The 115,343-nt window shown below is 37.3% G+C and carries 126 protein-coding genes, 5 tRNA genes, 1 other RNA gene, 1 pseudogene, 1 riboswitch and 1 other annotated feature (2 of these 135 cut by a window edge); of the genes and pseudogenes, 18 read left to right on the forward strand and 115 right to left on the reverse strand.

Features of this window, described 5'->3' with window-relative positions; translation table 11 throughout:
• Window positions 1-618, forward strand: partial view of a ribosomal protection-like ABC-F family protein gene (gene abc-f / locus EKM63_RS06840; protein WP_125705055.1) — the end only. Its footprint begins 1,299 nt before the window's first position; the window shows 618 of its 1,917 coding nt (coding positions 1,300-1,917); its start codon lies beyond the left edge, outside the window; it ends in the stop codon at window positions 616-618.
• Between the two features lie 65 nt (window positions 619-683).
• Window positions 684-1,541, forward strand: coding sequence for a DUF368 domain-containing protein (locus EKM63_RS06845; RefSeq protein WP_125705056.1), 858 nt, complete (start codon window positions 684-686; stop codon window positions 1,539-1,541).
• A gap of 46 nt (window positions 1,542-1,587) precedes the next feature.
• Here EKM63_RS06845 and tsaD read toward each other — a convergent pair whose 3' ends face one another.
• The 33 genes from tsaD to EKM63_RS07010 form a co-directional block, all read right to left on the reverse strand.
• Window positions 1,588-2,601, reverse strand: coding sequence for a tRNA (adenosine(37)-N6)-threonylcarbamoyltransferase complex transferase subunit TsaD (tsaD, locus tag EKM63_RS06850; RefSeq protein ID WP_125705058.1), 1,014 nt, complete (start codon window positions 2,599-2,601; stop codon window positions 1,588-1,590).
• A gap of 10 nt (window positions 2,602-2,611) precedes the next feature.
• Entirely contained in the window at window positions 2,612-3,148 is a 537-nt protein-coding gene (gene rimI / locus EKM63_RS06855; protein WP_125705060.1) for a ribosomal protein S18-alanine N-acetyltransferase, read from the reverse strand.
• Window positions 3,132-3,854, reverse strand: coding sequence for a tRNA (adenosine(37)-N6)-threonylcarbamoyltransferase complex dimerization subunit type 1 TsaB (gene tsaB, locus EKM63_RS06860; RefSeq protein WP_125705062.1), 723 nt, complete (start codon window positions 3,852-3,854; stop codon window positions 3,132-3,134). The genes rimI and tsaB overlap by 17 nt, the downstream gene beginning before the upstream one ends.
• A 63-nt stretch (window positions 3,855-3,917) precedes the next feature.
• Window positions 3,918-4,445, reverse strand: a complete 528-nt coding sequence (locus EKM63_RS06865) for a folate family ECF transporter S component (protein WP_125705064.1) — start codon at window positions 4,443-4,445, stop codon at window positions 3,918-3,920.
• Between the two features lie 63 nt (window positions 4,446-4,508).
• Window positions 4,509-4,605: riboswitch (THF riboswitch) on the reverse strand.
• A 63-nt stretch (window positions 4,606-4,668) separates the two neighbouring features.
• The gene (locus EKM63_RS06870; RefSeq protein ID WP_125705066.1) at window positions 4,669-5,415 is read right to left on the reverse strand and encodes an acyl-[acyl-carrier-protein] thioesterase; all 747 of its coding nucleotides are present in this window, start codon (window positions 5,413-5,415) and stop codon (window positions 4,669-4,671) included.
• Between the two features lies 1 nt (window position 5,416).
• A complete protein-coding gene (rsmI, locus tag EKM63_RS06875; RefSeq protein WP_125705068.1) occupies window positions 5,417-6,289 on the reverse strand; it encodes a 16S rRNA (cytidine(1402)-2'-O)-methyltransferase in 873 nt (290 codons plus the stop codon).
• A gap of 16 nt (window positions 6,290-6,305) precedes the next feature.
• Window positions 6,306-6,659, reverse strand: coding sequence for a DNA replication initiation control protein YabA (locus EKM63_RS06880; RefSeq protein ID WP_125705070.1), 354 nt, complete (start codon window positions 6,657-6,659; stop codon window positions 6,306-6,308).
• 11 nt (window positions 6,660-6,670) lie between these two features.
• Window positions 6,671-7,624 (reverse strand): DNA polymerase III subunit delta', encoded by a 954-nt coding sequence (locus EKM63_RS06885; protein WP_125705072.1) that lies wholly within the window; start codon window positions 7,622-7,624, stop codon window positions 6,671-6,673.
• 1 nt (window position 7,625) lies between these two features.
• Window positions 7,626-7,946: a cyclic-di-AMP receptor gene (locus tag EKM63_RS06890; RefSeq protein ID WP_125705074.1), complete on the reverse strand. Its 321-nt coding sequence runs from the start codon at window positions 7,944-7,946 to the stop codon at window positions 7,626-7,628.
• 2 nt (window positions 7,947-7,948) lie between these two features.
• Window positions 7,949-8,599 carry a dTMP kinase gene (gene tmk / locus EKM63_RS06895; protein ID WP_125705075.1) on the reverse strand — a complete coding sequence of 217 codons (651 nt, stop codon included), beginning with the start codon at window positions 8,597-8,599 and terminating at the stop codon, window positions 7,949-7,951.
• A 138-nt stretch (window positions 8,600-8,737) separates the two neighbouring features.
• Window positions 8,738-9,025, reverse strand: a complete 288-nt coding sequence (locus tag EKM63_RS06900) for a YaaL family protein (protein WP_125705077.1) — start codon at window positions 9,023-9,025, stop codon at window positions 8,738-8,740.
• Between the two features lies 1 nt (window position 9,026).
• Window positions 9,027-9,626, reverse strand: coding sequence for a recombination mediator RecR (gene recR, locus EKM63_RS06905; RefSeq protein ID WP_125705079.1), 600 nt, complete (start codon window positions 9,624-9,626; stop codon window positions 9,027-9,029).
• A gap of 1 nt (window position 9,627) precedes the next feature.
• On the reverse strand, window positions 9,628-9,972 hold the full coding sequence (locus EKM63_RS06910) for a YbaB/EbfC family nucleoid-associated protein (RefSeq protein ID WP_125705081.1): 345 nt from the start codon (window positions 9,970-9,972) through the stop codon (window positions 9,628-9,630).
• Between the two features lie 12 nt (window positions 9,973-9,984).
• Window positions 9,985-11,712, reverse strand: a complete 1,728-nt coding sequence (gene dnaX, locus EKM63_RS06915) for a DNA polymerase III subunit gamma/tau (RefSeq protein WP_125705083.1) — start codon at window positions 11,710-11,712, stop codon at window positions 9,985-9,987.
• Between the two features lie 127 nt (window positions 11,713-11,839).
• Window positions 11,840-11,940: signal recognition particle sRNA small type (gene ffs / locus EKM63_RS06920), an RNA gene on the reverse strand.
• A 36-nt stretch (window positions 11,941-11,976) separates the two neighbouring features.
• Window positions 11,977-12,453 (reverse strand): nucleoside deaminase, encoded by a 477-nt coding sequence (locus EKM63_RS06925; RefSeq protein WP_164504924.1) that lies wholly within the window; start codon window positions 12,451-12,453, stop codon window positions 11,977-11,979.
• 3 nt (window positions 12,454-12,456) lie between these two features.
• Window positions 12,457-12,774 carry a hypothetical protein gene (locus EKM63_RS06930; protein WP_125705085.1) on the reverse strand — a complete coding sequence of 106 codons (318 nt, stop codon included), beginning with the start codon at window positions 12,772-12,774 and terminating at the stop codon, window positions 12,457-12,459.
• 23 nt (window positions 12,775-12,797) lie between these two features.
• A complete protein-coding gene (locus tag EKM63_RS06935) occupies window positions 12,798-13,403 on the reverse strand; it encodes a class I SAM-dependent methyltransferase (RefSeq protein ID WP_125705087.1) in 606 nt (201 codons plus the stop codon).
• Window positions 13,404-13,470: 67 nt separating this feature from the next.
• A complete protein-coding gene (gene rplL, locus EKM63_RS06940) occupies window positions 13,471-13,839 on the reverse strand; it encodes a 50S ribosomal protein L7/L12 (RefSeq protein WP_125705089.1) in 369 nt (122 codons plus the stop codon).
• Window positions 13,840-13,881: 42 nt separating this feature from the next.
• On the reverse strand, window positions 13,882-14,388 hold the full coding sequence (rplJ, locus tag EKM63_RS06945; RefSeq protein ID WP_125705091.1) for a 50S ribosomal protein L10: 507 nt from the start codon (window positions 14,386-14,388) through the stop codon (window positions 13,882-13,884).
• A gap of 48 nt (window positions 14,389-14,436) precedes the next feature.
• Window positions 14,437-14,555, reverse strand: a sequence feature (ribosomal protein L10 leader region).
• A 33-nt stretch (window positions 14,556-14,588) separates the two neighbouring features.
• A complete protein-coding gene (rplA, locus tag EKM63_RS06950; RefSeq protein WP_125705093.1) occupies window positions 14,589-15,269 on the reverse strand; it encodes a 50S ribosomal protein L1 in 681 nt (226 codons plus the stop codon).
• Window positions 15,270-15,365: 96 nt separating this feature from the next.
• Window positions 15,366-15,791 (reverse strand): 50S ribosomal protein L11, encoded by a 426-nt coding sequence (rplK, locus tag EKM63_RS06955; protein WP_125705095.1) that lies wholly within the window; start codon window positions 15,789-15,791, stop codon window positions 15,366-15,368.
• Between the two features lie 124 nt (window positions 15,792-15,915).
• Window positions 15,916-16,461, reverse strand: coding sequence for a transcription termination/antitermination protein NusG (gene nusG / locus EKM63_RS06960; protein ID WP_125705096.1), 546 nt, complete (start codon window positions 16,459-16,461; stop codon window positions 15,916-15,918).
• Window positions 16,462-16,560: 99 nt separating this feature from the next.
• Window positions 16,561-16,746: a preprotein translocase subunit SecE gene (secE, locus tag EKM63_RS06965; protein ID WP_125705098.1), complete on the reverse strand. Its 186-nt coding sequence runs from the start codon at window positions 16,744-16,746 to the stop codon at window positions 16,561-16,563.
• A gap of 13 nt (window positions 16,747-16,759) precedes the next feature.
• A complete protein-coding gene (rpmG, locus tag EKM63_RS06970; protein ID WP_010624856.1) occupies window positions 16,760-16,909 on the reverse strand; it encodes a 50S ribosomal protein L33 in 150 nt (49 codons plus the stop codon).
• 95 nt (window positions 16,910-17,004) lie between these two features.
• Window positions 17,005-17,577 (reverse strand): sigma-70 RNA polymerase sigma factor region 4 domain-containing protein, encoded by a 573-nt coding sequence (locus EKM63_RS06975; RefSeq protein WP_125705100.1) that lies wholly within the window; start codon window positions 17,575-17,577, stop codon window positions 17,005-17,007.
• 132 nt (window positions 17,578-17,709) lie between these two features.
• Window positions 17,710-18,474, reverse strand: a complete 765-nt coding sequence (gene rlmB, locus EKM63_RS06980) for a 23S rRNA (guanosine(2251)-2'-O)-methyltransferase RlmB (protein WP_125705102.1) — start codon at window positions 18,472-18,474, stop codon at window positions 17,710-17,712.
• Window positions 18,464-18,868: a Mini-ribonuclease 3 gene (locus EKM63_RS06985; protein WP_125705104.1), complete on the reverse strand. Its 405-nt coding sequence runs from the start codon at window positions 18,866-18,868 to the stop codon at window positions 18,464-18,466. The genes rlmB and EKM63_RS06985 overlap by 11 nt, the downstream gene beginning before the upstream one ends.
• Window positions 18,861-20,267: a cysteine--tRNA ligase gene (gene cysS / locus EKM63_RS06990; RefSeq protein ID WP_125705106.1), complete on the reverse strand. Its 1,407-nt coding sequence runs from the start codon at window positions 20,265-20,267 to the stop codon at window positions 18,861-18,863. The genes EKM63_RS06985 and cysS overlap by 8 nt, the downstream gene beginning before the upstream one ends.
• Window positions 20,268-20,351: 84 nt before the next feature.
• Complete coding sequence (gene gltX, locus EKM63_RS06995) at window positions 20,352-21,848, reverse strand: glutamate--tRNA ligase (RefSeq protein ID WP_125705108.1); 1,497 nt, start codon at window positions 21,846-21,848, stop codon at window positions 20,352-20,354.
• Complete coding sequence (locus EKM63_RS07000; RefSeq protein ID WP_125705110.1) at window positions 21,826-23,025, reverse strand: PIN/TRAM domain-containing protein; 1,200 nt, start codon at window positions 23,023-23,025, stop codon at window positions 21,826-21,828. The genes gltX and EKM63_RS07000 overlap by 23 nt, the downstream gene beginning before the upstream one ends.
• A gap of 12 nt (window positions 23,026-23,037) precedes the next feature.
• On the reverse strand, window positions 23,038-24,405 hold the full coding sequence (radA, locus tag EKM63_RS07005; protein ID WP_125705112.1) for a DNA repair protein RadA: 1,368 nt from the start codon (window positions 24,403-24,405) through the stop codon (window positions 23,038-23,040).
• Window positions 24,406-24,436: 31 nt separating this feature from the next.
• The gene (locus EKM63_RS07010) at window positions 24,437-24,982 is read right to left on the reverse strand and encodes a dCTP deaminase/dUTPase family protein (RefSeq protein WP_125705114.1); all 546 of its coding nucleotides are present in this window, start codon (window positions 24,980-24,982) and stop codon (window positions 24,437-24,439) included.
• Between the two features lie 141 nt (window positions 24,983-25,123).
• Between EKM63_RS07010 and EKM63_RS07015 the strand changes: the two genes are divergently transcribed.
• The 5 genes from EKM63_RS07015 (at window position 25,124) to EKM63_RS07035 (ending at window position 32,271) form a co-directional block, all read left to right on the forward strand.
• Window positions 25,124-25,459 carry a GNAT family N-acetyltransferase gene (locus EKM63_RS07015; protein ID WP_125705116.1) on the forward strand — a complete coding sequence of 112 codons (336 nt, stop codon included), beginning with the start codon at window positions 25,124-25,126 and terminating at the stop codon, window positions 25,457-25,459.
• A complete protein-coding gene (gene rpiA / locus EKM63_RS07020; RefSeq protein ID WP_125705118.1) occupies window positions 25,460-26,149 on the forward strand; it encodes a ribose-5-phosphate isomerase RpiA in 690 nt (229 codons plus the stop codon).
• Between the two features lie 22 nt (window positions 26,150-26,171).
• Window positions 26,172-27,515, forward strand: coding sequence for a C1 family peptidase (locus EKM63_RS07025; RefSeq protein ID WP_125705120.1), 1,344 nt, complete (start codon window positions 26,172-26,174; stop codon window positions 27,513-27,515).
• A 96-nt stretch (window positions 27,516-27,611) separates the two neighbouring features.
• On the forward strand, window positions 27,612-30,047 hold the full coding sequence (locus EKM63_RS07030) for a Xaa-Pro dipeptidyl-peptidase (RefSeq protein ID WP_125705122.1): 2,436 nt from the start codon (window positions 27,612-27,614) through the stop codon (window positions 30,045-30,047).
• Window positions 30,048-30,177: 130 nt separating this feature from the next.
• On the forward strand, window positions 30,178-32,271 hold the full coding sequence (locus EKM63_RS07035; protein WP_125705124.1) for a KUP/HAK/KT family potassium transporter: 2,094 nt from the start codon (window positions 30,178-30,180) through the stop codon (window positions 32,269-32,271).
• Window positions 32,272-32,313: 42 nt separating this feature from the next.
• Here EKM63_RS07035 and EKM63_RS07040 read toward each other — a convergent pair whose 3' ends face one another.
• Window positions 32,314-33,690 carry an aspartate ammonia-lyase gene (locus tag EKM63_RS07040; protein WP_125705126.1) on the reverse strand — a complete coding sequence of 459 codons (1,377 nt, stop codon included), beginning with the start codon at window positions 33,688-33,690 and terminating at the stop codon, window positions 32,314-32,316.
• A gap of 178 nt (window positions 33,691-33,868) precedes the next feature.
• Here EKM63_RS07040 and EKM63_RS07045 point away from each other — a divergent pair, with 178 nt between their 5' ends.
• Window positions 33,869-34,279, forward strand: a complete 411-nt coding sequence (locus EKM63_RS07045; RefSeq protein WP_377768712.1) for an Lrp/AsnC family transcriptional regulator — start codon at window positions 33,869-33,871, stop codon at window positions 34,277-34,279.
• 534 nt (window positions 34,280-34,813) lie between these two features.
• Here the strand turns inward: EKM63_RS07045 and EKM63_RS07050 are convergent.
• The 4 genes from EKM63_RS07050 to EKM63_RS07065 form a co-directional block, all read right to left on the reverse strand.
• On the reverse strand, window positions 34,814-35,479 hold the full coding sequence (locus EKM63_RS07050) for a 2,3-bisphosphoglycerate-dependent phosphoglycerate mutase (protein WP_125705128.1): 666 nt from the start codon (window positions 35,477-35,479) through the stop codon (window positions 34,814-34,816).
• 97 nt (window positions 35,480-35,576) lie between these two features.
• The gene (locus tag EKM63_RS07055) at window positions 35,577-35,933 is read right to left on the reverse strand and encodes a carboxymuconolactone decarboxylase family protein (RefSeq protein ID WP_125705129.1); all 357 of its coding nucleotides are present in this window, start codon (window positions 35,931-35,933) and stop codon (window positions 35,577-35,579) included.
• 18 nt (window positions 35,934-35,951) lie between these two features.
• The gene (locus EKM63_RS07060) at window positions 35,952-36,830 is read right to left on the reverse strand and encodes a cation diffusion facilitator family transporter (RefSeq protein ID WP_125705131.1); all 879 of its coding nucleotides are present in this window, start codon (window positions 36,828-36,830) and stop codon (window positions 35,952-35,954) included.
• Window positions 36,831-36,961: 131 nt separating this feature from the next.
• Window positions 36,962-37,174: a hypothetical protein gene (locus EKM63_RS07065; RefSeq protein WP_125705133.1), complete on the reverse strand. Its 213-nt coding sequence runs from the start codon at window positions 37,172-37,174 to the stop codon at window positions 36,962-36,964.
• A 217-nt stretch (window positions 37,175-37,391) separates the two neighbouring features.
• Here EKM63_RS07065 and EKM63_RS07070 point away from each other — a divergent pair, with 217 nt between their 5' ends.
• Entirely contained in the window at window positions 37,392-38,102 is a 711-nt protein-coding gene (locus EKM63_RS07070) for a DUF5067 domain-containing protein (protein ID WP_125705135.1), read from the forward strand.
• 17 nt (window positions 38,103-38,119) lie between these two features.
• On the opposite strand, the gene EKM63_RS07075 is transcribed toward EKM63_RS07070, so the two are convergent.
• A complete protein-coding gene (locus EKM63_RS07075) occupies window positions 38,120-38,857 on the reverse strand; it encodes a CPBP family intramembrane glutamic endopeptidase (protein WP_125705137.1) in 738 nt (245 codons plus the stop codon).
• Between the two features lie 97 nt (window positions 38,858-38,954).
• On the opposite strand from EKM63_RS07075, the gene EKM63_RS07080 reads away from it, so the two are divergent.
• Complete coding sequence (locus EKM63_RS07080; RefSeq protein WP_125705139.1) at window positions 38,955-40,838, forward strand: LTA synthase family protein; 1,884 nt, start codon at window positions 38,955-38,957, stop codon at window positions 40,836-40,838.
• Between the two features lie 63 nt (window positions 40,839-40,901).
• Here the strand turns inward: EKM63_RS07080 and EKM63_RS07085 are convergent, their stop codons facing one another.
• Window positions 40,902-43,085, reverse strand: a complete 2,184-nt coding sequence (locus EKM63_RS07085; RefSeq protein ID WP_164504925.1) for a M13 family metallopeptidase — start codon at window positions 43,083-43,085, stop codon at window positions 40,902-40,904.
• Window positions 43,086-43,332: 247 nt separating this feature from the next.
• Between EKM63_RS07085 and EKM63_RS11465 the strand changes: the two are divergent.
• A pseudogene (locus EKM63_RS11465) lies at window positions 43,333-43,845 on the forward strand (NADPH-dependent FMN reductase).
• Window positions 43,846-43,869: 24 nt separating this feature from the next.
• Here EKM63_RS11465 and nagE read toward each other — a convergent pair.
• Together nagE and EKM63_RS11310 are read right to left on the reverse strand one after the other, a co-directional pair.
• Entirely contained in the window at window positions 43,870-45,858 is a 1,989-nt protein-coding gene (gene nagE / locus EKM63_RS07100) for an N-acetylglucosamine-specific PTS transporter subunit IIBC (RefSeq protein ID WP_125705145.1), read from the reverse strand.
• 358 nt (window positions 45,859-46,216) lie between these two features.
• A complete protein-coding gene (locus tag EKM63_RS11310; protein WP_164504926.1) occupies window positions 46,217-46,387 on the reverse strand; it encodes a hypothetical protein in 171 nt (56 codons plus the stop codon).
• Between the two features lie 721 nt (window positions 46,388-47,108).
• Between EKM63_RS11310 and EKM63_RS07105 the strand changes: the two genes are divergently transcribed.
• A complete protein-coding gene (locus EKM63_RS07105) occupies window positions 47,109-48,524 on the forward strand; it encodes an amino acid permease (protein WP_125705147.1) in 1,416 nt (471 codons plus the stop codon).
• 44 nt (window positions 48,525-48,568) lie between these two features.
• Here EKM63_RS07105 and EKM63_RS07110 read toward each other — a convergent pair whose 3' ends face one another.
• Window positions 48,569-48,802 (reverse strand): hypothetical protein, encoded by a 234-nt coding sequence (locus EKM63_RS07110; RefSeq protein WP_125705388.1) that lies wholly within the window; start codon window positions 48,800-48,802, stop codon window positions 48,569-48,571.
• A gap of 221 nt (window positions 48,803-49,023) precedes the next feature.
• On the opposite strand from EKM63_RS07110, the gene EKM63_RS07115 reads away from it, so the two are divergent.
• Window positions 49,024-49,914, forward strand: coding sequence for a DegV family protein (locus EKM63_RS07115; protein WP_125705149.1), 891 nt, complete (start codon window positions 49,024-49,026; stop codon window positions 49,912-49,914).
• Between the two features lie 40 nt (window positions 49,915-49,954).
• On the opposite strand, the gene EKM63_RS07120 is transcribed toward EKM63_RS07115, so the two are convergent.
• The 7 genes from EKM63_RS07120 to EKM63_RS07150 all read right to left on the reverse strand — a co-directional run bounded on the left by EKM63_RS07120 (window position 49,955) and on the right by EKM63_RS07150 (window position 55,649).
• Window positions 49,955-50,209, reverse strand: a complete 255-nt coding sequence (locus EKM63_RS07120; RefSeq protein ID WP_125705151.1) for a hypothetical protein — start codon at window positions 50,207-50,209, stop codon at window positions 49,955-49,957.
• Between the two features lie 103 nt (window positions 50,210-50,312).
• Window positions 50,313-51,413 carry a 2-aminoethylphosphonate--pyruvate transaminase gene (gene phnW, locus EKM63_RS07125; protein ID WP_125705153.1) on the reverse strand — a complete coding sequence of 367 codons (1,101 nt, stop codon included), beginning with the start codon at window positions 51,411-51,413 and terminating at the stop codon, window positions 50,313-50,315.
• A gap of 4 nt (window positions 51,414-51,417) precedes the next feature.
• Window positions 51,418-52,206 (reverse strand): phosphonoacetaldehyde hydrolase, encoded by a 789-nt coding sequence (gene phnX, locus EKM63_RS07130; protein WP_125705155.1) that lies wholly within the window; start codon window positions 52,204-52,206, stop codon window positions 51,418-51,420.
• An 11-nt stretch (window positions 52,207-52,217) separates the two neighbouring features.
• Complete coding sequence (locus EKM63_RS07135) at window positions 52,218-53,087, reverse strand: PhnE/PtxC family ABC transporter permease (RefSeq protein ID WP_125705157.1); 870 nt, start codon at window positions 53,085-53,087, stop codon at window positions 52,218-52,220.
• Entirely contained in the window at window positions 53,084-53,887 is an 804-nt protein-coding gene (locus tag EKM63_RS07140) for an ABC transporter permease subunit (RefSeq protein ID WP_125705159.1), read from the reverse strand. The genes EKM63_RS07135 and EKM63_RS07140 overlap by 4 nt, the downstream gene beginning before the upstream one ends.
• A complete protein-coding gene (phnC, locus tag EKM63_RS07145) occupies window positions 53,884-54,642 on the reverse strand; it encodes a phosphonate ABC transporter ATP-binding protein (RefSeq protein WP_125705161.1) in 759 nt (252 codons plus the stop codon). The genes EKM63_RS07140 and phnC overlap by 4 nt, the downstream gene beginning before the upstream one ends.
• An 11-nt stretch (window positions 54,643-54,653) precedes the next feature.
• Complete coding sequence (locus EKM63_RS07150) at window positions 54,654-55,649, reverse strand: phosphate/phosphite/phosphonate ABC transporter substrate-binding protein (RefSeq protein WP_125705163.1); 996 nt, start codon at window positions 55,647-55,649, stop codon at window positions 54,654-54,656.
• A 273-nt stretch (window positions 55,650-55,922) separates the two neighbouring features.
• Between EKM63_RS07150 and EKM63_RS07155 the strand changes: the two genes are divergently transcribed.
• Window positions 55,923-56,909, forward strand: a complete 987-nt coding sequence (locus EKM63_RS07155; protein ID WP_125705165.1) for a zinc-binding dehydrogenase — start codon at window positions 55,923-55,925, stop codon at window positions 56,907-56,909.
• 46 nt (window positions 56,910-56,955) lie between these two features.
• Here EKM63_RS07155 and EKM63_RS07160 read toward each other — a convergent pair whose 3' ends face one another.
• From EKM63_RS07160 to rpsJ, 37 genes are all read right to left on the reverse strand, one after another.
• Window positions 56,956-57,519 (reverse strand): SOS response-associated peptidase, encoded by a 564-nt coding sequence (locus tag EKM63_RS07160; RefSeq protein ID WP_125705167.1) that lies wholly within the window; start codon window positions 57,517-57,519, stop codon window positions 56,956-56,958.
• An 83-nt stretch (window positions 57,520-57,602) separates the two neighbouring features.
• Entirely contained in the window at window positions 57,603-58,427 is an 825-nt protein-coding gene (locus tag EKM63_RS07165; RefSeq protein WP_125705170.1) for a metallophosphoesterase, read from the reverse strand.
• A 171-nt stretch (window positions 58,428-58,598) separates the two neighbouring features.
• Window positions 58,599-58,991 (reverse strand): 30S ribosomal protein S9, encoded by a 393-nt coding sequence (gene rpsI / locus EKM63_RS07170; protein WP_125705172.1) that lies wholly within the window; start codon window positions 58,989-58,991, stop codon window positions 58,599-58,601.
• Window positions 58,992-59,004: 13 nt separating this feature from the next.
• Window positions 59,005-59,448, reverse strand: coding sequence for a 50S ribosomal protein L13 (gene rplM / locus EKM63_RS07175; protein WP_125705174.1), 444 nt, complete (start codon window positions 59,446-59,448; stop codon window positions 59,005-59,007).
• Between the two features lie 129 nt (window positions 59,449-59,577).
• Window positions 59,578-60,321, reverse strand: a complete 744-nt coding sequence (gene truA / locus EKM63_RS07180) for a tRNA pseudouridine(38-40) synthase TruA (RefSeq protein ID WP_125705176.1) — start codon at window positions 60,319-60,321, stop codon at window positions 59,578-59,580.
• Entirely contained in the window at window positions 60,321-61,121 is an 801-nt protein-coding gene (locus EKM63_RS07185; protein ID WP_125705178.1) for an energy-coupling factor transporter transmembrane component T family protein, read from the reverse strand. Before EKM63_RS07185 ends, truA begins: the two co-directional genes overlap by 1 nt.
• A gap of 4 nt (window positions 61,122-61,125) precedes the next feature.
• A complete protein-coding gene (locus EKM63_RS07190) occupies window positions 61,126-61,980 on the reverse strand; it encodes an energy-coupling factor ABC transporter ATP-binding protein (protein WP_125705179.1) in 855 nt (284 codons plus the stop codon).
• Window positions 61,956-62,786, reverse strand: a complete 831-nt coding sequence (locus EKM63_RS07195) for an energy-coupling factor transporter ATPase (protein WP_125705181.1) — start codon at window positions 62,784-62,786, stop codon at window positions 61,956-61,958. The genes EKM63_RS07190 and EKM63_RS07195 overlap by 25 nt, the downstream gene beginning before the upstream one ends.
• A gap of 151 nt (window positions 62,787-62,937) precedes the next feature.
• Window positions 62,938-63,318: a 50S ribosomal protein L17 gene (gene rplQ, locus EKM63_RS07200; protein ID WP_125705182.1), complete on the reverse strand. Its 381-nt coding sequence runs from the start codon at window positions 63,316-63,318 to the stop codon at window positions 62,938-62,940.
• 30 nt (window positions 63,319-63,348) lie between these two features.
• Complete coding sequence (locus EKM63_RS07205; protein ID WP_125705183.1) at window positions 63,349-64,290, reverse strand: DNA-directed RNA polymerase subunit alpha; 942 nt, start codon at window positions 64,288-64,290, stop codon at window positions 63,349-63,351.
• Window positions 64,291-64,353: 63 nt separating this feature from the next.
• Entirely contained in the window at window positions 64,354-64,740 is a 387-nt protein-coding gene (gene rpsK / locus EKM63_RS07210) for a 30S ribosomal protein S11 (RefSeq protein WP_010018549.1), read from the reverse strand.
• An 18-nt stretch (window positions 64,741-64,758) separates the two neighbouring features.
• Window positions 64,759-65,124 (reverse strand): 30S ribosomal protein S13, encoded by a 366-nt coding sequence (rpsM, locus tag EKM63_RS07215; protein WP_125705184.1) that lies wholly within the window; start codon window positions 65,122-65,124, stop codon window positions 64,759-64,761.
• Window positions 65,125-65,147: 23 nt separating this feature from the next.
• On the reverse strand, window positions 65,148-65,264 hold the full coding sequence (gene rpmJ, locus EKM63_RS07220; RefSeq protein WP_010018546.1) for a 50S ribosomal protein L36: 117 nt from the start codon (window positions 65,262-65,264) through the stop codon (window positions 65,148-65,150).
• Between the two features lie 32 nt (window positions 65,265-65,296).
• Window positions 65,297-65,515, reverse strand: coding sequence for a translation initiation factor IF-1 (infA, locus tag EKM63_RS07225; RefSeq protein ID WP_010624903.1), 219 nt, complete (start codon window positions 65,513-65,515; stop codon window positions 65,297-65,299).
• 103 nt (window positions 65,516-65,618) lie between these two features.
• Window positions 65,619-66,272 carry an adenylate kinase gene (locus tag EKM63_RS07230; protein ID WP_125705185.1) on the reverse strand — a complete coding sequence of 218 codons (654 nt, stop codon included), beginning with the start codon at window positions 66,270-66,272 and terminating at the stop codon, window positions 65,619-65,621.
• 23 nt (window positions 66,273-66,295) lie between these two features.
• Window positions 66,296-67,591 (reverse strand): preprotein translocase subunit SecY, encoded by a 1,296-nt coding sequence (gene secY, locus EKM63_RS07235; RefSeq protein ID WP_125705186.1) that lies wholly within the window; start codon window positions 67,589-67,591, stop codon window positions 66,296-66,298.
• The gene (gene rplO, locus EKM63_RS07240; RefSeq protein ID WP_125705187.1) at window positions 67,591-68,031 is read right to left on the reverse strand and encodes a 50S ribosomal protein L15; all 441 of its coding nucleotides are present in this window, start codon (window positions 68,029-68,031) and stop codon (window positions 67,591-67,593) included. Before rplO ends, secY begins: the two co-directional genes overlap by 1 nt.
• Before the next feature lie 29 nt (window positions 68,032-68,060).
• A complete protein-coding gene (gene rpmD / locus EKM63_RS07245) occupies window positions 68,061-68,246 on the reverse strand; it encodes a 50S ribosomal protein L30 (RefSeq protein ID WP_125705189.1) in 186 nt (61 codons plus the stop codon).
• Between the two features lie 17 nt (window positions 68,247-68,263).
• Window positions 68,264-68,764: a 30S ribosomal protein S5 gene (gene rpsE / locus EKM63_RS07250; RefSeq protein ID WP_125705190.1), complete on the reverse strand. Its 501-nt coding sequence runs from the start codon at window positions 68,762-68,764 to the stop codon at window positions 68,264-68,266.
• 18 nt (window positions 68,765-68,782) lie between these two features.
• Window positions 68,783-69,148: a 50S ribosomal protein L18 gene (gene rplR / locus EKM63_RS07255; protein WP_318530634.1), complete on the reverse strand. Its 366-nt coding sequence runs from the start codon at window positions 69,146-69,148 to the stop codon at window positions 68,783-68,785.
• A 16-nt stretch (window positions 69,149-69,164) separates the two neighbouring features.
• Complete coding sequence (gene rplF / locus EKM63_RS07260) at window positions 69,165-69,695, reverse strand: 50S ribosomal protein L6 (RefSeq protein ID WP_125705194.1); 531 nt, start codon at window positions 69,693-69,695, stop codon at window positions 69,165-69,167.
• A gap of 30 nt (window positions 69,696-69,725) precedes the next feature.
• Window positions 69,726-70,124, reverse strand: coding sequence for a 30S ribosomal protein S8 (gene rpsH / locus EKM63_RS07265; RefSeq protein ID WP_125705196.1), 399 nt, complete (start codon window positions 70,122-70,124; stop codon window positions 69,726-69,728).
• Window positions 70,125-70,153: 29 nt separating this feature from the next.
• Window positions 70,154-70,339, reverse strand: coding sequence for a type Z 30S ribosomal protein S14 (locus EKM63_RS07270; protein ID WP_125674859.1), 186 nt, complete (start codon window positions 70,337-70,339; stop codon window positions 70,154-70,156).
• A gap of 16 nt (window positions 70,340-70,355) precedes the next feature.
• A complete protein-coding gene (gene rplE / locus EKM63_RS07275; protein WP_125705198.1) occupies window positions 70,356-70,898 on the reverse strand; it encodes a 50S ribosomal protein L5 in 543 nt (180 codons plus the stop codon).
• A 16-nt stretch (window positions 70,899-70,914) separates the two neighbouring features.
• Window positions 70,915-71,199 (reverse strand): 50S ribosomal protein L24, encoded by a 285-nt coding sequence (rplX, locus tag EKM63_RS07280; protein WP_125705200.1) that lies wholly within the window; start codon window positions 71,197-71,199, stop codon window positions 70,915-70,917.
• 32 nt (window positions 71,200-71,231) lie between these two features.
• Window positions 71,232-71,600, reverse strand: coding sequence for a 50S ribosomal protein L14 (gene rplN / locus EKM63_RS07285; protein ID WP_048704069.1), 369 nt, complete (start codon window positions 71,598-71,600; stop codon window positions 71,232-71,234).
• Between the two features lie 32 nt (window positions 71,601-71,632).
• On the reverse strand, window positions 71,633-71,905 hold the full coding sequence (gene rpsQ / locus EKM63_RS07290) for a 30S ribosomal protein S17 (RefSeq protein ID WP_125705202.1): 273 nt from the start codon (window positions 71,903-71,905) through the stop codon (window positions 71,633-71,635).
• A gap of 23 nt (window positions 71,906-71,928) precedes the next feature.
• Window positions 71,929-72,123, reverse strand: coding sequence for a 50S ribosomal protein L29 (gene rpmC / locus EKM63_RS07295; protein ID WP_048704073.1), 195 nt, complete (start codon window positions 72,121-72,123; stop codon window positions 71,929-71,931).
• Window positions 72,113-72,544: a 50S ribosomal protein L16 gene (rplP, locus tag EKM63_RS07300; RefSeq protein WP_010624918.1), complete on the reverse strand. Its 432-nt coding sequence runs from the start codon at window positions 72,542-72,544 to the stop codon at window positions 72,113-72,115. The genes rpmC and rplP overlap by 11 nt, the downstream gene beginning before the upstream one ends.
• Window positions 72,545-72,547: 3 nt before the next feature.
• Window positions 72,548-73,219: a 30S ribosomal protein S3 gene (gene rpsC / locus EKM63_RS07305; protein ID WP_125705204.1), complete on the reverse strand. Its 672-nt coding sequence runs from the start codon at window positions 73,217-73,219 to the stop codon at window positions 72,548-72,550.
• Window positions 73,220-73,250: 31 nt separating this feature from the next.
• Complete coding sequence (rplV, locus tag EKM63_RS07310; protein WP_125705206.1) at window positions 73,251-73,604, reverse strand: 50S ribosomal protein L22; 354 nt, start codon at window positions 73,602-73,604, stop codon at window positions 73,251-73,253.
• Between the two features lie 19 nt (window positions 73,605-73,623).
• Window positions 73,624-73,905: a 30S ribosomal protein S19 gene (rpsS, locus tag EKM63_RS07315; protein WP_125705207.1), complete on the reverse strand. Its 282-nt coding sequence runs from the start codon at window positions 73,903-73,905 to the stop codon at window positions 73,624-73,626.
• 34 nt (window positions 73,906-73,939) lie between these two features.
• Complete coding sequence (gene rplB / locus EKM63_RS07320) at window positions 73,940-74,773, reverse strand: 50S ribosomal protein L2 (RefSeq protein ID WP_125705209.1); 834 nt, start codon at window positions 74,771-74,773, stop codon at window positions 73,940-73,942.
• Window positions 74,774-74,789: 16 nt separating this feature from the next.
• Window positions 74,790-75,077, reverse strand: a complete 288-nt coding sequence (gene rplW / locus EKM63_RS07325; protein WP_125705211.1) for a 50S ribosomal protein L23 — start codon at window positions 75,075-75,077, stop codon at window positions 74,790-74,792.
• Window positions 75,077-75,700, reverse strand: a complete 624-nt coding sequence (rplD, locus tag EKM63_RS07330; RefSeq protein ID WP_125705213.1) for a 50S ribosomal protein L4 — start codon at window positions 75,698-75,700, stop codon at window positions 75,077-75,079. Before rplD ends, rplW begins: the two co-directional genes overlap by 1 nt.
• An 18-nt stretch (window positions 75,701-75,718) precedes the next feature.
• Entirely contained in the window at window positions 75,719-76,354 is a 636-nt protein-coding gene (gene rplC, locus EKM63_RS07335) for a 50S ribosomal protein L3 (RefSeq protein WP_125705215.1), read from the reverse strand.
• Window positions 76,355-76,384: 30 nt separating this feature from the next.
• Entirely contained in the window at window positions 76,385-76,693 is a 309-nt protein-coding gene (rpsJ, locus tag EKM63_RS07340; RefSeq protein WP_125705217.1) for a 30S ribosomal protein S10, read from the reverse strand.
• A 294-nt stretch (window positions 76,694-76,987) separates the two neighbouring features.
• Here rpsJ and EKM63_RS07345 point away from each other — a divergent pair, with 294 nt between their 5' ends.
• A complete protein-coding gene (locus tag EKM63_RS07345) occupies window positions 76,988-78,145 on the forward strand; it encodes a CPBP family intramembrane glutamic endopeptidase (RefSeq protein ID WP_125705220.1) in 1,158 nt (385 codons plus the stop codon).
• Window positions 78,146-78,202: 57 nt separating this feature from the next.
• Here EKM63_RS07345 and fusA read toward each other — a convergent pair whose 3' ends face one another.
• The 3 genes from fusA to rpsL are packed head-to-tail and all read right to left on the reverse strand — an operon-like array spanning window position 78,203 to window position 81,249.
• Window positions 78,203-80,299 (reverse strand): elongation factor G, encoded by a 2,097-nt coding sequence (gene fusA / locus EKM63_RS07350; protein ID WP_125705222.1) that lies wholly within the window; start codon window positions 80,297-80,299, stop codon window positions 78,203-78,205.
• Window positions 80,300-80,332: 33 nt separating this feature from the next.
• A complete protein-coding gene (gene rpsG / locus EKM63_RS07355; RefSeq protein ID WP_010624929.1) occupies window positions 80,333-80,803 on the reverse strand; it encodes a 30S ribosomal protein S7 in 471 nt (156 codons plus the stop codon).
• A gap of 32 nt (window positions 80,804-80,835) precedes the next feature.
• The gene (gene rpsL / locus EKM63_RS07360; RefSeq protein ID WP_125705224.1) at window positions 80,836-81,249 is read right to left on the reverse strand and encodes a 30S ribosomal protein S12; all 414 of its coding nucleotides are present in this window, start codon (window positions 81,247-81,249) and stop codon (window positions 80,836-80,838) included.
• 240 nt (window positions 81,250-81,489) lie between these two features.
• Between rpsL and EKM63_RS07365 the strand changes: the two genes are divergently transcribed.
• Window positions 81,490-82,158 carry a prepilin peptidase gene (locus EKM63_RS07365; protein WP_125705226.1) on the forward strand — a complete coding sequence of 223 codons (669 nt, stop codon included), beginning with the start codon at window positions 81,490-81,492 and terminating at the stop codon, window positions 82,156-82,158.
• 1 nt (window position 82,159) lies between these two features.
• Here the strand turns inward: EKM63_RS07365 and EKM63_RS07370 are convergent, their stop codons facing one another.
• The 22 genes from EKM63_RS07370 to pth form a co-directional block, all read right to left on the reverse strand.
• On the reverse strand, window positions 82,160-82,984 hold the full coding sequence (locus tag EKM63_RS07370; RefSeq protein ID WP_125705227.1) for an alpha/beta hydrolase: 825 nt from the start codon (window positions 82,982-82,984) through the stop codon (window positions 82,160-82,162).
• A gap of 9 nt (window positions 82,985-82,993) precedes the next feature.
• Window positions 82,994-83,473 carry a PTS sugar transporter subunit IIA gene (locus tag EKM63_RS07375; protein ID WP_125705229.1) on the reverse strand — a complete coding sequence of 160 codons (480 nt, stop codon included), beginning with the start codon at window positions 83,471-83,473 and terminating at the stop codon, window positions 82,994-82,996.
• Between the two features lie 123 nt (window positions 83,474-83,596).
• A complete protein-coding gene (gene rpoC / locus EKM63_RS07380) occupies window positions 83,597-87,271 on the reverse strand; it encodes a DNA-directed RNA polymerase subunit beta' (protein ID WP_125705231.1) in 3,675 nt (1,224 codons plus the stop codon).
• A gap of 30 nt (window positions 87,272-87,301) precedes the next feature.
• A complete protein-coding gene (gene rpoB / locus EKM63_RS07385) occupies window positions 87,302-90,964 on the reverse strand; it encodes a DNA-directed RNA polymerase subunit beta (RefSeq protein WP_172968594.1) in 3,663 nt (1,220 codons plus the stop codon).
• A gap of 219 nt (window positions 90,965-91,183) precedes the next feature.
• Window positions 91,184-93,700, reverse strand: coding sequence for an ATP-dependent Clp protease ATP-binding subunit (locus EKM63_RS07390; RefSeq protein ID WP_125705235.1), 2,517 nt, complete (start codon window positions 93,698-93,700; stop codon window positions 91,184-91,186).
• Window positions 93,701-94,098: 398 nt separating this feature from the next.
• Window positions 94,099-94,172 (reverse strand) — tRNA-Pro (locus EKM63_RS07395).
• A gap of 25 nt (window positions 94,173-94,197) precedes the next feature.
• Window positions 94,198-94,269 (reverse strand) — tRNA-Gly (locus tag EKM63_RS07400).
• Between the two features lie 4 nt (window positions 94,270-94,273).
• Window positions 94,274-94,346 (reverse strand) — tRNA-Thr (locus EKM63_RS07405).
• 31 nt (window positions 94,347-94,377) lie between these two features.
• Window positions 94,378-94,460 (reverse strand) — tRNA-Leu (locus EKM63_RS07410).
• Between the two features lie 37 nt (window positions 94,461-94,497).
• Window positions 94,498-94,570: transfer RNA gene (locus EKM63_RS07415), tRNA-Val, on the reverse strand.
• Between the two features lie 80 nt (window positions 94,571-94,650).
• Window positions 94,651-96,141 (reverse strand): lysine--tRNA ligase, encoded by a 1,491-nt coding sequence (gene lysS / locus EKM63_RS07420; RefSeq protein WP_225418276.1) that lies wholly within the window; start codon window positions 96,139-96,141, stop codon window positions 94,651-94,653.
• 56 nt (window positions 96,142-96,197) lie between these two features.
• The gene (dusB, locus tag EKM63_RS07425; protein WP_125705238.1) at window positions 96,198-97,202 is read right to left on the reverse strand and encodes a tRNA dihydrouridine synthase DusB; all 1,005 of its coding nucleotides are present in this window, start codon (window positions 97,200-97,202) and stop codon (window positions 96,198-96,200) included.
• A 72-nt stretch (window positions 97,203-97,274) separates the two neighbouring features.
• The gene (gene hslO, locus EKM63_RS07430) at window positions 97,275-98,156 is read right to left on the reverse strand and encodes an Hsp33 family molecular chaperone HslO (protein ID WP_125705240.1); all 882 of its coding nucleotides are present in this window, start codon (window positions 98,154-98,156) and stop codon (window positions 97,275-97,277) included.
• A 54-nt stretch (window positions 98,157-98,210) separates the two neighbouring features.
• On the reverse strand, window positions 98,211-100,406 hold the full coding sequence (ftsH, locus tag EKM63_RS07435; protein ID WP_125705242.1) for an ATP-dependent zinc metalloprotease FtsH: 2,196 nt from the start codon (window positions 100,404-100,406) through the stop codon (window positions 98,211-98,213).
• An 80-nt stretch (window positions 100,407-100,486) separates the two neighbouring features.
• On the reverse strand, window positions 100,487-101,032 hold the full coding sequence (gene hpt, locus EKM63_RS07440; RefSeq protein WP_125705244.1) for a hypoxanthine phosphoribosyltransferase: 546 nt from the start codon (window positions 101,030-101,032) through the stop codon (window positions 100,487-100,489).
• Between the two features lie 2 nt (window positions 101,033-101,034).
• On the reverse strand, window positions 101,035-102,360 hold the full coding sequence (gene tilS, locus EKM63_RS07445) for a tRNA lysidine(34) synthetase TilS (RefSeq protein WP_125705246.1): 1,326 nt from the start codon (window positions 102,358-102,360) through the stop codon (window positions 101,035-101,037).
• A gap of 63 nt (window positions 102,361-102,423) precedes the next feature.
• A complete protein-coding gene (locus EKM63_RS07450; protein ID WP_125705248.1) occupies window positions 102,424-102,828 on the reverse strand; it encodes a S1 domain-containing RNA-binding protein in 405 nt (134 codons plus the stop codon).
• Between the two features lie 21 nt (window positions 102,829-102,849).
• Window positions 102,850-103,245: an FtsB family cell division protein gene (locus tag EKM63_RS07455; protein ID WP_125705250.1), complete on the reverse strand. Its 396-nt coding sequence runs from the start codon at window positions 103,243-103,245 to the stop codon at window positions 102,850-102,852.
• Window positions 103,246-103,344: 99 nt separating this feature from the next.
• Window positions 103,345-103,587, reverse strand: a complete 243-nt coding sequence (locus EKM63_RS07460; RefSeq protein ID WP_125705252.1) for an RNA-binding S4 domain-containing protein — start codon at window positions 103,585-103,587, stop codon at window positions 103,345-103,347.
• 2 nt (window positions 103,588-103,589) lie between these two features.
• Entirely contained in the window at window positions 103,590-105,155 is a 1,566-nt protein-coding gene (locus EKM63_RS07465; protein ID WP_125705253.1) for a putative polysaccharide biosynthesis protein, read from the reverse strand.
• The gene (gene mfd / locus EKM63_RS07470; RefSeq protein ID WP_125705255.1) at window positions 105,155-108,676 is read right to left on the reverse strand and encodes a transcription-repair coupling factor; all 3,522 of its coding nucleotides are present in this window, start codon (window positions 108,674-108,676) and stop codon (window positions 105,155-105,157) included. The genes EKM63_RS07465 and mfd overlap by 1 nt, the downstream gene beginning before the upstream one ends.
• Before the next feature lie 25 nt (window positions 108,677-108,701).
• Window positions 108,702-109,259, reverse strand: a complete 558-nt coding sequence (pth, locus tag EKM63_RS07475; protein WP_125705257.1) for an aminoacyl-tRNA hydrolase — start codon at window positions 109,257-109,259, stop codon at window positions 108,702-108,704.
• Between the two features lie 143 nt (window positions 109,260-109,402).
• On the opposite strand from pth, the gene EKM63_RS07480 reads away from it, so the two are divergent.
• Together EKM63_RS07480 and cbpA are read left to right on the forward strand one after the other, a co-directional pair.
• Window positions 109,403-110,386: an L-lactate dehydrogenase gene (locus EKM63_RS07480; RefSeq protein WP_125705259.1), complete on the forward strand. Its 984-nt coding sequence runs from the start codon at window positions 109,403-109,405 to the stop codon at window positions 110,384-110,386.
• A 93-nt stretch (window positions 110,387-110,479) separates the two neighbouring features.
• Window positions 110,480-111,142: a cyclic di-AMP binding protein CbpA gene (gene cbpA / locus EKM63_RS07485; protein ID WP_125705261.1), complete on the forward strand. Its 663-nt coding sequence runs from the start codon at window positions 110,480-110,482 to the stop codon at window positions 111,140-111,142.
• A gap of 47 nt (window positions 111,143-111,189) precedes the next feature.
• Here the strand turns inward: cbpA and selA are convergent, their stop codons facing one another.
• The 3 genes in view from selA to selB are tightly spaced (each overlapping or abutting the next) and all read right to left on the reverse strand, a layout consistent with a single transcriptional unit that may run on beyond the window.
• Window positions 111,190-112,581, reverse strand: coding sequence for an L-seryl-tRNA(Sec) selenium transferase (selA, locus tag EKM63_RS07490; protein ID WP_125705263.1), 1,392 nt, complete (start codon window positions 112,579-112,581; stop codon window positions 111,190-111,192).
• Window positions 112,581-113,741, reverse strand: coding sequence for an aminotransferase class V-fold PLP-dependent enzyme (locus EKM63_RS07495; RefSeq protein ID WP_125705265.1), 1,161 nt, complete (start codon window positions 113,739-113,741; stop codon window positions 112,581-112,583). Before EKM63_RS07495 ends, selA begins: the two co-directional genes overlap by 1 nt.
• On the reverse strand, window positions 113,738-115,343 hold the 3' portion of the coding sequence (selB, locus tag EKM63_RS07500) for a selenocysteine-specific translation elongation factor (protein WP_125705268.1). It continues 305 nt past the right edge of the window; only the last 1,606 of its 1,911 coding nucleotides appear in the window; its start codon lies beyond the right edge, outside the window; the stop codon is at window positions 113,738-113,740. The genes EKM63_RS07495 and selB overlap by 4 nt, the downstream gene beginning before the upstream one ends.

The raw sequence follows: 115,343 nt of genomic DNA on the forward strand, positions 1-115,343 counted from the left end.
AGTGGAGACGATGTGTTAAAGCCAGTATCAGGTTTATCCGGTGGTGAAAAAGCACGTCTAACATTAACAAAACTTTCAATGGAACATGACAATTTTCTTCTAATGGATGAGCCTACCAACCATTTGGACATCGATAGTAAAGAAGTTTTGGAAGATGCTTTGAAATCATATGATGGGACCGTTCTATTTGTTTCCCATGACCGTTATCTGTTGAATACACTTGCTGATAGAATCGTTGAAATCGGACCCGATGGAAGTACTATCTATCTCGGTGATTATGATTATTATCTAGAAAAAACAACTGAATCATCTGATGAAGATAGTGAAAATGTAAAAGCTCACTCTGAAAGTGAGAAGAAAGTTCAGTATCAACAATCTAAGGAGCAACAAAAAAAAGAACGTAAGTTAAGGCGTGAAGTTGAGGATTTAGAGAATCAAATTTCTGAACTAGATCAGAAAAATTCTGAGATTCAAAAAGAAATGACTAAAGAAGAAAACTTAACTTCATATACCAAATTAGGTGACTTGCAAAAAGAACTCGACGAAAATAAGACTAAGCAAGAACAGCTTGAAGAGACTTGGACCGAAAAATCTCTTGATCTAGAAGAATTTGAGTAAAAAAATTGTAGTACTTATCAACATCTGCTACTGTAAAATCAAATCGACAAATGGAGATAATACCAATGAAAAATAAAAGCCAAGAGAATTTTCTCATCCGATTCATCAAGGGTGTCATAATTGCCCTTGGTTTTATTTTGCCCGGAGTTTCTGGTGGCGTGCTGGCCGCAATCTTAGGAATTTATGAAAGATTATTGCATTTTATGGCTCACATTAGAAAAAATTTCAAAGCTGACTTTTTATACTTTCTGCCAGTAGGAATCGGTGGAGTCGTCGGAATCGGATTGCTATCAAAGCCACTAGAGTTTCTGTTACAACACTATCAAGTCATCGTACTTTGGGGATTTGCTGGAGCAATTGTTGGAACACTCCCCTCTTTGATCAAGGCATCAACTTCAAAAAGTAATAGAGATACAGTTGATATCATCTGGTTCTTCGCAATGTTGATATTTGGAGGATTGTTCCTCTACTTCATGAGTGAAATATTTGGAACTATTCCCGCAAACTTCCTAGGATTCACAATTGCCGGAATATTGATAGCATTGGGAGTGTTAGTCCCCGGTCTCAGCCCATCAAACTTACTGCTAATATTAGGACTTTATTCACCAATGTTGATAGGATTCAAAAATTTCGACATTATTGGAGTATTTTTGCCCATCATGATAGGCGGTATTATCGCCATGATGCTATTTTCCAAGGGAATGGAATATCTGATCGACAATCATCATTCACGTGTGTACCACTTTATTTTAGGTATTGTCGTGGCAAGTACAATCTTGATCCTGATACCAAACCCTCGTATTCCAGATTCAATATCATATGCTGGCGTTGGATGCTGGACGATTGTTGTTAGTGTTGTGATGTTCATTTTGGGTACCTTGTTAGGGCTTTGGATGAGTACTTTGGAAGAGAAATATAAATAAGTTAAAAAAAAAACGAGTTAGACAAAATTTGTCTAGCTCGTTTTTTTTAGAAATCTAAACTTGGATCAGCGTTCACTGTTAAATCAGCAAAATCTTTTTTATCATATTGAATTTGAGCAATTGCTCCGATCATAGCAGCATTGTCTCCGCACAATCTCAATGGAGGGAAAATCAAATCCATATCCAACTTGCGAGTTTCGATCTCACTGGCAAGTCGTTTTCTTAATCCTTGGTTAGCAGCAACTCCACCAGCCACAACTAATTGTTGTACTGGATGTGTCTTCAAAGCTCTAAAGGTTTTATTCACCAGGATATCCAAAACTGCTCCCTGGAAACTAGCAGCTAAATCGGCTTTATTCAACTCTTCGTGAACTTGATCGGCATGATGAACGGTATTTATAAAGGCACTCTTTAATCCACTGAAACTGAAGTCCAGGTTATCTTCTTGAACCATGGCTCTTGGGAAATTAAAAGTATCCTTACCAATTCCAGCTAATCGATCAACTTCTTTACCAGCTGGATAATTAATTCCTAATACACGGCCAATTTTGTCATAGGCTTCTCCTACAGCATCATCCCTCGTATCTCCCAATGTTTCGAAGTCTCCGGGTGCTTTCACGTATACAAGCTCAGTATGTCCACCTGACACTAATAAAGCCATAAATGGATATTTGAGCTCAGTAACGAAGCTTGCTGAGTAAATATGTCCAGCTAGGTGATTTGACTTGATCAAAGGCAAATTGTGGGCAAATGCGACTGTTTTAGCAGCCATAATGCCTATAAGAAGTGATCCAACTAAGCCGGGACCATATGTAACCGCAACAGCATCAAGGTCGTCATAGCTTACTTCTGCCTCGTCCATTGCCATCTGAATACATTTGGTGATCTCTTCAACGTGATGACGACTGGCAACTTCTGGTACCACACCGCCGAATCGTTGGTGACTTTTAATTTGTGTAGCGATAATATTCGATAATATTTTATTACCATTTTTAATAACAGCGACACTTGTCTCGTCACAACTGCTTTCAAAAGATAATATCAACGTGTCTTCTTTCAAAATGATTCCCTCACAACTCGACCACCATTTCTAATGCATCATGATGATTTCTAAAATAATATTTCTCATGGACCAACCGTGTCTCAAATCCAAAAGCCTCATACAAATCAATTGCTTCTTGGTTAGTGATGTCGACTTCCAGAGACATGCGGTTAAATCCATATTGTTTACTGTAATCAAAAACTTGATTTAATAATAAATGACCCAATCCAAACTTCTGATATGAAAGTAAAATTGCAAAGTTTGTAATGTGTGTCTCTCTACCAGCACTAAAAGAAAGTCCAATAAATGCGATTACATGCTCGTTATCAGACAACACTAAATACAGTGCATTACGATTTCGTATCTCCATAGTAACGATATCCTCAGGCCACGGTGCTGGCTTATCGTAAATGCTGGTTTGAATTTCCATTAAATCATCAACATCTGTCAATTTGGCTTTTCTTAAGGTCAATGTCTGCGCATTGATCTCAACTTGCTTGTCAGCAAATGGGTATTTTTCAGTCCCATCATTTGGCCAAACCGCCTCTTTAAATTTCTTCCACATAAGAAATATTACCGTCTTCCTTGTGTCCCTTTTCCATCCAATCATGTTCAGCTTGCGTCAAGCGTAAATATGTTGGCACAAAGGCATCAATATCTTTAACTGGTTGTTCATCTTTTGCCAAGTTAGCCAATTTAGCAGCATTTGGTAAGCTATCTTTTGTCAAAATTATTTCTGCATTTGGCATTTTATTTTGGATCAATTCTGCCAAGTGTTCACTGACATTGACGAATTGAATATTGTTCTCATCATAATTTGCCAAAAGTTCAAACAACTTATCCATCGAAATATGTTGATCAGCAATGACATTCACTACCTCATTACTTTTCAAAATATATGCTCCGGCAAAGGCATTGTCATTTCTAGCGTCAATAACAGGCACAGCTAACTTTCCATCGGTTCCATTGGCAGCAAGAACTCTCAAACTTGATACTCCAACTAACGGTTTGTTAAGAGTGAATGCTAGTGTCTTGGCAACCGTCACAGCAATTCGAACGCCGGTATATGAACCAGGACCGTCCGCAACCGCAATCAAGTCGATGTCATTTACAGACAAATTAGCAGTTTTCAATGATTCTTGAATATCCGGCAATATTGAAACACTGTGAGTCTTGATCTCAGTAGATTCCATATGAGCCAAAACCTTACCATCCTCAACTACAGCAACAGTTAGTGGCTTATTTGATGTATCAAAAGCTAATATCTTCATAATTTTCTCATTCCTTAATACAGGTATTCTACCATAAGTATTTCTTAACAAAAAAAATAGGCACTAACGGCCTATTTTGTTAAATCTTGTATTGCTTACCCACCTCAGGATGAAATACAGAATTCCTGTTTGATAAATCAAGGAAATTCCTTCTTTTGGTAAACGTGTGAGCAACATTACCCAGAATGGGTTATGTGTCATCATCGAGATCCAAAATGTATTCATCAACGTATTAATTACCACGGTAATTAAAAGAACTGTTAGAAACACATTCAGTAAAGTTACCTTACGGTTGTATAGCATAAACCCATAAATCAAGCCTGCGACCAATGCTGAAAGTGTGAAGCCCCAGAAGAAGCCTCCTCCAGTTGGCAGTAACACATTTGCAATGATATCAGCAGCTGCATTTGCAAACATTGCTTTGATCGGTCCAAAGTAATATCCCATCAAGCCGATAGCAATAAAGCTAAATCCGACTTGTAAAATTCCACTTCCGACTGACAGCTTGCTCAATACCATTTGCATTGCTATCAACAAGGCCATCCAAGTCAATTCATGGACGGTTATGCTCGTACTCTTAGTTCTGTTCATATTGACATCTCCCTAGCGGAGCTGCCACAAAATATAACTAGATAATGGCAATTAACTATATAGAGTGGCGAATGCGGAAACAAAACCGCGGGGTAAACCCCTTTGTCCGATGTTCACATTCCGTTCCATCAGCACTTAACGCTTTGAATCCTACTCCAAAAATTTATTACCCAATAATAGTAGCACAATTGACTCGTTTGTCCCTACCAATATGTTTAACTAATTATTTATTTTCCCAATGAAATTTGGCAATAACATTTAATTTATTATCTGTTTTTATCCAATGTGTCGAAACTAAATCTTCATCCATTTTCACAAATACTTCGGGATGACTTTCCAGATTCAACTCTTTATCATACTTAATATCCATACTCTTGATCCTATGTGTGGCAATGAATTCGATATCTAACGAATCGACCATCCAATCAAAATAAAATGAATTGTTAACATGACGGTTTACATCGATATTGTAATATCCTATATGTTGCTCTGCTTTTTTATCAAAGTCCTCAGGTTCCTTCATACGTGAAAATTTCTTAATTTTGGTAATTTCTCTTGAGCCAAATAAGTCTTTCAAACTATCAGCAGCACTGACGATTTTTCTTTCTTTGATATCAATGATGACAAATGCACTTTCCAAAGTTACTAATCTATTCCCATCAAGATCATCGATCCAAAAATCACGATAGAAGAAATACTTATTGTAACTAGTAGCACGAGTGCTGACTTTCAACTTTTGGCCTAGTTCTGGCATTTTCTTCAAGTCCATGTGATATTGAGTAACTACCCAGCCAAGGCCACGTTTGACCATTGAACGACTGTCAGCATCTTTTAGTTTCAATTGATCTTCTGACGCTAAGAGCATCACATCTATCAATGCCGAAAGACGTATGTCACCCGAAAAATTGGCAAAATAAAATGGAAAGGTGGCATCTTCTGTGAATACTTCTGCTTGTTCTGTTTCGTCCATATTATTTGTCTCCCTCAATATTATGATACAAATTGTAAACTGTTTGTTTCTTCAAATCATTTTGTGTTGCGACTTCTTTTATAGCTTTATTAGGTTTATTTCCAGCTTCGATCAGACGATCGACTGCTTTAACTAATTCATTATCGGTCATAACTTCAACTTCTTGTTCTGGCTTTCCGGCTATTACCAAAACATATTCACCCTTAGGTTCGTTTTCTGCGTAATAATCAATGACCTGGTCCAGTGTTCCTCGCAAAAATGCCTCATGCAACTTAGTCAGTTCACGCGCCAAGGCAATTTTTCGACATCCACCAAAGTATTCCTTCAAATCAGAAATAGTTTTTTGGACTCGATAGGGAGATTCATATACGATCGTCGTTTCATCCCTATTTGCCAAATTAGTCAAAGCTTCAGTCCGTTCCTTACCTTTTCTAGGTAAAAATCCATAAAAGTAAAACGGTTGTGGCTCAATACCGGAAGCAATCAACGCAGTTGTGGATGCAGTAGCTCCAGGCAATGGGACAACTGAGATTCCAGCTTCAATTGCTGCTTTGACTAACTCCTTGCCCGGATCACTAATAGAAGGAGTTCCTGCATCACTAATTTGTGCAATATCAGTTCCTTGATTCATTTTTTCTACTAATTCAGGAATTCGTTGAGCCGTGTTATGTTCATGAAAACTTATCAACTCAGTAGAAATATCAAAGTGTTTGAGCAAATTACGAGAATTCCGAGTATCTTCCGCTGCAACTAAATCCACATCCTGTAACGTCTGAACTGCTCGATAAGTCATATCATTCAGATTACCGATCGGTGTAGGCACTAAAAAAAGAGACCCCTTCGAATTATCAACAAAACTCTTTTGTTCTTTCATTCAAATTGCTCCCTTACTATGCTTTATTTTCTTTTGCATGTCCACGACCATAAATAACACCAAGACAGAAGACACATTCTTCATTGTTCTTACGGTGTGATCCATAAAATTGTTGGCACACATGAAACCCTTTTTCGTATAATTTTTCCAAATTTAATCGTGAACTTGGCAAATTATGATCTTCAAAATCTTTGCCTGCATTGTCCTCTTTATCCAAGTGTTTACGCAAGTTTTGATTTTCCATTTTTAATTCTTCATTTTCTTCGAGAGTCCTGGAAAATTGCTCACGAAGCTTGACCATTTGAGAACTTAAACTAACTAATTGATTGGTAATTTTATCAAACTCATCATATAAATCATTTTCTGCCATATTTTCACCTACTAACTAACATATTTTAATGACATGTCTTCTAAGATGGACTGAAATGATACGTTGCTTTTCCACATTTCTTCAGCTTTGAATAAATAATCTGAAAAATCGACGATTTCGGGAATTGTCTTTTTGGACAAGACATCTTCTTTTATCAAAACTGGATCCTTTATTTGATACCTAATGGATAATATATCACTAAAAATTTGATTCATCATATCAAAAAATATTTGCTGATGATTTTTATTCTCTATCATAGGCATTATATCTGTTTGTATATCTATGAAACTATCCATTTGAGCATTATTACACTGTCTCAACCACGTGGATATCGCCGTTTGTAACGACAAATAATTATCCCCTGGCATTGTTAAAAGATTTTTGATATCTGAAATTTCTAAGGCTGTTTTTGCAAAACTTTCTTTGTAGCCCTCAGCTTCTAAATCATTAATTTCGTCAGTATTACTTTTATTCGACAAGTGGAAAATCTGAACACGTGATTGAATCGTTGGCAAAACTTGTTTTGACGAATTACAGAGTAATATCATCATCAAATTGCCTTCAGGTTCTTCGATCGTCTTCAATAAATTATTGCTGGCTGCACTGGTCATTTTCTCAGCTTCATTGATGATCAGAATCCTACGATTACCCTGAGTAGCAGTCATATTGGCTTCTTTTTTGAAATACTTGATATCATCGACACCAATGCTTTGCTTGTCAGTTGTCACTTGTAATACATCGGGATTATCCCCCATTGCTATTGTTTTACAAGCCTGACAAGTTTGATCAGGAACACCATCTTGTAGATTTTCACAAAACTGACTCTGTGCCAACCAAATGGCCATCTGATTTCTAATTTGGGACGAAGCGTCATCAATAAGATAGGCATGACTAAGCATCCCCGCTTGAATTATCTTTTGAAATTCCGCGACGATCTTAGGTTGTTCTTGTGTTATATCTTCCATATTAAAATCTCACAAATTTGTCGACTGGCAAAATGAAGCATGTTGCTCCACCGACTTGGACCTCAACTGGATCACCGATACCAGTTTCCGGAAGTACAAATGACGAAGTCACATATTGAGTTCTAGTATGGCAAGCCTTCTTGATTACTTCTAAGGCACCATCTATTTGGTCATCTTCAACACCAATAATAAAGGTTGAATTACCTGATTTAAGAAATCCACCTGTTGATGGAAGTCGAGTAAATCTGAATCCATCTTTGACTAGCTTAGTTTGAAGCTGTTGACTATCTTTGTCTTGTACGATTGCTAAAATAACTTTCATGATTAATTACCTCCATTAAACACGTCTGGAAAACGCTTCTGGATAACAGCAAGTGCATCAGCTACTACCATGTCAGGATCCTGACTAGCATCGATGCTGACGATACGCTGTGGATTATCTTTAACTAATTTGAGATATGATTCATGGACACGCTTATGAAAATCTATCGAAGCTTGCTCTAATCGATCCATTGCTTCTTCATGATCTTTTCTGATTCTTGCTAAACCAACTTCTGGTGTAACATCGAAATAAATCGTCAAGTCAGGTAAATGACCATCGATTGCAAAATCATTGATTTTAGCAACTTCATCCATACCGATTTCACGTCCACCACCTTGATAGGCAACTGAACTATCTACAAAGCGATCAGTTAGCATGATTTTACCATCGTTCAAAGCCGGTAAAATAACATCTATCAAGTGTTGACGACGAGCAGCCGCATATAATAATGCTTCAGTTCGGTCATCCATATGGTCATCAGTGATATCAAGAATTATCTTTCTGATCTTCTCAGATATCGGACTGCCACCAGGTTCTCTGGACACTACTAATTCTTCATCTGTGCAAGCTTTTAACAATGGAACCAAGTTTTGCAAGGCAGTTGTCTTACCTGCACCATCTGGACCTTCGAACGATATAAATATTCCTGGCATTATAATATCTCCTAATTAATTAATACTATTTTACTTGAATAACTGATAAAACAAAAGAATATCGGTTCTGACTCTAATAAAAAAGAGAAAGGTTATTGACCGATCTCTTCATCATTTGACACTTATAAAACTTTTATTTTACCAATGCTTCTCAGCTGTACTTGGTTGATTTAAGAAAGTATCTTCATCGCTAAAAATAATATTAGTAGTCTCTCGTGCTTTCGTGCTACGACGACGAGCTTCTAGATAAAGAAATTGATATTTCACCATTTCCAACTTTAACTTAATACGAGTCTCGTCAGAAACTTCTAGTGAGTTGTCGACTAATTTTTGCATATTATTTGCGCGAGATTGGACTGCACTAATGTCGTCCAGAAGACGATTGTCTTCAGTTTTCTTTACGTTTACTTTTTTTCTTCCAAACATATTAAATCTCCCGGCGTCCTTGTACTGCACTCTTCAAAGTCATTCCATCAGCGTATTCAATATCAGATCCAACAGCTAATCCATGTGCAAGACGAGTTACTTTAATTCCAGCAGGTTTAACTAATTTTGCCAGGTACTGCGCAGTTGCCTCTCCATCAGGAGTTGCATTCGTGGCAATAATAAGTTCTTTAACTGCACTGTTATCTCGAAGTCGATTAAGTAATAATTTGATGTTGAGATTTTCAGGGCCTACTCCATCTACAGGTGATAAAACACCACCAAGAACATGATAAAGTCCATCGTATCCGTTCATATCATCAATTGCCATAATATCCTTTGGCTGTTCTACTACTAAAATCGTCGACTGATCACGGCTCTCGTCGCGACAGATCGAACAAGTTTCCTCAGTGGTTATATTTCCACAAATTGAACATGATCGTAAATCATTCTTTGCAGATAATAGGTTTTCAGAGAATTCTTGTACATCATCTTTATCCATAGTTAATGTATAAAATGCCATTCTGGTTGCAGTCTTACGACCAATACCAGGTAGCAGCATATAACTATCGATCAGTTTGGTAATTGGTTCAGGATAGTTCATTCTACATTAACCCATCCATGCCGCCTAAACCACTAGCGTATTGACCCATTTTACTCTTTTGATCTTCCAACATTTTGTCATTGGCATCGTTGATAGCCATGATGACCATATCTTGTAATGTATCTGGATCGTCTGGATCGATAAGCTTGTCAGCAATCTTCAAATCTGTAACTTTTCTTTCACCGTTCATTTTAAGAGTTACAAGGTCACCGGCAGCATGTCCTTCATATTCTGTATTCTTGATTTCATCTTGTGCTTCTTTTACTTGTTGTTGCATTTTTTGGGCTTCACGCATAATGTTAGCCATATTTCCACCCATTGCACCAAAGTTAGGTCCCTTACTCATAATTGTTTCCTCCTAGTCGTCTTTTACGTCTACAGCATCTTCACCAAACAATTTTACCGCTTCATCAACGGCCTCGTCAGTTTTTTTTGCCTTTGGTTCAGATTTTACATCGTCTTTGTTATCTAAATCAACATTATTGTTATTAATGTATTCTTTTCTAATCGTAGGCCATTCATCTTTTGGAACCATGACTATCTGACAATCATGTTTCAAAAGTCGTGATACATCATTAGTCAATGAATCCAACAAATCTTGATCTTCCTGTGCTTGTTCAAACCACATTGGATAATCAAAGGCCATCACGATTCCATCAGCGCATGCTGCAACTGGTTCTGATACCCGCATCATTGCCCGCTGAGTGACTGATAGCATACTCATTACATCTGGCCAAATATCCTTGGCATTGTTTAAATCTTCTCGGGTAGCTTGACCAAGAACTTTGTAAATCGCAGTTTTGTTTAGATGAGTCTTCTTATTGACCTTTTTCTCAGTTTTAACAGGTGCAGGACCATTAGAGACGTTTGCTACTCCATTTTTTGAAATATTAGATATTTCTTTTTTGAGTTGAGCAACTTCATCTGTTAGTTCAACAACTTTACCATCATCGGTAGCAACCGTAGCAGCAATTTCAGGCTGTCCACTTTGTACTGATGATACTTGTGGTTCACTGATTTTAACCGTCAATATTTCCATATAAACATCTGTTTGATTGGAATTCTTCAAGTTTCTTTGTGTATTACTTACCTGATCGACTATATAAAATAACTTATCGTTGTCGAATTTTTGAGAAATATCCAACATATCTTGAGTCATGATCGAACTATCCATTTGTTTGCTCAAATCGGTATTTGAGTTGTACAAAATCATATTACGACAAACTCTGATAATCATTTCTGTAAATCTGATGGCTGATCTACCACTGGCCAAAATCTTGTACAAACTAGTCAATGCATCAGCTGGTTTATTATTAGCTATCGCCGTCATATAAGAAACTATTTGTTCGTTACTCAAAGCACCAGTAACTTCTTGGGCATTATTCAATGTCAATTCATCTTTACCAAACGATAGAGCTTGATCCAAGATACTCAAGGCATCACGCATTCCACCTTCAGCGGATGCAGCAATGATATTTAATCCTTCTTCGTCATACTTGATATTCTTATCTTTTAATATCAATTCCATTCTAGCCAATAAGTCATCTTTAGAAATACGTTTGAAGGTAAAACTTTGAGTTCTCGAAATAATTGTAGCTGGAATTTTTTGTGGTTCAGTTGTTGCTAAAATGAACATTACATTTTCTGGTGGTTCTTCCAAAGTTTTAAGTAGTGCATTGAAAGCACCTTGTGAAAGCATATGAACTTCATCAATGATATAAACTTTAAACTTTGCTTCAGTTGGTGCATATTTTACTTTATCTCGGATGTCACGGATCTCCTCGACTCCGTTGTTGGAAGCAGCATCGATCTCGATAACATCGTTCAGGCGATTCTCGTTTGCGGCTTTACAGATCTCACACTCATTACATGGTTCTCCGTCGTGAGGGTTTAAACAGTTGACTGCTTTCGCCAAAATCTTCGCACATGACGTTTTACCTGTGCCTCGTGGTCCACTGAACAAGTACGCATGGCTGGTCATTTTGCTGGCAACAGCATTACGTAAAGTCTGTGTAATTACATCTTGACCCACAACATCTGCAAACGTTTGGGGACGCCATACCCGGTATAATGCTTGATATGCCATACTTTCTCCTATCAGTTGTTTAATATATTAAATTTTACCACAAATATAGGTCTTACCCTGCTCATTTACTTTGTTAAAAAAATTTACTTTTGGATAAAAAAAACTCCTAATCAAAATTGATTAGGAGGCTTATATGCATAACAAAAGGCACATGTTGCAACTTACTTAGTGCTGCTTTCTTCCGAACCTGACACGATTCGTAAGAGCACCATTGCCCTAAGGCCTTTCGGCAATAACTATCTTACTATAAATAATCTATTTATGCTACTTTTTACGGCGGATTTCTCGAAAGAAATTTCTCAAAAGATCTGCAGTCTCATCCTCACGAACACCACCCAAGAAGTCAGGTTGATGATTGTATCTAGTCTCAGCCAACAAATTATTGATTGATCCAACTGACCCAGCTTTGGGATCAAAGGCCCCAAAATAAACTTCTTCGATTCGACTATTAATGATAGCACCCGCACACATTGGGCAAGGCTCAAGCGTTACAAATAAACTAGTATGTTCTAATCTCCAACTACCTACTTTCGAACAGGCAGCTTCGATTGCAATTATTTCAGCATGCTTGATTGCATTCTGGGTCTCCTCACGTTCATTGAATCCAGTGGCGATAATCTCTGAAGTTTGATTATCCACAATAACACAACCAATTGGAACCTCTGCATGAGATTTGGCGATTTCCGCCTGCTTAATAGCCTGTCCCATAAAATCATGTATTTCTTGTTCTGAAAAAATCATAAATTAATTATCCACAATAGCTGAAAGTTTTTCTTCTAGTCCAGCTGGCAACTTAATGTCAGGTAGAGTAATGCTTTCGGCTTTCTCGCGGCCTTTTTCTATTATTTTAAATAAAATACGAATTTGAAAGTTAGATAAGTTATCAACGATAGACATTATCTTTTCGTCACCTTTAAGATATTTCTTTACATAACGTTTTAGCTGTTTGCGTTCTCGTTTGATTTTAAACTTTCTGACTGTTTTAAAACCAGCAATCAACAAGACTCCAACTCCAGCTGTGGCAACTGACAATCCTAATCCAATCAATGTTTTCTTATCCATAACAGTACCCCCGATATATTAAATTAATTATATAGCTTACTTCTAAGAATATAATACCCTTTATCTCGAGTTACAACTTCAACATTTTCATATGTTAGATCCATCAATTTCTTAGCAGATGGTGCACCCTGCTTTTTCTGCAAGACGATCCAGAGTTCTCCATTTGGAACCAAATAGTTCTTTGCTTCAGCTATGATACTGGATACAACTGACTTTCCAGCACGTACTGGCGGATTTGAAACTATCAAAGCAAATTGCTCATCAATATTCTCATAGGCATCAGATTCAAATATTGTCGCATTAGTTATCTTGTTGGCATCAGCGTTCTTTTTTGCGAGATCCATTGCCCGCAAGTTAACATCTGTCATTACAACTTGTCGTTTGGGTTGATTCTTAGCTAATGACAGTCCTATTGGTCCATAACCACAGCCAACATCCAAAATATTGCCCTGTGGCACGTTTGAAAAATCGATGGCATCAATTAATACTCTTGACCCATAATCAATTGTCTGACGTGAAAACACTCCACTATCGGAAGTGAATTTCAAATTATTTCCTTTTAAATCGAAATCAAATGTTTTTAATTCATGTTCAAGATTTTCTTGGTTTTCAAAATATTGATTTGCCATAATTATCCCTTTCCATTTGAGGGTAAAAAAAAATCCTCTTTCGAGGATTAATTTTAACATAAGTTAATTATTTCAATGTAACTGTTGCGCCAACAGCTTCAAGTTTTGTCTTCATTTCGTCAGCGTCAGCTTTAGCAACGCCTTCTTTGATAACCTTAGGTGCGCCATCAACTAAGTCTTTTGAGTCTTTCAAGCCAAGTCCTGTGATACCACGAACTTCCTTGATAACCTTAACTTTTTCTTGTCCTGCTTCTGTTAATTCAACGTCGAATGAATCTTTTTCGGCACCGGCGTCGCCACCAGCAGCACCTGCAGCAGCAACTGGAGCAGCAGCTGTAACGTCAAATTCTTCTTCGATTGCCTTAACTAAATCGTTTAGTTCAAGGATTGATGCATCTTTTAATTGGTCGATAATTGCTTGTGTATCTAAAGCCATTTTGATTTCCTCCAAATTGAGTTTTATATTTTTATTTAATAATTAAGCAGCTGGTTCGTCATCTTTCTTATCTGCAATTGCTTTAACAGTAAGAGCAAAGTCACGAACAGGAGCTTGTAATACAGATACCAACATAGATAGTAATCCATCTCTTGATGGTAATGTTGCAAGATCTTGAATTTGTTCAAGAGTAGCAACTTTGCCTTCGATCATTCCACCTTTAATTTCAACGGCTTCAACATCTTTGGCATATTTAGCAGCAACTTTAGCTGGAGCAACTGGATCTTCTTCAGAAAAGGCAATAGCTGTAGGACCTACGAATAAGTCTTCAATTCCTTCGATACCAGCAGCATCAGCAGCACGTCTCAAGATTGTATTCTTGACAACTTCCATGTGAGCACCTTGCTCACGTAGTTCAGCACGCATGTTAGTTGCTTCTTCAACTGTTAAACCTAAGTAGTCAACAACAACAACTGATTTTGCGTTCTTCAAGTTTTCAACGACTGCATCAACTTGTGCTTGTTTTGCGTCTAATTTCTCTTGCTTCATATTTACGTTTCACCTCCATAATTATTTTAGTTAACTCTACGATTAATAGGCTATAAAATAAAATCTCTGTACCCGAATGAGCACAGAGATTATTTAACAATCTTCTGGCCTCGGCAGGATATTAAGACATAAGTCACCTGAGTCTTCGGTAGAAATCAACTATTGTAATTTATCATCATTTTGGTTATTAGTCAATAAGATTAAGCATTAATCTTAAGGCCAGGGCCAAATGTTGATGTCATATTAACACTAACAATGTATGCACCCTTTAATGATGCTGGGCGAGCCTTCAAGATTGCTTCGTAGAATGAATCGAAGTTTTCTGCAAGCTTCTTTGTATCGAATGATGCTTTACCGATTGGTGCATGAATCAAACCATTTGAGTCAACACGGTATGCAACTTGTCCAGCTTTGATATCATTAACAGCCTTTGTAACGTCCATTGTAACTGTACCAGTCTTAGGGTTAGGCATTAAACCTTTAGGTCCAAGAACTCTACCTAAACGTCCAACCTTAGCCATCATAGGTGGTGTAGCAACAGCAACGTCAAAGTCTAACCAACCATCTTGGATTTTTTCAACAAGATCATCTGAACCTACTAGGTCTGCGCCGGCTTCTTCAGCTTGTTTAGCTTGAGCACCTTCTGCGAACACGATAACCTTTTGAGTTTTACCTGTACCATTTGGTAGTACAAGAGCACCACGAATTTGTTGGTCAGCTTGTTTTGGATCTACATCCAAGTTAATAGCAACTTCGATAGTTGAATCGAATTTTGCGTAATCAATTTTCTTAAGTAATTCAGCAGCTTCTTCGGCAGAATAAGTCTTTGACTTATCTAAGTCCTTGACTGCGTCCATATATTTTTTTCCATGCTTAGCCATGCTAAGTTCCTCCTTGCTTTGTGGTCCATTGGGGAATTTCCCCTCCCACTTGTTAAGAATGCTTTCACATCCCTGTAAACTGTGTAAAAGTTAAGACTAGTCTTTAACTTCGAAGCCCATACTTCTTGCAGTACCAGCGACCATACGCATAGCAGATTCAACACTAGCAGCGTTTAGGTCTTTCATCTTGGTTTCAGCAATTCCGCGAACTTGCTCTGATGTAACAGTAGCAACCTTCTTTGTGTTAGGTTCGCCAGAGCCACTATCAACACCAGCAGCTTTCTTCAATAGAACAGCAGCTGGTGGAGTCTTAGTAACGAAATCGAATGAACGATCTTCATAAACTGAGATTACAACGGGAATAATCATTCCTTGTTGATCTTGTGTACGTGCATTGAAATCCTTAGTGAATGCAACGATATTGATACCGGCTTGTCCTAAAGCAGGACCAACTGGTGGAGCTGGAGTAGCCTGACCAGCAGGTATTTGTAATTTAACGATGTTAGCAACTTTTTTAGCCACGAAACATACCTCCTTTGTCCGTGATGTGGTCATGATGAGAATGTATATTTTCTCTCCCACATGTATGTAAAACATACCGTAATAGTGTAGCACGGCCTAGCAACTATATCAATAACAATTTATTTTAATTCTTATCAACGTCATCAAAGTCAACTTCGGCGTTAGTCATACGACCAAACATGTCAACTTCAACTTTTAATTTCATATGTTCTGAATCGACTTCTGTGACTTTACCACTCATTTTTGAGAAAGCACCATCGATGATAGTTACTGTTTCTCCAACTGTGAAGTCAGTATCGTGTTGACGAGTACTGATACCTAAGTCATGCAAGATGTGATCAATTTCTTCTGGTAATAGTGGTGCAGGTTTACTACCTGAACCGTGACTGCCGACAAATCCTGTAACACCAGGTGTATTACGAACGATAAACCATGATTCATCAGTCATTACCATTTCAACTAATACATATCCTGGGAATGTTTTCTTCATCTCAGTTTTCTTTTTACCATTCTTTACTTCTGTTTCTTCGTCTTCAGGAACAACAGCACGGAAGATATAATCTTCCATACCCATTGATTGTGCACGAGATTCCAAGTTCTCTTTAACTTTATTTTCGTATCCTGAATAAGTATGCAATACGAACCATTGTTTTTCGCCAGCTTCAGCCATAATTTCCTCCAAAAAATGTCAAAATAAAAAAACCTCGAAATAAATTCGAAGTTTTTCTCTTGGTTAAAATAGTATCAGATTTCTCTGATGATTACAATTTTATTTACCCATGAAGAAGTGTTGAAGAATTGAAACTAGTCCCCAGTCGATCAATGCAAAGAAGATAGCGTAGATAAGTGAAGTCATGATAACAGTCCACGTATCTCTTCTATTTTCTTTGAATGTAGGCCATACAACCAATTTCATTTCTTTTCTAACACTGCCAAAAAATCTAAATAGTCTCATTTAGTCCTCCAAATTAACGCGTTTCTTTATGCAAAGTATGTTTGCCGCAATGCTTACAAAACTTCTTTACTTCTAGTCGTTCTGTACGGTTTGGGTTCTCTGTAATTGTATAATTACGTGATCCGCAAACGCTGCATGCTAAGGCAACTTTTCTTAGTCCCATATAGTTTCACCACAATCTTCCGTATATCTAGCACGGTTTTTGTCTTTATAATTGTATCGTTTTGATATAAGAAAGTCCATTAGAATTTGAAAAAACTACTTCTGTGTCAATTGACGTCTAATTTTATTTTTACACCTACTCGATGCTCTAAGTAACTTTCCAATATCGCATTGTTGGCGAAGGCACGCATCCTCGACAGTAGTTTCTCCGAGTATCACTCGAAAAGCAATCAATTCTAAATCACTCAACTCAGAAATTATCGTTTCAACATGAGTAACGATATCCAGCATCTTAGGTGCCGGACGAGTAAGAAATTCAAACATATTCTCATTCTTTTCCATGATTGATTCAAACGACTGAGTTTCAGAATTAGCACGTCTTTTGATTGCTCTTTGCGCACGTATTATCGACACGATGTGATTATTGAAACGCATTTTGAAGAAGTTTGCAAATTTAGAACCATGATCACCGTCGTAAATCTTACAAGTTTGGTGACAAACTATATAAGCTTCTTGATACCAATCGTTACGATCATAGCCTTCGATCCAGTATATCTTGTAAAAATTATCTACGATCGGTCGATATTTTTTCATTAAAGATTGTAAAGCAGCCGAGTCATCATTCTCTCTTACGAGTTGAATCATCGATAGTTCATTAGTGTTTATCATTAAGATATCCATTCTTATTGATTACACGCTTCCTTTTATAAAGTACCATGAGAAAATCACTAATATAACCGAACGTCTGTTTACAAAAAAGCCGTTAACATTTTTAGTTAACGGCTTATAAAATATTATAAATTATGCATTTCTTGAAGCATAAGCTTGATACAAAAGTATCCCTGTTGCGACACTAGCATTCAAACTTTGAACGTGTCCGACCATTGGAATATTAAGTGTTTGATCAACTTGTTTTTGAACAAGTGGTGAAACTCCTTTACCTTCGTTACCGATAACTAATGCAATTGCACCTTTGGCATTCCATTCACGATAGTTATCGCCTTCCATGGCTGTCCCAAAGATCCAGACGTTACGTTTCTTCAAGTCATTGATCGTATTGACTAAATTAGTCACACGGACAACCGGAACATGTTCGATAGCTCCGGTTGAAGTTTTAGCAACAACTGATGTTAATCCTGATGAACGATGTTTTGGAATAATGATACCGTCGACACCAACAGCGTCAGCTGTACGTAAAATTGATCCCAAATTATGTGGATCTTCGATCTTATCAAGAATCAAGATAAATGGATCTGTACCTTTTGCTTCAGCACTTTTAAAAATATCCTCTAGTTCAGCATATTTATATGGTGCAATATATGCTGCCATCCCTTGATGATTTCCACCATCGGTTATGGAATCCAGCTTACTCTTCGGCACATCTTGAACTATTAAACGATCACGTTTAGCAATCTTAACAACTTCACCAATATGCTCACTTGTTAGTCCTTTTTGGACCAATACTTTGTTAACACGCTGATTGGCGGTTGGTGATTTCAGCAACTCCATCACTGAATGATGACCATAAACCAATTCACTTTCATCTAAGTTTGAATTATTTTGCATCTGTCTCACCCGCCTCAACTTTTTCTATACAGTACTTAACTAATTCTTCAAGTCTTTCTTTGTTTCCTGAAATTTCTAAATATCCCATCAATGCTTCGAACCCAGTCGACATATGATAAGTGACGACACTCGTATTCTTAGCTTTGGTATATTTCTTGGCATTTCGTCCATTCTTATAAATTCTCAACTCATCATCAGATAATAGATCTTCTTCTGTCATGAGATTTATTAATGAAGCTTGAGCCTTTGCTGAAACATAATGTGTTGCCCGTTTCTGTAATTCATTAACTTTGGTAATATTCAGGTTCAGCAAATGTTCACGAATATATACCTCATAAACAGCATCCCCCAAATAAGCAAGAGTGACGCCATTCAATTGTTCTATTTTAACCATCTATATGCCACCGTGTTCCCTGTGGAGTATCTTCAAGGATAACTCCCATATCTTTTAATTTGTCTCGTAAACTATCGCTTGTCGCAAAATCCTTGTCAGCACGTGCTTGATCACGTTGGTCGACCATTGCTTGAATCTCGTCCGATAATGATTGATCATTATCAAATTTTATACCCAAAATACCACCTAATTCGGCAATATTTTTCAAAATATATTCGGCATTATCTTTATTTACAGATTCCTTCGAACTGTAATTATTAGCTAAACTAACCAATTCAAAGATGCTTGTTAAACCATTTTGAACATTAAAATCATCATCCATCGCCTCTTTAAATCCAGCAACGATTTTATTTACTTGTGATTCAACATCCTTGTCAGCCTCACCATTAGCACCATCAATTCTAAAGTTCAAATTGTTATAGGCAGTTTTTATTTTATCGAGGTTATCTGCAGCTCGCTCGAGGTTACCCTTCGTGTATTCCAAGGGACGACGATAGTGGGTCGACGATAGGAAGAAACGCAGAACTTGAGGATCAGTCGTCTTTACCAAATCATGAACCGTTACGAAATTACCTAATGATTTACTCATTTTTTCGTTATTCTCAACAGTAACAAAACCATTGTGCATCCAATAATTAACAAATTTTTTGCCAGTTTCGGCTTCGCTTTGAGCAATTTCGTTTTCGTGATGTGGAAATTCCAAATCTTGTCCGCCACCATGAATATCGAAATTTTCACCCAAATACTTTGTAGACATAACAGAACATTCAATATGCCAACCTGGACGTCCTTTACCCCAAGGAGAATCCCAATTGATCTCACCTGGTTTAGCTTTTTTCCAAAGTGCAAAATCAATCGGATCTTGCTTCTTATCGAACTCAGCTTCACCGATATGTTCACTTGCCCCTTGGACTAACTGATCAATATCCATGCCCGACAACTTACCATAATTCTTAAACTTACGAGCACGGTAAAAGACATCCCCTTGAGATTCATAAGCATATCCTTTTTCGATAAGTACTTTAATAAAGTCAATTATCTCAGGGATATTATCAGTGGCTCTAGGATTAACGGTCGCACGCTGAACATTTAATTGTTCGATATCTTCAAAAAAGGCCGCAATAAATTTATCAGCAACTTCGGGAACTGTGATGTTTTCCTTAGCAGCCTCTTTTATCATTTTATCGTCAACGTCAGTAAAATTGGATACGAACTTAACTTTATATCCTATGTATTCCAAATAACGTCTGATTGTGTCAAAAGCCACGATCGAACGGCCATTTCCAATATGGATATAATTGTAAACTGTTGGTCCACAGACATACATATTTACTTGATCAGGTTGAATAGTTTTAAATTCTTCTTTTTCTCGTGTGTACGTATTAAAAATTTTCAGCATATATTATCACCTATAAGAAAAGAGGTTGAGGCAAAACAATGTTTTCCTTCAACCTCTTATTTGTACTAAATATCTTAGCACTAATTATTTCATTTGTTCTAATGTCTTATCAATATTCTTCAATGCTTGGTCACGACCGAATAATTCGATTGCTTCAGCTATAGCTGGGCCATGCATTGTACGTGTTGTAGCAATTCTAGCTGGCATGTAAAGTTTTCTACCCTTAACGCCAGTATCTGCACGAACACCTTGAATAGCAGCCATGATTTGAGTTGCTGTAAAGCGTTTAAGATCGGCTAACTTACCACGTAAGTCTTCGATTGCTTTACGTGCATCATCATCTTCAAGCTCTTTTTGTTCATCATCAGTCAATACATCTGGTTGATTGAAGAATACATCTGATAATTCAACGATTTGTTGAGTAAAACTCATTTGTGGCATATATAATTCTACCAAGTGTCTTACCCATTGGATCGTATCTGTATCAGGGTTTTCTTGAACGTGTTTTGCAACGATAAGGTTTTCGAGTGCCAAATCAGTTATTTCACTAACGTCAGCATTCTTAACATATTGGTTGTTGACCCATTCAAGCTTCTTTTGATCAAATTTAGCTGGTGATTTACTCAAACGAGTTTCATCGAAAATCTTGATAAATTGTTTGCGAGTAAATAATTCTTCTTCACCGACTGGTGACCAACCTAGCAATGTAATGAAGTTAAACATAGCTTCTGGCAAATAACCTAATTCACGATATTGTTCGATGAATTGTAGAACTGACTCATCACGTTTACTTAGTTTCTTACCAGTTTCAGTATTGATGATCAATGTCATGTGACCGAATTTTGGTGCTTCCCAGCCAAGTGCATCATAAATCATGATTTGTTTTGGAGTATTAGCAACGTGATCATCACCACGAAGAACATGACTGATCTCCATTAAGTGGTCATCAACTACAACAGCAAAGTTGTATGTTGGCATACCATCACGTTTTTGGATGACCCAGTCTCCACCAAGTGTATCAGCAGCAATTGAGACTTTACCCTTTACGATATCATCCCATTCATATGTCTTGCCAACTGGTACATGAATACGAACAACAGGAGTTAAACCAGCATCTTTTGCAGCTTGGATCTTTTGAGCTTTTTCTTCTTCACTCATTCCAGCAAATTCATATTCGTAATGAGGCATTACACCGCGTGCTTCTTGATCCTCACGCATCTTTGTAAGCTCTTCTTCAGTTGTATATGATTCGTAAGCTAAACCTTTATCAAGCAATTCTTGGATATACTTTTGATAAATTTCCTTACGTTCAGACTGACGATATGGACCATAATCTCCACCTACATCAGGACCTTCATCCCAGTCAACACCCAACCATTTAAGGTTTTCAAGTTGACTCTTTTCGCCGCCTTCAACATTTCTCTTTGTATCAGTATCTTCGATACGAATAACGAATGTTCCCTTATGAGCGCGTGCAAATAGATAATTAAAAATTGCAGTTCTTGCGTTACCTATATGTAAATGTCCTGTTGGACTTGGTGCGTATCTCACACGAATTTTATTGTCTGCCTTGTTTGCCACTTTTACGTTCTCCCCTTTTGTTCTTTGTAGTCCCTTTATTGTCAGCAGATCCCTTAGGATTGTTGGCTTGGATACCGTTAAATGAATGCTTTGGTTTTGCGAAAATCATTTTACCAGCGTCGGTCTGCAATGCACTTGTAACGATAACGTCCAATGACTTATTAATGAAGAATTTACCTTCCTCAACAACAACCATTGTCCCATCTTCCAAGTATGCCACACCTTGTTCTCGCTCGGTACCTTCTTTTATAACTTTAACAGTCATTGATTCTCCTGGCAAAACCATCGGTTTCAAAACTTTTGCTAGTTCATTGATATTTAAAACTTCAACGTTTTGAAATTCACTTACCTTATTTAAATTATAATCATTTGTTAAAACTGCACCACCAATTTCCTTAGCCAATTTGATCAATTTATTATCGACCTCAGGAATATTGTCATAATCTCTAGTGGTAGTTTCATATTTGATAGTTTGATCCATTTTCATTTCATTCAAAATATCTAAACCACGACGACCACGTTCACGTTTCTGATTGTCACTTGAGTCAGATATCAATTGAAGTTCATGAACAACGAAATCTGGAATCATCATTTTACCTTCCAAAAATCCTGTTTGAGCAAGTTGATGAACACGACCATCTATAATAACAGAAGTATCAAGTATCTTATAAGGATAAAAATCTTTCTTTGTTTCACGTTCAATAATTTGTCCATCAGAACCTAATTTGTCAGAATTCTTAGAATGTTTCGTTAATGAAAAACTCTTCCAATCATTTCTTCTCGTCGTTCCGATTCTAAATCCAATAAATCCAAAAATAATCATTAAGATAAGTGGAATTATGGTATTAAATGTCAAAGTTGACATCATATAAAATGGAATCGAAATGATATTCGCTAAGATCAAGCCTCCAATCAAGAACACAGCTCCAAAGATAATATATCCTGGAGACCTTGAACCAAGACTCTTTTCAATTCTAGAATTCAGATTGGTAATAGGCTGGACGAATGGAAATGAGAAAAAATAAAAAATAAGACCGCCAGTAAGTCCGTCCACATAGCCATTGTTAACCAAGTGAATATTTGCTATGCCAGTTGCACGCCACAGATACGGTAAGACTGTAATACCAACAGCAACACCAATCAGCGCGAAAATAACATTAACTAAAAATTTGCGCATGTAAAACCTCCTTTAAAATACTTTACTCATTGCTTCAGAAATCGTACTTACACCAATAATTTGAATCTTAGATTTCTTAGCCCAGTCACCAATGTTGTTTTTAGGAATAAATATTCTTTGAAAACCAAGTTTTTCAGCTTCATTCACACGTTGATCAATTCGATTTACTCGTCTGATCTCACCTGTTAAGCCTACTTCACCAACAAAACAATCGGTTGCAGATATTCCAATATTTTTATAACTTGAAGCAATCGACATGGCCAATGCTAAATCAATCGCAGGTTCATCCAATTTCACACCACCAGTCGACTTCAAATAAGCATCCTGGTTCTGCAACATTAGATTACCACGTTTTTCAAGAACCGCCATAATAACCGATACACGATTGTGATCCAGTCCCGTCGCAGTTCTCTTAGCATTTCCGAAAACTGTTGGTGTGATCAAAGATTGAATTTCAACCAGAATTGGTCGAGTTCCTTCCATAGATACAACAACGGCAGAACCATTAGTATCTTTTAGACGTTCTTCAAGAAAAATCTCGGAAGGATTGGCGACTTCGACCAATCCCTTTGTCTGCATTTCAAAAATACCTATCTCATTAGTTGAACCAAAACGGTTCTTGACTGAACGCAAAATACGATAGCTGTGATGAGTATCCCCTTCAAAATATAGCACTGTATCTACCATGTGTTCCAGTACCTTTGGACCCGCAATGGCTCCACCTTTTGTTACATGGCCAACAACGAATACAGTAATATTTTGTTGCTTGGCAATATTCATCAATTCAGCTGTAACTTCTCTAATTTGCGAAACACTACCAACAGCAGAAGATATCTCTGGTTCATCCATAGTTTGGACCGAATCGATAATCAAATAATCAGGTTTTATTTCATCAATAGTTTGACGAATATAACTCATATCTGTTTGAGGATAAACATAAAGATTATCCCCACTGATACCTAGTCGATCGGCTCTCATTTTTATCTGTGAGGCACTTTCTTCACCAGAAACATATAGTACTTTACCTTCAAACTTTTGGAGTTGTCCTGAGACTTGTAATAGCAAAGTAGATTTACCAATTCCGGGATCCCCACCAATAAGAATTAATGAGCCTGGAACGATTCCTCCGCCAAGGACACGGTTAAGTTCAGATAATTCGGTTTTGATTCGAGGTTCTTTTTCAAAAGCAACACTATCTAATTTAACTGGGCGAGATTCCAAGTCACTGGTTCTACGACTTGGTGTGGCTTTAGCTGATTCAACTCGTTCAACTTCCTCAACCATTTGATTCCATGAACCACAGTTTGGACAACGCCCCAAATACTTGGGAGAAACGTAGCCGCAATTTTGACACACAAACTTACTTTTTGCTTTTGCCACTTAATTAAATCCTCTTTTCACTTAAAACAGATTATTTAACACCAGAAGAACCGAAGCCACCTTGACGTTCCTTGAGGCCACCTTGATCATCATCAGTAGTTAAATATTTTAGAAAAATTCCTTGGGCCAAACGTTCACCCTTCTTGATATGCATATCTTTAGGGAAAAAGTTAACTAATTGAATAAATAGTTCTCCCTCATTTCCTTCGTTATTGTAATAGTCAGCGTCGACAACTCCAATACCATTTGGGATCGACAATCCACGCTTCAATGGATTACTTGATCGACTAGAAATGATCAGAACTTCATCATCTTGCATATAAGCTTTGACACCTGTTGGGACTAAAACCGGTTTGATAGATTTCTGGACTTCATCCAATTTTGCGTCATCTATTTTACCCTTACTCAACAAAAACTTGATAGCATTTAGCACTCCAAATTTCCACATTGATGGAACAACAAAATCTTCTGCACTTTCGATATCATACCCAGCAGCATTCTTTGTTTGACGAACTGGTAAATTGATGTTTTTATCTTGATATTTTTCTACAATTTCAAATCCACGTTTTTTTGGCAAAATAATAGCTCCTTTTCTGTCGTAACTATTTAAAATAATATCATTTAACCTATGATAAAACTATGTATAACACTGACTTTCACAGCTTATTAATGTAAGATTAAGATTAAGATAAATATATTAATACACAGGAGGCGTTCCATGGAAATAAAACAAGAGGAACATCGTTTCTATATTAATGATGGCGAGGAATTCGTTGGTGAAATCACATTTACTCCTATTAAAGAGGGTGTTATTTCAATCGACCATACTTTCGTTGACAAAAAATACGGTGGCCAAGGATTAGCTGGAAAACTTTTAACAGCAATGCTTGAATATGCCGAAAAAGAAAATCTTAAAATAGTTCCCGTTTGCGAATATGCCAAAGCTAATTTCGACAAGCGACCTGAAATCAGATATTTATTAGCTGACAATTATCAAGAACTTTTAGACAAAGAATTAGCCAAAAAAGAAGAAGCCGACAAGGAGGACAAATAATTGAATCAAGATGAATTGAAAAAAGCTGTAGGTGTTAAATCAGTCGATTTTATCCAAAGTGACTCAATAGTAGGATTGGGAACAGGTTCAACCGTTTATTATATGATCGAGGAACTTGGTCGTCGTTACCAAGCCGGAGAAATCAAAAATATCGTTGGTGTATCAACATCTTCACGCTCACAAAAACAAGCAGAATGCCTTGGCATTCCAATGAAAGACTTGAATGAAGTTGACCACATTGATCTAACAATCGATGGAGCTGACCAAATTGATAAAAACTTCCAAGGTATCAAGGGTGGCGGTGCTGCTCACCTTCTCGAAAAGATGGTAGCTACTAATTCACACAAGAATCTTTGGATCGTTGACCAATCTAAAATGACTGATCAACTTGGTAGTTTTCCCCTTCCAATCGAAGTTATACCTTTTGGTTGCCAAAAGACTTTTGACGACTTAAAGAAAGAAAATTTAATGCCTGAATTCCGTCTCGATGAAAACGGCAAACGTGTCCTTACACATAATAAGAACTATATTATTGATCTTAAAAATGGTGTTATCGAACACCCACATATCCTTGCTGACTGGTTAGATCACCAAGTTGGAATAGTTGCGCACGGTCTATTTCTTGATATAGTTAATACTGTGGTTGTTGGTTACGATGATGGTCCAAAAGTAATCGATAATATCAGATAATCAAATAAAGGGAGAGTAATTTATGACTAAGGAAATCACTTCAAAAGAACTATCAGATTTTCAAAATGCATTCGAGAAAACACCAGGTTCTGCTGCAATCAAAAATGCTGTTACAAATAATGGAATTTACAAATCAAGTGAGACATTAGATTCAAAAATTGCAATGGATCCAACTTTCTCTGTTGAGCTTGAAACTGGTTCAGTTTCCGATCAAAAACAATCTGGACTTTGCTGGGTATTTGCCGCATTAAACACTATGAGACATCCCTTGCAAGACAAATTTAAAATCAAAGGATTTGAACTTTCAGAAGCTTACATGCTGTTCTGGGATAAGTTAGAAAAATCTAATTTCTTCTATGAAAATGTTATTAACACTGCCGCCCTTCCAGTTGGCGACCGCAAAGTCGACTTCTTGATGACAACACCTCAACAAGATGGTGGTCAATGGGATATGATCATGGCACTTGTTCAAAAATATGGCGTTGTTCCTAAGAGCGTGATGCCTGACACTGCAAGCAGAACTAATTCATCTGAATTGAATACTGTTCTTAATACTAAATTACGTAAGAATGCCATCACTCTTCGTAAATTAGTTAGCGATGGAGAATCTGATGAAGATATCCAACGCCAAAAAGATGAAATGTTAAGTGAAATATACAAGATTTTGGTTTACACAGTTGGCGAACCACCTACAAAATTTAGCTGGGCCTACCGTGATGATGATAAAAAATACCATAAAGAATCTGGTATTACACCACAAGAATTTTTCAAGAAATATGTTGGCTGGGATCTAGACAACTATATTTCAACAATCAATGCTCCAACTGATGACAAGCCTTATAACCATGTTTACACTGTTGAATTATTGGGTAATGTTGTTGGTGGACGTCAAGTACGTCACTTGAATCTGGACATTAACGACTTCAAATCACTTGCCGTAAAACAATTACAATCAGGCGAGGCCGTTTGGTTCGGTAGTGATGTTGGTCAAAGTTCCGACCGTAAGTTAGGAATCATGGATACAAACATCTATGATCTTGAAGGATTATTCAATACTGATCTTGCAATGACCAAGGCACAACGATTGGATTATATCGAAAGTATGATGACTCACGCCATGGTTATTACTGGTGTTGACTTGGATGACAACGGCAAACCTACAAAATGGAAAGTCGAAAATTCATGGGGAGAAAAAGTTGGTAAAAAAGGTTACTTCGTTATGAGTGATTCTTGGTTTGACGAATATGTTTATCAACTAGTTATCAACAAGAAGAACCTTAGTGATAGCTTGAAATCAACCTTTGAAACAGAATCTAAAGATCCTAAAGTACTAGCTCCATGGGATCCAATGGGTGCATTAGCATAATTAATTAATCTCTGAGACTTCTCAGAGATTTTTTTTGCCCAAATTTCATTCACAAAAGTCTATAATTGGAATTATTGAATTTAGGGAGGGCTTTTTATGCGTAACAATCAATTTGCAATCAAGCCAACAAATTATGAAACACAATTAGTTGAACTGCATGATGTCCGTTTTTTGAACGACACCAATGACAATCTGAATGACCCACTATCATTGTGGATATCATTCTTAAAATTAAGTTTTCTTTCCGCAAAATCAGATAGTGTCTTTTCTCAAAAGCTGCAAAATATAATGGCAACTTCAGAACAAAATCTCCAAACATATATCAATAATCAAAAGGTTGTCTCAGTGACGGCCTTTTATAATGTCGCATTGCAATTATTGGGATTTCAGCCAGAATTAGATTTCCAGCTAAATGACACTCTTACAGCTATGAACAAGATTCAATTGAAAATTGCTGACCACTCTACCGACAGTTTCAATCTCGATGAATTAAAATCTGCTTGGTATTGGCTATTAGCCACTCATAACAAAGAAGGACAAACTTTCATTGACCAATTAGCTGCCAATGGATATTTCGTTAGCTTCTACGATGACGAAACTGTCAAAAAGCCACTATTATTTAATGGCAAAACTTTACCTGTATTTGATCCACATAAATTGATCAGAGAAGTTGTCTACGTTGAATCTCCACAAGATACTGACAATGACGGCAAATTAGACTTGCTTAAAGCTGAAATTTTACGACCAGCTGAAACTGAATCTGGTCTAAAAGTTCCTATATTATACACAGCTAGTCCTTACAATCAGGGAACGAATGACGAGACTGGCGAAAAACTTATGCACAATGTCAACGTGCCACTCAAAGTTAAAGTTGCCGATGATAATGAATATAAAGATATTGAGTATCATGCGGAAACAAAAAACTTACCTTCAGCTCGTAAAATTTCTGGGGAAACTGATAAGGCTGACGAAACATTTTCCCGTGAGCAATCATATACGTTAAATGATTATTTTCTAGCTCGTGGATTTGCTGTCGTCTATGCAGCCGGTATCGGAACTAAAGATTCGGACGGTGTCAGAACAACTGGCGATCCTGAAGAAACCACATCAACGATTTCCATAATTGAATGGTTGGCCGGAAGTCGAGTCGCATTTACAAACAAAATTGACAACATCCAAATAAATGCCTGGTGGTCTAACAAATCTGTCGCTATGACTGGTCGATCTTACTTAGGTACCCTTGCTACAGCAGCTGCCACTACAGGTGTAACTGGTTTGAAAACTGTCATCAGTGAGGCAGCAATTTCGAGCTGGTATGACTACTATCGTGATGGTGGCCTTGTCATCGCTCCAGGAGGATTTCCCGGTGAAGACGCTGACGTACTTGCTGAAGAGACCTTCAGTCGCCGACTTCAAGCAGGAGATTTCAATCGAATCAAAGATACTTGGGAACAAAAACTCACTGATATAACTAAAGGCCAAGATCGTGATACTGGTGATTACAATACATTTTGGGATGCCCGAAATTATCGTAAGAACATCAAAAATATTAAAGCTGACCTCTTGTTGGTACATGGACTTAACGATTGGAATGTTAAACCACGTAATGTCGAAAAATTGTGGCAAGGAGTCCAAAATCTTAATGTTTCCAAAAAAATCATTCTTCATCAAGGACAACATATTTATATAAATGCATTCAGATCAATCGATTACACTGACATTGTTAATCTATGGTTAACTCACGAATTACTTGGCGTCGACAATGATGCTGAAAATATTTTGCCAAACGTGATCGTCCAAGATAATGTTAAAACAGAATCATGGCATTCATATTCAAACTGGAGTTCAATAAAGAATCCGACAATGAATTATTACCTGAACAAAAATACTTTGTCTTCCGAAAAAACACCTGCAATTGAAAAAATTTCATTTAGTGATAAGCTACCTGATTTAAGTTTTAACAATTATTGCCAAAATATCGATAAGTGGCAAAATGATCTTCTCAGTGATCAAAAGTCACCTATTCAAAATAATCGTGTGATTTTTAAAACTGAAAAGTTAAATAACGAAGCACTGTTGGATGGTGTAGCGAAACTTAATTTACGTGTTTCTTCAAGTGCGAACGTCGGTTTATTGAGCTTTCAGCTGGTCGACTATGGTACAAGCAAAAGATTCAATATTTCTCCAAGCATTTTGAAAGCAAAAGGCTTGGCTGAGACTTATGATTGGCGTGAAGATGACTTACGGGAATTCGAGTTAAACACCAAATCAACTGATAGCAAAATGATCACCAAAGGGCATATCAATCTGCAAAATCGTGAAAATAATTTTCATGCGGAAAGTTTATCGCCAAATGAGTTCTACGATATCTCGGTAGAACTTCAACCTACTTTCTACAAGCTTCAAGCTGGTCATCAGTTAGGTCTAGTTGTTTACGCGACTGACTTTGGCATGACAGTCCGTGGAAATCAGGATATAAATTACACGATCGACATGAATTATTCATCTTTGATAGTGCCAATTCACAAATAAAATTTAAAACATTATTTCATATAATGTCATCAAATTAATTACATATTTTTAGTAATAATTAAATGGTGTTAAGTGGTGATTGTAAATGTTATAATCGCTCTTGAACTGTTCGATTTGGAGAGTAACTTTTATGGAAAAGAAAGATTTAAGCATGATGAAGAAAAACCCGCATGCTAAGATGTCATTTGCTGGTTTTCTCATTGCATTAGGTATTGTTTACGGAGATATTGGTACTTCTCCACTTTATGTTATGCACTCACTTATGGTCGGAAACGGTGGACTTAGTCGTATGTCTACCAATTTCATCCTGGGTAGTGTTTCATTGATTTTTTGGACGTTAACAATCGTTACGACTACTAAATACGTTTTAATTGCTCTTCGAGCTGATAACCGTGGTGAAGGTGGTATCTTTGCCCTTTACACCTTAGTCAGAAAACGAGCTAAATGGTTGATCATCCCTGCTATGATCGGTGGTGCAACTTTCCTTGCCGATGGAATGATGACCCCGGCAGTTACTGTTACTGCTGCAATTGAAGGTTTAAAAGGTATTGCAATAAATAACAATGTCTTTATTCACACTCAAACACAGGTAATAATTATTACCATCATCATCTTGTCTACCCTATTCTTTATCCAAAGATTCGGTACACAATTGATCGGTAGAGCTTTTGGTCCCATTATGACTGTCTGGTTCGGTTTCTTAGGATTACTGGGACTGTATAATCTGTCCTTTGACTGGTCAGTTTTACGAGCATTAAATCCTTACTACGCTATCGAATTATTGAAGAGTCCTTACAACCTTCGTGGTATTTTCATTTTGGGAAGTATTTTCCTAGCCACAACTGGTGCTGAAGCACTTTATTCTGATATGGGACATGTTGGCCGTCCAAATATTTACACTAGTTGGCCAGTAGTTAAAATCTGTTTGCTGCTAAGTTATTTGGGACAAGCTACTTGGATCCTTCGTGTTAAAGATAATCCGATGTTCCTTAACATGCCTAACTTCAATCCATTTTATGAATCAATGCCACCAAAATTAAGACTGTTTGGTATTTTCCTTTCAGCCATGGCCGCCATCATTGCCTCTCAAGCCTTGATTTCAGGTTCATATACACTGGTCTCTGAAGCTATCAAATTAAGAATTTTCCCACGTTTAAAAACATATTATCCAACTAACTTTAAAGGTCAATTGTACATACCAACTGTTAACTCGATAATCTGGATTGTTTGTTTATTGATCGTTATTTATTTCCAAAATTCAGAGAATATGTCTAATGCCTATGGTCTTGAAATTACGATCACTATGCTGATGACAACACTTCTGTTGCATCAATGGATGCTGATGAAGAAGTTCAATAAATTCTTTACAACGATAACGATTGGATTCTTCTTTATAATTGAAATCATTTTCTTGATCACAAACAGTAGCAAGTTTGTTCAAGGTGCTTATATTACAATGTTGATTGCCGCATTCCTAGTAGGTATCATGTTTGTTTGGAGATACGGTGACCGACTGATGGATGACAACACTTTCAGGAGTCATTTTGCTTCCTTGCTGGCGTTCAAACATCAATTAAATGACTTGAGAAAAGATCCCAGTTATCCTCTCACAACTACTAATTTGGTTTATTTAACAAAAGTACACGATGGTTATCGAATCAAAAAGAACATCTTGTACTCGATACTGGACAAACGTCCTAAGCGAGCTGAGGTCTATTGGTTCGTTACCGTCAACGTTACTGATGAGCCATATACAGCGGCTTATAGTGCTGAAACTTTCGATACTGACTACATGGTCAGTGTTCAGCTATACTTAGGTTTCAGAGTTGATCAAAAGGTTAACGTTTACCTCAGACAAGTTGTTAATGATCTGATGTCAAACGGTGAGATCAAGATGCAACCTCAAAAATATACAACCATCCCTGATCGTCAAGTTGGTGACTTCTCTTTCGTACTTATCAAAGAGGTCCTTTCACCTGATACAAGGATCAGTGGTGTAAAAAAAGGTATCATTCATTTGAGATTATTACTTCAAACATTTATTTCGCCAGCCAACTGGTTTGGTCTTTCATATAGTGATGTTGTTGAAGAACGTGTTCCATTAGTTCTTGGCAAGGTTTCTATGAACAGAATACGATTGGTAAGAAAAGATCGTGCTGCTTTGAAAGATATACCTGTTGATAATCCAGTCGGAGACGACGATGATGATGACGAAGATGAATAATAAAATGGAGCTTAGAAAATTCTAAGCTCCATTTTATTTTGCCTAATTTGCCAAATCCGTTTGACTAAGATCCGCAACTTTATCCTCATCATAAATACCTTTTTCTCTCAACAAATCATATACGTTTTGACCAGTTTTGAGTGATTCATGAACTATTTCACTGGCAACTTCATACCCTATAATAGGTGTCAATTTAGTAATAGTTTCAACGCTATTGTTTACGTCTTGCTCACATTTCTCACGGTTGGCTTGAATACCATCAATACACTTCGTGGAAAGCATCATGCAGGCTTCACTCAAGAAATCAATTGATTCAAACAGATCATGAAAAATAATCGGTTCAAAAGCATTTAATTCTAATTCTCCCGATTCGGCTGCAAAAGTAATAGTAGTATCATTTCCAATAACTTCAAACGCAATCTGTGAAACGACTTCTGGAATGACTGGATTGACTTTTCCCGGCATGATCGATGAACCAGCTTGTCTGGCAGGTAACGTGATCTCATGGAAACCACTCTTTGGTCCGCTGGATAGCAATCTCAAATCGTGACACATTTTTGAAACAGATACAGCAACAGCTTTTAGACTACCGGAGACTTGAACATATGAGTCCAAGTTTTGTGTCGCATCAATTAAATCTTCAGCTGGATGAACGTTAACCTGATAAGCCTTTCTTAACTCAGAATACAAAATATCTTGATAGCCATCAGACGTATTTACCCCAGTGCCTATTGCAGTTCCACCCAAATTCAATTCCAATAAGGACTTCATAGATTTCTGAAGCTGTTTTTGAGTGCGTTGCAAGCCATGTGCGAATGCTCCAAAACTATTACCTAAAGTTGTAGGGACTGCCTCTTGAAGCTGCGTACGACCAATTTTTTGAACATCAGCGAATTCTTCTGATTTCTTCTCCAATTTCTGGATCAATACTGAAAGTGAGGAATAGAGTTTTTGCGTTTTTACCAATGCTGCCAGTTTGCCGGCACTGGGATAAACATCATTAGTTGATTGTCCAGCATTTACGTCATCTTGAGGACTAAGATATTTGTACTCTCCTCTTTTATGACCCAAGAGAATCAGACCACGATTGGCAATAACCTCGTTGACATTCATATTAGTCGAAGTCCCAGCTCCACCCTGGATTTCGGGAATTATGAATTGATCGTCGAATTTACCGTCAATAATTTCTTCAGCAGATTTTCTAATGACCATGGCCGTTTTTCTAGAAATACGACCAACCTTCTCATTAGCAGTCGCAGCAGCCAATTTGATTTCAGCCAACTGCTTAATCAATTCCATATCAGTCTTTTTAACGTTTATTTTGAAGTTATCTTGAGCACGTTTTGAGTTAATTCCAAAGTACTTATCTTCATCAATCTTTAATTCACCAAAAGAATCTTTTTCGATACGTTCATCCATGTTGACTACCTCACTTTTGTTATTGGCGCTAAAGATAGCACGTTGCATTTAACAAATAAATAGATAGGCTGTTATAATTTGGAATACAAAAATAGTTTTCAAAATTGCTTAATAATATAAAGAAATCAGCATATTTTGCTAAAGAGAAGAAACCATGAATGATATAGACTAAAAGATATTGAACTACATCCAAGCAAATGGTAGATTATCGATAAAAAAACTAAGTGAAGAATTATTTATCACTCCACCAGCAGTATCGCAGAGACTAAAAAAGCTTGAGGACGCTGGTTACATTCAAGGATACGGTGCCAAATTGGATTACCCAAAAGTTGGGCTTAAAATCAAAGCTTTTGTAAATTTGGAAGTCAGTCCAGATCAAAAGCCAAAATTTTATGATTTTATCGCGACCGTTCCAAATGTTTTGGAATGTGATTGTATAACTGGACCCTATTCGATGCTTTTGAAAGTTGTTTTTCAGTCGACTCAAGCATTGGATGATTTGATCAATGAATTACATAAGTTTGGAAGCACCAACACCCAGATTGTTTTCTCCACACCGAAAGAAGATCGTGGATATTATTTTAAATAGGTTTGGTTAGTTTTTAGCTTCCGATTACGTCAAAAAATCGATTTTTCGGGCTGGAACGTAGGCGACATCGTTTTAAGCTTTCCCAAGTTCAGGGAAATCTTAAAATCGAGTCTTTTCCTAAGTCTCGTACCTCGACTAAGGAAAATCTGCCTACTGAGACCAAATCGATTTTTTGACTCCATCTAGTTTTAGTCACACTAAAAATATTATCCGGCGGCTTTGCGCAATTCATAGTAAATATGTTTTATCCATTAAATATTTAAAGCCTACATTCAATTTTAAAAAAACGAAAAAGGGAGTCAGAAAACTTAATTGTTTTCTGACTCCCTTTTGAGTAATAATTTTACAAATTAAACATATATGTAATTCTATTCAGACCGGAAGAAAATTGAGGTGGGGGTGAAGCCCATCATTGGTCGTTTGTTGGCGTAGCCAACGCTTCAGACAGTTGCGCACGCGCCGAAGGCGACGTACGTTCCTTCAACTCATGGCGTTCCCATCCCCCACCACAATTTCCTGTAGGTCGGGTCACAACTACCTATTAGAACTTACTATATCCAAAGAGTCATTCAGTTCGTAAATTATCGGTTGCCCGTTTGCAACTTCTACGCCATCTATATCATCATCGTCAATCTGTTCCAAATACTTGATCATTGCTCGTATCGTACTGCCGTGTGCTACGACTAACTGGTTTTTACCATCTAGCAATCCTGGTGCTATATGATCAACATAATATGGAATTATCCGTTTTGAAGCTACGTATAAGCTTTCTGACAAGGGCATTGATCTTGGATCAACATACTTATATGGCCCTACTCTGGGATCACGTTTGTCCAATTTTGGTGGGAAAACGAAAAATGATCTTCTCCATTCTCTTACTTGTTCTGCACCATACTCTGCTCGTGTTGCATCTTTATTCTGTCCTCGTAACGCTCCATAATGTCTTTCATTCAGCTGCCATGCTTTGGTTATGGGAACATAATTTAAGTCTAGATCATCTTGAATAATGTAAGACGATATTATCGCGCGCTTCAGGACTGAGGTATATACGTGATCGATATCGATACCATGAAGACTTTTTGCAACTTGATGTGCCTGATTGATACCATTTGCAGTCAGACCAACGTCATTCCAACCTGTATAAATATTGTTAGCATTGGCGATGCTTTCACCATGTCGCACTAAAATGAGTTTTACCATTTGTTGATAATTCCTACTTTTACTTATGATTTGATACAAATAATGGTATCACTAAATTAATCTAGATTTAAATCTATTTTCATAGTGTTTTCTGAAATCACTTTAAATCTACTCCATAATATTGTTCGGCAGCTTCTAACGCCTTTCCACCATAAACGATTGCTGGTCCGCCATTCATCATAATGGCTACATCAACTGCTTCCACAACTTCTTCAACCGTTGCTCCTGCATCTTTTGCTGCAGCAAGGTGACTGTTAATACATCCCTCACAGTGAATGACAATTGAGATGGACAATGCCATTAATTCCTTTTCCTTCTTACTCAAGGCTCCATCTGCAATAGCATCTTGGTGCATTTTAATAAAGTCCATACCAACTATTTTGGTTTGTTTTAAAAGTCTGCCAGTATTTTCTTTGTCATGTTTATTTTCTGTTGCATAATCAATATCACTCATTTGTAATCCTCGCTTCGTCTAAAAGATTAATGGTTCTTTAAGTCCTCTTGTACATTCCGCTTGTAAAGTTACGTGAGAGACCTTAAATTGAGTCTTCAGAAGGTTTTCTATTTCACGATAGATTTTTTCAAGTTCATCCATATTGCATTGCTTTTTGACGTTGATATGCGCATCAAAAATAATATAGTTCTCGTCGATCATCCAAACGTGAATATGATGGATACCTACAACATCTGGAACTGTCAGTACTGCCTTCTTCACCGCCTTCAAATCAATCTCGGGACTGGCCTCCATCAAAATATTGACTGTCTCTTTAACTACGTCATATGATTCTTTCAAAAGCCAAATGGCAATCAATATAGTAATAAGTGGATCGACCCAGTACCAGCTGAACAATGTAATGAAAATTGATGCAACGACAACTCCAACTGATGACAAAGTATCTGACATCATGTGTAAGAATGTCGCTTTGATATTTAAGTTATTCTTTGAGCCGCTCCAAAGAGCAACCATCGAAATCAAATTAGCTACTAATCCGATGATAGATACGATCATCATCAAAGAACCATTAATATGTTGTGGTTGACGGAAACGACGAATTGATTCAATGATCATTAATATTGTAATAACGATCAAGATACTTGAATTTACAAACGCAGCTAGTATTTCTGCCCGTTTGTAGCCGAATGTTTTCTCGGCGTTATTGTGCCTACGTCCGATCAAATTTGCGACGTAAGAAATAACGATGGAAATTGAGTCTTCCAAGTTATGAACAGCATCAGACAATAGTCCTAAACTTCCTGAGATGATACCTCCGAAAAATTCTGCCACGGTTATGATCAAATTCAGTGCTGTCACAGCTAAAAATCTCTTGCCTGTAACGTTTGAGTGTTCCATTTCTTTAGTTCACCTCTCATGACTCTATGATACCAAAGTAACATACAAAAGATGCAAACGTTTACCAAAATACAATAAAAAAACAGACTGAATATTTTCAGTCTGCTGGTCTTATATTTGATTTGTATTTGCTATCTTGAAGTTGTAGGTTTGGCAACAACTTTGATTGGATGAGCTATATCGATCGATTCTGAAAATTGATTCGTAATATAGTTTCTCATACCATCACGTGCTTCTTTTTTAGAAACATTGTGGCAAATGCGCTTCTTAGCAATTCGTTGGCCTTTCTTATCTAAAAAATTGCATGTGACTTCATAGTCGCCTTGATTACCAAAAAACAACATCTTTGTTACCCCCTCGTAATTTGTTTTAAATAAATACCCCTGATGTTTCGACCAGATATTTATACCATTTTTATCAAATAGGTTCAATAGTTTTTACTGGTTTTTGCAAAAAAAGGTTGGTCAACTTTTAGTTAATTATTTTGTGCAAACAAATATGATAAAATAGTAAGTAATTGAGTTATCATTAGAAGGTATACATACTTGATGGGAGATTAACATGGACAATCAAAAGCCAACTATGACGCGTGGCGAATATCGTAAACAACACAAGCCATTTTATAAAAAGCTTTCATTCATAATTACACTTGCGGTTATCCTACTTGCCATTATAGCCGGTTTGGTTTATTGGGGTGTGGGAGTTGCTCACAAAGACAACACTGAAAATAATTCAGAGAAAGTTGAAAATGTGAAACCTAAAACTTCCAAGAAAAAAGCCGATGAATCTAGTAAGAAACAAGCCAGTCAGAGTGTTAAAAAAGAAGATGAAAAGTCAGACGAGAAGAAATCTGATGAAAAGAAAACATATTCAAATCCTGGATCTTATAACAATTTAGATTACAAGACTGATGATTTTGAATTCAAATTGAGTAATGATGTTAAGTTAGTTAAAGATGCTAATGGTGCCTCAGCGCTCTTGATCAAGTACACTTACACCAATAATTCAAAAGACAAGCAAGTACCCCAAAAAGTACAAGCTGCGAATATGATCTTGAAACAAGATGATAAAGTCTTGGAGCCAACTACTGGTACAGGTGACTTTGCTGATTTAGTTACTGGAAGTAATTACGGTATCGTAATCCCAGGTACAAAGTACGATGGAGCTTTACTTGTAAAAGTCGACAACACGAAGTCTGATGTAGATATGTACTTTATGAATATTGAAACTAAACAATATTTAAACACTATGCAACCTTTCAAATTATCGTAAATTAAAAGCGCAACCCATTAGGATTGCGCTTTTTGTGTGTCTGAAATTTGGCGATATGCAATGTAAATTGCAATAAACAATAGTATTGCTACAAATATAAGCGAGGCCATCGAAAACTTAACTGAGGCAGCCTGTTTCAAAGTGCTTGGCGATAGTAGTGGAAATACATCTTTAAGCATATGCAAAACAATGACGATTGTTAGATTATGAGTTTTAACATAAATTGCACCAAACAGTACTCCTAATGTCATTGCAAACAATACCTGGACGGCGACATAACCGAATGATAAAGTTCTCAGGTTTATTGAGTGAATGATTCCAAATAAGAACGCCGACCCCAGTACAGCATAGAACGCTTGATTGTGAAATATCTTTAGGAATAGTGGTATCAGTAGACCCCTGAAAACATACTCTTCAGTCAGTCCTACTAAAATACACATGACCACAACATTTATTTTGAACGAAAAATCTTGTACCAGCAACATTGGAATATCTAGGAACAACACAAAGACAAATGTGGGTAATGTTGTATAAAATTGTTCGCCCAAATCTTTGCTGGAAAACCAATGTATTTTCTGATGAAATAAGAAAATATTAGCAACAAATAATACTGCAAATATCAAAAAATCGGTGAATCCCTGAGACCAGATACTGTTCCAGCTGGAAGGTATGACCAAATTTGCGCCTATCAAAACCAAAATAAAAATAATGAATATCGATAATATTTTTGTCCACGGATTACTTAGAAATTTCAAAAGTTGATTCCCCTTTTTTCTCTTTTATTGTTAGTTACCTGCAGTTGGGTTTAGTATGTAAATAAAACAAGTTATCACACTAAGGTGTTGTAAAAAAATGAAGAGAATTAATTTAACTTATATACTTCAGTTTATCTTTATGCTCCTGTCCGCTTTACTAATGGGATTCGCCTTGAGCTACTCTCAAATTGGATCTCTGAAATATACATTTTCCACTGTTACTGAGACCTATGTTGGCATGTATTTGATCACGTCCTTGATCCTATTTTTAGTATATCTAGGATTTTACGCTATCTTTAATAGATTCTTCTACTCAACGGCTTTATTTTATGTTTTATTTGGAATTTATGCGATTGCCAATCGACTAAAAGTAATGTATCGGACTGAGCCCGTTTTACCAAGCGACCTAATATTCCTAAAAAGTTTTAAAGAGTTAGTTTCAATGGTCAGCTCCAAAATAATTATCATCATGGTAATAGTATTGGGAATAATTATCTTCAGCTCCATCCTACTCGAAAAATTCTTCGGCAAAAAAATGCTGCATATGAAGTGGTGGCTACGTATTGTCCTTATGATAATACCAGTCATAACTATTGGCAGTTTTTATTCAGCAAACGATGAAAGCTCGGTCGTTACTAACATTCTCAATAAGGCTGGTAGATCTGAATTCACACCTAACTTGATGTGGGAAACTAATAGCAACGGACCACTGATTACTTTTCTATCTAACATCCATGTTAAAGTCATGGACAAACCAGACGGATATAACGAAGCAAAAATTGATTCTATCGTTAAAAAGTACAAAAATGTCGCAACTGAAATAAATAAAAGCCGCCCAAACAATGACGTAAATAAACAAACATTGATTTTCGTTTTGAGCGAAAGTTTTGCGGATCCAACACGTGTTCCTAATGTGAAGTTGAACCAAGATCCCATCCCTAACGTTCGCCAAATAATGAAAAATAATACCTCAGGTATGATGTTAAGTTCTGGGTATGGTGGTGGAACTGCCAATATGGAATATATGAGTTTCACTGGACTAGCATTCAATCAGTTTTCAAAGTCACTTCAAACTCCGTATGTCCAACTTGTGCAAAATCAGAAGAATCCTGAAAATATCACCAACCAGTTTGAAAATAAGAATGCAATCCACCCCTACATTGGTAATTTCTATAATCGTAGTAGTGTCTATAACAGATTTGGCTTCCAAACTTTCAGAAATACCGATTCAACTGGTTCTTTAGCACTCCACTACACTGATCCTGAAGATGGTAGCCAATACATTAGCGATGCTTCAGCATATAAAGACGTAACTTGGCAAGTCAATCAAGTCAAACAGGGACAATTTATTAGTTTAGTAACGATGCAAAATCACATGCCTTATTACAACAACTACCAAGGAAATAATTTCAAAGCCTCTGGAAGTGGTGTTGGTAAGAATGCTAAACAAGTCGCAAATTTTGCGAAGGGATTGAATTTAACAGATGAAGCAACTCAAAGTTTTCTAGATGAACTCAATAAAATAAATAAGCCTATTACCGTGGTCTTTTACGGTGACCACCTGCCCGGAATTTACGATGGTAACAGCATGCGTAAATACAATGTATCTGAACATGAGACTGAATATTTTATCTACAGCAACAAATACGCCATTGATCATAATATGGGCACTACAAAATTAAATGGGAACGCAGCAATCACCGATCCAAATGGTTTTATTCCACTTACATATCAACAAATGAAAGAGAAAGTTACACCTTTCTATGCCCTGTTAACTAAAATTCAAGAAGATGCACCGGCAATGGCAAAAAGTACCGTTGGTAACTCAGAAAGTTTGTACGTAAACAAAAAATCTGGCAAAAAAATATCCTACAAGGATTTAACTGCCTCTCAAAAAGAACTATTAAATGATTACAAACTTATCCAGTACGATTTGACGGCTGGTAAGGGATATAGCAACAAATTAGATTTTACAAAATAGTATTTCCCAAATTTAGAACAAAAAAAATGAGATTGGTGTAATTTTCCAATCTCATTTTTTGATTTAATCCCAAATTTGAACTCTATTGTTCGGGTCACGGTACATTCCCTCACCTGGTTGAACATCATAAGTCGAGTAGAAATCTGGCATATTTGATACGTTTACATTAACACGCAATGGCATCGGTGCATGCGGATCTTGGGCAAAGTTATTATCAAACAGTAACTTATCCATTTGTACTCTATTTGAAGTTGCATATGATCTGAAGAACTGATCAATATTTGCATGTCCTGTTGCTTTCAAGGCATTCTCAGAAACTTGTAATCCAGCATTATCAGCCAGTGCTTCATCAACAACTTTAGCACCGGAAATAACTTTATCAGCATAATTTATACCGTTATACTGACTTGCAACGGTGCTCATTTTTTGATTAAGGACTTTCAAATCTTCAGGTGTAAGCCAATTCTCGAAAAGGCCATAACCATTAAATAATGACCCATTTGAATCAAAAGCATGGCTTAATTCGTGGCCTATTACGGTACCTAGAGCACCATAGTTCTGTGAATCTGTCTGATTGATATCAAAGAAAGGCGACGTTATGAACGCTGTGGAAATATAAATAGCGTTATCCTGAGGTGAATAATATGCGTTAGTTACTAGACTAGATAAGTCATTCCATTCGCCTCTAACAGCTGGTCTAGCATAAGTTTTGAATCTATCCAATTTTTCAGTCGTAAGTAAATTCAAATAATTTTGATAAATCGACTTTGTTGGATCAACCGTTACATCGTTATAGAAGTCATAAGAGTCTGAAGGATAACCAACATTAACTATCATCTTGCTGAGTTTGTTCAGAGCTTGATCTTTTGCTGAGTCACTTAACCAAGTACTATCAGTTATTTCCTTTTCATAACTCGACATGATGTTGCCGATCATCTGTTTAACGCCTGATGCTTGAAGTTTAGAAAGCAAAATGTCTCCAAAATATTTACTGAATTCAGGAGCAAAAGCCTTGCTCGTCACATAGTAAGCTAGATTCGATTGAGTCTCTGCTTTTGTATGACCATTTTGATAAGTATCATGCTCTGTTAAATTTTTCATATATGATGAACGGTTTAAAACCAGCTTTGAGACCATCCAATCTCTGACCATATAGAACGTATCAGCATTGAACAACCTATTGAATTTATTGTAAAAACTAGGAGTCATCTCATAAATATATCCAGGTGTCTCTCCTACCAATTGATCAACTAATGTATCCAAGTCCAAATAAGGACTAATGTTGGCGAAATTTGAAAATACTACAGGTAAATAATTTCCATTCTGATTGATACCAGCACCAGTGTAATTATCCTGAAGCTTGTTTTCAGCACGATCATTGGCTGTTTGAATTTGATACAATAATTTGTCGAATCGCTTAGTATTAATAATCAAATCTTGTATTTCTTCAAAGGTCCAATGTGCATTTGAAGCTAAATAGTTTCCAATGGTATCTTGAGAAGTTTTCATATTATCTGTAAACTCGCCATTATCATCCAATAGCAAAGGTGTAGCGCCATAAAAGTAGAGTGTCTTTAAAGAACTATCATTTTGATCACGATCGATTTTTATTCCAAATGGCAAACTGATATCTTGAGCCATAAGATTGTATAAATTTTCATTTAAGTCAGTGATATTGTTTAATCCCCTGACTGTTTTAATATCTTGATTGATGCCATTAAAAGCTGCATCATTGGACAAATCGCTATTGTAAGCTTGGCGATAAAATTCAATAGCTTTCAACATGGTTGAATCGTTGGTTGGCACAGTTCCATTGACATAGCTCATAAATTTATCATGAACCTTATTGTCCATTTGAGTTTGAGCGGTCTGTAAGGCACCCATTTGTTGACCAACTGCAGGTTTGGCTACATTCAACCATTTTCTATTAACGTAGTGAAAGTAATCTTTACCCGGATTGTCGATATTTGTCTTTGACCAGTTTGTATCTGAGTCAACAGTGGAGGAAGTATCATTATTTACAACGGTATTATTGCTATTTGTTGTCGAATCAGATTGTGTTTCCGAAGTTGCATCTGATTTTTGAGCAGACTCTATTCCTGTAACGCTACCATCATTGGTAACTGTCTGTTTTTCATTCTGAGGTTCAGCTGTAGTATCGGCCTTGGCAGTTTGAGTCGTAATTGTTGCACCTAACAATACTGCCGCAAACATCCAGACTTTTAATACATTTTTGTGCAATTTCATGATATTTCCCCCTGATAAGTTCATTTTCAACCTATTGAAAGAAATACGCAATAAATAGTTAGAATATTTATTAATTAATTCATATAAAAAGGACACAAAATTTATTGTGTCTCCGAATGATGATAAAAACGGTGCTGAACGTACGAAAAGTATTTCCAAAAATCATGATTTATTGTTTGCTTGATATTGTAAACTATCTAATGAAGTAAATAATTGTTAAGAGGTCAGAGCTTTGCAGTCAATCGGATTGATAATAGGATCAAACAGACCAAACAGAATCGCAATACAAATTGCTAAATGGATCGATGAAAATTTTGACTCATCAAGTTTGGAATTGGAGATGATTGATCTAAAAAAGATTAATCTCCCCTTCTTAGATGAACCTGAAATTCCGGCTAAGGGTAATTACCAGCAAGGACATACCATCAAATGGGCAAAGTAAATCAACAGCCTAGACGGAATAATTATTCTCTATCCACAGTACAATTGGGGATATCCAGCGGTTCTTAAAAATGCACTCGATTATTTATATGATGAGTGGCGTGGTAAGCCAGTTTCAACTATTGTTTATGGTTCACACGGTGGTTTTCAAGCACAGATAGCTTTAGATTTAGTACTTAAAGGACTACACATGAATACTTTAAACTCAACCATCTCGTTATCGATCAAAACAGATAATTTCAACGTTGATACCGATTTGGAAAAATATAGGTTTAACTTAGAAGCAGTCATTCACGAATTTGAAAATATACTTAACTAAAAAAGTCTCCCAAACGGGAGACTTTTATTTTGTAGTAACTTCTACAATTTTAGAAAGCATGGAGACCGATGGTGCATATGCATCAAATCGCATAAATCCAACATCTGTCATATTCGTAATGATTACCATGGTATCAGTATCTTTGCCTGCTGCTTTGATCTTATCTAAGTCTGCGAAGACCAATGTATCTCCATGATGAATTCTTTGTCCATCTTTCACTTTGACTTCAAATGGTTCCCCATTCATTTCAACAGTATTGATACCAATGTGAACTAAAACTTCTAATCCACTGTCGGTCTTGATACCAAGTGCATGTTTGGTTGGGAAAATTGAAGTGATAATTCCATCGACTGGCGCAACAATATTGCCGTCAGAAGGTTTAACTGCATACCCATCACCTAATAACTTTTGTGAGAAGGTATCATCAGGAACTTGACTGAGTTCCTCATATTGACCATTGGCAACACTATAGAATTCTATTTTCTGACTAGATTTAATATCAGAAGTTTTTTTACTTTCAGATTCTGTAGTATCTTTGCTCTCATTTATTTTCAAATTAGTTGGTGCTTTCGCATCAAACAAGTTTGTTAAGGCATCAGCAACAAATTGTACCTCTGTTCCAATGATGACTTGAATATTAGTTTTATCAATAACATTTATTCCTGCAGGATTAGCTGATTGAATAACTGACTTATCGATCTTATCAGTATCTTTCAACTGCAAACGTAATCGAGTTGTACAGTTGTCGATCTCGCTGATATTTTCAGCCCCACCTAATCCAGCATAGATTTTCTTAGCTTGAACAGTATATTTGTCATCTGAATCTTCTGTGGCAATTGCCACATCCCCTGCCAATTCTGTTTCTTCGATTGGTTCACGGCCAGGTGTCATCAAGTTAAATTTCTTGATGGCAAAATCAAATGTAAAGAAGTAGATTGCTGCCATAACTAGCCCTTGAACGACAAGCATATATGGCTTATTTGCAATTGGAATGTGGAAACTTAAAATGTAATCCACTAAACCAGCACTAAATGTGAATCCTGATGTCCAGTGCATCAATGCAGCAAATCCTAAAGATAGTCCTGTCAAAACTGCGTGCAATACATACAATGGCCATGCTAAGAACATGAACGATAATTCCAAAGGTTCTGTAACACCGGTGAAGAAAGAAGCAATCGCTCCAGCCATCATCAAACTACCAGTAGCTAATTTTCTCTCAGGACGCGCATTGCGATAGATTGCGTATGCTCCTGCTGGCAAACCAAACATCATAACTGGGAAGAATCCAGCTTGATAAATACCAGTTACCCCTTTAACACCTTTGCTTGCCCAGAAGTTACCAATATCATTGATACCTGCTGTATTTAACCAAAATACTTGGTTCAAAGCTTGATGTAATCCTGTTGGGATCAATAGACGGTTAAAGAATCCATACAACCCAGCGCCTGCAGCACCTAGGCCAATAAAGAACTTACCAAATGCAACTAGTGCCTCATAAACTGGAGGCCAAGTAAACAGCAACACAACGGTAATAACTAACATTGCAAGAGATGAAACGATTGGTACTAATCTCTTTCCACTGAAGAATGACAATGCCATAGGCAATTTTGTCTGATGGAAGCGATTATATAGTGCTGCAGCCACAAGCCCAGCAATTATTCCAATAAAAACATTACCGGATATAGCACCAAAAGCCGGATCAACAGCCTTCTCCTGAATACCAAATAATGTTGCTACACTTGCTGGTGATAGAACATAAACGGGAACGAAATATGCAACTACCCCTGCTAATGCAGCCGCCCCATCTTTATTCTTTGACATTCCGATTGCTAAACCAACCGCAAATAGTAATGCCAAGTTAGTTAAAATCGAATTACCACCTGCCTGAAGGAATTGAGCAAACGACCAATTCTGAGGCAATAGATGGCCGATACCGACTAACAAACCTGCTGCAGGTAATACCGCAACTGGCAATTGAAGTGATCGACCCATACGTTGGAAATATGTTTTCATTTTATAATTTTCCCCCAACTAAACCATGTTGTTTTTTTCACGAGACCTATAATACTGGTATAGTTAGGCTGTTTCAAGTACTTTGTTTTATATTTTAACCTTTGTAAGCGTTTATAATTATATTATTAGTTTTTCAGAAAAGATTGGTATATACAAAAAAATAAGGATGAGATATATAAATATCTCATCCTTATAACTTCTATACCAATGTATCACGAATTAATTCGTATGCATTACCATTATTTGATTCTCTGATCATATATTGGCTTGTTATTTGTGTTTGTAAATTTTCTTTTTGCTTTGCGGTTTTTGTTCTAAGAGCTGATCTCATCTTTTTATAAAGTGAGTTAAAAGTCTTTTATCTATTCGTCAATTGAGTATTTTTAACCTCAGCCTGTGTAAGACTATCCGCATAGGTACGGGCTTCCTTACAAAAATCAAAGGCTTGGTCAGTCACTTGTAAATTATTTACTTTAGCAGTTATTGCTTGATTTAGTGAGCGTTCGTTATTTACTTTTAACATCATCATCGTCCCTACTCCTAACCAATTTTCTCATAGTATGACATGCGTATTGTTGATTGGGAATTCAATTACGGTAAAGAAAACTAAACGTTTTTAATTTTCCTTACAAATAAATTATAAGTTAACTTTCATTTCTAAACAATCGGTTGCATAGCTTTGAAAACGTATTCTTTCATTATTTTTTTGACATGCTTTTTAATAATCGATTTATACAAAAATATGTAACGTTTAATAATCAAAAACCTGTTATTAATCGGTGTTTAAAGTGTTTTCAAAACTATTCAGTATATATTGATGATAATAATAGCTGCATGTTTTTAATACTTTTAATATATATTCTAATATTGTATAGATTATTTTAACTGTTTATATAATTAGGTTATTAATGTAAGGACATTCAAAACTTTCCTTAAACATAAATATGACCGGTATTTTAAATTGATCCTATAAATATACTTTCTAAATCATATTATTAAAATAATTGATTTTTCTTTGTTTGAAACTAATTATTTTTGCAATCGCCTGACGTAAAAGACAAATATTTATTAGTCTCGCCTAAATATTAATTCTATTTTTATAAATAATTCTTTCAAAACTTCGTTTTCACATTATTCATCCCTATTACACCAGCCTTAATAGCAATAATAGTGAAAATTCATAAACCTGGTATTTATATTATGAATGGATATAAAATAAGGCAATTTATAAATAAGGTGGTGTAATAATTATGGACATCTTCAGAAAAAAAGATGTCAATGATCTTTTGAACCGACAATCTCCCTTAAAAAGAACGCTTCATACTTGGGACCTTACCTTCTTGGGTATCGGAGCGATAATCGGAACGGGGATTTTCGTTTTAACTGGTAAAGGAGCATTGACTACTGGGCCGTCATTAGCCCTATCATTTCTAATCGCAGCGATTTGTTGTGGGTTTGCTGGTCTCTGTTACGCTGAATTCGCTTCAATGGCACCCGTCGCTGGATCAGCATATACGTATTCATATATTTCATTTGGCGAAATCGTTGCCTTTATCATTGGCTGGGATCTACTTTTGGAATATGCCTTAGGAGCAGCCACAGTCGCTGCAGGCTGGTCAGGTTACTTTGTTAACTTAATGGGCAACTTAGGCATTCACATTCCAACTGCATTGACCGCAGCCGCTGGGACAACACCTGGTGTACATACATTCTTTAATCTTCCTGCATTCGTAATCGTTCTTCTTATTACTTGTATTATTGCCATGGGAATCAATCAAACAAAACACGTCAACGACACAATGGTTATCATCAAACTTGGAGTAATTATTTTATTCATTGTTTGTACAGTTTGGTTCGTTAAAACTAGAAACTGGCATCCATTTACACCTTACGGCTGGTATTCATTCCACAAAGGAACTTCCGCCGGAGTCATCCCTGCCGCATCGATCGTATTCTTCTCATTCATCGGATTTGATTCAGTTTCATCTAGTGCTGAGGAAACTGTAAACCCAAGCAAGACACTTCCTCGAGGTATTTTACTTTCACTACTTATTTCAACTGTTTTATACATCACAATGACTCTAATCATGACTGGTGTTGTAAAATACACAGTCTTTGCTAAATACCTGGACGCTCCTATCCTGGCTGTTTTACATCAAACCGGACAAACTTGGCTATCGATCATCGTCAGCATCGGAGCCATTTTAGGCATGACAACTGTTATCCTAGTCCAATTATATGGACAATCCAGAATTACATACTCAATGTCTCGTGATGGACTATTTCCAAAATTCTTCGGCGATGTTAGTCTACAACATCAAACTCCTTACAAGGGTACTTGGTTCTTTGGAATCGTCACAGCTGTCACAGCAGGCTTCATTAACTTAAATATTTTATCAGAACTTGTTAACATTGGTACATTAACAGCATTTATCTTAGTTTCAGCTGGTGTACTTTGGATGCGTCATAAACATCCAGAGATCCACCGTGGATTTAAAGCACCTGGGGTTCCATTCACACCTATTATAGCGATTGCCTTCTGTCTAATGCTTATTGCCGGACTTAACTGGGAAACATGGTTGAGATTCGTTGTATGGTTCGCAATCGGTATGTGTATCTACTTTGGATATGCAAAGAAACACTCACACTTGAATAAAGCAAATTAAATAAAAAAGGTGCAAAATATTTGCACCTTTTTTGCTGTCTAAATTTAATTGTTGAAAAATGCTGCTAGGACTAGGAAGACTATCCCACCAACTATAATTCCGATTCCAATGATCATATAGTTCCAGAGTCCAAGGATTCCGAACACGATCAATAAAATACCAATTATTGGATGATGAAACAATGCAATACCAGTCTTGATCAGAAGCCAAATAATTACAAATACTGCCACTACTACCGCTGCAATCAATGGTAATGCACTTGAAGTACTTGCTGCCATGAACGTCAATCTTACCTGCCTCCTTTTTCAGAAATTATATCATTTGTAAAAGATTAATGGTGTCTAGTATGCTTAATGTAATATACTAACAATATTGACATTGATAAATTGCAATGGTAATTTTTCTTTGAATGCAAAATTATTATTGTGTCGGGGAGTTTCACAATAGTTTTATATCGATCAACTACGGGGATCGTCAAAACAGGGAGAGAGTAATATTAATGAGCAAGATAGCAATTGTTACAGATAGCACGTCTGGCTTGAGTAAAGCTGACGTACAAAAGATGGATAACGTATTTATGATTCATTTTTCAGTCCAAATGGACGGCAAATTTTATCATGAGGGAATCGATATTTCCGATGCACAATTCTATGATGAATTAGCCACATCCGCAGAATTTCCAACAACTGCTCCACCAAGTATGCAAGAAATGTTTGATTTCTATGACAATGTTGCCAAGCAAGGTTTTGACACCATCATTAGCATACATATCACAAGCGGGATCACTGGATTCTACAATAACCTAGTAACAGCAGTTAAAGATTATGAAGGTCCAAAGGTATATCCTGTTGATTCTTTCCTATCGATCCAACCAATGGGCTATTTAGTTAAATATGCATCAGAACTTGTCAAAACAGACTTGGAGATCGATGATAAATTATCAAGAATAGATGATTTGAAAAAGACCATCGGAGAATATTTTGTTGTTGATGACCTCAAAAATCTGGTACATGGTGGACGTTTAACAAATGCCGCTGCTTTCACCGGCGGTTTGTTGCGAATTAAACCAGTATTAACAATGAACAATCCTGAACATAAAATAGTAGCAACAAACAAAATCAGAACCATGCGCCGAGCAATCCACTTTATTGAAGATGAATTTGAAGATATCCGACAGAAATCTGGATATAAAATGCATGTTTATCTGACCGGAACAAACAATCTTGAATCCATGAAAGATTGGCAAAAAAAGATACAAACAAAATATCCTGAATTAGATGTTGAGATTGGCCAAATTGGTCCTGTTATTGGAGCACATCTTGGTACCAACGCGTATGTCTTAGGATGGTCTAAAGAAGTATTCGATGAATCCGGAAAAATTATATTATAACGAAATAATAAAAAGGCTAATGCTTTCACATTAGTCTTTTTTAGTGTTCTTCATTATATTCTTCAATCAAGGCATTAACTTGATCTTCGACGTCTTCTGAATTACGCTCAATTTCATCATCATTATCCACTTCTGTGCAAATGGATTCCCGCTGTTTAAATAATGAAATCAGCTTCAAATCGTTGATTATAAAGTTTTGTAAGTCAAACCCCATATGAGAAAAACGATGCATAAAATCTGGATACATCGAAAGAAATCTTTCTTTAGTCATTGCCTCGGAACTTACTCCACACATAATTTTACCTCCTCACCGCTACTCTGTGAATAGTTTAACATACTCCATTCAATAAACCAGCATGTAAAAATCAAAAAAAGTCGACCAAAGGGTCGACTCTTTTTTATTCTACTGTGGCACTAGTGATTTGAGAAATTGCTTCAAGTAATTCTGAAATATTATCTTGATAAACTTCACCAATATTTCCGATTCGGAAAGTTGGTACCATAGAAATTTTTCCTGGATAAATAACGAATCCAGCAAATTTAAGTTGTTGATAGAACTTAGCAAAATCGAATTCTTCACTTGGATATCTGAATGAAGTAATGATTGGTGATTGCCATTCATTATCGATCAATTGTTTGAAACCAAGCTTTTCCATCCCTTGAGTTAGTTGACGCTGATTTGCAAGATATCTTTCATATCTTTTTTCAACGCCACCCTCAATCTTAAGTTCTGTCAATGCTTGGGCAAACGCATGGACAACATGTGTAGGTGAAGTAAAACGCCACTTACCATGATTTTTTTCCATTTCTTGATACTGGTCATAAAGATCTAACGACAAACTGCGTGCCGTACCCTTTGATGCCTCAAGAATAGATCTATTAGCAATAACAAATGAAAATCCTGGAACACCTTGGATACATTTATTGGTACTACTGATCAAGAAATCGATATCTAAATTTTTAACATCGATCGGAATACCACCAAAACTACTCATTGCATCAACTATCGTAACAATTCCACGTTCTTTCAACCAAGGAATGATACTTTCAATAGGGTTTAAAATCCCTGTTGTAGTCTCACAATGGATCATAGCAAAATGATTGATCTCTGGATGAGCACTAATTTCAGCTTTGACCAATTCTGCAGTTACAGGTTGTTGTTCGTCAACTTTTAAATCAACATGGTCAATATCATAAACGTCAGCAATCTGACCTATTCTTTCACCGTAAGAACCATTCATAGCGACCATCAAATGACCTTCGCTAGGAACAATGGAACCAATGACAGACTCCACTCCGTATGTACCACTACCTTGGATCGGTACTGCAGTGTATTCTTGCGAATCCACTTTAGCAATATCCAAAAGTGATTGACGAATTGATTGTGTCATTTCCTTATAATCATCATCCCAAGTACAGTAATCCATATTCATAGCGGCTTTAACTGTTTTAGATGTTGTTAATGGACCAGGTGTAAGTAATAAATATTCATTTTCCATCGTCTTATATTTCCTTTAATTGATTTAATCGATCCAAAGCTTCAGGTAACTCTGAAAGGTTGTTAATAATGTAATCTGCATTTACAGAATTAAATGACGCACGTACAGCTTCTCGTGCTGCTTCACGTTCATCAATGGATAAGTTTTCAAATTCAGCTTCAGTAAGGCCCATCAAACTACTACCTTCAACAATACCGATAGTCTTAACTCCAGCGTTTTGACCTTCTTCGATATCAACCAAAGTATCACCGATTTTTACAGCGTTATCAGGATCAACAACACCGAACTCCGATAAAATACTTAAAATCATGTTAGGAGCAGGACGACCGTGTCCATCAACATCTTCAGCTGTTACAACGGTTTCAGGCGCGTAACCAAGTGCAGCAGCACCTCGTTGAACGGCAGCCATCATTTCTGCAGTATATCCAGTTGTAGTACCGATCTTGATTCCAGTATTATTCAAGTATGAAATAACAGATAGTAATCCAGGTTTCAATTCTGTAGATTCAACTAACTGTGCCATTAGTTTAGCTTCAAACGTTGAAAATAATGATTTTCTGTCATCAAGAGTTGGTAATTCACCGTATTTATCCATCCATTGGTCTTTAATAGTTGTTAAACTTAAAAGTTCACCAATGTGATCCCATTTAGACATTCCCATAAATTGTCTGATTTCTTCATCAGTTGGGGAGATGCCTTTTTCATTGAACGCAGCTCTAAATGCTGCCACTGGAGCTAAACTACCATAATCGACTGTTGTTCCAGCCCAATCAAAAATTACTGCTTCTATCATGAAATTCTCTCCTATTTTGTAGTTAAATAATGTTGTCTAATTTTAACGGCTACGAATTCTAGTAACATGGCAACAATGATAACCATGTAAACAATCATCCCTACTTCATGGAAATCAAAACTCATTCCACTAGCAACGAATAATTGATAACCGATCCCACCAGCACCAGCTGCTGCACCAACAGCGATGGCATTGGCGAAATTGATTTCCAAACGAATGAACGTCCATGATACCAAAGAAGGTATAATAGTTGGCCAGACAGCTTGGAATACGATTACCCAGAATTTACAACCTGTAACTTTTAAAGCCTCAATTGTTGATTGATCTATTTCTTCAATACTTTCTGAATAAGCTTTTGTAAGGTAAGCAATACTATGAAAGCTTAGCCCCATAATCGCTGCAGCAGGACCTAAGCCAACTGCAATAGAGAAAATCAACGCCCACAAAATAGTTGGAATTGCACGGATAATTGCCATTGCTGAACGAATACCGGCACCTAAGTATGCGTTGGTTAGATTTCGTGAAGCAAGAACTGCTAATACAAATCCAACCACGGCTCCGATTATCGTTGTGACGATGGCCAGCAATACACTTGAACCTAATGCTTGAAGTAAAACTACGATCCCATCAGAACCAGCATTTGGTTGAAAGAAGATTTGATTCAATGTCATCCCTAAACCATGGAACGCATCGGATAATTTAACATTCTCAGTATTGAGATGTGTCAATGTATATATGGTAATCAAGATCAATGAAATAAAGACAGAGTTGATCATCCATTGAGAGCCACTAGACTTGTGCAATTTAATGCGTTTTGGTTGCGGATCCGGCCTTAGTGAAGGCTTACGTAATATTGGTTGTGCTTCATCTTTAGAAATCATAGGATCACCTTTCTAATTTGATTCGACAACAATTCAAGTACAATTACGACAATAATGATTGCCAAAACAGTCATACCGGCCGCATCAAATCTAAAACTTTTATAGTACAAATCGAAAACAAATCCAATACCAGTACCTGTTAGGATTCCTACTAAAGTTGCATCACGAACGTTATTCTCAATCATGTATAAGATCCAACTGATCAAACTAGGGATGATTTGAGAAATAACACCTTGGAAAATAACTTGGAAGTAACTAGCACCAGTTGCTTCAAGAGCCAACATTGACTCACCAGCTTCATCTTCAATGATTTCCATGAACGCACGGATCAAGAAACCAATTGTCATAAATAACAATGCTAGAAAACCAGTAAAGTTACTTTGCTTGAATGAGAAAAGTAAGATCATTGCCCAAGCAACCAAAGGTATATTTCTGAAGAACGATGCTAATCCGCGTACAAATATCTGCATTGATTTGCTGATACCTGTTACCTTTGAACCTAAAATCGCGAAAACTATCGCGATGACTGCTGCTACCACCACAGAAGCAATTGCCATTAAAATAGTTTCAAGTAATTTAATTCCGATTTGAGGCAAATATGACATTGACTCAGGAGTTGGCTGGAAGTTAACTGCCAACCAAGTGAAGGCCTTAGGAACCGACATGATTCCCTCAACAGTATTGAATTGTAAAACCAAACAACTGATAAAATAAATACCACCGATAATGGCAATTGCAGCTGTTTGCATCATACGTTTCTTACCTAGAAACTTTGCCGCATTTACTTTTGGTTGTTTCATTCTACTAACTCCTTAACTGCTGCAGTACCATACAAGTCAGCAATAGCATCTTCAGAAAGGTTTTCAGAAACATCGTTATAAACCATCTGTCCTTTACGGATACCAATGATTTGATCAGCATGTTCTTTTGCCAAACCAATTTGATGCAAGTTAGCAATGCAGATAATATTGAATTCAACTGTTAAGTCTTTCAACAACTTCATAACATTTTGTGCGGAAGCAGGATCAAGTGATGCAATAGGTTCATCACAAAGAATCACCTTTGGATGTTGGATCAATGCACGGGCAATACCCACACGTTGTTTTTGTCCACCACTTAATTCAGAACAGCGTTGAAGAGCAAATTCTGATAATCCTACTTTATCTAATAACTCTAAAGCTTCACGTTTTTCTTCTTCAGTATAGCGACCTATCATGCCAGAAATCGTTGACTTGTAGCCAAGACGTCCATGGAGGACATTCTCGATAACCGTTAGTCGTTCAACAAGATTGTAGTTCTGAAAAATCATACCGATTTGGCGTCGAAGTTTTCTTAGTTCTGCTTTGTTTGCTGCACGGATATCTTCACCATCTAATAAGATTTGCCCATCATCATCCTTAATTAGTTGATTCAAACTTCTTAAAATTGTAGTTTTACCAGCACCAGATGGTCCGATGATTGCTACAAATTTACCACTGTCAACTTTGAATGAAATATCTGTCAACGCCGGTTTATCTTTTTGGTAACTCTTAGCTAAATTCTTAACTTCCAGCATCAATATGCCTCCTATTTACCGATCAATTCGTGAGTTGGTTTGTACCAGTTATCATCAACTTTTAGAAGTTGTGATTTGTCGCCCTTTTTGTGCCATAATGCAGGAACTTTTGCGTCATCTTTTGCGAACAATTTAGGATCATCACTAACTTCTTTAGATGTGAATAATTTTTGGATAGCTTTTTTATCTTTATCACTTAATGCTTTAGTGTTTGCTACAACTGGACCATTTTGTACGGGAAGAGTTGAAATGTTAACAACTTTTTGTCCACGGTAATCTACGAATGGAGCTGTTGCATCATCTTTAACTGTGAATACTGAACCTGCATCTGAATAGTTACCTGATGTAACCTTCAAGAATGGAGTTAAATCAATATCATCAAATGCTGCAATGTCAACGTCACCCTTTAGTAAGTTAACTGCTGAACCTGGATGTGAGTTACCATATAGAACCTTGCTGAAGAACTTGCCACTTTCGGCGAATGAATCTTTATTCTTTAATTTGAAATGTTTTTGAATTTCGTAAGTTGGAACTGCGTAACCTGAAGTTGAACTTGCTGAAACGAATGAGATCTTCTTACCTTTAACTTTATCTAAGCTGTATTTACCATTTGTCTTGTAGTTATCAGCTTCTTTTTCAGGAACCATAAGGTATGAACGATAGCTAGCACCCTTGAATGTTCCATCTGGACCTGATTCTGTTAAAATAGGTTCAACTGCTTTGTTCAAATTACGAGCTTTGATATAACCATCTGCTCCCATGAAAGCTAATTGAGCTTTACCAGAAGAGATAGCTTCGATTGCTACGTTGTAATCTGTAGTTGTTTTGATTTCAACTTTCTTACCAGTAGCTTTTTCTAATTTTGCCTTCAATTCGTTACGTGAAGTCAAGTAGTCTTTTGCAGATTCGTTAGGATAAAATACGATTGAAAGCTTCTTTGAATCGCCACCATCTGCTGAACTATTTTTGCTTGAACAACCGGCTAACGTACCACCAAGAAGTGCCATAAGCATTACCCCTAAACAAACTGTTAAAAACCGCCCTTTTTTCATAAAAACCATACCAACTTTCCAATACTTTTTTTAAGAACATTTACAAGAATAACAGGCCAATGTAAATTCAATGTAGATTAATTGTAAAGATTTCCTGTTAATGTAAAGATTCATACACAAAAAATATACATTTGAAAAATGACGTCAAATTTGCATGGGTATTGGGTTTTTATTACCGTTGTTTGCTTACAAAATGAATAAATATTTATGTTTTAAAGGAGAATAAAAATGAAAGCTTTTACTATTCAAAATGCTGACAAACGTGCAGTTTCAGACTTAGAAATCAATAATATCCCACTTCCAATAATTAATGAAAATGAAGTGTTGGTAAAAGTTAAGGCAGTTGGTTTGAACCCGGTCGACTATAAATTGGTTAAGAGCCACAACTCCAAATGGATCTATCCCCACGTCTTGGGATTGGACGCAGCAGGTGAAGTTGTAGAAATTGGTGAAAATAATCCTAACAATTTTCAGAAAGGCGAACGAGTCCTCTTTCACTCTGACTTGACCAAAGATGGAGTTTTCGCTGAATATGCAAAAGCCGGTAACAATGTAATTGGCAGGATTCCTGATAACGTTGCCTATGAAGATGCAGCTTCAGTTTTATGCAATGGAATGACAGCCTATCAAGCCATTGAACGTAAAATGAACCTAAATGGTAAAAATACTATTCTTATCCACGCTGGTGCCGGTGGCGTTGGTAGCATCACCATCCAACTCGCTAAACTCCACGGGCTAACAGTCATTACCACCGTTTCGGAGCACAAAAAACAATGGGTCAAGAATCTTGGTGCTGACTACATCATTGATTATAAAAGCGAAAATGTGGATATGCGGATAAATGAGATTACTCATGGCAATGGTGTAGACGTGATTATTGATTCCGTGAGCTCAAGTGAGGAAAACAAAGATTTACACAGACTTGCATATAATGGTGGCTTAATAACGATCGTAGGACAACCCAATCTGGACAACTATGATTTGGGTGCAAAAGGTCAAAGTGTTCTTAGCGTCAATTTAGGTGGGGTTCACCAGAGTGGTTATCGTAACCAACAAAATGACTTAGCTGTAATGGCAAATGAACTAGTTAACCTTTTAGGAGCCGGTAAATTAACAACGATTGTTGATAAAATTATACCTTTTGAAAATATTCCTGATGGGCTTTCTGACTTGCAAGAAGGTCACGTTGAAGGAAAAATTATTGCAACATTATAGACGAAAAATGACTCATTCCAGATATCAAAGGAATGAGTCATTTTTATTAGTTGATTTCAGATATTAACTGAGGCATTTCACTTTCGAGCATTTCTACGGCGAATTCATCATCATAGATCCAGCGATTTATTTGATTCTTAGCCAAAATCAGAGGCATACGATCATGGATTTGTATCATTGATTCATTTGGCTTAGTCGTGAATAAAATGCTTTGAGGAACGTTATTAAAGTAGTTATAACAACCTCCAATAAACAAAGTAGTTGGATGATTGTCGAAATTGAACCGAAACTTTGTTTTGTCTTGTCGCCATTCAAAAAATCCAGTCGTCGGATATACACAACGACGTTTGTTGAAAGAATCTGCAAACATAGATTTTTGACGTACAGTTTCAGAGCGCGCATTTATAAGTGATTGCCCTGGTTTGAATCCAGGGAAACCCCATTTCATGCCAACTACCTGAACTCGATTATCCCCAGCAATAATCAATGCCGTCTCATCTGTGGGAAATATTTCACCAGTCTTAGGTTTAAATCCGTTTTCCACAGCCAGCTTATATATCTGACCGATTTCCGGATTTTTATCTGGTTGAAACATAAAACGTCCACACATCCTGATCCCTCCTGTGAATAAATATCATAATAATATCAGTATACTATTAATTCCATTTTCCACGATTAATTGACTCAATATTTTTAAGGATGGCGTTGATCCATTAATACTTTCAGATTATCTTTGTTCATCCAGTTAGTTGCAATGGATTCCAGCTCACCGTTCGAATAAAGTAATAAACTACCATCTCCCATATACTTATATTGGTTAGTTTCTTCCTCGAATCTTAATGTGAAGGTGTCAATATCGACTAATTGATAGTGAACATCTTTTTCTTCATCAAAAATTATAGTCCTTTGAGGTGTATGACCTACAATTTGATTCGTCACATCAAGAGATGGGTTCCTAACTAAATCTCTAAAGTCCGCCCAAATTGGACTTCCATTATATCCAAAACCACCTCTTGATCCTATATGATTATCTAATTCGCTAACCCAACGTAAATCTTTATCACTCATTGTGATTGGTCTTAAATGCCACTTCCTTTGCTTTATTCCACGACAATATCCAGCATGAGAGACCAGAAAATCATCTAACTGAAATGCCACCTGGACTCCCAACTTCAGTAATTTATCAGAAATAACGTCTGATATATCCTGATTTCCCGTTAACATATTAAAATCAGATTTTAAAGAATAACCGCGTAATTCCCCGGTTAGATATGGTGCATCATGATTTCCAAGTAGAGAAATTATCTTTATATCAGAAGCTTCCATTTTGATTTTCCAATCAATTAAGAAATTCAATTCATCTAAATATAATCGGGCATCTTCTGTACAACCATAATCATCTAAATAATCACCCATTAAGATAATTTGTTGTGCTCCCTGTTCATGGACTACTTGATCTACCAAAGGTAACATAATTCTCGCTTTTAGATGAATATCTCCAACTAAGATGGTTTTCATTCTTTGCCTCCACGAATTAAATATGAGTGTAATAAGACACTATACACAATCATGAAATCAATATCATCTAATAACACAATCAAACTTTTTATACCAAATAATCAAATAATGGATATAAAAAAACACCCACCGAATGGTGAGTGCTCCAAAAAGTAATATTTGAGATTTGTATTAACGTTTTGAAAATTGTGAAGCCTTACGTGCCTTCTTAAGACCTGGTTTCTTACGTTCCTTCATACGAGGGTCACGTGTTAAGAAGCCGGCACTCTTAAGTGCTGCACGGAAGTCAGGATCTACATTAAGTAGTGCACGAGCGATACCATGTCTGATAGCTCCAGCTTGTCCTGAGAAGCCTCCACCATTAACGTTAGCAATAACGTCATAGTTTGAGCCTGTTTCAGTAATATCTAATGGTTGTCTCATATCAGCAATCAAATTGTCAAAAGGAATATAATCTTTGACATCGCGTTTGTTGATAGTAATTTTACCGTTTCCTGGAACTAGTCGAACACGTGCAACTGAATCTTTACGGCGTCCTGTTCCAGCATAAAATACTTCTGCCAAAATGTTTTCCTCCTTAAATTAGTTTGTTGATATCCAACATCTCTGGATTTTGTGCTTGGTTCTTGTGTTCTGGACCTGCATAAACATGCAACTTCAAGAATTCTTGACGACCCAAGCTATTCTTTGGTAACATACCGCGAATTGAATCTTCGATCAAACGTTCTGGTGTCTTGTCTCTCTTTTCACCAGCACTGATGCTCTTCAACCCACCTGGATGATCCGAGTGAGAATAATAGATTTTGTTCTTAGCTTTCTTACCTGTTAATCTAACTTTTTCTGCATTGATGATAATAACATTATCACCTGTATCAACGTTAGGTGTGTAAATTGGCTTGTTCTTACCTCTAAGAATAGCGGCAACAACTGATGAAATTCTACCTAGAACAACGTCAGTTGCATCAACAACATACCATTTACGTTCAACTTCACTTGCTTTTGCTAATGGTGTTGTACGCATTTGTTTTCCTCCAAATTTCTGTCTGTTTGACACTCAATAAGATTCCGGGGCTTATCGTGGGGCAAACAATACCAGGTACAATAATACTTGGTATTCACTGATAAGTCAATAACATCAAACGATATTTCTTTAGTAAAATACTTCTTTTAAATATAGTCCACTTGCGGGTGCTGTCCCTCTTGCTTCTTGCCTATCTTTTACTTCAAATAGTCTTAATAGATCATGCTCGTCACGACGTCCATTGCCAATTTCCAGCAACGTTGCCACTAGAATTCTAACCATATTATATAGAAATCCGTTTCCAGTAAACTGAAAGACTAATTCGTTTTGATCAGCCCTATATTCAACTTTAGCATCATAAATCGTTCTAACTTTATCTTCTATAACGCCGCCAGAGGCTGCAAAGCTAGTAAAGTCATGAGTTCCAAGCAGGTCTTTGATTGCAACTTGTATCGGTTCAACTTTAAATGTATATGGATAATGACCAGTATAAAAACGTTTGAACGGATCAGTATAGTGTCCACAGTCGACTCGATATTCATAGGTCTTCTTCTTAACACCAAATCTAGCGTGAAAGTTTTCGTCAACGATTTCTGATTGTTTGACGATCACATCTAACGGCATCAGTGAATTAACGGCTTTTAGCATATTTTCAGCTGGCATATTACCTGGATAGTCGAAATGAATCACCTGACCAAATGCATGGACACCAGCATCGGTCCTTCCTGAACCAATAACATCCACATGCTGTCCCTTGGTCATCTTGGCCAGAGCTTTTTCTAAAACTCCCTGGACTGTGCGCAATTCATTTTGACGCTGGAAACCGTGAAATTTTGCACCATCATAGGCAATCGTTAGCTTATATCTAGTCATTATTTGTAACTCCTCAAGAAGAGTAAAACGACAGTTATGGCAATCATAACAACGACTGTAATGTTATCTCGTTTTGACCAGTGCAAAATCCGATACTTTGTTCTACCTTCTCCATCCTTATATCCACGAGATTCCATCGCAATTGCTAAATCATATGCGATCGAAAAACTACTAACAAATAAAGGAATTAAAATAGGTACGAATGACTTGATTCGCTTTATCAAACCACCTTCACCAAAGTCAACACCACGGGCACGTTGTGCATCCATAATTTTGATGGTTTCATCTATCAACAACGGCACAAATCTTAATGCAATCGACAACATTAAAGCTACTTGTGATACTGGAAATTTGATCACGCGAAGTGGTTTTAAAATACTCTCGATCGAATCGGAAATTTCGATAGGTGTCGTTGTTAATGTTAGCAAGGTCGATATAAAAATAATCAGAATAAATCTGATAAAAATATAACCGGCAATTACCAAACCTTCCTTTGACAGCGAAAGAAACGCCCAGTGCCATATTGGATGATTACTTGGTGTAAAGAACGCTTGCAGCATAACTGTAAACAGAATCAACCACAGCATCGGTCGCAAACCTTTTATGAAGAAACTAATGCTAACTTTTGAAATATAGACAGCAAAGAAAACAAATAGCAGTAAAAAGGCATACGAAACTAGGTTATTTGCTAAAAATACAATCCCAATAAAATAGAATGTTATAAGAAATTTACCACGTGGATCAAGTCTATAAATAAGCGAATCTCCGGGTAAATATCGTCCCAATATTAATTTATTCATTTAATTATTCACCATGGATCTGTTGTTTTATTTCAGCTGTCAATTCATTGATAGTGATTGGAAGGCTCTCGAACTTAAAGTTTTTCTTAGCTAATTTTTGGGCAAATACAGCACTTTGGGGAAGACTGATCAGTTTCTTATCTAATAGGTCCTGATCATTGAAAATATCCTTAGGCGTGCCAACAGCTCTTAATCGACTGTCATGCATCACCATCATCGTCTCTGCATAGTTTGCTACATCATCCATATTATGAGTGATCAAAATAATAGTTTTGCCATTTTGCTGTTGCTCCTTAAACAAATCCATTATCTCTTTACGTCCTACGGGGTCTAATCCGGCCGTAGGCTCGTCTAAAATAATTGTTTCAGGATCACTTGCCAAAACTCCAGCAATCGCCACACGGCGCATTTGACCACCTGACAAATCAAACGGAGATCTGTCAAGGTAGTCTTCACTCAATCCAACGACTTTTATCATCTTGTGTGCGGCTTCTCTGGCTTCTTCTTCTGGGATACCAAAATTCTTTGGTCCAAACATGATATCTTTTTCGACTGTATCTTCAAATAATTGGCTTTCGGGGAACTGAAAAACCATTCCAACTTGCTTACGAAGTGGTTTTAAATTTTTGTTGTTAGTTTCCGGTGTAATCACCCTATCGCCAACTTTTATTTCACCACTAGTAGGTTTTAACAATGCGTTGATATGTCTAACTAATGTAGATTTACCACTACCAGTTTTACCAACGATTGCAGTAAAAGCCTTGTCTTCAATTTTACAAGAGACGTCAGCCAAACCCAATCCTGATAAAGGATTGTTAGATTCGTATGAGTGAGTTACATTTTTGAATTCAATTTGCATAATTGATCTATTAGCCCTTCTTCGTTTACGTATCCTTCTTGACCTAGTTCATCTCTCAAACCATCTGCTACTAAACTAGTAAAGGGTTCTTCTAAACCATAATCAATCAACTTTGGTCCAAGGTCGTATATACCCTTTGGATCAGAATCTTTCACGATTTTACCTGACTTCAATACTATAATTCTATCAGAAAGTTGTGTCTCTTCAATATCGTGAGTAATAGAAAGTACGGTTAAAGATTGCTTTTTGCGTAAATTTTGAATTAAATCTAACACAGTACGGCGACCATCAGGGTCCAACATGCTCGTTGACTCATCCATGATAATAATTTTAGGCTCAATTGCTAAAACACCGGCAATAGCTACACGTTGCTTTTGACCACCAGAAAGCGATTGGGGATCACGCTTTTTGTAATCCTGCATATCTACCATTTGGAGGGCGTGATCAACTCTTTTGATCATGTCTTCACGCTGAACTCCCTGATTTTCTAATCCGAAAGCAACATCATCTTCGACAGTTGCCCCAACAAATTGATGATCAGGGTTTTGAAAGACAATACCAATATTTTTTCGTGCGTCCCAAATATTATCTTCATCAATTTTTACACCATCAATAAAGATATCACCTGAATCACAATCAATTAATCCATCAATTAACTTAGTTAACGTTGTCTTACCACTCCCATTACGGCCAACAATAGATACCCACTCATTTTCTTGTATATCTAAACTTATATCATCAGTGGCATGTGTTTCAGCTTCTGGATATGTGTAAGTAACGTTTTTCATTGAAATAATATTTTTCATTTGTTCCCCTTGAGTAAAAAAAAATCATTCGACAAATTAGTGTCCTTGTTTCCAAGGATCTCAGAGATAGACTTAGTTACAATGTAACCATCATCTTAACACTCACTAATTCATCAGAATGACTGATTTTTTATTAATGAAACTATTATTATTAAACTAATTCAATAATAACCATTGGTGCAGCGTCACCACGACGTGGTGCAGTCTTCAAGATACGTGTGTATCCTCCGTTACGTTCTTTGTAACGTGGGGCAATATCACTGAATAACTTTTGAAGAGCTGATTGTACAACAACAGCATCATCGTCTTCTGTAATGTTAGCAACTTCGTTTCTAACGTATGCAGCAGCCATACGACGAGCGTGCAAATCACCACGTTTGCCTAAAGTTATCATCTTTTCAGTTGTACGACTGATTTCCTTAGCACGTGTTTGAGTTGTAACAATACGTTCATTAATGATTAAATCAGTAGTTAAGTCACGTAACATTGCTTTTCTTTGAGAACTTGTGCGTCCTAATTTACGGTAGCCCATGTGTTTACCTCCTGTTTGAATTTGATATTATTAATCTTCTTGCTTTAATGATAATCCAAGATCAGAGAGCTTTTCTTTAACCTCAACAAGTGATTTGCGTCCAAGATTACGAACACGCATCATATCTGCTTCAGATTTTTCAGTTAGCTCTTGCACTGTATTGATACCAGCACGCTTCAAACAATTGTATGAACGAACAGACAAGTCTAGTTCTTCAATAGTCATTTCAAGCTTCTTCTCTTTTTGTGTTTCTTCTTTTTCAATCATCATGTCGGCACTTTTAGCTTCTTCGGTAAGATTTACAAAACTTGTTAAATGTTCTGTAAGGATCTTAGCAGACAAACTAATAGCTTCTCTAGGACCGATTGAACCGTTAGTCCAGATATCGATTGTCAATTTATCGAAGTCGTTTCTTTTACCCACACGAGTATTTTCAACTTGATAGTTAACTTTTTCCACTGGAGTGAAAATTGAGTCAACTGGTAAAACGCCAATAGGTGTTTCATCGGTTTTATTTTGTTCTGCAGGAGTATATCCACGACCATTTTTAATTGTCATTTGCATATGGAAATGTCCACCATCAGCAACAGTACAAATATGTTGTTCAGGATCCAATATTTCCAAATCATCATCTGCTTTAATGTCTTTAGCTGTAACAGTTGCAGGACCAACAATGTCGATTTCTGCTTTTAAACTGCCTTCTTCAGCATATGACTTTAGAGAAAGTTTCTTAATGTTTAACACAATTTGTGTAACATCTTCGATAACACCCTCTACAGCTGAGAATTCATGCAATACACCATCTATTTGAATATCAGATACCGCTGTACCAGGTAATGATGCCAATAGAACTCTACGAAGAGAGTTTCCTAAGGTTGTACCATATCCTCTTTCAAGCGGTTCGATAATATATTTACCATGATCATTACTTTCTTCAACAGGCGTAATGGTTGGCTTTTCAAATTCGATCATTCGGTTAGTTCCCCTTTCAAAACGAAATGTGTGTAGCTTAGTTCATATGGGTATAAAACCATTCTATACACGACGACGCTTTGGAGGACGTGAGCCATTATGTGGTACTGGTGTGACGTCGCGAATTGCAGTAATTTCCAAACCTGTGGCTTGTAATGAACGAATTGCGGCTTCACGACCTGAACCAGGTCCTTTGACAGCTACTTCAACTGTTTTCATACCATGTTCCATTGATTCTTTAGCAGCTGCTTCTCCAGCCATTTGTGCAGCAAATGGTGTTGACTTACGGCTTCCCTTGAATCCAAGTGCACCAGCTGATGACCATGAAACGGCATTTCCGTTAACATCAGTAATCATAACTAGTGTGTTATTGAAAGTAGAGTGGATATGTGCAACTCCAGCTTCAATATGCTTCTTAGTACGGCGTTTGCGACCTTTGTTTTGTGCCATGAATTAACCTCCTATTCTCTACTTCTTCTTACCGGCAATAGAAACTTTCTTGCCTTTACGAGTTCTTGCATTATTCTTTGTGTTTTGTCCTCTAACGGGCAATCCACGTCTGTGTCTCATACCACGGTATGATCCAATTTCTTGGAGTCTCTTAATGTTCATACTTACTTCACGACGCAAGTCACCTTCGACACGGACCTTATCGATCTCTGTACGAATTTTGTCTTCTTGGTCAGGAGTTAAATCTCTAGTACGAACGTCTTCAGAAACGTCAGCGTTCTTAAGCACTTTTTGTGCAGTTGTATTACCGATACCAAAAATGTATGTAAGGGCAATAACAATTCTCTTATCACGAGGTAAATCTACACCTGCTATACGAGCCATTAATTAGCACCTCCTATTTTAAATTATCCTTGTCTTTGTTTGTGTTTTGGATCTGCAGAGCAAATAACCATAACGCGTCCGCGTCTCTTAATTACTTTACAGTGTTCACACATAGGTTTAACGGATGGTCTTACTTTCATATTGTGGAACCTCCATTCCATTAAAATACTTTTTATCTATATCTATATGTAATTCTTCCCTTGGTTAAATCATAAGGTGACAATTCAACAGTGACCTTATCGCCGGGTAAAATTCTAATGTAGTGCATACGGATTTTACCTGACACATGAGCTAAAACTGTAGCTCCGTTTTCAAGCTTCACCTTAAACATTGCATTAGGCAATGTTTCTGATATTGTACCTTCTACTTCAATGACATCATCTTTTGCCAAAGATATTAACCTCCAATGATCATAGGGATAAAATTCATTTGCATATACCGCAAAATTATACAATAATTTTACGGCAATGTAAACAAACCAAAGCTAAATAGTTCTACAAGTTTTGTAAAACTTCTTTAACTTCTTTATATACAACATCGATATCCTGCTCACCATTGATCTTATGAAGCAAGTTTAGCTTGCTGTAAAAATCAATAATAGGAGTATTCTTTTCGATGTTAACTTTTAATCTGTTCTTAACTGTCTCAGGCTTGTCATCGTCACGCTGGTAAAAATCATGTTTACCACAGACGTCACAAGTACCTTCGACCTTTGTTGGATTGTAGATTTTGTGGTAAGTTGCTCCACAATTTGAGCAAATATATCTTCCAGATAAACGTCCAACAAGAGCTTCTGGTTTAACATCAATTAAGATGACACCATCGATCGGCTTGTTTACATTCTTTGCAATTGTCTGTAAAGCGTTAGCCTGTTCGATAGTTCTTGGAAATCCATCTAGCATATATCCACTTTTTTGAACGTCATCTTTAGCTAAACGTTCTTCAACGATTGCTTCAGTAACGTCATCGGGAACTAGCTCACCCTTATCCATAAATCCCTTGGCTTTTAGACCAACTTCAGTCTCATCAGCCATAGCTTGTCTAAACATATCGCCAGTTGAAATATGGATAACATTAAAATCTTCAACAATTTTTTCAGCTTGTGTACCTTTACCAGCACCAGGCAATCCCATCAAAACAATGTTCATTATTACATCTCCCAACAATTATCTTATCTAATAAACCCAACGTATTCACGTTTCATCAATAGACCTCTAAGTTGACGATCCATTTCTAGTGTAACACCAACGATGATAAGTAAACTTGTACCACCTAATCCGATGGATTGAGGTAGGTTGAATATATTTGCTGCAAGCAATGGTAGCAATGAAACTAAACCTAAGAATATTGAACCAACTGTAGATAATCTAAGAAGGACACCATTCATAAATTTAATTGTCTCATTTCCTGGCCAAACAGCTGGGATATAAGCACCTTGCTTTTGTAGATTTTCTGATAATTTTTCAGGATTTACTTGAACGAATGCATAGAAGAATGTGAATAACACAATCAACAATGTATAAAGTAATGATCCTGTAACAGTTTGCATACTGAATATTTCAGATAGAACTTGATACCAGCCATCTCCACTGTGATTTGCTTGGAACGCCATCAAAATAGTTTGAGGTGTAACAATAAATGAACTTGCGAAGATAACAGGGATAACACCAGCAACGTTAACCTTTAGTGGCAAGAAACTTTCGCTTCCGCTACCTGCGGCACGTCTTGTATATTGAATTGGAATACGTCTGTTAGCTTGTTGAACGTATGTAACAAATTGTACAACGATCAGAATAATGATTACTAATCCAACGATAAATCCAATGTTCTTTGCGAGATCTGCGGCATCGGCATTGCTAATATAATCACGGTAAATTTCATAAATACCAGAAGGCATTCTAGCAACAATACCAGCGAAGATAATAACAGAAACACCATTACCTAGACCTTTATCAGTGATTTGTTCACCAATCCAGGTAAGTAACATTGTACCACCTGTCAAAATAACACCAATTGTTATGAAGGCTTGAATGTTTGGTGTTTTAACCAAACCTAAACCACTAAGTGTATTGAAACCGGCTGTTATACCGATTGATTGTACGAAGCCTAAAACAATCGTCAAATATCTAGTTACTTGATTTAGTTTTCTACGACCTACTTCACCTTGTTTACTCCACTCAACAAACTTAGGAACAATATCCATTTGGAGTAATTGAACCACGATTTGTGCAGTGATGAAAGGTGATACACCCATTGAGAAGATGGAATAATTTGATAAACCACCACCAGTAACGGTATCAAGCAATGGTACAAGACCAGAAGAACTGACCTTATCCATAGCTGCGGCGTTAACGCCAGGTACTGTTATCTGTGAACCCAATCTATAAATAACAAGTAACATTAAGGTAAAGAATATCTTTTGACGGATCTCTTTAACCTTTAGAGCATCTCTGATAGTTCTAAACATTAGATCACCTCGACTGAGCCACCAGCAGCTTCAATTGCCTTAGTAGCAGCGTCAGAGCTTTTAGCAACTTTAACAGTTAACTTAGCTTTTACTTCTCCGTTAGCAAGTAATTTAACACCGTCAAATTCTTTCTTAACGATTCCTGCTTCCTTCAAAGTTTGAAGATTTACTTCAGCACCATCGCTGAACTTGTTCAAGTCTTTAAGGTTAACAACTGCATATTCTTTGCGGTTGATATTCTTAAATCCACGTTTTGGCATACGACGGAATAAAGGCATTTGTCCACCTTCAAAACCGATACGTGTCTTACCACCTGATCTAGCTAATTGACCTTTTTGTCCACGACCAGCAGTCTTACCAGTACCACTTGAAGTACCACGACCCAAACGTTTTCTAGAATGTCTTGAACCTTCACTAGGTTTAAGTTCATGTAGTTCCATTCTTGCACCTCCTAATCTTTGAATATTTATTAATCTTTAACTTCTTCAACGCTAACTAAATGAGCGATTTTCAATACAGCACCACGAATTGCGGGATCATCCGGCTTAACAACTGAACTATTAACTCTAGCGAGTCCTAGTTCTTTAACAATTTTGCGTTGAGCAGGAAGGCGGTGAGCTGCACTTCTAGTAAGAGTAATCTTAAGTTTAGCCATTATTACACACCTTTCTTCTAGTTAAGCAAGTTTTGAGCTGAAATTCCACGCATTTCAGAAACACTTTCAGCTGTCTTGATTTCTTTAAGTCCTTCGATTGTTGCACGAATTACGTTAATTGGTGTATTTCTTCCAAGTGATTTACTTGTAATATCACCAACACCAGCTAATTCTAGCACGGCACGAACAGCACCACCAGCGGCGATACCAGAACCTTCAACAGCAGGTTTTAACATAATTCTACCTGCGCCGTAAGTACCAATAACTTCGTGAGGAATTGTTGAGCCTACCATAGGAACATTGATTAAGTTCTTCTTAGCATCTTCAACAGCTTTACGAATAGCTTCTGGAACTTCTTGAGCTTTACCAGTTCCGAATCCAACGTGGCCATTCTTGTCTCCAACGATTACGATAGCTGCAAAACGTAGACGGCGTCCACCTTTAACAACCTTAGTAACACGGTTGATTGATACAACGCGATCTTCCAATTCCATTTGAGATGGATCGATATATGTCATAAGTTTGGTTTCCTCCTTCTAGAATTTTAGCCCATTTTCACGAGCTGCTTCAGCAAGACTTTGTACACGACCATGGTATAAGTAACCTGCACGATCAAATACAACATCTTCGATTTTAGCTTCGTTTGCTCTTTTGGCAACTAAAGCACCAACAGCTTGAGCTTGTTCAACTTTTGAACCGTCTTTAATTTCTTTATCAAGAGTTGAGGCACTTGCTAGCGTTACACCCTTTACGTCATCAATTACTTGAGCGTAAATGTTTTTATTCGAACGGAATATGTTTAAGCGTGGGCGCTCAGCAGTACCAGAGATTTTGGCACGTACACGTTTTTGACGCTTTTGACGTGCTTTGTTTTTGTCTGGTTTTGTTATCACAATTTTCACCTCATAGATTTATTTACTATTTACCAGTTTTACCTTCTTTACGACGTACATATTCGTCAACATAACGAATACCTTTACCCTTATATGGTTCTGGGGGACGTACGTCGCGAATCTCAGCAGCAAATTGTCCAACCTTTTGCTTACTAATACCTGAGATGTTGATCTCTGTATTTGAAGGAGATTCAATCTTAATACCTTTTGGTGCTTCCATGTTAACTGGATGTGAGTATCCAACTGAAAGTGTCAATGTTGTACCTTTAACTTGTGCACGGTAACCAACACCTCTAAGTTCAAGTTTCTTTTCAAATCCTTCTGTAACACCAAGAACCATGTTGTTAAGGTTTGAACGCATTGTTCCGTGAAGAGCTTTGTCATTATCGCTTTCACGTTCGAACTTAGCTTCATTACCTTCAAGAACTAATTTGATTTTTGGATTGAAATGTCTTGTTAATTCACCCTTTGGGCCTTTAACAGTGATATCTTCATCTTTTTGAGTAACTGTAACACCTTCTGGAATTTCAATTACTTTATAACCAATACGACTCAAATTTGTGCACCTCCTTGTCCTTTAAAATTATTACCAAATATAAGCGATTACTTCTCCACCAACGTGTTGTGCACGGGCTTCTTTATCAGTAATTACACCTTTTGAAGTTGAAAGGATAGCGATACCTAGTCCATTAAGAACCTTTGGCACGTTATCAGAATCAACGTAACTACGCAAACCTGGTCTTGAAATACGTTTCAAGCCTGTGATTACACGTTGTTGATCTTTTCCAAATTTAAGGAATATACGAAGAATACCTTGTTTGTTGTCTTCAACAACTTCGTAATCCTTGATAAATCCTTCAGTTTTTAAAATCTCTGTAATGCTCTTCTTGATGTTTGAAGCAGGCACTTCTAGAGATTCATGTTTTACCATATTAGCGTTACGAATACGAGTTAAGTAATCCGCAATAGGATCTGTCATGACCATTTAATTTACCTCCTTTTAATGTAAAAATCTTACCAACTAGCTTTTCTCATGCCAGGGATTTGACCTTTATGAGCCAATTCGCGAAGGCAAACACGGCAAAGCTTGAACTTACGATAAACAGAATGTGGACGACCACAACGTTCGCAACGAGTATATTCTTGTGATGAGAACTTAGCTGGTCTATGATTCCGTACTACTTGAGATTTCTTAGCCAATGAATTGACCTCCTTTTTATTTAGTGAATGGCATTCCAATTTGTGATAGAAGTTCACGTGATTCTTCATCTGAGTTAGCTGTTGTTACGATAACAACGTCCAATCCACGAATCTTGTTAACCTTATCATAGTCAATTTCTGGGAAAACCAATTGTTCTTTGAGTCCTAATGTATAGTTACCACGACCATCAAATGAACGAGTACTTACACCACGGAAATCACGAACACGAGGTAAAGCGACGTTGATTAACTTGTCTAGAAAGTCATACATACGATCGCCACGAATTGTAACTTTAGCACCGATTGACATTCCTTCACGAAGTCTGAAACCAGCGATAGATTTCTTAGCTTTTGTAATCAAAGGTTTTTGACCTGAAATAAGTCCTAGTTCTTCTACGGCTTCATCAAGATTCTTTGAATTAGCAATTGCGTCACCAACACCCATGTTAAGAACGACTTTTTCGATCTTAGGTGTTTGCATGATTGATGTGTAGTTAAATTTTTCCATCATTGATGGTGTAATTTCGCTATCATATCTTTCTTTTAATGCATTAGCCATTTAGTTTTCTCCTTTCTTACTTGTCTTCTTTTTTATCAGTTGATTTTGTTGATTTCTTGGCTGTTGATGTTTTCTTAGCTGAACCCTTAACAATTTTTACGTTAGTAGCATTGATGGGTCTTTCAACGTCGATGATTCCGCCTTGAGGTTGTGTGTTAGTTGGTTTTGAATGTTTTTTTACAACATTTACGCCTTTAACAATAACCTTGTTTTCACGGGGCAAAGCTTGGATAACAGTACCTTGCTTGCCTTTGTCATCACCAGAAATAATTTCAACGTTGTCTCCAGTTTTTACAAACACTATTCAGCACCTCCTGAATTAAATTGATCTTTTTATAGCACTTCTGGTGCTAGTGATACGATCTTCATAAAATCGCTATCACGTAGTTCACGAGCAACTGGTCCGAAGATACGAGTTCCTCTAGGAGTCTTATCAGCATTAATAATAACTGCGGCATTTTCGTCGAATCTGATGTAGGAACCATCTGTACGATGTGCGCCTGAAACAGTTCTTACGATTACTGCCTTAACTACGTCACCCTTTTTAACAACGCCACCTGGTGTTGCTTGTTTGACAGTAGCGACAATAATATCTCCGATATTTGCTGTTTTACGGTTTGAACCACCGAGAACTTTAATAGTTAGAATTTCACGAGCTCCAGAATTATCTGCAACTTTTAGACGGCTTTCTTGTTGAATCACTTAATTAGTCCTCCTCTCATCAGTATTTAAAACTAGATAATAACTGCTTTTTCGACGATTTCTAATAAACGGAAGCGCTTTGTCTTTGACAAAGGTCGAGTTTCCATAATACGAACAATATCGCCAATTTTAGCTTCATTCTTTTCGTCTTGAACGTAATACTTCTTTGAGTATCTTACACGTTTACCATAAACTGGGTGTTTCTTGTAAGTTTCAACAACAACTGTGATCGTTTTTTCTGCTTTATCTGAAACAACGCGTCCTTGGTATACTTTACGACTGTTACGAGTTTCTTTTTCGCTCAACGTGATATCTCCCTTCCTGTTTATTATTTTTCGTTATTTACTTGATTTTGAACAGTTCTTAATCTAGCAATATTCTTTCTTACAGCTTTTAGACGAGCTGTGTTTTCCAATTGGCCTGTAGCTTGTTGGAAACGAAGGTTAAATAATTCTTCTTTATATTGCTTAACTTTATCTTGTAGTTCAGTAGCAGTTAGCTCTTTGATTTCACTAGCCTTCATCAGCGCCACCTACTTTCTCAGCTTTTACAAACTTAGTTCTCACTGGAAGTTTGTTTGATGCAAGTCTTAGGGCTTCACGAGCAACTTCTTCAGGAACGCCACCGATTTCAAACATGACTTTTTCACGTTTTACAACGGCAACCCATCCAGCAGGAGCACCTTTACCAGAACCCATACGAACACCTACACCTTTAGCGGTATATGATTTGTGAGGGAAGATTTTAATCCAAACCTTACCACCACGCTTCATATAACGAGTCATAGCAACACGAGCTGCTTCGATTTGTCTATTTGTGATCCAGCTTGAATCAAGAGCTTTCAAACCATATTCACCAAAATCGACATTTTTACCACCTTTAGCTTCTCCGCGCATCTTACCACGGAATTCACGACGGTGTTTTACACGTTTTGGTACTAGCATAGATTATTCTCCTTTCCCTTCATTGTTGTTTTGATTATGTTTTGGCTTGTCAGGAAGAATTTCACCACGGTAAATCCAAGTTTTAACACCCAAGTTACCATATGTTGTACTTGCTTCAACCCAAGCATAATCGATATCTGCACGCAATGTGTGAAGAGGAACAGTTCCCTCTGTATGCCATTCTCTACGAGCCATATCGGCACCGTTTAAACGACCAGATATTTGAATCTTGATACCCTTGGCACCGGCACGTCTTGAACGTTGAACGGCTTGACGTTGTGCACGTCTAAATGCGATACGAGCTTCAAGTTGACGAGCAACATTTTCACCCACAAGTTTTGCATCTAGATCAGGTTTCTTGATTTCAATAATATTAATATGAATATTTCTGTTTACTAAGTTGTTTAGTTCGTTACGTAGCTTTTCAACTTCTGAACCACCCTTACCGATAACCATTCCTGGTTTAGCGGTATGGATTGAAACTGTAACGTTCTTAGCAGTACGTTCAATTTCAATTCTTGATACTGAAGCATTTGAAAGTCTATCTTCAATATACTTACGGATCTTTAGGTCTTCATGTAAAAATGTTGAAAAATCTTTTTCTGCATACCATTTGGCATCCCAGTCACGGATTACACCAACACGGAATCCGACTGGATTAATCTTTTGACCCACTCAAGTTACCTCCAATACTATTCTTTTATTACTAGTCTTTTTCAGTTACTACAACTGTAATGTGACTTGTTCTTTTATTAATTGGTGATGCTGAACCTTTTGCTCTAGGACGGAAACGTTTTAGAGTTGGTCCTTCATCAACGAATGCTTCGCTAACAAATAGGTTTTGTGCATCTAAATCAAAGTTATGTTCTGCGTTTGCAATTGCTGACTTAAGAGCTTTGGCAATAATTGGAGAGCCTGCTCTAGGTGTGAATTGCAAAATTGCAAGTGCCTCAGCAGCATTTTTGCCTCTGATCAAATCAATAACAAGGCGAGCCTTACGAGGTGCAATACGCACGTTCTTAACTTTGGCTGTTGCAGATGTAATTTCTTGTTCTGCCATCATTTAGTCTCCCTTCTTATTACTTTGCTACAGTTTTCTTATCGTCAGTACCATGTCCATGGAATGTACGTGTAGGTACAAATTCACCTAACTTATGTCCAACCATATCTTCTTGGATATAAACTGGAACGTGCTTACGTCCATCATGAACTGCAATAGTGAATCCTACGAAACTAGGAAAAATTGTTGAACGTCTTGACCATGTCTTGATAACAGATTTCTTATCTGAATCAGCTTGTGCGTCAATTTTCTTTAACAAATGGGCATCAGCAAATGGTCCCTTTTTTAAACTACGACTCATTTTATGTCCTCCTTATATTATTCTTGCGAAATAATTACTTACCTTTTCTATGACGAATGATAAGTTTTTCAGATTTGGCATGTTTTGAACGAGTTTTCTTACCAAGAGTCTTCTTACCCCATGGTGACATAGGTGATGGATGACCGATAGGAGCTTTACCTTCACCACCACCGTGTGGGTGATCGTTAGGGTTCATAACTGAACCACGAACTGTAGGTCTGATACCTAACCAACGCTTACGTCCAGCTTTACCAATCTTAATTAATTCATGTTGTTCATTACCAATAGCGCCGATACTTGCACGGCAAGTAGAAAGGATCATACGAACTTCACCAGAAGGTAAACGTAGTAATGAGTACTTTCCATCTCTACCTAATAATTGGATTGATGTACCAGCAGAACGACCTAATTGGCCACCCTTACCAGGTTTTAACTCAACGTTATGAAGAATAGTACCAACTGGAATGTTTTCTAGTGGAAGAGCATTTCCTGGTTTGATATCTGCTTCGACACCTGATTGAATTTTTTGTCCAACTTCAAGACCCTTAGGAGCTAGGATATATGATTTAACACCATCTGAATAGTGTAATAATGCAATGTTAGCTGTACGGTTAGGATCGTATTCGATTGCCTTAACTGTTGCAACTACGTTATCTTTAGTACGTTTGAAATCGATAATACGGTAGTGTTGCTTATGACCACCACCACGGTGACGAACTGTAATATGACCGTATGAGTTACGACCAGCAGTATGGCTTTGTGATTCTAATAATGTCTTTTCAGGAGATTTCTTAGTAATCTCGGCAAAATCAGAACCTGTCATATTACGACGACCGTTTGTGGTTGGTTTATACTTGATAATCGCCATTATTTGACCTCCTTATTTATTCTTCATCAAAAATCTTAATTTCATCTGAATCTTCAGTAAGTGTAACAATAGCTTTACGACGTTTGCTTGTGAATCCAACATAACGACCTTGGCGCTTCTTCTTACCAGAAACATTCATGATATTTACTTTTTTAACTTTTACGCCGAAAATTTCTTCAATAGATTGTCTTACAAGAACTTTGTTAGCATCAAGAGCTACATCAAATGTGTATTTCTTGTCTGCCATTGTATCCATTGAACTTTCAGTAACAACTGGGCGAATAATTACGTCTCTTGCGCTCATTATCCAAGCACCTCCTCAATCTTAGAAAGTGCTGCTTGTGTAACTACTAATTTCTTAGCACTGATAACATCAAGAACGTTAACACCTTCTGGTGCAACAACTGTAACTTTATCAATGTTTCTTGCTGATAAAGCAACATTGTCATTGCCATCTTCAAGGACAACCAATGCCTTGTCATCTGCACCTACTGTTGAAAGTAATTGTGCGAATGATTTAGTACTTGGTTTGTCATATGAAACTGAGTCAATAACGATCATGTTACCGTCAGCAGCTTTTTGTGAAAGTACAGACTTCAATGCTAAACGGCTAACTTTTCTAGGAAGATGGTATGCGTAAGATCTTGGTGTAGGACCGAAGACGGTACCACCACCAACCCATTGTGGTGAACGGATTGAACCTTGACGAGCACGACCTGTTCCTTTTTGACGCCATGGTTTTTTACCACCACCACGAACTTCAGAGCGGTTTTTAACATCATGTGTACCTTGTCTCATTGATGCACGTTGCATAAGAACTGCATCTGTAACAACGTTGTTGTTTGGTTCAATACCAAAGATTGCGTCGCTTGCTTCAACAGTACCGTTTTCAGCACCGCTATTTTTATAGGCTGTGATTTTTGTCATAACTCATTTTCCTCCTTCCTATTTTGTATTAGCTTTAACAGCTGTTTGAATTTTAACTAATGAGTTGTTTGCTCCGGGTACATTACCCTTGATCATAATTGCATTGTTATCTGTATCAACTTTAACAACAGATAAGTTTTGTGTAGTCACGCGATTGTTACCCATACGTCCGGGAAGCATCTTACCTTTGAATACACGGTTGATAATGGCACCCATTGATCCTGCAACACGGTGATATCTAGAACCGTGAGTTTCAGGACCTCTAGCTTGTCCAAATCTCTTAATGTTACCTTGCATTCCATGTCCCTTTGATGTACCTGTAACGTCGACAATATCACCTGAATTAAATGTATCTACTGAAACTTCTCCACCTAATTCGTAATCTCCCATTTCAACATCGCGAAATTCGCGTGTGTAATGTTTAGGAGTTGTGTTTGCCTTTTCTGCATGACCTTTGGCAGGTTTGTTAGTTAGAACTTCACGACGGTCTTCAAAGCCAAGTTGTACAGCTTCATAACCATCTGATTCTACTGTTTTCACTTGCATAACAACATTAGGTGTTGCTTCTACAACTGTAACAGGAACTAATTCGCCGTTTTCAGTGAAAATTTGAGTCATTCCAATTTTCTTACCAAGAATTCCTTTTCTGGCCATGTTTGCACCTCCAATAATTTATTTTTATAATTATAATTTAATTTCGATATCTACACCTGATGGTAGATCTAACTTCATTAATGAATCAACTGTCTTAGGTGATGGATTAACGATGTCAATAAGTCTTTTATGTGTACGCATTTCGAATTGTTCTCTAGCATCTTTATGCTTATGTGGTGAACTCAACACTGTATATAGTGAACGTTCTGTTGGTAAAGGAATTGGGCCTGAAATTGTAGCACCAGTTCTCTTTGCAGTTTCCACAATCTTGTCAGCTGATTGATCTAAGATACGATGTTCGTAAGCCTTCAAGCGAATGCGAATTTTTTGACTTGCCATGGGGTTACCTCCTTTTTGTCTCTTTCAAGATGACCGGCTCCGTGAAAATATCCAACAGCCCTGCCGTGGCAAAGCGGCCGGGCGTGTCGCAACCTCTCACTTCTAAACCGTCGATATTTATTTAAATACCATTTGGCGCATACTTCTCCGTTGAAATAAGCACTTTTCTTATAATACACGATTAAAGGTGCATTATCAAGGCATTTTTAATTTTTGCATCGAAAAACTGTCAGTCATGTAGTACTCCTTCAAATATGAGATAATCAATTTATTCTTATTTTGCAGGAGGACTTTATGGCAATATTTAAGAATTCAACACAACAACGTTTATTTTACTACCAACTACTTCTGAATTCGATACTTATACTAATTATTGAGTTAATTAAAAATAACTATACATATACCTGGATTTTATTGATCAATATTCTGGGTTTAGTTCTTCCAGTATCTAATAGGAAGAAACTGAAACTTTTTAATCAGTATATTCAGCCGATCGCCCAAGCAGCCATCATTCCAACAGCATTCTCTTATCTCATAACTTTGACAAAAGATTATGTTGCCTGGACCTCAGCTCCCATGATTTTTGTAACACTGATATACGCAACAATCATGTATATACCCTACACATTTGTTTTCTTTAAAAATATCCATAGCAAGTTTATGCAAATTGTCATTATTCTACTTAGTTTCTTGTTCACTGCAACTTCTGCTTTAGACTGGATGACCATTGATACACCGCTTGAAGAAGTTCACCTGATCAAAACTTTATCAGACACATTATTTCTTGGAGCTATCATCATTGCCGTAATTATTCTTGTTGCAATGCACGTTTGGAAATATGATTTACCTAAATTTAGATTTAATAACCAAGTCAATAAATTTGCGATGATTTTCTTATTGCTATACTTGATCTGGTTTACAGCTTGGAACTCAGCATCAAGTGGCAACACATTTATTGCATCGCTTTACATGTTCGACTTTTCTAAATTACACTTTACAACTTCTAATATACTTAGTGGTCTGGAAGCCGGTATTGCTGAAGAATTCATTTTTAGATATGCAGTGCTGACGATTTTCCTGATTTTTCTAAAGAATTCAAAACATAAAACCACATTTGCAGTAATAATCAGCAGTCTCCTATTTGGACTAGCACATGGTATCAATATTTTTGCAGGCCAGGATTTTGGCAACACTTTGATTCAAATCATCTTTGCATTCGGCTTAGGTGCATTTTTATCATCAATATACCTTTATACAGATGCATTCTATATTCCCATTCTGATCCATTCACTTTTAGATATATTTGTATTCGCCGCAACTTCATCTGACGTGATGACAGGTAAAGTAGCTACTTCGGATATCATTTTTACAATAATTGAATCTTTGATCTTTGTCGTTATTGCTGCCTTACTGATTAATTCTGTATCACATCGTCAACAACTAACATCTTAGACACATTAGACACAAAAAAACTCGAGAGCATATACTCTCGAGTTTTTATTTTGAAAATTAGTCTTCAGCTTTTCCGCCGTTCTTTTCAATAATTTCTTTTTGAATTGACTTAGGAACTTTCTCGTAATGATCAAATGTCATTGTGAAAGTACCACGACCTTGTGTTGCTGAACGAAGTGTTGTAGCATATCCGAACATTTCTGAAAGTGGAACGAACGAGTTAATCAATTGAGCATTACCACGAGCTTCCATACCTTCAACACGTCCACGACGAGCAGTTACTTGTCCCATAACATCACCTAAGTAATCTTCTGGAGTAACGATTTCAACCTTCATAATAGGTTCAAGAATTACGGCACCAGCATTTTTAGCGGCGTTACGTAAAGCGATTGAAGCAGCAATCTTAAATGCAGCTTCAGATGAATCGACTTCGTGATATGAACCATCATATAACTTAGCCTTAACATCGATCAATGGGTATCCGGCAAGAACACCATTTTCCATTGATTCTTTCAAACCTTGTTCAACTGAAGGAATGTATTCACGAGGAACAACACCACCAACGATGGCATCTTCGAATTCGAAGCCTTTTCCTTCTTCATTTGGTGTAAATTCAACCCAAACGTCACCATATTGACCTTTACCACCAGATTGACGAACGAATTTACCTTGAGCTTGTGTTGACTTAGTAAATGTTTCACGGTAAGCAACTTGTGGCTCACCAACTTTACATGCAACCTTGAACTCACGTTTCATACGGTCAACCATGATGTCCAAGTGAAGTTCTCCCATTCCGGCGATCAATGTTTCACCAGTTTCAGGATTTGTTTCAGCTTGGAAAGTAGGATCTTCTTCTGATAGTTTTTGGATAGCGATATCCATCTTGTCTCTATCTTCCTTTGAATCAGGTTCGATAGAAACTTGGATAACTGGATCTGGAATATCCAATGATTCAAGAATCAATGGATCATCAGGATCTGTAAGTGAATCACCAGTAGTTGTATTCTTCAAACCGATAACGGCAGCGATATCACCTGAGAAAACTTCTGGGATTTCTTTACGGTGGTTAGAATGCATTTGTAGCAAACGACCAACACGTTCACGCTTGTCTTTTGTAGCGTTAAGAACGTAAGAACCTGATTCTAGAGAACCTCTATATACACGAATGTATGTTAGACGTCCAACGAATGGATCAGTAGCAATCTTGAATGCTAAACCAGCAAATGGTTTGCTATCGTCAGCAGTCAATTCTACTTGGCTGTCATCCTTAGGATTTGTAGCATTGTAAGGACGAACTTCAAGTGGAGATGGAAGATAATCAACAACGGCATCCATTAACATTTGAACACCCTTATTCTTGAAGGCAGAACCAGCAAGTACAGGGAAGAATTTCAAATCAACAGTAGCCTTTCTGATAGCACTACGGATTTCGTCATTACTGATTTCAGCACCATCAAGGTATTTCTCCATGATGTCATCATCAACGTCAGCAACGGCTTCGATCAATTCAGCACGTTTTTCTTTAGCTTTTTCAAGGTATTCATCAGGAACATCAACTGTATCCCACTTTGTACCTAACTCATCTTCATCATAAAGATCAGCTTTCATTTCGATCAAGTCGATAACACCTTCGAAGTTATCCTCAGCACCGATAGGCATTTGGATAGCATGGGCATTAGCGTCTAATCTTTCATGAAGTGTTTCTACAGAGTAGTCAAAGTTAGCACCGATTTTATCCATCTTGTTAACAAAGACAATACGAGGAACACTGTATGTTGAAGCTTGACGCCAAACATTTTCAGTTTGTGGCTCAACACCTGATTGAGCATCAAGAACAGTGATAGCACCATCTAGCACACGAAGTGAACGTTCAACTTCAATTGTGAAGTCAACGTGTCCTGGAGTATCGATGATGTTGATTCGGTTACCTTTCCATTCAGCAGTTGTAGCAGCTGATGTAATAGTAATACCACGTTCTTGTTCTTGGGCCATCCAGTCCATTTGTGAAGCACCATCATGAGTTTCACCAATTTTATGGATTTTACCAGTATAGTACAAAATACGTTCTGTTGTTGTTGTTTTACCAGCATCAATATGAGCCATGATACCGATATTACGAGTATCTTCTAATGGAAATTCACGTTTATTAGCCATTAAAAATTTTATCTCCTCTCAGTTTACTAGATTCTACCAACGATAATGAGCAAAGGCACGGTTGGCATCAGCCATCTTATGTGTATCTTCACGTTTCTTAACTGCAGCACCTGTATTGTTTGCTGCATCCATAATTTCGTTTGCTAGTCTCTCATCCATTGTGTGTTCTCCACGTAAACGAGCATAACTAACGATCCAGCGTAGACCTAATGTTGTACGACGATCTGGACGTACTTCAATAGGAATTTGGTAGTTAGAACCACCGATACGGCGAGCCTTAACTTCTAGTACTGGCATAACATTGTTCATTGCTTCTTCGAAGACGTCCAATGGTTCATTACCAGTCTTGTCCTTGATAATATCGAATGAACGATAAAGGATTGATGAGGCTGTACCTCTTTTACCGTCATACATCAAGTGGTTGATTAATCGTGTTACTAATTTTGAGTTATACATTGGATCAGGTAAAACATCGCGTTTTGGAGCGCTACCTTTTCTTGGCATATTAAATTCCTCCGTTATTATTCTTAACTAATTTATTTCTTAGGTTTCTTAGCACCATATTTTGAACGGCTTTGCATACGGCCATCAACACCGGCTGTATCAAGAGCACCACGAATGACGTGGTAACGAACACCAGGTAGATCCTTTACACGACCACCACGAACAAGAACAACACTATGCTCTTGTAAGTTGTGACCAACACCAGGGATATATGCAGTAACCTCAATAAGGTTTGATAGTCTAACACGGGCATACTTACGTAAAGCTGAGTTAGGCTTCTTTGGTGTCATTGTACCAACACGAGTTGCAACTCCACGTTTTTGTGGGGCTGGATTCTTTGTGGCAACTTTCTTCATACTGTTGTAACCATAGTTCAATGCAGGTGAGTTTGACTTCGATCCGATTGACTTACGGCCTTTACGAACTAATTGATTGATTGTAGGCATTCAAAGTTCCTCCTAAAAATTTTAAGTACACACATCCAGGTGGTTCACAATTTTTGAAAAATAATAAACCACTAGAGTGGTGTACGCTTTGAGCTTATATTTATAAACAAAACAAATATTGCTGCCAATAAAAGCACGTCTACTAGAATACCATCTACTACAGGTAGTGTCAACGTAACATTTTTAATTAAGACAGAAATTTTTTCCACATTTCAACGTAATTTTACTTGAGGTGTCCAAATGAAAATTATATTTTATATTCTAACTTTTATACTTGGCTCAAGTATGGTTTCCTTTTTGACCGTATTAGCATATGAATTCCCCAAAGGAGAATTCTTAAACCTGCGCAGATCTCAATGTGATGTCTGTGGAAAACAACTGAAGTGGTATCACACAGTGCCTATTTTAAGCTATCTTCTATTGAAAGGTAAGGGGTATTGCTGTAAAAAGCCAATTAATATTGTTTACCCATTATCTGAGTTTTTTGGTGGAATGGTTTTTGTATTGACAATAATCACTGAAAAGAACATCCCTATCGTTACATCAATATTCATAATGATGACCATCTTTGCGTTCATGGATTACTTCTATGGATACATTTACCCTATATTCTATTTGATTTTACTTCCGTCTATAATTATCAATTTTCCAAATCTACATCTGATTTCCAGTCTACTTATATTTTCAACACTTCATCTATTAGCTTATATTTCAAAAGGTTTAGGTTTCGGAGATATTGAAGTCCTCTCCCTGCTCAATTTATTATTAGGTGCAGAAATAATTTTAAAAATAATTATTCTTGCTTGTTTACTTTGTCTTGTACACTTTCTTATCAACAAAAAAAGATCATTTAGATTTATCCCCTATCTAACAATTTCTACTGGAATAGTCTATTTGATCTTTGGATAATTTAATTGATTGGTAAAACCTTAATTTCTTTCAACCAGTTCATACATAATGACCACCATTTTGAAACTTGATCATTAAGATACTTGTCTCCACCTGGTTCTTGAGTTTGATATGTTGCAAGTGACAAACCATGACGTCCACTTGAAAATAGGTGCAATTCAAATGGCAAATTCATTTCTTCTAGTTTTGAGGCATACAACAACGAGTTTCGTACTGGCACAGTTTGATCTGTGATCGTCTGCCAAATAAAAGCTGGCTTACTGTTTTTGGTTACTGTATCTTGGCTATGCCAAAACAACTTGTTTGGACTGATCTGTTTAATTTTTTCATCATCACCAGGCCAACCTGCCTCTAAATCAATAACTGGATAACCAACTATAACTGCACGAGGTGTCACATTCAACTTATCTTTAAACACTTCTTTAGCTGTGTCTGGGTTTGTCATCAACGAATTGTAATTGGTTACTATTTGACCACCAGCAGAAAAACCTACTAATAGTATTTTATCTAAATCAATTTGATGTTCCGCCTGAACCTCTTTGAGCCAGTTCATTGTAGTTGCTAACTGTTGAACTGCAGCAGGATAAACTGATTTACCATCTTTTAATAACTGATAATGAAGAACTATCGCATGGATACCTTCGGAGGCAAATTTCATGGCTATCGGTTGTGCTTCCCTATCTGAATGAAAATTGAATCCGCCACCTGGAATAATAATAGCTAATGGATGATTTACTACCTTATCAAAATCACCTATCTTATCTAAAAAATATGTATCTAATTGAAAATCTGTTCCATCAAATGTCAAAGTTTTTCTATCTAACATATTTGCCTCCTATTTTACTGCGGTGAAAGTACCTACCATCATTTTCGGATCAACTTGGATACCGTAACCCAAGTCAGGATGAAACTTAAAATCTGTACTAACTACAACAATTGTCGGAATGCCTTTTTCCTGGTCCAAACGTGAAGTATCAATCAGTTCGAGTCTGTCACCGAAGTCGACTTTCTCCCCGATTCTGACATCTAGAGAAAACCGCTCGCGTTTCAGATGTTCCTGACCAACACCGAAATGGATCAAAACATCCCTTTCATCTGGTGTCCTGATGATCAAAGCTTGATTGGTTGGGAAAATACTACTGACCATTCCAGCTATTGGAGTTCTTACATCCCCAGAATTAGATCTAATGGCAAAACCATGACCTAATGAACCACTAGAAAAAACTGGATCATCTACCTGAGCTAATGAAATAAATTGTCCACTCATTGGTGCATATACAGCTGTATCTTTGCGATTATTGTTAAAAAACAGCATCCCCACTCACCTCTGATCATCCATAGTCCTTATTAATGAAAGTACCACATTTAACAAAATAAATAAAATAATGCAAAAAAATAAGTTGCAACGAGTATTCTCGTTACAACTTATTTATGAAATCTAATTTTTGTTTTCTTCTTGTTTCTTAGCATCTTCAGCTTTCATTTGTTCTTCGATGTCAGAAATTGTATAAGCTCCGTTTAAAGAGTTGGCAGCCATTGGACCAGTTTTCTTTGGTTCCATATGACCATACTTAGCCATACCAGTACCGGCAGGGATAAGTTTACCAATAATAACATTTTCTTTAAGTCCAAGTAGTGGATCGTTCTTTCCACGAATTGAAGCATCTGTAAGAACTCTTGTTGTTTCCTGGAAGGAAGCAGCTGACAAGAAACTGTTAGTTTCAAGTGATGCTTTTGTGATACCGAGTAACACTGGACGACCAGTAGCAGGAACGCCACCGCTGATCAATGTCTCACGGTTGTGATCTGTAAATTGTGCAATATCCATCAATTCACCAGGTAATACGTCTGTATCACCAGGATCAAGAACTCTGATCTTACGTAGCATTTGTCTGATCATAACCTCGAAATGCTTATCTGAAATATCAACACCTTGCATACGGTAAACTTTTTGAACTTCAGCAAGTAGATAGTTTTCTGTTGTAAGAACGTTTGTGATCTTGATCAATTCCTTAGGATCGATTGAACCTTGTGTTAACTTACCACCACGTTTGATTGAGTCACCTTCGGCAACCGCAACACTTGATGTATAAGGAACACTATAAGTTCTAGTATCGATATTACCTTCAACAGTAATTTCTTTGGTATGTTCTGCAGGATTTTCATCAATTGCAGTAATAGTACCATCAACCTCGGAAATGATAGCAAGACCTTTAGGGTTTCTGGCTTCAACGATTTCTTGAACACGAGGAAGTCCTTGTGTAATATCATCGCCACCAGCAACACCACCAGTATGGAAGTTACGCATAGTCAATTGTGTACCGGGTTCACCGATTGATTGAGCAGCAACAGTACCAACCGCTTCACCAATTTCGACTTCTTCACCAGTAGCAAGGTTACGACCATAACATTTCTTACATACACCATGTTTTGTATTACATGTAAATGCTGAACGAATTGTAACTTCTTGAACGCCGGCATCGACAACTTTTTGTGCAATGTCTTCATCCATCAAAGTACCACGAGGAACAATTACTTCACCAGTTTCAGGATCTGTAACAGTCTTTTGTGTATAACGTCCAACTAAACGGTCAAACAATGGTTCGATCAAGTCGTTACCTTCCATAATTGAATGAACGACTAATCCACGATCAGTACCACAATCTTCTTCACGGACGATAACATCTTGAGCAACATCAACTAGACGACGTGTTAAGTAACCTGAGTTGGCTGTCTTCAAGGCTGTATCGGTCATACCTTTACGGGCACCGTGAGTTGACATGAACATTTCCAAAACAGATAGTCCTTCACGGAAGTTAGAAATAACTGGGATTTCCATCATACCACCGTTAGGAGCAGCCATAAGTCCACGCATACCAGCAAGCTGTGTAAAGTTTGAGATATTACCACGGGCACCAGAGTCAGACATCATTGAGATAGGGTTTGTAGGATCAAATGAATCGATAAGCTTTTGTTGAATATCGTCTTTTGTTTCGTTCCAAACACTAATAACACGATCATGTCGTTCATCATCAGTGATAAGTCCACGACGGAATTGCTTAGAAATAGAAGCAACTTGTTTGTGGGCCTTGTCAATAATTTCAGGCTTTTCTGTTAAGTTAGGAACATCAGTAACACCAACTGTTAATCCAGAATAAGTACAGATTGTGTAACCTAATTCTTTCATATCATCTAGTAGTTCTGAAGTTCTTTGAACACGATATACTTTGAAAATTTGAGCAATGATATCACTCAAGAATCCACTCTTCAATGGATCAATAAGATCCATTTCATCAAGAATATCGTCAATGTTTGCTCCCTTATCCAAGAAATACTTGTCAGGAACACCATTGATCAAGTTATCGTCAGTAGGTTCATTTAAGTATGGGAAATCTTCTGGAAGAATTTCGTTGAAGATAACCTTACCAACACTAGTGATCATAACTTGTTTGCGTTGTTCATCTGTAAATGGTTTGTTTGGCATTGAATTAACAGCAATACCAATTCTTGTATGGTAATGAACATCACCATTCAAGAGAGCCATTTGTACTTCGTTTGAATCCTTGAAGATCTTACCTTCACCAGTCATATGTCTTGTTTCGATTGTTAGATAATAGTTACCCAAAACAACATCCTGTGATGGTGTAACGATAGGTTTACCATCTTTAGGAGCAAGAATATGGTGAGCAGCAAGCATCAACATACGAGCTTCAGCTTGAGCTTCGTCTGATAGAGGAACGTGGACAGCCATCTGATCCCCATCAAAATCGGCATTATAAGCTTCACAAGCAAGTGGATGTAGACGAATTGACTTACCGTCAACTAGAACAGGTTCAAAGGCTTGAATACCAAGTCTATGAAGTGTAGGGGCACGGTTAAGTAATACTGGACGTTCCTTGATTACATCTTCAAGAACATCCCAGATGTCGTCATCTTGACGATCAATTTTCCTTCTAGCATTTTTAACGTTAGAAGCAATTTCACGTTTAACTAATTCATGCATTACGAATGGTTTGAACAATTCCAAAGCCATTTCACGAGGCAATCCACATTGATAGAACTTCAATGTAGGACCAACATCGATAACTGAACGACCTGAGTAGTCAACACGTTTACCAAGTAAGTTTTGACGGAAACGTCCTTGCTTACCTTTAAGCATATGTGAAAGTGACTTCAATGGTCTGTTACCTGGTCCAGTAACTGGACGGCCACGACGACCATTATCGATCAAGGCATCAACGGCCTCTTGCAACATTCTCTTTTCATTTTGAACGATGATGTTAGGTGCATTTAAATCTAACAATCTCTTCAAACGGTTATTACGGTTAATTACACGACGGTACAAATCATTCAAATCGGAAGTGGCAAAACGGCCACCTTCAAGTTGAACCATTGGACGTAAATCAGGTGGGATAACGGGAATTGCATCCATTACCATCCATTCCGGTTTGTTACCAGATTTTTGGAAAGCACTCAAAATATCCAAACGTCTGATAGCACGTGTACGTTTTTGACCTTGTGCAGTTTGTAGAACTTCACGAAGATCCTTAACTTCTGCCGGCATATCTACTTGGCTAAGAAGTTCTCTGATACCTTCAGCACCCATTTTAGCAACAAACTTGTTACCAAATTCTTCGCGCTTCTTACGGTATTCAGATTCTGTAAGTAGTTGTTTTGTTTCTAGGTCTGTATCACCTGGGTCAATAACTACGTATGAAGCAAAGTAAATTACTTCTTCAAGATTTCTTGGGCTCATGTCCAAAACTAATCCCATACGTGATGGAATTCCCTTGAAATACCAGATATGTGTAACTGGAGCTGCTAATTCGATATGAGCCATACGTTCACGACGAACCTTTGAACGAGTAACTTCAACACCACAGCGGTCACAAACAATACCCTTATAACGGATACGTTTGTACTTACCACAAGCACATTCCCAGTCTTTTGTTGGTCCAAAGATTCTTTCATCGAACAGACCATCTTTTTCTGGTTTCAAAGTACGGTAGTTGATTGTTTCGGGTTTTTTAACTTCACCATAAGACCAACTGCGGATCTTATCTGGAGAAGCTAGACCAATTTGCATACTTTCAAATTTATTAACGTCTATCAAAAGGTAACCTCCCTAACATGCCAAATTTAACTATTTTTCTGATTTTGTTCCTTGTGAATCGCTTGATTGAACTGATTGTCCATCTTCAGCTTCTAGCTTTTTAGCTTCTTCTTCGGCACGTTTTTGTTCTTGTTGCTTAGCAAATTTAGATAGTGCGTCAATACTTACAGTATCGTCGTCGTCATCCATATCTCTAAGTTCGATTTCTTTTTTACTACTGTCTAGAACTTTCATATCAAGTCCAAGAGCTTGTAATTCTTTAACAAGAACACGGAATGATTCAGGAACTCCAGGCTTAGGAATACTTTCACCCTTAACAATGGCTTCATAAGTCTTAACACGTCCAACAATATCATCAGACTTGTATGTCAAGATTTCTTGAAGTGTATAAGCGGCACCATAGGCTTCCAAGGCCCAAACTTCCATTTCACCAAATCTCTGTCCACCGAATTGTGCTTTACCACCAAGTGGTTGTTGTGTAACAAGTGAGTAAGGTCCGATTGAACGGGCATGTAACTTATCGTCAACCATGTGAGCTAACTTCATGTAGTACATAACACCAACAGCGACACGATTCTTGAATGGTTCACCAGTACGTCCATCATAAAGAATAGACTTACCATCTGAATCCATATCAGCTTCTTTAACAATGTCCCATAACTCATCATCACTAACACCATCGAAAACAGGTGTTGCAACATGGATGCCAAGTTTTCTAGCAGCCATACCTAAGTGAAGATCAAGAACTTGTCCGATATTCATACGTGATGGAACACCCATTGGGTTCAATAGGATATCTACTGGAGTACCATCTGGCATGTATGGCATATCTTCTTCAGGTACAACGATTGAAACGGTACCTTTATTACCATGACGTCCGGCCATCTTGTCACCAACTTGAATCTTACGTTTTTGAGCAATGTAGACACGAACCATCATGTTAACACCAGGGTTCAATTCATCCCCAGCTTCACGAGTAAATACTTTTACATCTTGGATAATTCCGCCACCACCATGTGGTACACGAAGTGAAGTATCACGAACTTCACGAGCTTTTTCACCAAAGATAGCATGTAGTAATCTTTCTTCAGCTGATAATTCTGTAACACCTTTAGGTGTAACTTTACCAACTAGAATATCACCATCACGTACTTCAGCACCGATGCGGATAACACCGAACTCATCAAGATCTTTAAGAGATTCTTCACCAACGTTAGGAATCTCACGTGTGATTTCTTCAGGTCCAAGTTTTGTATCACGTGCTTCTGATTCATACTCTTCAATATGGATTGAAGTATATGCATCTTCACGAACTAATTTTTCTGAAAGAACAATGGCATCTTCGTAGTTATACATGTTCCATGTCATGAAAGCGATAAGTGGGTTTTGACCAAGAGCTAATTCTCCACCTTCCATAGCAGGACCATCAGCAATAATATCGCCAGCCTTAACTTCTTCGCCCTTACGAACGATTGGTCTTTGGTTGTAACTCTTACCATTATTAGAACGACGGAACTTAGTAACTTTATATTCGTCAGTAGTTCCATCATCATTACGTTCAACAGTGATCTTCTTTGCATCAACATATTGAACAGTACCTGCATGTTGTGCAAGCAATGCAGCACCAGAATCATGGGCAGCAATATATTCCATTGATGTACCAACAAGTGGAGCATGTGGGTCAACCAAAGGAACAGCTTGACGTTGCATGTTAGCACCCATTAGGGCACGGTTTGAATCATCGTTTTCCAAGAAAGGAATACATGCAGTAGCTACAGAAACAACTTGCTTAGGTGAAACGTCCATGTAATCGACTTTGTCAGCAGTTGTTTCAATGTTGTCATCCTTGTGACGAGCCAAAATTGTATCATCAACGAATGAACCATCATCAGCTAAAATTGAGTTGGCCTGAGCAACGATGTAATTATCTTCTTCGTCAGCTGTTAAGTAATCAATCTTATCAGTAACTTTATGAGTATCCCATGAAACACGACGATATGGTGTTTCGATGAAACCATATTTATTAACAATAGCGTAACTGGCCAAGTTGTTAATAAGTCCGATATTAGGACCTTCGGGAGTTTCAATAGGACACATACGACCATAGTGAGTATAGTGAACGTCACGAACTTCATATCCGGCACGATCACGAGTCAAACCACCAGGTCCAAGAGCTGACAGACGACGCTTGTGTTCCAACTCACCAAGTGGATTAGTCTGATCCATGAACTGTGAAAGTTGTGATGAACCAAAGAATTCCTTGATTGAGGCAACAACTGGTCTAATGTTGATCAACTGTTGAGGTGTAACAGTTGATGAGTCTTGAATTGACATTCTTTCACGTACAACACGTTCCATACGTGACAAACCAATACGGAATTGGTTTTGAAGTAATTCACCGACTGAACGAATACGACGGTTACCCAAGTGATCAATATCATCAGTATTACCAATATCTTCTTTAAGGTTTAAGAAGTAATTCAAACCTGCAAGGATATCAGCAACTTGGATAGTACGGTTGTTTTCGTCAATGTGACCATTACCGATGATGTTAACAACTTTTTCATTATCTTCTTTTGAGTAAACTTTGATAATTTGAAGTGTAACAGGATCTGTTTGAGCACCTTCATCAGAAGGTTGCAATGTAACAGTCTTAAAGTCATCACGATCAAGATATGGACTCAATGTGTTCATAGCATCACGATCGATAACTGTATCTTTTGCCAAAACAACTTCACCTGTATCAGGATCAGCCAATGTTTCAGCTAATGTTTGGTTAAGCAAACGTGTCTTAATGTTTAGTTTCTTATTGATCTTGTAACGACCAACTGAAGCTAAATCATAACGACGTGGGTCAAAGAATCTAGCATATAGCAATGAACGAGAACTATCTGCAGTCTTTGGTTCACCAGGACGAAGTCTTTCATAGATATCTTTCAAGCCTTCTTCAACACGTGAGTCACTTGTATCTTTATGAACATCTTTTTCAAGTGTCAAATTAAGTGTGTCATTTTCACCAAAGATATCTAAGATTTCAGAATCAGAGCCAAAACCTAAAGCTCTAACTAGTTCAGTCATAAGTAACTTTCTAGTTCTATCGATTCTTACGTATCCAAGACCCTTAGCATCTGTTTCATATTCCAACCAAGCACCACGGTTAGGAATAACTGTAGTACCGAAAGTAATACGACCGTTCTTATCAGTATCAGCATTGTAGTAGATACCAGGAGAACGAACTAATTGTGAAACGATAACACGTTCAGCACCATTAATAATGAAAGTACCTTGATCTGTCATTATTGGGAAGTCACCAAAGAACACGTCTTGAGTCTTGATCTCACCAGTTTCGTGGTTAGTCAATTTCAAAGTTACGTGTAGTGGGGCTGAGAAGTTAGCATCATGTTGTCTAGCTTCTTCGACTGTATATTTTGGTTCCAATAATTTGTAGTCAACGTATTCCAATGAAAGGTTTCCAGCAAAATCATCGATTGGCATTATGTCATCAAACATGTCCTTAAGACCTTCGTCTAAGAACCAATTGTAAGAATTCTTTTGGATGTCAATTAGATTTGGGAGTGGAAGTACTTCCTTGATCTTGGCATAACTACGACGAACACGGTGTGCACCATAATTTACGTTATGAAAAGTCAAATTCTTCACCTCAGCATATATTTTTGTCCAAATACGCACCATTAGAAATATTACAATTGTGTTACAAATTGTATGCAAACGGTTTAATTACCTAATTTAAGGCAAAAAAAAACCAAAAATAGAATTATTTTTCTATTTTTGCTTTTTCTATACGGCATCGCCACGGACAATAGATCGCGGTTTGCGTTTTGAACTTTAAATCTCAAGTGCAATATTACTAGCATTAATTGGCTTTGTCAATGATTACAACTCAATTAATATTTAGACTTTAGCACCTTTTTTATTATCTTTAGAGTTCTTTTTATTATTTACTTTTTTTGAAGGTTTAACTGCTTTATCGACATTGATTTCAAGTTTGCCCTTCTTTGAGCCTACTTTGATAGTGTCGCCTTCTGAAATATTGTTCATTAACAACAACTCACTCACTGGATCCTCGATTTCTCTTTGGATCGTTCTTCTCATTGGACGGGCACCATATTCTGGGTTGTATCCATCCTTAACAAGATCTTCATAAGCTGAAGGAGAAATTGATAATTTGATATTTCTATCCAACAATCTCTTTCTCAAATTGTTACTCATGATCTTAGCAATAGCTTTGAGTTGTTCCTTATCTAATGCTTTGAAGACGATTGTTTCATCAATACGGTTCAAGAACTCAGGTCTGAAGAATTTCTTCAACTCTGAATTGATACGTGATTGCATTTCTTTGTAATCATTACGTGCGTCTTTAGCACCAAATCCAACAGATTTATCTTCTTCAAGTGAACGAGCACCCAAGTTAGAAGTCATGATAATGATTGTATTTCTGAAATCGACCTTACGACCTTTAGCATCAGTTAAAATACCATCATCTAGGACTTGCAACAAGATGTTGAAAACATCTGGATGAGCCTTTTCAACTTCATCAAGTAGGATTACTGAATATGGTTCATTTCTAACTTTCTCAGTTAATTGACCACCTTCGTCGAATCCAACATAACCTGGAGCTGAACCGATAAGTTTAGATGTACTGTATTGTTCCATGTATTCTGACATATCAACACGGATCAAGTTGTCTTCTGATCCAAACATAACTTCGGCAATAGACTTAGCAAGTTCTGTCTTACCAACACCAGTAGGTCCTAAGAACATAAATGAACCGATTGGACGATCAGGATCTTTCATACCACTTCTGGCACGACGGATAGCTCTAGAAACAGCACCAATAGCATCATTTTGACCGACAACCCGTTTGTGGAGTTCTTTTTCAAGATTCATCAAACGTTCACTCTCTTTACGAGTGATTTGAGTAACTGGTACACCAGTCCAGTCGGCAATGATCTCAGCAATATCTTGTTCACCAACAACAGGTTTCTTCAACTTGCCGTCGCCTTCGGCTTCTTTATATTCTTCGATCTTAGCTTGAAGGTCTTGTTCCTTTTCACGAATTTGAGCAGCCTTACCAAAATCTTGATTAAGGATGGCGGCATTCTTTTCGTCGATAAGTTCGAGTGATTGAGAATTCAACTTTTCCAACTCGTTATTGTTGGCATTGTTATGAATACGTACCTTAGCTGAAGCTTCATCAATTAAATCAATCGCCTTATCTGGTAAGAAACGGTTAGTTAAGTAACGTGTTGATAGACGAACCGCTGCACTGACAGCAGCATCTGAAATTGTTAATCCATGATGTTGTTCATAACGTGGACGTAGTCCATCCAAAATTTGGATAGATTCTTCAGCAGTTGGCTCTTCGACGTAAACCTTAGCAAAACGACGTTCCAATGCTGTATCTTTTTCAATGTACTTTTGATACTCATTTGAAGTTGTGGCACCGATCAATTGTAGTTCGCCACGAGCTAAAGCTGGTTTCAAAATGTTAGATGCATCAATAGCACCCTCTGCACCACCAGCACCAATCAAAGTATGTAATTCATCAATAAATAGAATTACATGTTTGTCTGCATAAATTTCTTCAATAATTTTCTTTAATCTATCTTCAAACTCACCACGATACTTAGTACCGGCAACTAATGAGCCCATATCTAGCATCATGATACGTTTGTTTTGCATGTCTGAAGGAACTGTCTTAGCAACGATTGCTTCGGCTAGTCCTTCAACGATAGCTGTTTTACCAACACCTGGTTCACCAACTAATACAGGATTGTTTTTTGTACGACGACTAAGAATTTGAATCGTACGTTCAACTTCCTTTGCACGACCCACAACAGGATCGACACGGTTTTCAGCTGCTAATTTAGTCAAGTCACGAGCTAATGAATCCAATGTAGGAGTTCCAGCTTGTTCCTTCTTCTTTTGGTTAGCACCAACACCACGACGAGCAGTCTTGTTGGTCATTCCCATCTTACTTAATAGTAGATTCTTAGTTTTTGTTAAACTCAATCCAAGGTTTGTCAAAATTCGGTTTGCTAGATTATCTGAATCATCCAAAATAGCTAGGAGAATGTGTTCTGTTCCAATTCTACTTGAATTGTATTGCGTTGAAACACCTTCTGAACCTGATAAAATTTGTTGACCCTTTGGTGAATAAGGGAGGTAAATGCCAGTAGCAGTGTTTGCTGATGAATCGCCGTAACCTGTAAGATGCTCGATCTCTTCGATAACGTCTTTGTCGCTTACAGCCAAGTCACGTAAAGTAATACCAGCAATACCATCATTCTCCATGGTAAGACCTAGTAAAATATGTTCCGTGCCAACAGCATTATGATGAAATGTCTTAGCCTGCTCTTGAGCCAAAACAAGTGCGTTTTTTGCGCTTTCGGTAAACACTTTGTCCATAATAGTTACCTCGACTTATTAATTAATCTGTGATGAAAGTATAATTCTATAGCTAAAAAAATCAAGCAATTAAAACTATAGTCTCAACAACACCTTGTGGTACTCCTAAATATTTATTATTCATCTGAATCTAATGCAACAATACCATTACTTTCAGGCAAATAGTACAAATTAGTTTGTGATTTTTTTGATTCTTATTTAATACCTATAATCATGTTAATATGTAACTCACCTAAAAAGCAATCAATGCTACCAAAAATCTCTTAATAGAGATGATATAAATATGTAAGGGCTATAATACTAATGTTTTTATGAATATTTGTAAAGCAATACACACTCTCAGACAATCAAAAAAGGTAATTAATTCAAAATATTGAATTAATTACCTTTTAACTTTATCGGGAAAACAAGATTTGAACTTGCGACCCCCACGCCCCGAACGTGATGCTCTACCAAACTGAGCTACTTCCCGATTGACGTATGTGATATATCTGTGAAGCGGAAGACGAGATTCGAACTCGCGACCCCCACCATGGCAAGGTGATGTTCTACCACTGAACTACTTCCGCAAAATGCCGACTAGAAGATTCGAACTTCCGACCCCCTGTTTACAAGACAGATGCTCTGCCAACTGAGCTAAGTCGGCATGATTAATTAAAATCATACAATATAACTAATACGGGTGAAAGGACTTGAACCTTCATGTCCATTGGACACTAGAACCTAAATCTAGCGCGTCTGCCAATTCCGCCACACCCGCAAAATGGAAATGTTAAACCATTAAGCTATTTGCTTAATGGAGGATACAGGGATCGAACCTGTGACCTCCTGCTTGTAAGGCAGATGCTCTCCCAGCTGAGCTAATCCTCCATGTCTTTAATCGACAACTATATTATTATACTCAAAGACAACAAAAAAAGTCAACGAAAATTCGCTGACTTTTTTAATTATTATTCTTCATTTTGTGAATTATCTTCTGGTCTCATGGTTGGGAAGAGGATAACATCGCGGATCGAAGGCGCATCTGTAAGCAACATTACTAATCTATCAACACCAATTCCAAGTCCACCTGTTGGTGGCATACCGTATTCAAGAGCTTCGACGAAATCATCATCAATATGTTCAGCTTCGTCGTTACCATTTGAACGTTCTTCAGCTTGTGCTTCAAAACGTTGACGTTGATCGATTGGATCATTTAATTCTGTAAAGGCATTTCCGTATTCATGACCTAAGATATAAACTTCAAAACGGTCAGTGAAGTTAGGATTGTCTTTATTTTTCTTAGCTAAAGGAGAAACCTCTAGTGGATATTCATAGATAAATGTTGGTTCCTTGAGTGTGTCTTCAACGAATTCATCAAAGAATTCGGAGATAATGTGTCCCACACCCCAGAAGTTTTCGTAATGGACACCCTTGTCATCAGCCAACTTACGTGCTGCATCAAGGTCCATATCTTGACTGAAGTCGATGCCAGTTTGTTCTTTGATAGCATCAACCATCTTGATACGTTTGAAAGGTTTGCCCAAGTCAATTTCTTCACCTTGGTAAGTTACTTTAGTTGTACCAAGAGCAGCCTCAGCTGCATGTTTGAACATGCCTTCTACTTCTTTCATAACGTCAGTCATGTCAAAGTAAGCTGCATATGTTTCCAAACTTGTGTATTCAGGGTTGTGTTGTGTATCCAATCCTTCGTTACGGAAGGCTCTACCAATTTCATATACACGTTCAAATCCACCAACGACTAATCTCTTCAATGGAAGCTCTAAGGCAATACGCAAGTACATATCCATATCTAGAGCATTGTGGTGAGTCATGAATGGACGAGCAGTAGCACCACCAGCTTGTGTATTCAAAACAGGTGTTTCAACACTCATAAAGCCTTCTCCATCTAAATACTCACGAATGGCTGAAATAATCTTGGTACGTTTCTTAAAACGATCAAAACTATCTTGATTAGCAATCAAATCTAAATATCTTTGACGATAAATTTGCTCGATGTTTGTCAAACCATGAAATTTATCTGGTAATGGACGTAGTGACTTAGACAACATAGTTACGTGAGTTGCTTTGATTGTCAATTCACCCATATCAGTCTTCATGATTTCTCCATGAATACCAAGATGATCACCAATATCAGAACGTTTGAAGATATGATAATTCTCTTCTCCAACTTCATCCTTACGAACGTAAATTTGAATCTTGCCACTTCTATCACGGATGTCAGCAAAACCAACTTTACCTTTTCCACGTTTTGTCATCATACGACCGGCAATTACAACTGGAAGATCTTGTTCTTCAAGTGTTTCTTTATCTTCGTCACCATATTTATCATGAATATCTTGTGCCAATTCAGTTCTTTCGAAACGTGAACCGAATGGATCAACACCTTCATCATATAACTCTTGTAACTTTTCACGACGAACTCGAAGTTGATCGTTCATTTGCTTTTCTTTACCAGTTTGCTTATTTGGATTTCCCAAATCATTCTCCCCCATTCCTACAAAACTCTACTTGTTTGAGCTTCGCGCTTTTCATAGTCTTCAACGAATTTATCCAGAATTTCAAAAACTTCGTTCATTTTGTCAGCTTGCATTACTTGGGCCCTTGCACGAACGGCATGAGGAATACCCTTTAAGTAGTAAGCTGCCTGTTGGCGGAATTCTGGAACGCCAATTTTCTCACCTTTTAAGTCTACCAGACGTTCGAGCTGAATTTTAGCAGTATTTATTTTTTCTCGAGTTTCAGGCTCAGGTAATAACTCTCCTGTCTCGATATAATGTTCCATAGCTGTCAGCTTCCAGAAGTTACCCAAGGCCGCTCTACCGACCATAGCAGCATCGGCGCCAACAGTATCGATCATGTATTTTGCATCTTGAGGCGTACGAATATCTCCGTTACCCATGAATGGAATCGTCAGCTGTTGTGCAACATCATGTAAAATATTCCAATCAGCTTTACCTTGATAAAACTGTGCTTTAGTCCGACCATGCATAGCAATGGCAGATGCACCACCCTCTTGAGCAGCTAATGCATTCTCCACTGCAAAAATATGGTCACTATCCCAACCAGTTCTCATCTTAACGGTCAATGGTTTATCTATTGAAGTGCTGACTGCCTTCACAACTTGATAAACTTTGTCTGGATCCAAAAGCCAACGTGACCCAGCATCGTTTTTGGTTACCTTTTTAACGGGACAGCCCATATTAATATCAATGATATCAGCGTTCGTATTCTCAGCAACGTATTGTGCTGCTTGAACTAATGATTCTTGGCTTCCACCAAATATCTGAATGCTGACAGGATGCTCTTTGGGATCAACGAACAACATATCCAATGTCTTTTTATTTCGATATTCGATACCTTTATCACTGACCATTTCACAAACAACCAAACCCGCTCCAAATTCTCTAGCGGTCAGTCTAAATGATGAATTGGTAACACCAGCCATAGGCGCAACAACGACTTGATTTGGAATTTTTACGTTTCCAATTTTCCATTCCATGCGTTTTACCTCTAATTATTTCAATTACAACATGCAATGATAGCAAATTTTACAAACTAATAGCAAATAACATTACTTTTTGTCAGCAATTATAGTAGCCAACTCTTGTTCAGAAAATTGATATTTGTTATTACAGAATTTGCATACTGCCTCTGCACCATGGTTTTCATCGATCATTGCTTGTAACTCGTCATCTGACAAAGTAGCGAGCGACTTAGAAAACTTTTCCTTAGAGCAATCGCATTTGAATCGGATATCCATTGTATCCAATATTTTCATTTCGATACCATGCATCAATTTGTTAAGTATCTCTTCAGAACTCAATCCTTCATTCATCAATTCTGAAATGTTGGGAACAGTTTTTAGATTATCTTCAATTTTAGTAATGTCATCGTCAGTTGCACCAGGTAACGTTTGAATCAGGAATCCTCCGGCAACCCCGACTGTTTCGTTAGGATGTACGAAAACTGATACTCCAACTGCTGAAGGAATCTGCTCTGACTTTGCCATGTAGTATGCGAAGTCATCGCCAATCTCACCAGAAACAATTGGTGTTTGACCTGTAAATGGTTCTTTTAAGTGTAAGTCTTTTGTAACACTCAAAGTACCCTGTGTTCCGACTGCACCACGTACATCGATGTGATGTTTATCATTTAGCGGCAAACTAACGTGAGGATTTTGAATGTATCCCTTAACATTACCTTGTGCATCTGCGTCTACAACAATGGCACCAGCAGGACCGTTCCCTACAACTCTTGTAGTAAGGACCTCATCTTCCTTGATTGTAGAAGTTGCCACTAGTATTGAACCAATCATTGTACGACCCAGTGCAGCAGTGGAATTAGTCCAAGTATCATGTCTCTTTTGAGCTTCAGCTATTGTATCTGTAGCATCAATGACATATGCTCGAAATTTTCCATCAGTTGAAACCGACTTTATTAATTTATCTGTCATAAAATACGCCCTTCGTAATAAAAAGCGACTCTTGCGAGTCGCTTTTTTTAATGATTATTTATCGTCATTGTTATCGTTATCTTTTTCTGAAGGAAATTGGATGTCATTTGAGTCATCTTTCTTATCTTCAGATTTAGGTGCTTCAGGAGTATCGTCAGGTTTTTCAACATTACCTGATCCAGAACCATTCGAGTCATCTGAATTATCAGAATCATTAGAATCATCTGAATCATTTGTTGGTGTCTCTGACTTTTGCTTTGCAGCATCTTTAGCTTCAGCAGCACGTTTTGCTTGCTCGAATGAGTTTGCAGTTTCACTTGGGAATTCAGCGTTTGCATCGTTTTCAGGCATTTTACCTGTATCAAACAAACTAAGGATTTCTTTTTCATCAAGTGTTTCGTACTTGAGAAGTGCTTCCGCAATCAACTTATGTTTATCACGATGGCTTTCGATGATCTCTCTAGCTTGTTCGTGAGCTTCGTCAATAATACGTTTAACTTCTTGGTCAATTGCCATAGCAGTATCTTGTGAGTAAGTAGGCTCTGCACGATAGCCACCACTACCAACTGGTTGTCCATCTTTTTCAAGTTGAACAGTACCAAGACGGTCTGTCATACCATATTCAGTAACCATTGTACGGGCAATTTGTGTTGCCTGTTCAAAGTCATTTGAAGCACCTGATGATTGTTGACCAAAGATAATTTCTTCGGCTGTACGACCACCAAGTAAACCAGCGATTTGTTCTGTTAATTCTTTCTTAGTTACCAAGTTTTGATCATCTTTAGGAAGCATGATGGCATATCCACCAGCACGTCCACGAGGAACGATAGTAACTTTTCTAACTACTCGAGAATCGTTCAGTACCAAACCAATAATTGCGTGTCCAGCTTCGTGATATGCGACCATGTGACGTTCCTTATCAGAAATAACACGGTTTCTCTTAGCTGGTCCAGCGATAACTCTATCTTCAGCTTCATCAATATCTGAAGAATCAATCTTAGTTTTATGACGTCTTGCAGCAACTAAAGCAGCTTCGTTAAGTAAGTTTTCTAGATCAGCACCAACGAATCCTGGTGTTTGTTGTGCAATAACTTTTAGATCAACGTCATCTGTAAAGGTCTTGTTCTTAGAATGAACTTTAAGAATAGCTTCACGACCTTTAACATCAGGACGTCCAACCAAAATTTTACGGTCGAAACGGCCTGGACGTAGCAACGCAGGGTCAAGAACATCAGAACGGTTAGTAGCAGCCATAACGATGACACCCTCATTACCAGTAAATCCATCCATTTCAATCAATAATTGGTTAAGTGTTTGTTCACGTTCGTCGTTACCACCACCGGTACCGGCACCACGTTGACGACCAACAGCATCAATTTCATCAATGAAGATGATCGATGGAGCATCTTTTTTAGCGTTTTCAAATAAATCACGCACACGAGATGCACCAACACCAACGAACATTTCAACGAAATCTGAACCTGAAATTGAATAGAATGGAACTTTAGCTTCACCAGCAACAGCTTTTGCAAGTAAAGTCTTACCAGTACCAGGAGGACCTTCGAGAAGAACACCCGATGGTATACGAGCACCAAGTGAAACATACTTACGTGGATCTTTTAGGAAGTCAACAACTTCGACAAGTTCTTGCTTCTCTTCCTCAGCACCAGCAACATCTGAGAATCTAACTTTGTTTTTCTTAGGATCTTCAGGCTTAACTTTGGATTTTCCAAAGCTCATTACACGGTTTGCACCGCCACCTTGACCCCCACGACCCATAAGGGCGAAGAAAACAAAGAAGATCAGAATGATCGGAACGATAGAGATTATCAAGTACAACCATTGACTAGATTGAGACTTAGCGGCTGCAGTAGTCTTTACGTCCTTTGCCATTGCGGCATTATTGATTTGTTTCAAAGTATCATTGTTAGGTAATACTGTAGAAGTAAATTCAGAAACTTTAGAACTGGATGAACTACTACGTCCTAATAAGGAAACTGAACGTGAAGAATTTACTTTTTGAGCCTTTTTGTATTGACCAGTAACTTGGTAAGCGCCACTGACAGGTTCAATCTTGAAACTCTTTACCTTACCCTTTTTTAATTGTGTAATAAATTGATCTTGGCTTAATGTCTTGGTTTGGTCGGTTGATTGACCACCCGCGAACCAACTTGCAGCAAGTACTAATACTACAAATAGCAAGATATAAAACAGGCTATTGTTAATGAGCCTATTTCGATTATTTTTCATATGTTTCCTCCTAAGCTTAGACGTTACATATTGTAACATTAGTGGGTATTAACACAATAATAATTGTACCGCTAACTGAATTATTTTGTTGAATAAATCTCTGGTTTTAATACGCCGACGTATGGTAGATTGCGGTATCGCTCGTTATAATCCATTCCATATCCAACCACAAATGCATCAGGTATTTTAACGCCGTTGTAGTCAACATGAACATGTTTGATTCTGCGAGACGGTTTATCTAAAAAGGAAACTATCTTGACTGAATTTGCATGTCGAGTATTAAACAACTCGATCAATCGATCTAAAGTGAATCCTGTATCAATAATATCTTCAACAATAACTACATCACGACCTCGTAGAGAGGTATCAAGGTCTTTGATAATTTTGACATCCCCTGTTGTAGTCGTATTTTCGCCACCATAACTTGAGACATCCATAAAGTCATATTCCATAGGGATATCTACATGCTTGATCAAATCCATCATAAACATTGCTGCACCACGCAGAATGCAGACGAATAAAGGATTCTTTCCAGCATAATCTTTTGCTAATTGTGTCCCCAAACGCTTATTTGCTTCAGCAATCTCATCTTCAGACACTAAAACTCTTTCTATATCAGAATCCATTCTCATACCTCATCAAATTGAATTTTAAAGAATATTTTCCCTGTTTTTAAATAATCGCTTATATTATATATTTTTTCAACCCAAACAACCTCATTATCGAATAATAATATTGGAAAATTATCTCGTTTTATTTCGGGAATTTTTTCATTGATAAATCTTTTGCCAAGTTTCTGATGCTTTAAGTCCTTGATTGTTAATTTATCACCACTTCGCCTGGTTCTCAAAATAATTTGCTTTGGCATTCTTTCTACTGAAAAGGTGGCATCACTTTCGTCAGTTTCAATTAACTCAAACCAGTGATTATTAAATTTATAACGCTTATTTAATTCGACTTTTAATTCAGTCTGTTTAGTTTCAAAAACTTGTTTGACCTCAAATTCAGAATAAGACCTGATAAATTTCCAATTATTTTCCAAATCAACCGTAGTATTAGGCTTTTCACTCAATACAACCTCAATCAATTGTATTATTTGTTTATTACTTACCGAAACCTCTGGTAACTTTCGAGTGAAGAGACTTCCCCAAAAAAGTGTTTGCTGATCAACATCCAATTTATCCACTCTACTTAAATTACCCGATAAACCTGAATTAGATTCTTTTAGATCCATATTTCGTTCGATTTCTAGAAATTTGCCAATAGATATATCGATTAGAGCATTCAGCTGTCGATCAAACAATCCGAAATGTTTAAGTAGTTGTCCATTCTCTGTTTCCAATTGTGGAAAAATATTATTACGGAGCCTATTTCTCATTGTGATATTTTCAAAATTAGTCTCATCTTGAATATGATCAAGCTTATTTTTCTTGGCGTAAGTCTTCAACTCTGATTTTGAAAAACTAAGAAGTGGTCGCAACAACTGGCCGCCACCGAAGCTACGACGACTCTTCAAGCTAGTGATTTCATAAACGTTACCTGAACGAATCAACTTCATCAAAATATTCTCTGCTAAATCATTTGCGTGATGAGCTGTAAGTAAGGTATCAAATTGGTGATCATTCATTATTTTCTCAAAGTAACCGTACCGGAATTTTCTCGCGGCAGCTTCCATCCCTAAATCACCAAAATTTTTATTCCACTTGGTAGTATAAAAATCAAATCCCTTGTCACGACAGTAATCCGCCACGAACTTAACTTCATTTTTACTTTCAGGACGTAAATCGTGATCAACATTTACCACTGCAAAATCACTTTTAGCATAAATTTTAGAAATGACATCTGTCAGGACCATCGAGTCAACGCCCCCAGAAACGGCAATCAAAATTCGTTGAGCGTGGTTCTGTTTCAAAACATGTTTAACTTTAGCAATCAAATCTATCTCAATCGACATACTCTCTCCTTAAAAAATAAAAAGGCTGAGACTTATGTCCCAACCCCTATATTTTCTTAAAAATTATCCGCGTCTTCCACCGCGTCCACCACGTTTTCCTTCTGTGTTCTTGCGTAGTGTGCTCAAACGATCTTCGCTTTCCTTCATGAATCCTGACATCATATCGTCAAAACTTTCGGGACGTTGTTGATGTTGTTGTGGTCTTGGTTTTCTTTCGTGATGACGTGGTCTTGGTTTGTCAGTTGCTTGTTTAATAGAAAGTGCAATCTTACCGTCCTTGTCATTCAATACGAGGACTTTTACCGTGTCGCCAACTTTGAGAACATCGTGGATATCTTTGACGTAGCTATCTGCCACCTCACTGATATGAACCATGCCGCTTTGTTTATCCCCTAAATCGACAAATGCTCCAAAGTTAGTAATTCCGGTAACTTTACCTTCTGTTTTTGATCCTACTTCAACTGTCATCTAAATTAAAAATTCCCTTTCCTATTTTTGTACCGATGTGTCATTTATTGGCAAATTATATACTTGTTCCCCAGGTTTAGAATACATGTACTTATCACGTACATATTTTTCAAGGTAGTTGGTATTTTGCAATTGTCCAATTTGAATATTCAAATCTTTTTCAGTTGCTTTTTGTTTTTGCAATTTCTGTTGGCCTATCTCAATTTGGTTATTTGTTTGAGAATAAGTTCTTTGGGAAAGTAGTATTTGTGACCCGAAAATTAAAATAACAATAGCAAACAATGCTCCTATTAAAATCAGACGGCGTTGATGAACTTTAGCCACGTAATCGGACTGTGTTCTATTGGCTTTTGCTACTCCATCTTGTCTTGGACGTAACACTGATATATTAGGATGTGCTGTTTTTCTTATCTCCATGCCATTTTTCCCCTTCAGAAATCATTACTACGAGTATACCAACTTTAAACAGAACTTTGTTAAAATTTAAAGTTTTTTAAACAAATTGACTTAAAAATCTTAATTTATTTCTTCAAACAAGTCTGCTGATTCGTTCTTCTTGGTTGTCTCTTTAACATTCAAGACACGAACTTTCATAGTTCTTTCACCAAAATGTAACTCGATAGTATCCCCTTCAGAAATATCTGTAGAAGACTTGGCAACTCGGTCATTTACTAAAGCACGTCCATTGTCTGTAAACTCTTTGGCAACTGTACGGCGTTTGATGATCCGGCTGACCTTTAAAAATTTATCTAATCTCATATTTAATCCTCGATTTTTATTAATTTTACTAAATGCTTACCAAATGGCAGGATCTCCCATTCAGATTTTTTTAATAGTTTCCATTCCACTGCAAAGAATAGAAAAATGACTACTCCAATTGGAATCAAAATTACGTTTATCAATACAGAACTCAATCGGGTCAATTCCATAAAGTTCAGCATGAACTTCTCTAAAGCTCGAATCATAAGTGCCATGACTAATCCAGCCACAGCCGTCTTCAGTACGAAGTCCCAACTTAAAACTAAGAATCCTAGACTCGATCGATAAATGAACATTATTCCAAATAATATTACACATTCACTCAATACTGTTGCGATGGCAGATCCAGTAATATGCATTGATGGAACTAACAATATATTCAAGACGATTTTGAAAACTAGCGATGCGATAAATAATACCAGCTTTGACAAATTTTTGCTAGAATCTCCACTCGTAACTGCAACTAATAAATTAATTGTTGAAACCAAAAATATCGAACACATATAAATTGCCAAGGCAACTGAACCTGATGTATTGGTGAACAACATCATATTGATGTCCGGCATAAGGGCTACTAGCCCCGCTGTCTCAGCAATGGAAAGCAATAGACAGACTCTGACCATGCGCTTGATCAATGGTTTATTCTGATCTGTTTGATTTGTTTTCTTCAGTTGTGGCATTATCGTCGAAATAAACGAGAGTGAAATTACTATCCCCAACTGTATCAATGGTTGTGCTCGGTCAAATACACCCTTCATTATTTCTGCTTGATGAAGTGGCATACCATTATGCATCAGTAGTCGCAGCATACTGAAGGAATCGATGAACTGATAAAAAATCGTTATTCCAGTGAAAAGGATTATCAACACGATTTCCAATCCTAATCCATGTTCCAATTCAATATTTACTTCAGGAGTTTTTATAAAGAATTTATTTTCACTCTTTAAAAAGGTAAACAATAAGATGAATACTGCAAAAATTCCACCGATGAATGCTCCTGAATTAGCTAATGCACCCATTTGATAGATGTTGATTGCACCACGACCGAACAAAACAGCAGATCCAATAATTATTATTATTCGAATCAACTGTTCCAGTACTTGAGAAAAAGCACTCGGCTCCATTACCAGGTCACTTTGAAAGTAGCCTCGCAAACTAGCCTCGAATGGCACTAAGATAAATGCCAAACTGACTGTTCGTATTTCATGGTACAGACTAGGATCTCCCATGAATATTGCCAAATATCTGGCGCTACTCCAAATTACGAATATCAATCCGATAGCTGCTGCCATCATGATCACGAACGATATCTTGAGCAATTTGTTCTTCGCCGCTTGATCATTCTGTTGTGCAAACGACTTGGATAACACTACCGGCAATCCAGTAAGTGCAAGTACTGAGAAGATTCCATATATCGGATAAACTTGCTGATAAATAAAGTACCCTCGATCTCCGACGATATTTTGTAACGGGATCCGGTAGATAGCACTGAGCAATTCTGAAAAAAGTGAAGCTATTGTCAGCACCCACGTACCTTTGACAGCCTTTGAAATAGTTTCTCTTTGCATTATTTCTTATTCTTAGCTTTCTTCATTTCTACAAATTTCTCCATCATCTTCTCGGCAAAAATTTGTAGTTGATCAAACCATTGATTTCTCTCAACACTACCTGAATCCAACGAAATTCTAAATTCATTGCCATCATTTTTAACGGTAGCCTTCATTGTAGTGTTCTCCAAGAATTTGAAAACTAAATCTCCTGTTAAGTAATCTGTAGCCTTCTCTGAAAATGTGATAGCAATAATGCCGTTCTTCATGATAACTTTCTTAACTAACGCTTCGTCAAAGTTTGCCTTCATTAAACTGATATCCAACAGATTAGAGACTTCATCTGGATATTGGCCAAATCTGTCGATCAATTCTGAACGAACTTCTTGATAATTTTCGACAGAATCAATTTGTCTAATACGTTTGTATAGTTCAACCTTTTGTCGCTCATCAGTAATGTAATCAGCAGGGATGTATGCATCCAACTCCAGATTAACTTCTGAATTAGTTTTCTCAGCTTTAGTGTGGCCACGTTTCTTAGCAACCGCGTCATTCAACATTTGTGAATATAAATCAAATCCGACTGAATCGATAAATCCATGCTGTTGCTTACCTAGCAAGTTACCGGCACCACGAATGGACAAATCACGCATGGCAATCTTGAATCCTGAACCTAACTCGGTAAAGTTTTTGATAGCTTCCAAACGTTTCTCACCGACTTCAGTCAAAACTTTGTTAGGACGATACATCAAGTATGCGTATGCCACTCGACTTGAACGGCCAACACGACCTCTAATTTGATAAAGTTGTGAAAGTCCGTATCTATCAGCATTTTCAACAATCAAAGTATTGGTATTTGGCATATCAACACCGGTCTCGATAATTGTCGTTGTGACTAAGACATCATAATCTCCGTTCAAATAGTCGGAAATTACACCTTCCATTTGCGTTTCATTCATTCGTCCATGAGCTGTAGCAATTCGTGCTTCGGGAACTAGTGCTTGGATCTGGTCGGCAGTTCGTTCCATATCTTCCACTCTGTTGTGCAAATAGAAGACTTGACCGCCACGTTCCATTTCACGCTTGATGGCACTAGCAACAACATCAAAATTCTGTTCCATGACATAAGTTTGAACTGGATATCTGTTACTTGGGGCCGTCTCGATCAGTGACAAGTCACGAACTCCCAACATTGACATGTTCAATGTTCTAGGTATTGGAGTTGCCGTAAGTGTTAATACATCAACATTAGCCTTTAATTCCTTGATTTTCTCTTTGTGTTTAACACCAAAACGCTGTTCCTCATCAATTATCAATAGACCGATATCATCAAATCTCATATCCTTTGAAAGCAGACGATGAGTCCCAACAACAATATCGATTTCTCCTTCAGCAAGCTTTTCGATTATTTCTTTACTCTGCTTACGAGATTGGAATCGAGATAGAACTGCAATATTAACTGGAAATCCTTCAAAACGGTCACGCATTGTTTCGTAATGTTGTTGAGCTAATAAAGTTGTTGGCGCAAGAAATACAACTTGTTTACCGCCTTCAACAGCTTTAAACGCTGCACGCAACGCAACTTCGGTTTTACCAAAGCCAACATCCCCAACTAATAACCTATCCATTGGATGGGCTTTTTCCATATCACGTTTGATTTCATCAATTGAACGCAATTGGTCAGGTGTTTCTGGATATGGAAAGGCATTATCAAAGTCATGTTGCATCTGGTCATCTTTCGGAAACGGATGGCCCTTTTCAGCTTCACGCTTAGCATATAGATCAATCAAATCGTCAGCGATATCTTCAATACTAGATTGAACTTTATTCTTAGTCTTTGCCCATTCCTTACCGCCAAGTTTGTTGACCCGTGGAGACTTACCTTCTGATGAGACATATTTTTGAACCATATCCAATTGAGAAACTGGAATGAACAAACGGCCATCATCACGGTATTCAATCGTAATGTAATCTTGATGTTTTCCATCGACTTCCATGGTCTTCATACCGATAAATTTACCGATACCATGATTGACATGAACAACATAATCGCCCGGTTTGAGTTCGTTATAACTCTTCAGACGTTCCGCATTGGCCAAAGTTTGATGTCGACGACGCTTAGGCTGTTTATTGAACAACTCTTTTTCAGTAATGACTGCTAGCTTCTTCTCAGGCATTTCAAAACCTAATCCTAAACTGGCATTCATTATTTGAGTTTGTCCTGGCAAAATTTTATCGGCCGTTGTTAACGAAGCCTTGATACCAAAATCAGTCAAAGTATTACTGATAGCATTGATTCTCTTCTGATTATTTATCAAAATCAAAACAGTGTATTCTTGCTTCTGCCAACGTTCTACTTCTGACTTTAACAATGGCATTTGACTAAAGAACTGTTGCATCGAGCGAACTGGAACATTTTGTAATTGGTCAAGTTTGATACGTCCGATTCCTTGTTGGAATTGTGATAGATATACTTGAGCATCTTTATTCATAGTCACCAAATCGACAAAGTTACGACGGATCTTTTGTTCTGGCAATGCTTTTCCATACTCAAGTTGGCTAGATAACCAGGCAGCATTGTCAGCTTTATTATCATTTGATTGTTCGACCAAACGATTATATTCATCAAACATAACAATGTCGTCATCAGCGAGATAATCCAATAGACCACTTGGTGTATCAATGACGTAATCGATAATACTTCCAATAGTATCGGGGTGGATCCCTTCTGACATTTCCTCAATCATCTGTGCAAAAGTCAATTCAAGATTGTTCTTAGTCTCTTTATCTGCAGCTTCAAGTTGTTTATCGTAACTCTTCTGCAATTTCTTTAATCCAGACTTAGCCTGTTCATCAGTTATTATCCTATCTTTAGCAGGTAAGATCTCCACTGACTTCAACTCTTCAATACTTCTTTGAGTCTCAGTATCAAATGACTTGATTTTCTCAACTTGATTACCAAAAAATTCGATACGCAACGGATCATCCATATTTAACGGATAAATATCAACAATATCTCCACGTATAGCAAAGTCGCCCGGCTTAGCAACCAATTTATCCTTACTGAATCCCATTTGTACAAAAATCGAATTGAGATTATCCAAATCATATTCTTCGTTCTGTTCAATTTTCAGCTGGGATTCTTTAAATAAAGCCTTAGCAGATAAAGCATATTCAATACCTGCAGTTGAAGTAACGACGATTCCTGGTTGGTCGTTCACCAAAAAGCTCAAAGCATCTAGTCGTTGACTCAATTCATCAGGTGAACTTGTTGCTATCTCTGTTGAAATAGCTTCTTCCACTGGAAAAATATGTACTCGTTCCCCATCGATCAAATTTAAATCATCATATAATCTATTAGCGTGAAAATTAGTATTTTCAACGATCAATATTTTCTTATTTGTTTTTTCTAAAGTATCCAACGCAAATAGGGCAATCGTCGATCCAATCAAACCAGTGAGCATGTTTTTAGTCTCTGGTTTGATCTTTTCGATAAATTCCCCAAGGTCGAGTCTATTAGAAATGTATTTTGTTAAATCCACATTTGACCCCCTTAATTAAGGTAGCTTAGTTGTATTTGTTCATTAGTTGGTCAAAACTATCGCCATCTACCCAGTCTTCAACGGCTGATGCAGCATTATCGATACCCATGAATGCAGCAGGTGCTTCATCTTTTGAGAAAGGTGTAAGAACCCAGTTCACGACCGTTTGTCTTGCTGGATGTTGGATCCCGATTTTGATACGTTTGAAATCTTTTGTACCCACGGCAGAAATTATACTCTTTATTCCGTTGTGACCACCGGCAGAACCCTTGGAACGTAATCTCACTTTACCGATCGGCATATCTAAATCGTCTTGAATGACCATGATTTCGTCTTCTTGAATCTGGAAATATCCCATTATTAAACGAACAGCACGCCCTGAATCATTCATAAAAGTAAGTGGTTTAACTAAAAAGACAGTCTCACCTTTGACCTTAAATTTGCAATATTCAGCGCTAAAGTCCTTTTTCATTTGAGTTTGACCATAACTATCCATCAATTTGTCGATAGTCATAAAACCCATATTATGCTTAGTCTTATCATATTTCTTGCCCGGATTACCAAGGCCTATAATACATTTCAATTTAATACCCCATTTCGATGTCCAATTATATCATTTTAATTCATGAAAATTTTCATTTTTTTCGTATCGTTATTGTACATTAGGTGTCTTTATTTGTATAATTAGCGTTGAAACATAATATTTTTGAAGGGATGATAATTTATATGACGACTCCAACAAATGAAAAGAATCATCAAAAAGTACTTCTAGTCGGTGATGGTGCTGTAGGTTCTACTTACGCATACGCAATGACACTACAAGGTATCGCTCAAGAATTTGTAATCTGCGATATTGCTAAGGATAAGATCAAGGGTGACGCAATTGATATTGCTGATGCAACTCCTTGGACATATCCAAAGAACATCTATGCAGGTGAATATTCAGATGCCAAAGATGCTGACTTGGTTGTTATTACAGCCGGTGCACCACAAAAACCAGGTGAAACAAGACTTGACCTAGTTAACAAAAACCTTAACATTTTGAAATCAATCGTTGACCCAATCGTTGACTCAGGTTTCAACGGTATCTTCTTAGTTGCTGCTAACCCAGTTGATATCCTTACATATGCTACATGGAAACTTTCAGGTTTCCCTAAGGAACGTGTTATTGGTTCAGGTACTTCACTTGACACTGCTAGATTACAAAAATTCGTTGGTCAAGAACTTGACGTTGATCCTCGTTCTATCCATGGTTACATCATGGGTGAACATGGTGATTCAGAATTCGCTGCATGGTCACATCTAACAATCGGCGGAATCACAATGAAAGAATGGATGGAAATCCACCCAGAAATCACACAAGAAAAACTTGATGCTATTCAAGAACGTGTTATCAAAGGTGCTTACGAAATCATCAACTTGAAAGGTGCTACATTCTACGGAATCGGTACTGCTCTTGCAAGAATTTCTAAAGCAATTCTTTCAGACGAAAATACAGTGCTTCCATTATCTGTATACATGAACGGTGAATATGGCGTAAACGATGTATATATCGGTTCACCAGCAATCGTTAACCGTAAAGGTTTGAAACAAATTCTTCAAGTTCCATTAACAGACGAAGAAAGTGCAAAGATGAAAGGCTCAGCTGACGCACTTGCTAAAGTTCTTAAAGATGGATTCGAAGCAACAGGTATCAAAGGTCGTCAATAATCCTTGATAGATTAAAGAATGCTTAGGCATTCTTTTTTTTTGCCTTGAACTACTGTATTATTAATACATCGAGTTCAAATGGAGAGTATATAAATGCTAGTTAAATCATTGGTTCAAACAAAAGAAAAATTAACGACTGTTAAAGAAACAGTTACATTGGAAGAAGCTTTAAAAGTCTTAGAAGATTCTGGCTTCCGTTGTGTTCCCATCTTAGATGAAACAGGTCAGATCTTCCGCGGAAATATTTACAAAATGCATATTTATCGTCACATTGCACGTGGTGGTGATATGAGTTTACCTGTTACTACGCTTATGAAAAATGCCACAAAAACTATCAACGTAGATTCTCCTTTCTTCAAAGTATTCTTCAACATTAAGGACCTTCCATACATTGCTGTTTTAGACGAAAACAATTTATTCTACGGTATCTTAACTCACGCAAGACTCTTGAATATGTTATCTGATGCCTGGAATTTGGAAGTCAGCAGCTACGTATTAACAGTTAGTTCAACTGGCGAACGTGGTGACTTGGCTAAAATGCTCAAAATCATCGCCAAGTACGTTTCAATCTCAGGTTGTGTAACATTGGACGCAAAAACTAACGAAGTTGTTAGACGTAACCTATTTACACTTCCTGCCGAAACTACAGTTGATGACTTGAAGAACATCATTAAACGATTAGAGAAGAAAAGCTTCGTCGTTTCTGAGATTGATGACCTCAGATCAGGAAAGATTTTGAACAAAAATACATTATAAAATGCAAAAAAATCGTGAGTCTCACCAAATGTGGGCTCACGATTTTTTTATTTGGAAATTTTTTCTGCTACTTCTTTGAGACTTGCAATTATCTTTTCATAATCAGATTCATCAATAGTTCTCAAGTCTAAGAAGACTTTTCCATGACTGATTCTAGTGATAATTGGATAATGTGCATATTCGAGATCACGATTTAATTTAGTTTCAGAAGTGCTTGATTGAAGGTCGATCAAATAAGTTGGCAACTGTACTTCTGGGAATGAACCACCACCGACCATTGTAGTTCCCTTCTCTATTGTTGCTTTGAACTTAGTTTCGTCTTCGATCAATTTTTGAAGAGTTTCAGCTCGTTTAAAAGCATCCTCTGGACTCATCGTTAACTCATTCAAAACAGGAATTTGCTTAACCGCATTGTCTGGGTCTCGATACAATTTCAAAGTTGCCATTAATGATGCCAGCGTAATTTTGTCGACACGTAACGCACGCAACAATTGATTATGTTTCAATTGATCAATGTATTTTTTCTTACCTGCAATGATCCCAGCTTGAGGACCACCAAGTAATTTATCTCCGGAAAACATGACCAAATCACAGTTTTTCAATTCTTGGGCAATTGTTGGTTCGTTACCTAATCCATACTTACTCAAGTCAACCATTAAACCACTACCTAGATCATTGACTAATGGTAAGTGATGTTTACGGCATAAATCTGCCAAATCCTTAGAATCTGGAGTTTCAGCAAAACCGATCAACTTGTAGTTACTAGTGTGGACGATCAATACTCCACCAGTTTCTTCATTGATGGCATCTTCATAATCTTTGATATGAGTCTTATTAGTCGTTCCAACTTCTTTCAAAATACCACCAGTTGATGTGATGATATCAGGAATTCTGAATGAACCACCAATTTCTACCAGCTGACCACGTGAAGTGATCAATTCTTTTTGATTGAAAAGTGTGCTCAAAACTAACATGACAGCAGCGGCATTATTATTAACAACGATTGCATCTTCTGCACCTGTTAATTCAGCGACCAACTTTCCAACCGCTTTGTATCGATCACCACGTTGACCAATGGTAATGTCATATTCCAAATTTGTTGCATGTCCGGCGACGTCACTGATTGCATCTTGTGCCGCTGTGGCAAGTTTGGCACGACCCAAATTCGTATGTAATATGACTCCTGTCGCATTGACAACTGGTTGAATTTGACTAACACGACGATCAGCTAAATATTTTTCGATCTTACTGTCAAAATAATCAGATGTTAATTCAGAAATTTTTGAATTCAAAATATCTTTTCTAGCTTCATCGATAGCAGTTGTGATCATTTCTTTAACAACTTCCACATCCACGGTTTCTTCCCACGTTTGGGCAGCTTTAGAATTTAACAAATCATTTACAGAAGGTAAATTTCTTAAAAGAGTTTTTTGATCCATTAGCTTTCCTTTCTGAATTCTTCCATCATATTTTTGATTGCTTGAAGGAAAGTATCAACTTCGTCTTCAGTATTAAAACTTGAAAGAGATAATCTCACGATCCCTTGTGACACGGTATCAAATGTTTGGTGAACTTTAGGAGCACAATGAGCACCTGATCTGGTAGCTATTTGATGTTCGTCCCAAAGCCACTGTCCAACATCAGCCGAGTCTACACCCTTAACGTTGAAAGCAACAACGCCAGTTGTTTCAGCATCTTCAGGTGTATAAATCTTAATTTCTGGATACTGTTTCAATCCAGCTTGTAGTAAATCAGTTAAGTGATGAACTTGTGACTGAATATTTTTAACACCATGATCCAATACATATTGAACACCAGCAGATAAACCGGCGATTCCTGGGACATTCATAGTTCCAGCTTCTAGATGTGTTGGATAATATTTTGGCATACTTGTATTGAATGAATCTATCCCAGTTCCACCACTCTTCAGTGGTTCAATTTCAAGTGGTTCTCTTAAACAAATACCACCGGTTCCTTGGGGACCGTACAGTGATTTATGCCCTGTAAAACACAGAGCATCGATATGCATTTTCTGAATATCGATATCTTCAAATCCAGCTGTTTGGGCAGCATCAATAACTAAAAGCAGATTGTGTTTTTGACATATCTTACTTATCTTCTCGATCGGTAAAACATACCCAGTAACATTTGAAGCATGAGTACAAACAATCAATTTGGTATTTGGTTTGATCATATCCTCAAGTTGGTCAACTTGTAATTGACCAGTTGCTGGATCAAATGGCAAATAACTGACTTCTACCCCATCATCTGCTTTCAATTGCTCTAACGGCCTAATTACTGAATTGTGTTCATAGTTAGTAGCAATCGCATGATCACCACTATGTAATAGTCCTTTGAGGACAGTATTAAGGCTCTCAGTCGCGTTCGTTGTAAATGTGACTAAGTCTGTAGATGGAACATTAAACAGTGTCTTGAACTGTTCTCGTGCATGATTAACGATGTCACTACTGTGAACACTATAATCAGATGAATCCCTTCCAGGATTACCATAAGTTCCACTAGTCAATACCTTTGCTACCGTTTCCCCAACTATTTTAGGTTTGATTGCAGTCGTTGCTGAATTATCGAAATAAATCATACGCTTACCCTCTTTGCCAAAACTCTCATATTTTCCTTACGTCTAGTTACACCTTGCTTATCCATGTATTCCAAAATCATCATGCCGTATTTTCTACTTGCACCACTCAAATCACGGAATTCCGCTATCGTCATAGTGTCATTTTTTACAAGATAATCCTCAACTTGTTTGGTTACGTCCTCAAAAGCAGAACGGAGCATGACATTTTTTTCACTCAATCGAACTGTTTCTCCACCTTCAAGTGATTTCAAAACTTCGGCTTTGTTGTTATCTCCACCGATCAAGTCTTCATCACTTGGTGGCATCAATGGGTTCTTGCTCAAATCTGCAATCAACTCATCATGCGCTGCTTGCTGATATTTGTTGTATTTCACTTCAAAATCAGCCGCTGCTGCATATGATTCTTCCAGTCTGATCATGTTCTCAGAGACCATATCATCCAAGACTTTTTCCATGACCTTACTTTCAGCAACACCCTTGAAACGGGCAATTAGTTCTTCTTTAGGCATCCCTTTTTGCAAACGATGTTGCTTATGATACATGTTCAATGTATGTACAACATCATTCTTAAATTCCTTAAGTTTGTCAGAATGAACTACTAAGTTACCGATCAGAGTTATTTCTTTATCTTTGTTCAAGTCGCCAACTAAGTCATTTACATCTTCTTTAGAAATGTTCAAATAATCAGCTAAGCTTTCGCGAGTTGCTCCTAGTTCAGCTTGATTCATTAAGAAATCGAGCATGATCTGTTCTTGATTACCAGAAGCCTTAACAGATAACTGCTTCAAAACATCATCATTGAAACGACGATGCTTGGTTGGATTTGGATCCAAAACAGTTCCGCCACCGATCAATACCATTGGTGAATAAGATCTAAGAATATAACGGTCACCTTTTTTAACAGCAACTGGTTCCTCAAGTCTTAATTGAAGATAATTATCCTTACTTGCATCGATACTATCTTCACCCAGTGGAACAACACGAGCGATAACTTCTTGTGCACCAAGATAAACTCTGACACGACTCCAAAGTTTGACATAATTGATGTCTTTATCTGGCAACATCTGATAGTCAACATCTAGCATATACGTTGGCTTAATGTTTCCTGGCAAAGTCAAAACATCCCCACGACGAATCTCGTCTGTTTTCAAATTTGCCAAATTGATTGCGGTTCTGGTACCAGGCAGAGCTTTATCCACATCATGGTCATGAACTTGAATATTACGGATCTTAGTAGTTTTTCCACTTGGGAAAGCTTCTAAGGTCATCCCATTTGTCAATTCACCTTCCAATAAAGTACCAGTGACGATCGTACCAAATCCCTTGATAGAGAATGAGCGGTCAACATTGATTCTTGGAATGCCATTGTATTTGGGTTTCTTGATCGATTCAACTTTGTTATCCATGACTTCGATCAAATGTTTCATACCGGTTCCACTGATTGCGTCAACCGGAATGATCGGAGCATCGATATCATGATCTTTCAAGAAATCTTTAACATCTTCCGTAACTAATTCCTTAATATCATCGTCAACTGTATCGACTTTACTCAAGACTACGATGTAATTGTCGATGCCCAACAGTGACATGATCTCAACGTGT

Origin of the sequence: Companilactobacillus mishanensis (assembly GCF_003946505.1) — a bacterium.
Lineage (GTDB): Bacteria > Bacillota > Bacilli > Lactobacillales > Lactobacillaceae > Companilactobacillus > Companilactobacillus mishanensis.

Excerpts from the sequence above, each read along its gene's own strand:
- EKM63_RS06845 (WP_125705056.1), top strand. The coding sequence starts at position 684 with ATGAAAAATAAAAGCCAAGAGAATTTTCTCATCCGATTCATCAAGGGT.
- rimI (WP_125705060.1), bottom strand. The coding sequence starts at position 3,148 with ATGTGGAAGAAATTTAAAGAGGCGGTTTGGCCAAATGATGGGACTGAA.
- tsaB (WP_125705062.1), bottom strand. The coding sequence starts at position 3,854 with ATGAAGATATTAGCTTTTGATACATCAAATAAGCCACTAACTGTTGCT.
- EKM63_RS06865 (WP_125705064.1), bottom strand. The coding sequence starts at position 4,445 with ATGAACAGAACTAAGAGTACGAGCATAACCGTCCATGAATTGACTTGG.
- EKM63_RS06870 (WP_125705066.1), bottom strand. The coding sequence starts at position 5,415 with ATGGACGAAACAGAACAAGCAGAAGTATTCACAGAAGATGCCACCTTT.
- rsmI (WP_125705068.1), bottom strand. The coding sequence starts at position 6,289 with ATGAAAGAACAAAAGAGTTTTGTTGATAATTCGAAGGGGTCTCTTTTT.
- EKM63_RS06880 (WP_125705070.1), bottom strand. The coding sequence starts at position 6,659 with ATGGCAGAAAATGATTTATATGATGAGTTTGATAAAATTACCAATCAA.
- EKM63_RS06885 (WP_125705072.1), bottom strand. The coding sequence starts at position 7,624 with ATGGAAGATATAACACAAGAACAACCTAAGATCGTCGCGGAATTTCAA.
- EKM63_RS06890 (WP_125705074.1), bottom strand. The coding sequence starts at position 7,946 with ATGAAAGTTATTTTAGCAATCGTACAAGACAAAGATAGTCAACAGCTT.
- tmk (WP_125705075.1), bottom strand. The coding sequence starts at position 8,599 with ATGCCAGGAATATTTATATCGTTCGAAGGTCCAGATGGTGCAGGTAAG.
- EKM63_RS06900 (WP_125705077.1), bottom strand. The coding sequence starts at position 9,025 with ATGTTTGGAAGAAAAAAAGTAAACGTAAAGAAAACTGAAGACAATCGT.
- recR (WP_125705079.1), bottom strand. The coding sequence starts at position 9,626 with ATGAACTATCCTGAACCAATTACCAAACTGATCGATAGTTATATGCTG.
- EKM63_RS06910 (WP_125705081.1), bottom strand. The coding sequence starts at position 9,972 with ATGAGTAAGGGACCTAACTTTGGTGCAATGGGTGGAAATATGGCTAAC.
- dnaX (WP_125705083.1), bottom strand. The coding sequence starts at position 11,712 with ATGGCATATCAAGCATTATACCGGGTATGGCGTCCCCAAACGTTTGCA.
- EKM63_RS06925 (WP_164504924.1), bottom strand. The coding sequence starts at position 12,453 with ATGATTTTTTCAGAACAAGAAATACATGATTTTATGGGACAGGCTATT.
- EKM63_RS06930 (WP_125705085.1), bottom strand. The coding sequence starts at position 12,774 with ATGGATAAGAAAACATTGATTGGATTAGGATTGTCAGTTGCCACAGCT.
- EKM63_RS06935 (WP_125705087.1), bottom strand. The coding sequence starts at position 13,403 with ATGGCAAATCAATATTTTGAAAACCAAGAAAATCTTGAACATGAATTA.
- rplL (WP_125705089.1), bottom strand. The coding sequence starts at position 13,839 with ATGGCTTTAGATACACAAGCAATTATCGACCAATTAAAAGATGCATCA.
- rplJ (WP_125705091.1), bottom strand. The coding sequence starts at position 14,388 with ATGAAGCAAGAGAAATTAGACGCAAAACAAGCACAAGTTGATGCAGTC.
- rplA (WP_125705093.1), bottom strand. The coding sequence starts at position 15,269 with ATGGCTAAGCATGGAAAAAAATATATGGACGCAGTCAAGGACTTAGAT.
- nusG (WP_125705096.1), bottom strand. The coding sequence starts at position 16,461 with ATGGCTGAAGCTGGCGAAAAACAATGGTTCGTATTGCATACTTATTCA.
- secE (WP_125705098.1), bottom strand. The coding sequence starts at position 16,746 with ATGAGACTATTTAGATTTTTTGGCAGTGTTAGAAAAGAAATGAAATTG.
- rpmG (WP_010624856.1), bottom strand. The coding sequence starts at position 16,909 with ATGGGACTAAGAAAAGTTGCCTTAGCATGCAGCGTTTGCGGATCACGT.
- EKM63_RS06975 (WP_125705100.1), bottom strand. The coding sequence starts at position 17,577 with ATGATAAACACTAATGAACTATCGATGATTCAACTCGTAAGAGAGAAT.
- rlmB (WP_125705102.1), bottom strand. The coding sequence starts at position 18,474 with ATGCAAAATAATTCAAACTTAGATGAAAGTGAATTGGTTTATGGTCAT.
- EKM63_RS06985 (WP_125705104.1), bottom strand. The coding sequence starts at position 18,868 with ATGGTTAAAATAGAACAATTGAATGGCGTCACTCTTGCTTATTTGGGG.
- cysS (WP_125705106.1), bottom strand. The coding sequence starts at position 20,267 with ATGCTGAAAATTTTTAATACGTACACACGAGAAAAAGAAGAATTTAAA.
- EKM63_RS07000 (WP_125705110.1), bottom strand. The coding sequence starts at position 23,025 with ATGCGCAAATTTTTAGTTAATGTTATTTTCGCGCTGATTGGTGTTGCT.
- EKM63_RS07015 (WP_125705116.1), top strand. The coding sequence starts at position 25,124 with ATGGAAATAAAACAAGAGGAACATCGTTTCTATATTAATGATGGCGAG.
- EKM63_RS07025 (WP_125705120.1), top strand. The coding sequence starts at position 26,172 with ATGACTAAGGAAATCACTTCAAAAGAACTATCAGATTTTCAAAATGCA.
- EKM63_RS07030 (WP_125705122.1), top strand. The coding sequence starts at position 27,612 with ATGCGTAACAATCAATTTGCAATCAAGCCAACAAATTATGAAACACAA.
- EKM63_RS07035 (WP_125705124.1), top strand. The coding sequence starts at position 30,178 with ATGGAAAAGAAAGATTTAAGCATGATGAAGAAAAACCCGCATGCTAAG.
- EKM63_RS07040 (WP_125705126.1), bottom strand. The coding sequence starts at position 33,690 with ATGGATGAACGTATCGAAAAAGATTCTTTTGGTGAATTAAAGATTGAT.
- EKM63_RS07050 (WP_125705128.1), bottom strand. The coding sequence starts at position 35,479 with ATGGTAAAACTCATTTTAGTGCGACATGGTGAAAGCATCGCCAATGCT.
- EKM63_RS07055 (WP_125705129.1), bottom strand. The coding sequence starts at position 35,933 with ATGAGTGATATTGATTATGCAACAGAAAATAAACATGACAAAGAAAAT.
- EKM63_RS07060 (WP_125705131.1), bottom strand. The coding sequence starts at position 36,830 with ATGGAACACTCAAACGTTACAGGCAAGAGATTTTTAGCTGTGACAGCA.
- EKM63_RS07065 (WP_125705133.1), bottom strand. The coding sequence starts at position 37,174 with ATGTTGTTTTTTGGTAATCAAGGCGACTATGAAGTCACATGCAATTTT.
- EKM63_RS07070 (WP_125705135.1), top strand. The coding sequence starts at position 37,392 with ATGGACAATCAAAAGCCAACTATGACGCGTGGCGAATATCGTAAACAA.
- EKM63_RS07080 (WP_125705139.1), top strand. The coding sequence starts at position 38,955 with ATGAAGAGAATTAATTTAACTTATATACTTCAGTTTATCTTTATGCTC.
- EKM63_RS07085 (WP_164504925.1), bottom strand. The coding sequence starts at position 43,085 with ATGAAATTGCACAAAAATGTATTAAAAGTCTGGATGTTTGCGGCAGTA.
- nagE (WP_125705145.1), bottom strand. The coding sequence starts at position 45,858 with ATGAAAACATATTTCCAACGTATGGGTCGATCACTTCAATTGCCAGTT.
- EKM63_RS11310 (WP_164504926.1), bottom strand. The coding sequence starts at position 46,387 with ATGATGATGTTAAAAGTAAATAACGAACGCTCACTAAATCAAGCAATA.
- EKM63_RS07105 (WP_125705147.1), top strand. The coding sequence starts at position 47,109 with ATGGACATCTTCAGAAAAAAAGATGTCAATGATCTTTTGAACCGACAA.
- EKM63_RS07110 (WP_125705388.1), bottom strand. The coding sequence starts at position 48,802 with ATGGCAGCAAGTACTTCAAGTGCATTACCATTGATTGCAGCGGTAGTA.
- EKM63_RS07115 (WP_125705149.1), top strand. The coding sequence starts at position 49,024 with ATGAGCAAGATAGCAATTGTTACAGATAGCACGTCTGGCTTGAGTAAA.
- EKM63_RS07120 (WP_125705151.1), bottom strand. The coding sequence starts at position 50,209 with ATGTGTGGAGTAAGTTCCGAGGCAATGACTAAAGAAAGATTTCTTTCG.
- phnW (WP_125705153.1), bottom strand. The coding sequence starts at position 51,413 with ATGGAAAATGAATATTTATTACTTACACCTGGTCCATTAACAACATCT.
- phnX (WP_125705155.1), bottom strand. The coding sequence starts at position 52,206 with ATGATAGAAGCAGTAATTTTTGATTGGGCTGGAACAACAGTCGATTAT.
- EKM63_RS07135 (WP_125705157.1), bottom strand. The coding sequence starts at position 53,087 with ATGATTTCTAAAGATGAAGCACAACCAATATTACGTAAGCCTTCACTA.
- EKM63_RS07140 (WP_125705159.1), bottom strand. The coding sequence starts at position 53,887 with ATGAAACAACCAAAAGTAAATGCGGCAAAGTTTCTAGGTAAGAAACGT.
- phnC (WP_125705161.1), bottom strand. The coding sequence starts at position 54,642 with ATGCTGGAAGTTAAGAATTTAGCTAAGAGTTACCAAAAAGATAAACCG.
- EKM63_RS07150 (WP_125705163.1), bottom strand. The coding sequence starts at position 55,649 with ATGGCACTTCTTGGTGGTACGTTAGCCGGTTGTTCAAGCAAAAATAGT.
- EKM63_RS07155 (WP_125705165.1), top strand. The coding sequence starts at position 55,923 with ATGAAAGCTTTTACTATTCAAAATGCTGACAAACGTGCAGTTTCAGAC.
- EKM63_RS07160 (WP_125705167.1), bottom strand. The coding sequence starts at position 57,519 with ATGTGTGGACGTTTTATGTTTCAACCAGATAAAAATCCGGAAATCGGT.
- EKM63_RS07165 (WP_125705170.1), bottom strand. The coding sequence starts at position 58,427 with ATGAAAACCATCTTAGTTGGAGATATTCATCTAAAAGCGAGAATTATG.
- rplM (WP_125705174.1), bottom strand. The coding sequence starts at position 59,448 with ATGCGTACAACACCATTAGCAAAAGCAAGTGAAGTTGAACGTAAATGG.
- truA (WP_125705176.1), bottom strand. The coding sequence starts at position 60,321 with ATGACTAGATATAAGCTAACGATTGCCTATGATGGTGCAAAATTTCAC.
- EKM63_RS07185 (WP_125705178.1), bottom strand. The coding sequence starts at position 61,121 with ATGAATAAATTAATATTGGGACGATATTTACCCGGAGATTCGCTTATT.
- EKM63_RS07190 (WP_125705179.1), bottom strand. The coding sequence starts at position 61,980 with ATGCAAATTGAATTCAAAAATGTAACTCACTCATACGAATCTAACAAT.
- EKM63_RS07195 (WP_125705181.1), bottom strand. The coding sequence starts at position 62,786 with ATGAAAAATATTATTTCAATGAAAAACGTTACTTACACATATCCAGAA.
- rplQ (WP_125705182.1), bottom strand. The coding sequence starts at position 63,318 with ATGGGCTACCGTAAATTAGGACGCACAAGTTCTCAAAGAAAAGCAATG.
- EKM63_RS07205 (WP_125705183.1), bottom strand. The coding sequence starts at position 64,290 with ATGATCGAATTTGAAAAGCCAACCATTACGCCTGTTGAAGAAAGTAAT.
- rpsK (WP_010018549.1), bottom strand. The coding sequence starts at position 64,740 with ATGGCACAAAACAAAGGTCGCAAACGCCGTACTAAGAAGCATATTGAA.
- rpsM (WP_125705184.1), bottom strand. The coding sequence starts at position 65,124 with ATGGCTCGTATAGCAGGTGTAGATTTACCTCGTGATAAGAGAATTGTT.
- rpmJ (WP_010018546.1), bottom strand. The coding sequence starts at position 65,264 with ATGAAAGTAAGACCATCCGTTAAACCTATGTGTGAACACTGTAAAGTA.
- EKM63_RS07230 (WP_125705185.1), bottom strand. The coding sequence starts at position 66,272 with ATGAACATTGTTTTGATGGGATTGCCTGGTGCTGGTAAAGGTACACAA.
- secY (WP_125705186.1), bottom strand. The coding sequence starts at position 67,591 with ATGTTTAGAACTATCAGAGATGCTCTAAAGGTTAAAGAGATCCGTCAA.
- rplO (WP_125705187.1), bottom strand. The coding sequence starts at position 68,031 with ATGGAACTACATGAACTTAAACCTAGTGAAGGTTCAAGACATTCTAGA.
- rpmD (WP_125705189.1), bottom strand. The coding sequence starts at position 68,246 with ATGGCTAAACTTAAGATTACTCTTACTAGAAGTGCAGCTCACCGCCTT.
- rpsE (WP_125705190.1), bottom strand. The coding sequence starts at position 68,764 with ATGACATATATCGATCCATCTCAAATGGAATTGGAAGATCGCGTTGTA.
- rpsH (WP_125705196.1), bottom strand. The coding sequence starts at position 70,124 with ATGGTCATGACAGATCCTATTGCGGATTACTTAACTCGTATTCGTAAC.
- rplE (WP_125705198.1), bottom strand. The coding sequence starts at position 70,898 with ATGGCTAATGCATTAAAAGAAAGATATGATAGCGAAATTACACCATCA.
- rpmC (WP_048704073.1), bottom strand. The coding sequence starts at position 72,123 with ATGAAGGCTAGTGAAATCAAAGAGCTAACTGCTACTGAACTACAAGAT.
- rplP (WP_010624918.1), bottom strand. The coding sequence starts at position 72,544 with ATGCTAGTACCAAAACGTGTAAAACACCGTCGTGAATTCCGTGGTAAG.
- rplV (WP_125705206.1), bottom strand. The coding sequence starts at position 73,604 with ATGGCAGAACAAGAAATTACATCTGCAACAGCCAAAGTTAAGAACGTG.
- rpsS (WP_125705207.1), bottom strand. The coding sequence starts at position 73,905 with ATGAGTCGTAGTTTAAAAAAGGGACCATTTGCTGATGCCCATTTGTTA.
- rplB (WP_125705209.1), bottom strand. The coding sequence starts at position 74,773 with ATGGCGATTATCAAGTATAAACCAACCACAAACGGTCGTCGTAATATG.
- rplW (WP_125705211.1), bottom strand. The coding sequence starts at position 75,077 with ATGAGCGCAAGAGACGTAATTATTCGCCCAGTTGTTACTGAAAGTTCA.
- rplD (WP_125705213.1), bottom strand. The coding sequence starts at position 75,700 with ATGACAAAAATCACAGCCTATAAAAATAGCGGTGCTGAAAACGGTACT.
- rplC (WP_125705215.1), bottom strand. The coding sequence starts at position 76,354 with ATGGCCAGAAAAGGAATTCTTGGTAAGAAAATTGGAATGACTCAAATT.
- rpsJ (WP_125705217.1), bottom strand. The coding sequence starts at position 76,693 with ATGGCAAGTCAAAAAATTCGCATTCGCTTGAAGGCTTACGAACATCGT.
- EKM63_RS07345 (WP_125705220.1), top strand. The coding sequence starts at position 76,988 with ATGGCAATATTTAAGAATTCAACACAACAACGTTTATTTTACTACCAA.
- fusA (WP_125705222.1), bottom strand. The coding sequence starts at position 80,299 with ATGGCTAATAAACGTGAATTTCCATTAGAAGATACTCGTAATATCGGT.
- rpsG (WP_010624929.1), bottom strand. The coding sequence starts at position 80,803 with ATGCCAAGAAAAGGTAGCGCTCCAAAACGCGATGTTTTACCTGATCCA.
- rpsL (WP_125705224.1), bottom strand. The coding sequence starts at position 81,249 with ATGCCTACAATCAATCAATTAGTTCGTAAAGGCCGTAAGTCAATCGGA.
- EKM63_RS07365 (WP_125705226.1), top strand. The coding sequence starts at position 81,490 with ATGAAAATTATATTTTATATTCTAACTTTTATACTTGGCTCAAGTATG.
- EKM63_RS07370 (WP_125705227.1), bottom strand. The coding sequence starts at position 82,984 with ATGTTAGATAGAAAAACTTTGACATTTGATGGAACAGATTTTCAATTA.
- EKM63_RS07375 (WP_125705229.1), bottom strand. The coding sequence starts at position 83,473 with ATGCTGTTTTTTAACAATAATCGCAAAGATACAGCTGTATATGCACCA.
- rpoB (WP_172968594.1), bottom strand. The coding sequence starts at position 90,964 with ATGGTGCGTATTTGGACAAAAATATATGCTGAGGTGAAGAATTTGACT.
- EKM63_RS07390 (WP_125705235.1), bottom strand. The coding sequence starts at position 93,700 with ATGGACAAAGTGTTTACCGAAAGCGCAAAAAACGCACTTGTTTTGGCT.
- lysS (WP_225418276.1), bottom strand. The coding sequence starts at position 96,141 with ATGAACGATCAACTTCGAGTTCGTCGTGAAAAGTTACAAGAGTTATAT.
- dusB (WP_125705238.1), bottom strand. The coding sequence starts at position 97,202 with ATGGAATGGAAAATTGGAAACGTAAAAATTCCAAATCAAGTCGTTGTT.
- hslO (WP_125705240.1), bottom strand. The coding sequence starts at position 98,156 with ATGACAGATAAATTAATAAAGTCGGTTTCAACTGATGGAAAATTTCGA.
- ftsH (WP_125705242.1), bottom strand. The coding sequence starts at position 100,406 with ATGAAAAATAATCGAAATAGGCTCATTAACAATAGCCTGTTTTATATC.
- hpt (WP_125705244.1), bottom strand. The coding sequence starts at position 101,032 with ATGGATTCTGATATAGAAAGAGTTTTAGTGTCTGAAGATGAGATTGCT.
- tilS (WP_125705246.1), bottom strand. The coding sequence starts at position 102,360 with ATGTCGATTGAGATAGATTTGATTGCTAAAGTTAAACATGTTTTGAAA.
- EKM63_RS07450 (WP_125705248.1), bottom strand. The coding sequence starts at position 102,828 with ATGACAGTTGAAGTAGGATCAAAAACAGAAGGTAAAGTTACCGGAATT.
- EKM63_RS07455 (WP_125705250.1), bottom strand. The coding sequence starts at position 103,245 with ATGGAGATAAGAAAAACAGCACATCCTAATATATCAGTGTTACGTCCA.
- EKM63_RS07460 (WP_125705252.1), bottom strand. The coding sequence starts at position 103,587 with ATGAGATTAGATAAATTTTTAAAGGTCAGCCGGATCATCAAACGCCGT.
- EKM63_RS07465 (WP_125705253.1), bottom strand. The coding sequence starts at position 105,155 with ATGCAAAGAGAAACTATTTCAAAGGCTGTCAAAGGTACGTGGGTGCTG.
- EKM63_RS07480 (WP_125705259.1), top strand. The coding sequence starts at position 109,403 with ATGACGACTCCAACAAATGAAAAGAATCATCAAAAAGTACTTCTAGTC.
- cbpA (WP_125705261.1), top strand. The coding sequence starts at position 110,480 with ATGCTAGTTAAATCATTGGTTCAAACAAAAGAAAAATTAACGACTGTT.
- selA (WP_125705263.1), bottom strand. The coding sequence starts at position 112,581 with ATGGATCAAAAAACTCTTTTAAGAAATTTACCTTCTGTAAATGATTTG.
- EKM63_RS07495 (WP_125705265.1), bottom strand. The coding sequence starts at position 113,741 with ATGATTTATTTCGATAATTCAGCAACGACTGCAATCAAACCTAAAATA.